Source organism: Flavobacterium ammonificans, from assembly GCF_020886115.1.
Taxonomy (GTDB): Bacteria; Bacteroidota; Bacteroidia; order Flavobacteriales; family Flavobacteriaceae; genus Flavobacterium; species Flavobacterium ammonificans.
The window spans coordinates 1,903,160-2,018,502 of sequence record NZ_AP025185.1 but is presented as its reverse complement, the minus strand read 5'-3'; the positions used below and the strand labels follow the sequence as shown (position 1 = coordinate 2,018,502).

Genomic DNA, 115,343 nt, shown 5'->3' with positions numbered 1-115,343 from the left:
AAAAAATACGCTGCAATCGATATTGGATCTAATGCCATGCGATTGCTTATTGCTAATATTGTTGAACAAGATGACAAAGAAACGCAATTCAACAAAAGTTCCTTAGTTCGTGTGCCAATTCGTTTGGGACAAGATGCATTTACTGTTGGAGCCATTTCTGAAGAAAATATTGACAGAATGTGTGATGCGATGAAAGCATTTAGTCTATTGATGAAAGTTCATAAAGTTGAGCAATACAAAGCTTTTGCAACTTCAGCAATGCGTGAGGCATATAATGGTAAAGAAGTAACTGAAATCATAAAAAAGAAAACCGGAATAAAGATTGAAATTATTGATGGTAAAAAAGAAGCAGCTATAATTGCTTCAAGCGATTTACATAGCTTAATTAAAACTGAAAAGACCTATCTTTTTGTTGATGTAGGTGGTGGTAGCACCGAGTTTACTTTGTTTTCTGATGGAAAGATGATTGTTTCTAGATCTTTTAAAGCAGGAACAGTTCGACTATTAAATGATATGGTTCATGAAGTGGTTTGGGAGGAAATCGAGAAATGGATTCGAACTAATACTGAAGAATATGATGAAGTAACTTTAATTGGTTCTGGTGGGAATATCAACAAGTTGTTTAAAATGTCGGCGAAATCACAAGATAAACCGCTATCTTATATTTATATGAATTCTCAATATGCCTTTTTGAATTCATTAACTTATGAGCAACGAATTTCTGAATTAGGATTGAACTCTGATCGTGCCGATGTAATTATTCCTGCTACACGAATTTATTTGAATGCAATGAAATGGAGTGGAGCTAGAAATATCTACGTTCCTAAGATTGGGTTAGCAGACGGAATTGTTAAAGCCATGTACTACGGCAAAATCTAAATAATCACTTAAGTAATATCTAATCCGAATGTTGTTTTTAATAATTCAATATTCGGATTAATTTGATGCAAACGGTTATAGCGATCTTGGTCATTAAAACTGCGTTTACTTTCAAAACTTTCATTGACAATGACTTCAATTGTAATGTCATGATTGTGTAAATGCCCTTTTAAGTATCCTAATAATCCTAATTTTTCACTTTCAAAATCCAATTTGGAACCCTCGTTAGGTAATTCAATCGTGATGTGAGTACCATTCAAAACAGGATCATTAATAAGTAATAATGACTCCATAATTTTATAGCCTTTGTCTCCCAAACGTTGCGCATATTTATTCCATTGCAACAACATTTCTGTTTCAGTAAATGGCTCTGTGGGTAAATGAACGGTTTCTTTTACAAACGTTTTTGAACTTTCTTCTAAAGCTTTTTTAGCGCGAATACTTGATAAAGAGAGCGCAGAAACTTTAGGTTCTGATTCGTTTGGAATAGTAGGTTTTGGAATTTCAATAATAGGGGCAGTTACTGTTGTAACTATTTCTTCAACTTCATTTGGAATTTCTTCTATACTTTCTGATGAAGGAGTAGCTGGCGTTACTTCAGTTTCTTTAGGAGTTTCAGTATTTTTAACTACTTCAACTATAGAATAGTCTGAATTTTTAAAATATGTGGGCGGAATTATAAATTGCTCAACTTTTTTTTTTCTCCATCGAAAGTGATGGAGGCTAATTGCATTAAGCAAAGTTCAACAAGTAATCGTTGATTTTGACTGACTTTGTATTTCAAATCACAATCATTCGCAATTTCAATTCCTTTCAACAAGAAATTGGTGTCGCATTTTTGTGCTTGAACACCATACATTTGCTGTGCTTGTTCTCCAACTTCTAACAAAGATAAAGTAGCAGGATTTTTAGAAACCAATAAGTCTCTGAAATGAGAAGCCAATCCAGCAACAAAATGATGGGCATCAAATCCTTTGGCAAGAATTTCGTTAAAAGCAACTAATAATTCTGGAATTTTGTTTTCCAAAATCAATTCGGTTACATTGATATACGTTTCGTAATCTAAAACATTCAAATTCTCTGTTACCGCTTGACGAGTCAAATTAGTACCGCAAAAAGAAACTACTCGGTCAAAAATAGACAAAGCGTCACGCATAGCACCATCTGCCTTTTGAGCAATGATATGCAAAGCGTCGTCTTCAAATTGAACTCCTTGACTTGTAGCAACCTCTGCTAAGTGTTCTTTAGCATCTTTAACGGTAATTCTTTTGAAATCAAATATTTGACAACGTGATAAAATCGTTGGAATGATTTTGTGTTTTTCGGTCGTAGCCAAAATAAATATGGCGTGTTTTGGTGGTTCTTCTAAAGTTTTCAAAAACGCATTAAAAGCGGCAGAAGATAACATATGCACCTCATCAATGATATACACTTTGTACTGTCCGGTTTGAGGTGGGATACGTACTTGATCAATCAAGTTTCGAATATCGTCTACTGAGTTATTAGAAGCTGCATCCAATTCAAAGACGTTGAAAGCAAAATCTTCATTTGGATCGTCGTAACCTGGTTGATTGATTTTTCGTGCCAAAATACGTGCACAAGTAGTTTTACCTACACCACGAGGTCCAGTAAATAAAAGGGCAGAGGCCAAGTGATTGTTTTCAATGGCATTCAACAAAGTATTGGTAATGGCTTTCTGACCCACAACATCTTTAAATGTTTGTGGACGGTATTTACGCGCCGATACTATAAATTGTTCCATTGAATTGGTATTAGATAGCAAATATAGGATATGAAATTTCAAAAAGCAACAGCTTTACTCCAATTACAAGATGACTTATCCCCAATTTACTAACAATAATCCCAATCCGAATAGTAGTAAAATAGAAGTGCGAAAGAATCAATTATGATTTACCGTAAATAAAGTTGTAAATTTGCCCCGCAGACCGCCTTATCGCCGTCCTGATTCATTAGGAGGGAGGAAAGTCCGGACACCACAGAGAAGCATAGCGGGTAACACCCGTCGGTTTGTCTCGATTTTTCGAGATGAATTAGGACAAGTGCAACAGAAAGTATGTACAGGTAATGCTGTAGTGAAACCAGGTAAACTCTATGCGGTGAAATATCAAGTATATCAGCATTTAAGGGCTTCTCGTCCGTTGTTGAAGGGTAGATAGCTTGAGTCTTACAGTAATGTAAGATCTAGATAAATGATAAGGCTCCGTTTACGGAGACAGAATCCGGCTTATAGGTCTGCTTTTTTTTATAATTTTTGGAGAAAACTATTCTTCGTCCTCCGAAGTTGCAATTTCAAAGAAGCTAAAGAAAGATCCACCATAACTTTTTTGGAAAGAAAAATGAGGTAAATGCTCCATTTTAGTGTATTTGGAATGCTCAATAATCAACATGCCCTCTTCTTCTAAAAGTCCTTTTTCAAAAACTAAAGTAACAACTTTTTCGAAGGTTTTTTGGTCTAAACCATAAGGAGGGTCTGCAAAAATGATGTCGTAAGTCGTTTTGTTTTTTTCAAGGAAAGCAAAAACATCACTTTTGGTGGCAGCAATATTGAAATCAAATTCAGCAGCAATTTGTTTGATGAATTTTACACAACCAAAATCACCATCTACGGAAGTAATGGGCGAACTACCTCTAGAAGCAAATTCGAAGCTGATGTTTCCTGTTCCTGAAAACAAGTCCAATACTTTTAACCCTTCAAAACTAAAATGATTATTCAAAACATTGAATAATGCTTCTTTACTCATATCAGTTGTGGGACGTACAGGAAGGTTTTTTGGAGGAAATATGCGTCGGCCTTTGTATTTGCCTGAAATAATTCTCATGAATTAAAAAGTATAAAGTGATTTCTATTGTCCGCTTCTGAAAAATTATTTTTAGCTTGTAAATCACTAATATCTATTAATGATACATTACGAATGTATTTATAAGCCAATTGATAATAGTCACTTTCAGTATCTATTTTTCCTATCAGTTCTAACGGGAATTCTTCTGGATTTAAACCTAATTGTTCTGCTGTAAACAAAATGTAATACAAGAAATCTTCAGGAGTTGAATACTCAAACGAATTGAATAATAATAGTTTCTGATTTTGTAAAACAATAATTTCAAAATGACCAGAATTAATATGAATAAACATTTTCTTTTCTGGATTGTTTTTGGATCCAATTAATAATTTGGAAACCAAAATAGAATTAGCATGTTTGTAATCAAAAGTGCCGAATTGGTCAATAAAAAAGTTATTGATATTTACATACGGAATGTAAACAGTATTCATTTGGCAATTAGCAATTTCGTCAAAAGCAAAAAAATCAGTTTCAAAAACTTTAGTATTGTATTGCAAATAGCTGCCTAGAAAGTTTTCGTCAAACAATGGCTCAGGCACAAATGTAGAAAGATTATTATTGTGAATAATTAGAATCTCGTCATACGAATCCTTTAATTCAGGATAATCACTAAAAGCATCGGCAAATAAATCCTCTGTTTTAGTCGCTTTGTGAAAAGTATCAAAACGTACTTCGTTGAACGAGGTAATCGTATTGTTTAAGGTGTCAAAACAACAAAAAGAAAGTCCATTCAAGGCAACTTGAATCGACAGTTTTTTATAACTTTTTTCGGTGATATTGGTATTCATAGGTTTTGTTTCAACAATGCAAACATACGAATAACAATGGCAAAAATCAATTTCATTAGTAATTTCAAAAATCAATTTCAAAAATCACGAAATAAATCAAATTAATTATGGAACTCGCTATTAAATTTTATCATTGATTTTTGTAATTGCAATTGATTTTTGTCATTGCAATTGTTTACTTTGCAGACAAATTAGTCAGAATGAATTCCTCCCTGTTTTACAGTCTTTTAAAGAAAAAATTCCCGTTTGAACCTACGTACAAACAGGATATCTTTTTTCAAAAGATTACCATTTTCTTAACCGAAATGGAGAACAACACCATTTTTGTATTGAAAGGATATGCAGGAACTGGAAAAACGACCGTTATTTCTACAATTGTCAATAATCTGATAGAGATCAATAAAAAATATGTTTTGCTTGCGCCAACGGGTCGTGCAGCTAAGGTAATTGCCAATTATTCAAACAAGCCAGCTTTTACCATTCATAAAAAAATCTATTTTCCTAAGAAATCTTCTGGAGGAGGCGTTTCGTTTACGTTACAGCCTAATAAACATAAAAACACTATTTTCATTGTTGATGAAGCCTCGATGATTTCGGATGCAAATTCGGATTCTAAATTGTATGAAAACGGTTCTTTGTTAGATGATTTGATTTCGTATGTGTATTCGGGAACCAATTGCAAAATGATTCTTTTGGGAGACACTGCGCAGCTACCACCAGTGAATTTAGATATTAGTCCCGCTTTGGATACCCATACTTTAGCGGTTCATTATGATAAAGAAATTGAGTCTATTGAATTAGACGAAGTGATGCGTCAGGAGGAAAGTTCAGGCATTTTATTCAATGCAACGGAACTTCGTGAATTGTTGAAAGATTCATTTGTGACTGATTTTCAGTTTGATGTAAAAAAATACAAAGATATAGTTCGATTGACGGATGGCTATGACATTCAGGACGCTATTCAGTCTGCTTATAACAATTACAGTATAGAAGATACTGCATTTATTGTTCGTTCCAATAAAAGAGCCAACCAGTATAACGAACAAATTCGCACTCGAATTTTAGATCGAGAAAGTGAATTGTCAACGGGAGATTTTTTAATGGTGGTAAAGAACAATTACTTTTGGCTAAAAGATTCAGATGAAGCTGGTTTTATTGCCAATGGTGATATAATTGAGGTTTTGGAAATATTTGGTATTCAAGAATTGTACAGTTTTAAGTTTGCTAAAGTAAAAATCCGTATGGTCGATTACCCTGATCAAAAGCCATTTGAAACGGTTTTACTTTTGGATACCATAAAAAGCGAATCGCCTTCTTTGACGTATGAAGAATCCAATCGTTTGTACCAAGAAGTGCTCAAAGATTATGAAGGTGAAACTAAATTCAAGCAATTCCAGAAAGTAAAAAATAACGACTATTTTAATGCCTTGCAAGTCAAATTCTCCTATGCTATTACCTGTCATAAATCGCAAGGAGGGCAGTGGAACACCGTTTTCATTGAACAACCGTATTTACCTGACGGAATCAATACCGATTATATTCGATGGTTATACACAGCTATGACAAGAGCTAAAAATAAATTGTATTTGATTGGTTTCAAAGATGAAAGTTTTGTGGAGTAATCAAAGAGATATAACTCAATAATTAGTTTAAATTTGTAGTTCATTGATACTACTAATACTTTATAACAGAAATGAAAATAATAGCCGTCATACCAGCTCGTTATGCTTCAACGCGATTTCCGGCCAAATTAATGCAAGATTTGGGAGGAAAAACAGTGATTCTAAGAACTTATGAAGCTGCAATAGAGACTAAGTTGTTTGATGATGTTTTTGTTGTTACTGACTCCGATTTAATTTTTGATGAGATTGTTTCTAATGGAGGAAAGGCAATAAAAAGTATCAAAGAGCACGAGTCGGGGAGTGATCGTATTGCTGAAGCGATAGAACATTTAGATGTTGATATTGTAGTCAATGTACAAGGAGATGAGCCTTTTATTGATGCTGATCCCTTGCAAAAAGTAATTGAAGTATTTCAAAAGGATACGGCTCAGCAAGTAGATTTAGCTTCTGTAATGCGTGAAATCACCAATGAAGACGATATCAATAATCCAAATAATGTTAAAGTAGTAGTAGACCAAAATGGGTTTGCTTTGTATTTTTCCCGTTCGGTGATTCCGTATCCAAGAGAGAAAAATGTAGGAGTGCGGTATTTTCAACACATCGGAATTTATGCTTTTAGAAAACAAGCGTTACTTGATTTTTATAGCCTGCCAATGCAATCTTTGGAAGCCTCCGAAAAACTAGAACAATTACGCTATTTGGAATTTGGCAAACGCATCAAAATGGTAGAAACATCCCATCTCGGAATCGGTATTGATACTCCAGAAGATTTAGAAAAAGCAAGGTTACTAATATAAAAGTGAATTCGTAAATTATAGTATTTTGTTTATAATCAATAAGTTAATTTAATAATTATGAGAGTATTTTTAAAGAGAGTTTTAACTCAAACTATTTTACGAACAAAATCTACCAATAACTCAAGTTCAAAAAAATATTCTGATTACCAATTAGCAAAAGCCTATAGAATACTTTTAATTTTAATCAAAAGGGCTTGGAAAGATTTTTTCTTAATTACTATTGGAATTTTTTCAGCGGCATTTGGATTCAAAGGATTTTTGTTAACCAATAATTTTATTGATGGAGGAGCAACAGGTATATCGTTATTAATTTCAGCTGTTACTGAAATTCCACTCCCTCTATTAATCATAGTTGTAAACATTCCTTTTGTTTTAATGGGATACAAAATAGTGAGTACTAAGTTTGCTATAAAAACGGCTTTGGCTATCGCTGGATTAGCTTTAGTTTTAGCTACAGTTACCTTTCCGAATGTTACCAACGACAACTTACTTGTAGCTGTTTTTGGCGGATTTTTTCTAGGAGCAGGAATTGGCTTTGCAGTCAGAGGTGGAGCTGTTATAGATGGGACAGAGGTATTAGCTATCTATTTGAGTAGAAAAATTGGGAGTACTATTGGAGATTTGATCATAGTAATTAATGTGGTTATTTTTTCTGCTGCGGCTTATTTTTTAGGAATGGAAATCGCATTATATTCTATGATAACCTATTTGTCTGCTTCTAAAACTTTGGATTTTATTGTAGAGGGTATAGATGAATATATTGGTGTTACTATTATTGCTACAAATTCAGATGAGATACGACAAATGATAATAGATAAAATGGGAAGAGGTGTTACTGTGTATAACGGAAAAAAGGGATATGGTAAACAAGGTGAAACAATTCATACGGATATTTTATATACTGTTGTTACACGATTGGAATTAAACAGATTAAGTTTAGAAATTGAAAAAATTGAACCAAGTGCGTTCATTGTTATGAACAGTGTTAAAGACACCAAAGGTGGAATGATTAAAAAACGTCCTTTACACTAATTTTTATTATCAATATCAAAATAACCTTTAGGTTTTACCTTGGTTGAGAAAAAATTTAAAAAAATTATAATAAAAAATAAAAATAATAGTGATTGTGTACTAACTAATAATTTACCGATAAAAGTTGTAGGGTAAAAATCTCCAAATCCAACAGATGTAGAAGTTATTATACTGAAATAAATTGCATCAAACCAATGTGTGAATTTTCGGTTTAAAAAATCACCTAATGAATAAAATACCGCATACGATAAGAATATTTCTGTATAATTAAAAAATAATAAAATCATTGATCTTCTGTATGACCGTGGTCTTGAGAATAAATCAGAGGCGAAAATTAAGGTTGGAATGTAGAAAATAGTTTCTAAAAACAAGTACGTCATTACAATAACCACCCAATCAATCGTATACCATTGATAAATTAAGATAGTAATCGGGAAAGCAACCTTAATTAAAATGTAAATATCAATTGCTAAATCTTGGTATTCTATCCCTTTTTTCCTTGAAAAATACTTGATGTAGATACCAGGGAATAACAATTGTGAAGAAGAAAGCAATAATCTGAAAATTTTCTCTATGCCATTATCATCTTCATGGTCATTATCCCATATAGATTGAATGTTTTGAATTCTTTTTTGAATCGGATTATATTCTGCCTGAACTCCGTTGGAAGATTTTCCTAAAAATAATTTTTGGACAGTTTTTTTCATAGAGTAATTTAAGTGGAATGTAAATTTCGGAATTATTTATTTTATTTTTTCAATAATTAATAATTCATTATGATTTTCTATTCGTGGGATTTTTTTTATTCTAAAATTGGGTTGGTAAAATTCAGAACTATATTTACTATTTCTTTGCTCATCAATACTATTTAATATCATAGTATTAAATAATATATAGCCATTTACCTCAAGTAATGAACAAAGTTTTTTTGTAAAGAAATTTTCAAATAAAAAGTTAGGCATTGTAGTATCTTGAAAAACATCAACGATAATTAAATCGTATTTGGTATTCGTCTGCAATACATACTCAAAAGCATCTGCAACAACTAAATTTAGTTTTGGAATTGCATCTAAATTAAAATAGCGATTAGCGATTTGAATCACCTCTGCATCAATTTCAACCCCTGTAATTGTTCCTTTATATTGAATATCGTCAACAAGCGTTTTGATTACACTTCCGCCGGCTACACCAAGAACTAATACCCTATCCATCTTTTTTATTTGGCGAAAGCCAATTGTTTTTAATCCAAGACGTAAAATGCGTTGTAGACTACCATAGGAATAATTAGTGTTTTCAGAATCAAGAACTAATTGCCCGTGATTCCAGGTGATTTCAATTGATTTACTCCAGCTAGATTTAGCTTTGTAAATCGTAATTGGAACTAAATAACTGAAAATTTTGCGAATCATAATGTGGGGATTTATTCAAAAATAAGATTTTAATTGTTTTATTTGCACTAAATAGCAAAAGAATGAAAGCACAATTATATAAATGGATTTTTTTTAAACTCATGGGTTGGAAGATTGTTGGATCAATCAACCCTGAAATAAAAAAATGTGTAATGATGGTTTTGCCGCACACAAGTGCACATGACTTTTATTTAGGAATTTTTACAAGAGGAATTGTAGGCCTTGAAATGAATTTTGTAGCTAAAAAAGAATTGTTTCGCTTTCCTTTCTTCGGGGCTTATTTTAAATATATGGGCGGTGCGCCATTAGATCGTTCTGGTGGATTGAATAAAGTAGATTCGATTGCTGCTATTTTTGACACCAAAGAGACGTTTCGTTTAGCGGTAGCTCCTGAAGGGACACGTAATTATGTAAGCGAATTAAAAACCGGTTTTTATTACATCGCATTAAAAGCAAATGTTCCAATACTACCTGTTGCTTTTGATTTTGGTAATAAAGAAGTAAAGCTAGGTCTTCCGTTTCAACCTACAGGAAATTACGAAGCTGATTTAGCAGTTCTAAAGAATCATTTTATTGGTGTAAAAGGTAAAGTACCAAGTAAAGGATTTTATGTGCCTGCAAACTAATTGCCTTTGTATTCTTTAAAACTTCCGTCAGAATAGAAGAAAACGATTTTTTCTACTACGACAGTCTCTTTATTTAAAGTCTCAGATGGGATTGTATTTTGAGACGGTTTTGAGTCAGAAAACAAACTAACCTCTTTATTGTAAGAAATCGATGGAAGAGGAGTAGGCACTTCTGTTGATGGTAGACTATCTAATGTCTTCGGAAATATCCCTTTTCCATTTAATATCCAATACAAATCTACTTCTGGGAAAACCTCTAAAATTTTAAGGATAAAATCCAAACTTGGTTTGTTACGTCCAGATAGGAGGTGAGACATACTAGAGCGTTGTACGCCAATTTTATCTGCAAATGCTGAAGCATTCAAGTTATAGTATTCCAACACATTTTCTAATCTCTTTACAAAATCGTCCGTGTTTACCATGGTAGTATTTAGTTTAGATTTAATTTGTTTACAAATGTAATCAATTATTAGTTACGAAGGGCTATAACTGTAATTATTGGCTTGATAAAGCAGGGATTAAATTCAGATTTTAATACAAATAATACTATTTAAAATACTGATTATAAGAAAATTAAATTAATAAATAATTACAGTTTACAAATGCTAACAATTATTTGAAATTTGACATACAAACAATCCCTTTTTCTGTTTACAAAGTTAAATTAAACCTAATAAAAGTAGTTTACAATTGTAAAAATAAAGATGTTTACTTTTGTAAAATCAAACAGTATAATATGGATTTAGAATTAGTATTTGCAAAATATAAAGAACAAACCATTCAAGGTAGGTATATTACTTTAGACCATATTGAGCCAATTTTACATCGTTTAAATACGAATAATCAATTACAAATTATTGGTAAATCCGTTCAAGGAAAATCGATTTATAGTTATCAAATTGGTTCTGGTCCAATTAAAATTTTGCTTTGGTCACAAATGCATGGTGATGAAAGTTCGACAACAAAGGCTTCCTTTGACTGTTTTAACTTTTTTGAAGGCAATTCGAATGAAGCGGAATTGTTTTTGAAAAAATTTACTTTACTCTGGATTCCAATGTTGAATCCGGATGGGGCAAAATTGTACACTAGAGAGAATGCAAATTCAATAGACTTAAATAGAGATTCGCAAGATTTATCTCAACCTGAAAGCCTTGTTCTACGATCGGTTTTTAATTCATTTAAACCTGATTTTTGCTTCAATTTACATGATCAAAGAACAATATATAGCGTTGGTCAAACTAATAAGCCAGCTACTTTATCCTTTTTAGCTCCAGCTTATAATCAAGAACGTGAAATTAATTCTTCTAGACTGAAAGCGATTAATCTAATTGCAGGTATCAATGAAGTTTTACAAAAGTATATTCCAGGGCAAATAGGAAGATTTGATGATTCGTTTAATTTTAATTGTGTTGGAGATACATTTCAATTTTTTGGAGTGCCAACCGTACTTTTTGAAGGAGGTCATTATCAAAATGATTACGACAGAGAGATGACTAGGAAATTTTTGTTTTTTTCTATGATCACCGCATTTAGGCTAATTTACGAAAACGATATAGTTGATAATAGAATTGATAAATATTTGAATATTTCACAAAATAATCCCGTTTTTTGTGATTTATTGTATAAAAATATCAAAATTAATTATGATGGTAAAGAAAAAATCATCAATTTTGCATCTCAGTATAAAGAAGAAATAATCGATGGTAAAATTGTTTTCAATGCTTACATTGTTCAAATTGACGCTTTAGATTGCCTTTTTGGTCACTATGAATATGACGCAAAAGGGGCTTTATATTCTGATGAATATGGGAATTTACCAAGATTGGATCAACCGGCTAATTTCTTTTTAGGAAATTTTCAATTTGAAAATGGATTGATTAAGTCTTAAACTAGTCCCATTTCAAGGTAGTTATTAACTTTAATTTTTTTATTATGAGTAAGTTTCGTTTAGATGAAGTAGATCACCAGATTTTAGATATGTTAATCGACAATACTAGAGTCCCTTTTACAGATATTGCTAAGAAGTTATTAATTTCAGCAGGAACGGTTCATGTACGCGTAAAAAAAATGGAAGATGCTGGGATTATTATGGGTTCTTCTTTAGTTCTTGATTATGATAAATTAGGTTATTCATTTATTGCATATGTAGGTGTTTTTCTTAATAATACCTCTCAAACTAAATTTGTTCTAGAACGTATAAATGAAATTCCTTTCGTAACTGTAGCTTCAGTTACTACAGGAAAATTTAATATTTTTTGTAAAATTAGAGCTAAAGATACAAAGCATGCTAAAGATGTTATCTTCATGATTGATGATATTGATGGGGTATACAGAACCGAGACAATGATTTCATTAGAAGAAAGTATTAACGATAAAAAACGTTTAATGCATACCATTTTTAAAAACATGTAATTCTTGATGATATAGTATACTATAACCTCAAGTTACTCTTGGGGTTTTTTTATGCCAATTTATCATTTATATATCGCTAACTACAATAACTAACTACAACAACAACTTTTTTAACTTATGTATACGCTTCCAAAAATAGAACGTTTTAACCAAGATGTTCTCTCAAAGTACAATATTTATAACAGTGTATTTATAACGCTTCCTTTTGATTCTATAGACAATACAGGGGTGTTATTGCCTTTGTTCACAGATGTTTGTGAATCGGGATTTAAAAAACAAGAAACTCCAGTTGAGATTGTGAATTTTTTTTCAAAGAAATATTTGCATACCGATTCTGAAACAAATAAAATTGATTTGATGTTTCGATTTATTCAATATATCGAACGTCAAATTGTTCTTTTTGATGCCATAGAAGATGCAGCCTTTTCAAAAGTAAATAATATGGAAGGAAGAGGTTCTCTTCGTGATATTAAAGAAAAAGCAGACAATACTAATAACCAAGCAGAATTAACCGAGTTTTTAGAGAATTTTAATGTCCGAACTGTTTTAACTGCACATCCGACACAGTTTTATCCTGGAGCTGTTCTTGGTATTATTAATGATTTAACGGAAGCTATTCGATCTAATAACTTGTTAGCGATTAAGCAATTATTAGCTCAATTAGGTAAAACGCCTTTTATTCAAAATGAAAAACCCAATCCCTATGATGAAGCAGTAAGCTTGATTTGGTACCTAGAAAATGTTTTTTATGAAACTGCGGGTGAAATGGTGCATTATTTAGAGAAGAATTTATTTAATGGGAATTCGATTAACAACCCACTTATTAAATTGGGTTTTTGGCCTGGGGGTGATCGTGATGGAAATCCGTTTGTAACGACTGAAATTACATTAAAAGTTGCTGATCGCTTGCGAACTTCTATTTTGAAATGTTACTATATTGAAATCAGAAATTTAAAGAGAAAATTAACGTTTGCCGGGGTTGATACTTTAGTCACTGAATTAGAACAAAAATTATATCGTTCGGTTTTTTACTCTAAAGGAGAGCTATTTATAACTCTTGATGAGTTCAAAACTCAGCTAAATAAAATACGATTAATTGTTATTGAACAACATCAATCGTTATATTTGGATCTATTGGATGCGCTATTGATAAAAGTGAATTTATTTGGATTTCATTTTGCTACATTAGATATTCGTCAAAACAGTAAAATTCATAATTCAGTCTTTAAAGATATAGTGAGTTATTATTTAAAATCGGATTCATCTGTTTTTCCAAGCAATTATTTTGAACTATCAGAGAATGAAAAATTCGAAGTATTATCCAATGTATCAGGAAATTTAAACCCAGCTGAATTTGCAAATGAAATGACAAATTCAACTTTGGGGTCAATTCAAGCCATGAAAACCATTCAGAATAATAACGGTGAGTTTGGTTCAAATCGTTACATTATAAGTAACAATGAAAGTGCATTAAATGTAATGGAAACTTTCGCCTTATTTAAACTGAGTGATTGGACTAATCCAACGGTAGATATAATTCCTTTATTTGAATCGGTTGATGATTTACAAAATGCCCATGAAATCATGGAAAAATTGTATGCTAATCCAGCCTATGCTCAACACTTAAAAAATAGAAATAATAAACAAACAATCATGTTGGGTTTCTCTGACGGAACCAAAGATGGAGGTTATTTAATGGCAAATTGGAGTATTTATAAAGCTAAAGAATCATTAACTGAAATCTCAAGACAATACGGAATTAAAGCGATTTTCTTTGACGGTAGAGGTGGTCCTCCAGCTCGTGGCGGAGGTAAAACGCATAAATTTTATGCCTCACTAGGGCCAAAAATTGAGAATAACGAAATCCAAGTGACAGTTCAAGGTCAAACCATTAGTTCTAACTTTGGTACATTAGATTCTTGCCGTTATAATTTAGAGAATTTGTTAAGTGCAGGAGTTACCAATCAAGTTTTTGCAAAAGGAAGAAATGAATTGACCATTGATGAAAAAGTTATTTTAGATCAATTGGCAGAATTGGGGTATGAAAAGTATTTAAGTTTCAAAAACCACCCTAAATTTATTCCGTATCTAGAAAAAATGAGTACGCTAAAGTATTATGCAAAAACTAATATTGGAAGTCGACCGTCTAAAAGAAGTAAATCAGAATCATTAGATTTTGCCGATTTACGAGCAATACCATTTGTAGGTTCGTGGAGCCAGTTAAAGCAAAATGTTCCAGGTTTTTTTGGAGTAGGTACGGCTTTAAAACATTTTGAAGATACCAATCAATGGGATAAAGTTCAAGATCTGTATGATGGCTCGCTATTCTTTAAAACACTTTTAGAAAATAGTATGATGTCATTGGCTAAATCATTCTTTCCTTTGACAGCTTATATGAGTAAAGATCCTGAGTATGGCGATTTTTGGAAAATTATTTATAATGAATTTTTAGAAACAAAACGATTATTGTTAAAAATTGCGGGACATAAAGAGTTGATGGAGAATTATCCTGATGGTAAAGCTTCTATTGATGTAAGAGAACGTATTGTATTACCATTGTTAACAATACAGCAATATGGATTAACTCGAATTAATGAGTTGTTGAAAGAAAAAAATCCAGATGAGAAATTAATCAAGGTGTATGAAAAAATTGTAACTCGATCTCTTTTTGGAAATACCAATGCTAGTAGAAACTCAGCTTAAATTATAGTATGAAAACAAGTCAATTAGTAGAAAACGAATATCCTGTCTACTGCGAAACCTATTTTAAGGCAGCTGGAGAAGTAGTTTTAATAGAAGAATTAGAAATCTGCTTGCATGATTTTATTCGGTTTGTTCAAAATTTACCAATGGATAAATTTGATTATCGTTATGCCGAGGGTAAATGGACAATTAAAGAGATTATTCAGCACATTATTGATACGGAGCGAATTTTAGCGTATCGTGCTTTACGTATTTCTAGAAATGATGGTACACCTTTACCAGGTTTTGACGAAAATACTTACGCAGCGAACACTCCAGCAAATACAAGAAGCCTTCAAGATCTATTAACAGAGTTGTCTGCAGTACGCCATTCTAATTTGTTGTTATTTAAAAGTTTTTCTGAGGAACAGCTTTTAAGCAAAGGAATTGCATCAGATCAACCCATATCTGTTCGTGCTATTGGTTTTATGATTATTGGACATCAGAAACACCATCAGAATGTATTTTTGGAAAAGTATTTATAATTTCAATAAAAAAGGCTACTAATTTCAATTTAGTAGCCTTTTTTATTTGAATTAATTTTTAATCTTCATCATCTTCTTCTAGGTCTTCATCATGATTTCCTCCCTCTTCATCTTCACCTTCATTATCTAGATTGTCTAGATTTTCATCTTCAGACTCGTCTTCAGTATCATCTACTTCTAATTCGAGTTCTTTGATAGGTTCTACTTCAACATTGAGAATTTCATCATCCTCATCGTAGTTTTCAATTCGGTCAGAAAGTTTCGTACTCACTTTTACTAAATAAATAGTATCATCAGTGCGAACCTCAACGGCTTCAATTAATTCGTTTTTTGCATTTCTAAAACGGATAATGTCTGAATCATCATAACCATCAGGAAATTTTTCAACTAATAAGTTTAAGATTTCATTGGTAAGTTTAGCGTAGTCAACAATTACTCTTTTCATACGGGGGTCTATTCTATAAGTCTAATAAATAAGCAAAAATTAATGGAGCTACAATTGTAGCGTCTGATTCAATAATGAACTTGGGAGTTTTAATGTCTAATTTGCCCCAAGTTATTTTCTCGTTTGGAACTGCTCCTGAATAGGAACCATAACTAGTTGTTGAATCTGAAATTTGGCAGAAATAACTCCAAAAAGGAACGTCATGCATTTCCATATCTTGGTATAACATCGGAACCACACAGATAGGGAAATCTCCTGCGATACCTCCACCAATTTGGAAAAATCCAATTCCGTTAGAACTATTCTTTGGATACCAATCAGCTAAGAAAGTCATGTATTCAATACCTGATTTCATAGTTGAAGCTTTTAAGTCTCCTTTAATTACATAGGAAGCAAAAATATTACCCATAGTACTATCTTCCCAACCTGGTACAATTATAGGTAAGTTTTTCTCTGCCGCTGCATACATCCAACTATCTTTTAAGTCAATTTCATAATATTCCTCAAGAACACCTGAAAGTAACATTTTGTACATGAACTCATGAGGAAAATAACGTTCTCCTTTATCATCAGCGTCCTTCCAAATTTTATAAATATGTTTTTGTAAGCGACGGAAAGCTTCATGTTCAGGAATACATGTATCCGTTACACGATTTAATCCACGCTCTAACAAATCCCACTCATCTTGTGGAGTCAAATCACGATAATTAGGCACTCTTTCGTAATGTGAATGTGCAACTAAGTTCATGATGTCTTCTTCAAGATTAGCTCCTGTACATGAAATAATTTGCACTTTATCTTGGCGAATAATCTCTGCAAATATTTTACCAATCTCTGCAGTACTCATAGCTCCAGCCATACTCACCATCATTTTGGCACCGTTTGCCAATTGTTGCTCATAGGCTTTTGCTGCATCAACTAAAGATGCTGAATTGAAATGCAGGTAGTGTTTTTCAATAAATTGACTAATCGGTCCTTTACTCATTTTTATTTTTTATTAATTCTGAAATATGGCTACGAAAGTAGGGTATAATTCTATTTCTTGAAAGATAAATTTTGGAATTATTTTTTGTATCCTAAAATTTTTAAAACATCATCAGAAGTTTGCTGTTCTGAGTAAACTTCAGTTGCTAAAATTCCGTTTTCATCTCTATCTATCAAAATATGTTTAGGTTGTGGAATCAAACAATGGTGCAATCCTCCGTAACCTCCAATAGTTTCTTGGTACGCGCCTGTGTTGAAAAAACCAATGTAAAGCGGTTTTTCTTTATTGTATTTTGGCAAATAGATCGCATTCATATTTTGCTCTGAATTGTAATAGTCATCACTATCACAAGTTAAACCACCTAATAAAACTCTTTCATACGTATCATTCCAACGATTGACAGCTAACATAATGAAACGTTTGTTGATGGCCCAAGTATCCGGTAGTGTAGTAATGAAAGAAGAATCAATCATATTCCATTTCTCTCTATCGTTTTGTTGTTTTTGATACAAAATTTGGTAAATCGCACCACCACTTTCACCTACAGTGAACGAACCGAATTCAGTAAATATATTTGGAACCGCCACTTCAGCTTCGTCACAAGCAATTTTAATTTGATTGATAATTTCGTCAATCATGTATTGGTAATCGTATTCAAAGGTTAATGAATTTTTGATAGGAAAACCACCACCAATATTTAATCCATCAAGAGTAGGACACTCCTTTTTTAGAGCTACATAAACTTTGATACATTTTACTAATTCATTCCAATAATAAGCATTGTCATTGATACCTGTATTAATAAAAAAGTGCAACATTTTAAGTTCCAATTTTTTATTTTCTTTTATCTCTTTTTTGTAAAAAGGGACAATGTTCTTGTAACCTATACCTAAACGTGAAGTGTAGAACTCAAATTTTGGTTCTTCTTCAGCTGCAATACGAATTCCAATTTTGAATTTCCCTTTAATTTGGGCTTGTAGCAAATCCAATTCTTCGAAGTTGTCAATAATTGGAATAGTATTTTTATGACCTGTATTGATTAAACGAGCGATGTTAGAAACATATTCATCTCTTTTAAAACCATTACATATCACATAGGTACTCTTGTTGATTTTACCGTTTTCTAAAAGATTTTCAACAATATTAATATCAAAAGCAGAAGAGGTTTCAATATGAATATTGTTTTTAAAAGCTTCATTCATAATGTATTCAAAATGAGAGCTTTTAGTACAATAACAATAGAAATATTTTGCATCGTACTTATTTTTTTCCATTGATTTTCTAAACCAAGACTTCGCCTTGTTGATGTTATTAGAAATTTGAGGTAAATAAGTAAATTTAAGTGGAGTTCCGTATTGTTCCACTAATTTCATCAAATCAATATTGTGAAATTGAAGATTGTCTTTGTTTAAAGTAAACTCTTCTTGTGGGAAATAATAGGTTTGGTTTATTAAGTCGGAATATTTTGTATTCATTGCTATATCAGAATTTTTAGATTTAAAAAAAGTTTAAACTTGGATTAAATTAAAATTCAAACTCGAATATTAGCATATACAATTTGTAGTTTTTCATTCTCAGCTTTTAAGAACTGAAAAATATCAAAACTAAAACTTCCTTTGATCACAAATACACTTTTGCATAACCCAAAAAAGGACTGGCTACTATTGTTGCTATCCTGATTAAAGTATGTTGTATTTTGAGTTGTTTTCATTGTGGCAAATGTAAAAAAATATACATACGAAATACAATCCTTTTATGTAAATTAATAATTATGATTTATAGTCTTCAAAAGCACTAATAATCAATTCATTTTCAACTAATTGGTTGATTTTTATTGCGCCAATACCATCAATTAAAGCGAATTGTACAGTGCCATATTCATTTTTCTTGTCATGAATTAATAAATCCATAATGGGTTGTAGGTCATTTTCTTCAATTTGAACTAGTTCGTATATCGCTTTTATTGCTATTTTAATTTGGCGGTATTCTAGTTCAGTGATTAATTCTTTTTGCCAAGAAATATAACTTTCTAAAATCATCCCCGCTGCAATCGCCTCGCCATGAAGTAGTGTTTTTTTGTTTTCGTTTTCCAAAAAGTAACTTTCAATAGCATGTCCTAAAGTATGCCCAAAATTTAAGGCTTTACGAATATGTTTCTCCGTTGGATCTTGCATTACGATTTCGTTTTTGATTACGACAGAACGGTGAATTAGTAAATCTAAATCAGAAAAATCAATAGTACTAATATCAAGAAATTGTTCCCAATAGTTTTTATCAAAAATTAATCCGTGTTTCAGCATTTCAGCTAACCCAGAACGCATCTCGTTTTGAGGCACTGTAGCTAGATATTGAGTGTCAATTAATACCATTACGGGAACATTAATTACTCCAATTTGGTTTTTTAAATTTCCTAAATCAACGCCTGTTTTACCGCCTACAGATGCGTCAACCATAGAAAGAAGTGTAGTTGGGATATTAATAAAATCAACCCCTCTTTTAAAAGTGGAAGCAACAAATCCGCCTAAATCAGTTACAACACCGCCACCTAAGTTGATGATTAAACTTTTTCTATCCGCACCTAACTCAGTAAGAACATTCCAAATTTCAATACATGTGTCTAGATTTTTATTGATTTCACCTGCTTCGAATTCAATAATTTCAATAGTTAATTCTGTTGCTACATGAGGCAAAAATTCATGCAAACAATATTCATTAGTATTGCTATCTGTGATAATGAATAGGTTAGAATACTTGTTGTTTTGCAAATGCAAATTTAAAGCTTCATAGGCTTTTTCATTGAAATGTACGGGATAATTGTTGGCTTGAATCGTCTGCATTATTCAGAATTTATTGATAACGCAAAATAAGGTATTTTTTAATTAATAGTATTGAAAACTCTCTCTATATTTGTAAAAAAATATAACAATTAATGGAAAATATATTCGATAACACACAAGTTGCATTTGCTTTAAAATGCGATACAGAGTTAGATAGGGCTTATTTTTTATTCAAAATGATTGACAATGAACCACTTGTTCGAATTGGAACAGCGGTTACTAATTTTGCTATCAAAGCTAATCTACCAGTGGAAGGTTTAATTAGAGCAACTGTTTTTGATCATTTTTGTGGAGGTATCAATGAGAATGATTGTCTATCAGTTGTCGATAAAATGTATACCAAAGGTGTTTCTTCGGTATTGGATTACTCAGTTGAAGGTAAAGAAGAGGAGGCGCAGTTTGACGCTGCCTTGGCTATGACCTTGAAAACTATTGAATTTGCCAAAGAACGTCAAGCCATTCCATTTGCTGTTTTTAAGCCAACAGGATTAGGACGATTTGATTTATATGAAAAAGTAGGGTCTAAAGCTACCTTAACATCTTCAGAAAAAGAAGAATGGGATAGAGTTGTGGATCGTTTTGATTTGGTTTGTAAAACCGCTCAATACAAAGACGTTTCCTTGTTAATTGATGCTGAAGAAAGTTGGATGCAAGATGCTGCAGATGATTTGGTTACCCAAATGATGCAAAAGTACAATAAAGAAAAAGCAGTAGTATTTAACACGCTTCAAATGTACCGTTGGGATCGTTTGGATTATTTGAAACAATTACACGAAAAAGCAAAACAAGAAGGTTTCTTCATCGGAATGAAAATAGTGCGTGGTGCTTATATGGAAAAGGAAAATGCTCGTGCAGTAGAGAAGGGTTATCCAACTCCAATTTGTGCTTCAAAAGAAGCCACTGATAAAAATTACGATGCAGCAGTTTTGTATATGGTAGAACATATTGAAACTATGGCAATTTTTGCTGGAACGCATAATGAATTGAGTTCGTATACTTTAATGAATTTAATGCAGGAAAGAGGAATTAAGACTAATGATGATCGAATTTGGTTCGGACAATTATACGGAATGAGTGATAATATTAGTTACAATTTAGCGGCTCACCGATACAATGTAGCCAAATATTTGCCTTTTGGTCCAGTTAAAGATGTGATGCCTTATTTAATTCGCCGTGCAGAAGAAAACACTTCTGTAGCTGGACAAACGAGTCGCGAATTGTCTATGATAAAAGCGGAGCGAAGTCGAAGAAAAAGTTCATAATTAAAAAACGCCATTCAATAGAATGGCGTTTTTTTATGAATTACTAAATTGAAGATTACTTAAATTTTTATAGATTCCATTATCTAAAGCTATTAATTCTTGATGAGTACCTTTTTCAGCAATTATACCTTTGTCTAATACTAGAATTTGATCTGCTGAGCGAATGGTTGATAAACGGTGTGCGATAATGATACTTGTTCTTCCTTCCATCAAGATTTCGAGCGCTTCTTGAACTAATTTTTCACTTTCACTGTCTAATGAAGAAGTGGCTTCGTCTAATATTAATATACTTGGATTTTTCAATAAGGCTCTTGCAATTGCAATGCGTTGTCTTTGACCTCCCGATAATTTCACACCTCTTTCTCCAACAATAGTATCTAATTTTTCAGGGAAGCTTTCTATAAAATTGTAGGCATTAGCTTGTTGGGCTGCGGCTAAAATTTCTTCTTCAGTAGCATTTGGTTTACCATAGGCAATGTTTTCACGAATGGTTCCGCCAAACAAAATAACATCTTGAGGAACAATACTCATATTGCCACGTAATTGTTCCAAATCGTAATCGTAAATATTTTTGTTGTCAATTTCGATACTTCCTTCTGCGATAGAATAGAATCGCAATAAAAGAGAAGCTATTGTAGATTTTCCAGCACCACTAGGACCTACAATAGCAATTTTTTGTCCAAATTGAGCGGTAAAACTCACGTCTTTTAACACTTCCATTTCTTTTCTAGAAGGATATTTAAAGGCTACATTTTTAAAATTGACATTTCCTTTTATTTTTTCAATGGATTGGTGTGCTGTTGTACCTTGTATTTTTTCGGGAGTTTCGTCTAATAATTCAAAAACACGTTCAGTAGCACCAATTGCTTTCTGAATTTGTGCATACAATTCGGCAATACCACCAAAAGAAGCCCCTACGAAAGTAGAATATAAAACAAACGAGATTAATTGACCTACGCTCATTTCGCCTGCGATGCTTAATTGAACTCCATACCAAACCACGGCCACGATAGCACCAAAAAGGCAAAATATAATGAACGAAGCAAAGTAGCCACGGTATTTACCACCTTTAATCGCAATTTGAATTACTTCTTTTATCTGCGTTTTATATCGAGCAATTTCGTACCATTCGTTAGCAAATGCTTTTACAATACTAATTCCCTGCATAGTTTCTTCAACAATTACTTGGCTTTCAGCTACTTTGTCTTGTACTTTTTTAGAATAACTTCTTATAAATCGACCAAATATAACTGCTGCAACTGCAACCAAAGGAACAACAGAAAGCATTAATAAAGTAAGTTTGAAACTTTCGGTAGCCAATAAAGCGATACCCCCAATAATAAGAATGAATTGTCTTAGGAACTCTGCAATTGTAGAGGTTAATGTATCTTGAATTTGGGTAATGTCTGAACTGATTCGGCTATTCAATTCACCTACACGTTTTTGAGAAAAGAATGACATAGGAAGTTTAACCAAATTACTATACAATGCCAAGCGAAGATTAGCTAAAGTGTTTTCGGTAAAATTCACAAATAAAGACAATCTAAAAAACGAAAAAATAGATTGCATAAACAATATTCCAAGTAAACTCAGTGCTATAAAATTGGCTTGTGCAGTTTCTTTATTATTGACACAATCTACGAGTAATCCCATTAATTTTGGGAAAGCCAAAGCGGTACCTCCAGTTAGCAATAAGAAAAATAAACCTACATAAAACTTCCAAAGGTGTTTCCCTGAAAATTGAAATATGAGTTTTGCTTTTTGAAGGGCGCTTAAGGTAATTTTTGATTTTGGCAAATCGTTTTCTTTAAATCGTGGCATAGTATTTTAATAAGTTCCAAATGTACCATTATCGTTTATCTTAGCAAAACAATAATTTATTATGTTTGTTGCACTAATAAAACAGTTGGCAGTAATTTTAGAAAAAATGATAGTACCGATAATAATCTTAAGTTTGATATTCATAGGAATATCTTTTTTAATTAATCAGAATAACGCGAAAGATTTACTTTCGGGTTATAACACAATGAGCGATGTAGAAAAACAAAACTTTGACATTGCCACATATGTTCCATATTTCAAAAAATTTAATTTATTTCTTGGATTATCATTATTTTTAATTTCAATATTCATATTGTATTTAGTAAATTCAGATTGGAGTGGAATTTTTATGGGAACATATCCAATATTTTGTTACACCTATTTTATATGGAAAAGCAATCAATTTTACTTACAAAAAACTAAAAAACAAAATATCATTACATCTGTTTTAATCATTTTTATGATTACTATATTGGGGCTAATTCTTTTTGAGTTTAACAATACTCTAAACGATAACGAAATAAAAATTGGAAATAATAAATTGGAAATAACGGGGGATTATGGTTGCGAAATAGATTTGAAAAATATAGAATCAATCACTTTAGAAAATAAAATTCCAGAAATAAGCTCAAAAACAAATGGAGCGGCTCTTGAAATTACTAAAAAAGGATATTTCAATACAAAAGAAAATCAAAATGTAAAACTTTTGATTAATTCAAATAAAAAACCAATAATATTAATAACAACAAAAGATAAAAAAAAGATTTTTTATTCAGCAAAAGAGAAATCTAACAAAGAAATTTACAATGATATAATTAAAAAGATAAACTAAAAAAAACTTCTTCCAAAAGCCGTCTCAAGCAATTGCGAGTTTTGCAGGAAGTTCACGTTTACGTTTCGCAAAACTTTTTATATTTAATAGAAAATAATCAGTTCCGAACTTTGCAACTGCATGAAGCGGCAAAACGATTGGATAATAAATAAATCTAATGCTTTAATCTATGAAATCTAATAAATTTACGAATTTCAAATACTTTCTTTTAATACTTCCTATACTTTTTTCTAGTTGTATTGTTTCAAAGAATAGTGTAGAGGATGATCCATTAGATTTGGTTTTGAAATCCAATAATCCAAAAATTAAAGCAGTTATGGATAATGTAAACGAACATGAACTGCAGATTATTTATACCCAAATTAAAAGAGCTTCAGATGGTACAATTTCATTTAAAGATTACCAATATAATGTGAATGCTAAAAATTATTTTTATCCAGCGAGTACTGTTAAGTTTCCAATTGCCGTGTTAGCACTTGAAAAATTAAATTCTATTGCTCCTCTCTCGGATAGTATTAATTTTTGCTACAAACCAAATGGAACCAAAATAAATTTTAAGAAAGAAATTTCAAAACTGTTTGCTTTAAGTGATAATGAGGCAAGTAATAATTTATTGGAATTTATTGGATTTGATTATTTAAACTCTAAAATGCACAACAAAGGTTTGTCGCCATTCTCAGTGAGTCACCGATTGTCTGTTGCAAATTCTGGTAACAAACAAACTTCAACCATCTATTTGTTTAAAGGAGATAGCTTAATTGCTGAATTACCTTCAGTAACAGGAAGAAAAGTGGATGCTTTACAGCTGAATTTAATTAAAAAAGGGATTGGTTATATTGAAAATGATGCTCAAGTGATGGGTGCTTTCGATTTTTCTTCAAAAAACTATTATCCATTAATTACATTGCATAACACTCTTAAACGACTTTTATTCCCAAATAAATTTCAACTTAATGAACGTTTTAATTTGAATGAAAAAGACCGTGAATTTATTTTATCTTCTATGTATCAATTACCGAGAGAGCAAGGTTTTGATTCGAAAGAGTTTTATGATAGTTATTGTAAATTTTTAATTTTTGGAGATACAAAGGACAAAATTGATTCTACTATTAAAATTTATAATAAAATTGGTCAGGCTTATGGAACTTTGACCGATTGTGCTTACATCATTGATGAGAAAGCGGGAGTTGAATTCATGGTAACTGCTACATTATTAGTCAATAAAAATAAAATTTTCAATGATGGAATTTACGAATATGAAGAAATCGGAATTCCATTTTTAGCAGAACTAGGAAGACAATTGTATACTAAATCGATTCCCAACTAATTGAATCAGATTTTGAATTTATAATGTTTAATTCTACCAATTGGTTTTGAATACGGTCAAGTAGGACTGCATCTATTTTTTCTTGCGACCATTCAGTTAGCCTTAACCATTCTTTGATGTCTTCAATTTTTTGGTTATAGGTTTTTGCTAATTGCTTATCAATATCAGGAATGGCTTTGAAAATTCGTGTTTTGGTATTAATTATTTCAAGAAGCTTTGTAATTATTTCTGGTTGTTTAGCTAATACTACTTCGCGAACGGCAATAACAAAACAAGGCCAAGGAGTAGGGCAGTCGCCTAAGCGTCTAAAAACGCCGTTATCTACCAATGGTTTTGTCATAAAATGTTCCCACATAAAATAATCGGCTGTTCCATCAGTCAAAGCAGTTACCGCACCATCAATAGTATTGACAATTTCAAATTGCAATTCGTTAGTGTTCCAACCTTGATTTTTGGCATTGACATAAGCCATTAATTGAGAGCCAGAACCAAGACGTGAAATGGCAGCTTTTGTTTTCTCTAAATCGGTAAGCGATTGATGATTGGATTGAGCTCCAACATGAATTCCCCAAATTAAAGGTGATTCAACATAAATTTGCACAATCTTAGATGGATTTCCACCAACAATATCTTTAATGATTCCTTCGGTTAAAATTACCGCAATATCAGTACTTCCATCGCGAAGCATTTGACACATTTTTCCAGTTCCTTCAGGCACATCAGTCCATTGTAAATCGATATTTTCCTTTTCAAATTCGCCATTTTCAAGACAAAGATGCCAAGGTAAATTGAAATGTTCCGGAACGCCAACAATTTTTACTTGATTCATTTTTATATATTGATATAAATATCCTAAAGAAATACGTTATTATTTTAAAAAGTGGGATTAATCATTTGCCACCATTTCCAATTAATGCCATCCTCAGCTATATATTCTTCTATAAGATGCATCCCGTTTTTTTCTAAAATATGATTAGAAGCACCATTCTCTGTATGAGTATATGCATTCATTTCTTTAATTTTCATTTGATTGAAACCATATTCAAACCAAGCTTTTGTTGCTTCAGAAGCATACCCTTTGTTCCAAAATTTTTCATTTAAACGATAACCATAATCGTAAAAATTTGTATTCCCATTTTCCACATGATCATTTACAAATTTTATACCTGTCCAACCTATTAACTCCTTTGATTCTTTTAAAATGGTAGAAAATCGACCAATTCCCCTTTCAGAATATTGTTTTTGAACCATTTCAATATAGGCATATATTTCATCTATATTTTCGACTGGTTTTTTCCATAAATATTTATGTACGTTTGGATTTTTGTCCATTTCAAATAGTGATTCAGCATCAGATCTTTCAAATGGGCGTATTAAAAGGCGCTCTGTTTCAATAATTAAATTCATACATCGATTGATTAATTAGCTAATTTATCTAAAGTATAGGCAATCAATTCATCCACAGCTTTGGTAGGATCTTCGCTAAAAGTCCCTGTCGCTCTATTGGCAATTATCGCATTCAATGACAAAGCATGATGACCTAACAAGGCCGAAAGTCCATATATAGCAGTCGTTTCCATTTCGAGATTGGTAATTCGATTGCCGTTAAATTGAAAATGATCCATTTTAGAATTCAAATCGCTATCCTGAATTGGTAATCGCAAAACACGTCCTTGTGGACCGTAAAATCCACCAACAGTACAAGTAATACCTTTATGCATTTGGTTGCTTTCAATTCTTTTTTTTAAAACTTCAGAACACGCAATCGCATAAGGGCGACCTTTTTGCAGGTTCCATTCGGTTTGAGTAATAAAAGCCTCTTCAATGTCTTTATGTGTAACCTCGTCAACTATATACGAACGTAACATATTGTCTAAACCAATTCCGAATTGAGATAATACAAAACTATCAACTGGGATATCGGCTTGAATTGAACCTGAGGTACCAATTCGGATTATATTTAAAGAAGTTAAGTTTTCCTTAGGTTGACGCGTGTTTAAATCAATATTAACCAAAGCGTCCAATTCGTTCAAGACAATATCAATATTATCGGGACCAATTCCGGTTGAAAGGACTGTTAATCGTTTTCCTTTATAGATTCCTGTTTGGGTTTTGAATTCTCTTTTTTGAATTGAAAATTCGATGCTATCAAAGAATTGTGTAATTTTTTCTACACGATCAGGATCACCAACAAAAATAATATCGTGGGCAATGTTTTCCGGTTTCAGATTCAAGTGATACACACTTCCGTCTGGATTTAATATCAATTCTGATGATGCAATCATTTTGTTTTTTGTGTAAAATTAACTTCGTAAATCTAATATTGTATTTCGTATATCGAATTTATCCGCCTACTCGTTTGGTTTTAAATCCTTTCTCTTGGAGCATTTTCATGATACGATCGCGAAAATCCCCTTGAATGATAATCTCACCATCTTTGAATGTTCCGCCCACGGCGAGTTTACTTTTGATTTCTTTGGCTAAAATTTTAAAATCTTCATCAGCACCTTCATAACCTGCAATTATTGTAGTAGGTTTTCCTTTACGCTTTTCGAATTTGCAAATCATAGGCTCAGCTTGAACGAATAATTCATGTTCGTTTTCGAGAGTATCTTCAGGTTCATTTGAAATTTGATGATCAGGAAATAGGTTTTTTAATTGATCTTGTAGGTCCATTTTTCGTATGTATTAGAGATATAAATTAGAACACAGATTTTAAAAATTATAGAAATTTCTTCAATCTGTGTTCTAAATAAATTATAAAAATCTGATTAACTCTATTTCTTAATCAATCCTAATTCCACTAATCGTTCATTCAAATATTCGCCAGCTGTAATGTCATCAAATTGTTTTGGATGTGTTGCATCAATGCATTGTTCCAAACAATTCAGCGGCATATCGCTAACAGGATGCATGAAAAACGGAATAGAATAACGAGAAGTTCCCCACAATTCTCTTGGTGGATTTACTACTTGATGAATGGTCGATTTTAATTTGTTGTTGGTATGTCTTGATAACATATCCCCCACATTAATCATTAACTCGTCAGGCTGTGCCATAGCATCAATCCAATCTCCGTTATGATTTTGTACTTGTAATCCTTTTCCTTGAGCACCCATTAAAAGCGTAATCAAGTTGATGTCTCCATGAGCTGCAGCACGAACTGCACCGTCTTTAGGTTCGTCGGTTATAGGAGGGTAGTGGATTGGTCGAAGAATACTGTTTCCGTCTTTGATAAAATTATCGAAATAAAATTCATCTAATCCTATGTGTAAAGCCAATGCTCTTAAAACATATATACCTGTTTTTTCAAGCATTTGATACGCTTCTTTTCCAGTTGAATTGAAATTAGCCAATTCGTTAACTGTAACATTTTTAGGATATTCGTTAGCGTACTTTGAATCGTCACTTACGTATTGCCCAAAATGCCAAAACTCTTTTAAATCTCCAGCAGAACGACCTTTAGCATGTTCTTTTCCAAAAGAAACATAGCCTCTTTGACCTCCAATTCCTGGAATTTCATATTTTGATTTGGTTTCTAGTGGTAACGAAAAGAAACTTCGCACTTCACTGTATAGATTTTCTACTAATTGATCATCTAAAAAATGACCTTTTAGTGCTACGAAGCCAATATCTTCATAGGCTCTTCCGATTTCATTTACAAATTTTTGTTTACGTGTCGGATCATCCGACAGGAAATCACGCAAGTCAACACTAGGAATTTTTTGCATAGTTGTTTTTATAAATAATGTTTTGGTATGACCACTTACATCTACAAATGTAAATAATTATTTGGGATTAAATTTTCTATTTTTTTTGTCTGAATATATTTTTACAACATTAAAATAAAAAAATGTTATAATTTTATGACAAATTTTAAACGATGAAATTTAATAGAGGTACGTTAGGAGACAATCAATTACTTGAACTTTATAAAAGTATTCTAAAGCCACGAATGATTGAAGAAAAAATGTTGGTGCTCATTCGTCAAGGAAAAGTATCAAAATGGTTTTCTGGAATTGGTCAAGAAGCAATATCTGTAGGAATTACAGCAGCTTTAGATCAAGACGAATACATTCTACCAATGCACAGAAATCTTGGGGTTTTTACCTCACGAAACATCCCCTTGTACCGATTGTTTTCGCAATGGCAAGGAAAAGCAAATGGGTTTACCAAAGGAAGAGATAGAAGTTTTCATTTTGGAAGCCAGCAGTATAAAATTATAGGAATGATATCTCATTTAGGTCCGCAATTAGGAGTTGCTGATGGGATAGCTTTAGCTAATAAATTGTCCAATAATGGTAAAATTACCGCTGTTTTTACAGGCGAAGGTGCTACTTCAGAAGGTGATTTTCATGAAGCTTTAAATGTTGCATCTGTTTGGGATTTACCCGTTCTTTTTGTAATTGAGAATAATGGATATGGCTTGTCAACACCAACTAATGAGCAATATCGTTGTGAGAATTTAGCCGATAAAGGAATTGGTTACGGAATGGAAAGTTATATTGTAGATGGAAATAATGTACTTGAGGTGTATCATTTAATTTCAGATTTAAAGAAATCAATGGAGACTCATCCTCGTCCAATTCTACTTGAATTTAAGACATTCAGAATGAGGGGGCATGAAGAGGCAAGTGGAGTTAAGTACGTTCCGAAAGAATTACTGGATTTATGGGAAGAAAAAGATCCTGTTGAAAATTTTAAAAAGTATTTAATACAGTTAAATATTTTAACTGAAAGCATTGATTTAGAAATTACATCCCATTTTAAAAAAGAGATTGATGAAAGTTGGGCTATTGTAAATAGCGAACCTGATATAGAGGCATTTTATAGTGATGAGCTAGATGATGTGTATAAAGGGTATGATTTTGAGTTAATTAATGCTAATTCAAATGTTTCAAATATACGTTTTATTGATGCGATAAGTAGCAGTCTTAAACAATCTATGCAGCGCCATGATAATCTAGTTATTATGGGGCAAGACATTGCAGAATATGGTGGGGCATTTAAAATAACAGATGGTTTTGTACCACTTTTTGGAAAAGATAGGGTTCGAAATACCCCAATTTGCGAAAGTATTATTGTCTCTGCTGGGATGGGATTATCTATTAATGGATATAAATCTGTAGTAGAAATGCAGTTTGCTGATTTTGTATCCACAGGATTTAATCCTATAGTCAACTTATTGGCTAAATCACATTATCGTTGGCTTGAAAAAGCTGATGTAGTTATACGAATGCCTTGTGGTGCTGGAACTCAAGCCGGACCTTTTCACTCTCAAACTAATGAAGCTTGGTTTACTAAAACCCCTGGATTAAAAGTAGTTTATCCAGCTTTTCCGTATGACGCAAAGGGGTTATTAAATACTGCTATTAACGATCCAAATCCAGTTTTGTTTTTTGAACACAAGAAATTATATCGTAGCATTTATCAGGATGTACCTGATGAGTATTATACACTACCATTTGGAAAAGCGGCACTTGTGAAAGAAGGAGAAGCGGTAACTATAATTTCTTTTGGTGCTGCTGTCCATTGGGCATTGGAAACATTAGAAAAACACACTGACCTTTCAGTAGATTTGATTGATTTGAGAACGCTTCAACCTCTAGATACTGCAACTATATTTGATTCTGTTAAAAAAACGGGTAAGGCAATTATTTATCAAGAAGACTCACTTTTCGGAAGTATTTCAAGTGATATTTCTGCCTTAATTATGGAGAATTGTTTTGAGTATTTAGATGCTCCAGTGGTTAGAGTGGCGAGTTTAGAAAGTCCAATTCCATTCACGAAGGCATTAGAAGATCAATACTTGCCTCTAGGACGATTTGAAAAAGCATTATTAGACTTAATCGCTTATTAATAGACGGTTATCTATTATTTAGTTTAGCTTTTTCTTTAATTATTAAGGCTATTTTTTTGTTTTCAATTTTGCTTTCTAACCAAGAAATGATGTCCAAATATAAAAACGCACGTTTTTCATAGGTGTTTTTCTCTAATTCAATAAAATGTTCTTTCATTTTAATGAATTCCTTTTTTAAATCGCCAGGATAAATCGAATTTAAGTTTTTTAAGAATCGAATAATTTCTTTTTGAACTTCGTTGAGATCATTCATTTTTAAAAGAAATTTATAGGTGCTTTTTAATTGATTTTCTAGGTAGTAATCATTTCCAAGCTCATAATGTAGAATTAAGTAGAGAAGTCGTGAAAAGCACATTAAATCCTCACGCATACTAAGATTTTTGTTATTGATAATTTTATCAAGATATACTAAGGATTCAGTGTATTTTTCATTGCCAAAATAGATACACGCAATTTTATAATAAAAAAGCATTTCATGGTGTTCGTCTAAATGATCACTATGCTTTTTCATTTTATATAATACTTCAGGAATCAAATATTCGCTTTCTGCAAAACTTCCTTCAAGAATATGAAAGTTTAATTTGTTGTTATATAAATATAAGAATGACAAAGAGGATACATTATCATTTACAGGGAATTTGTCATCATTAATGGTTTGTTCCAGTTTTTCAAGATACTTTTTAAAGTTAGTCTTGTATTTCAACATAAAAAGAGACTCTAATAAATAGTGGTTTCCTTTTAAATAAAATACTGGATTTAAACTAATCATAGTAGGGTTATCATAAAAAAGAGTTACCCATTTGTGTGCGTATTTGTAGCATGATAAAAAATCTTGAACAAGAAAACTTCGCCATAAATTGGCATTATAAAACCAATATTTTTCTCTAAACCCAAACTTATTTTCATCAAATTTTGCAATATGTTTATTAAAATAATTGTCTATGTATTGAAGTTCGTCATCATTTTTCACATAGCCAGTTTTTAACATTATTCCATATAGCTGGAGCGATAAATTAGATAATTTGCTAGAAATTGTATTGCTATAATTCAATTCTTTGGCTTGGATTACTAATTCATCTGCTCTTCCTTGAATACTTCTTGTAATGTATTGTGACTCGATTAGTTTTTCAAATTCAACAATTTCATAAGCCATATTTTTCTCGTCATTCTCGATGGCAAGAAGCTTAGTCTTGTCTAAAATTTTCAAACTTTGTTTGTACAGTCCTTTATTGTATAAAATTGTAGCAAAATCAATCTGTTCTCGTAACTGATAACGCATGTTTTGATTAGGAATATTCAAACGAATGCTCACTAATATTTGCTTGTATAAATAGGACTTTAAATTGGATAATTGAATTTTTTTAATACTTCCACTTTTTAAAATAACTTTTTCATCATAGACTTCAGATTTATCTAAAATTGTAAATAATTCTATGAATTTAGTATTCGAACTAGTTTCCAATCGACTAGCGAAAATCTTAAACTGACGTTTTTCCGACTTTGAAAGCGATTTTATTAGTACAAATAAGAAATCTTTTTGATGGTTAGCCATTGTAAAATTATAAGATTTAAATATTTAATTATCAAATACTTACGCTATAATTAAGTTCTTTATGCGCAGTAAATAAACTTTAAATAGATTTTAAAACCAAGTTGATAAAGATAATTTTGTTATAAGATGTGAAATTACATTAAATAAAATAAAATGAATAAGGAAAAAGTTCAAATTTTTGATACTACACTTAGAGATGGAGAACAGGTCCCTGGTTGTAAACTAGATACCGCTCAAAAACTCATTATTGCAAGTAGGTTAGATGAAATGGGAGTTGATATAATTGAAGCAGGTTTTCCAGTGTCAAGTCCAGGCGATTTTTTATCAGTTTCAGAAATTAGTAAGATAGTTAAAAATGCCACAGTTTGTGGTTTAACTAGGGCTGTAAAAAATGACATTGAGGTTGCTGCATCGGCTTTACAATATGCTAAAAAACCTCGTATTCACACAGGAATTGGTACTTCAGAATCCCATATTATTCACAAGTTAAATACGACAAGGGAAGATATAATTTATAGAGCAAAATCAGCAGTTGCTTATGCTAAAACATTTGTCGAAGATGTTGAGTTTTATGCAGAAGATGCGGGTAGAACGGACAATGCTTTTTTAGCAAAAGTTTGTGAAGAAGTTATAAAATCAGGTGCTACTGTTTTGAATATACCAGACACTACAGGCTATTGTTTGCCTGAAGAATATGGAGCGAAAATAAAGTACTTAAAAGAAAATGTAAAAGGAATTGAAAATGTCATTTTATCATGCCATTGTCATAATGATCTTGGTATGGCTACTGCAAATTCTATTGCTGGGGCTGTAAATGGTGCTAGACAAATAGAATGTACAATAAATGGAATAGGAGAAAGAGCAGGTAACACTGCCTTAGAAGAAGTTGTTATGATTTTTAAACAGCATCCTTATTTGAATTTATTTACTTCCATAGATTCCAAACAGCTAAATGAAATGAGTCGTTTAGTTTCTGATAGTATGGGAATGATGGTACAACCTAATAAAGCTATTGTAGGAGCCAACGCCTTCTCTCATAGTTCAGGAATTCATCAAGATGGCGTTATTAAAAATAGAGCGACTTACGAAATTATTGATCCATTGGATGTTGGAGTTAATGAATCATCGATTGTTTTAACCGCAAGAAGTGGCCGAGCTGCCTTAGCGTACAGAGCTAAAAAAGTGGGTTATGAATTAACCAAAATACAGTTGGATATTGCATACACTGAATTTTTGAAATTTGCCGACATAAAAAAAGAAGTCCTTGATCACGATATACATCAAATCGTTGAAGCATGTAATTGTCTTGAAGTTTAAATTAAGTTAATATGAATTTAAAAATAGCCGTATTATCAGGAGATGGAATAGGTCCAGAAGTAACCTTGCAAGCAAAAAAAGTATTGCAAGCTATTGCCTTTGTGCACCAACATGAATTTATTTTCGAAGATGCTTTGATTGGTGCAATAGCAATTGAAAAAACAGGAAAGCCATTGCCTGAGCAAACTTTAAACTTATGTAAAAACACTGATTCTATTTTATTTGGGGCAATTGGAGATCCAAAATACGATTCTGATCCAACATCTAAAATACGTCCAGAGCAAGGATTACTTCAGCTTAGAAAGGAGTTGGGTTTATTTGCCAATATCAGACCAATTAAGGCATATCCTAAGTTAATTAATTCATCACCTGTTAAAAAAGAGGTTATAGAAGGCACTGATTTTGTTGTCTTTAGAGAGTTGAACGGCGGAATGTACTTTGGAAAAAAGACAACTAATGATTCAGGTACTTATGCATCTGATTTATGTGAATACAATGAAGATGAAATTGTAAAAATTTCACATTTAGCTTTTAAAGCAGCACAAACTCGACGTAAAAAAGTCACTTTGGTGGACAAAGCTAATGTATTGGAAACATCTAGATTGTGGAGAAAAGTTGTTACAAAGATTGCTGCAGAATATCCAGACGTTACTTTAGAATGTATGTATGTTGATAATGCTTCGATGCAAATTATTGTAAATCCGAGACAGTTTGATATTTTATTAACTGATAATTTGTTTGGCGATATTTTATCGGATGAAGCTAGTGTTATTTCAGGTTCTATCGGTTTAATGTCATCAGCCTCTTTAGGTGAAAAATATTCTTTATTTGAACCTATTCATGGTTGTTATACTGAAGCTAAAGGAAAGAATATTGCTAATCCAATAGCTTCAATTTTATCGGTTGCCTTGTTACTAGAACATTTTGGTTTGGATGTAGAATCAAAAAAAGTAATTGCAGCTGTCGAAAAAGCTATTGTTAATAATGTAATTACAGTTGATTTAAAAGTAGATTCTCAATTTGGAACCAACGAAGTGGGCGATTTTATTTCTAATTATATTCTTAATGAAGGCGATTTGTATTTTAAAAAGGATTTTGTTCAATTGGGTCAATCAACAATAGTATAGTGAAATTAAAAGTGAAGTTGTTCGTTCTAATAACTTCAAAATAAAAAATAAATAATGGAATTAAATAAATACAGTAAAACAATTACTCAAGACGAAACTCAACCAGCTGCTCAAGCCATGTTCTACGGTATCGGTTTGACAGATGAAGATTTAAATAAAGCTCAAGTAGGTATTGTTAGCATGGGTTATGAAGGAAATACTTGTAACATGCACCTAAATGATTTGGCCAAAGAAATTAAAAAAAGTGTTTGGGACGCTGACTTAGTAGGTCTAATTTTTAATACCGTAGGAGTTAGTGACGGAATGTCAAACGGAACTGATGGAATGCGTTTCTCTTTGGTTTCTAGAGATGTTATTGCAGATTCTATTGAAACTGTAATGGGAGCGCAATGGTATGATTCAATGATTGCAGTTGTTGGATGTGATAAGAATATGCCTGGTTCTGTAATTGCTATGGGTCGAGTGAATCGTCCATCAATTATGGTTTATGGTGGTACAATTCATTCAGGAAAATGGAAAGGAGAATCGTTAAATATTGTTTCTGCTTTTGAAGCATTAGGGAAAAAATTTAATAATACAATTACTCCTGAGGATTTCAAAGGAGTAATCAAAAATTCTTGCCCTGGAGCTGGTGCCTGCGGTGGAATGTATACTGCAAACACCATGTCTTCAGCGATTGAAGCACTTGGAATGAGTTTACCTTACAGTTCTTCTAATCCGGCTTTAAGCCCAGAAAAGCAACAAGAGTGTTTAGATGCAGGAAAAGCGATAAGAATTCTTTTAGAAAAAGATATCAAGCCTAGAGACATTATGACGCGTAAAGCATTTGAAAATGCGATCACTATAATTGCTGTTTTAGCAGGATCTACTAATGCGGTAATGCACATTATCGCAATGGCTCATTCTGTTGGAATTGAAATTACGCTAAATGATTTTCAACAAATAAGTGATAGGACACCAATTCTTGGAGATCTTAAACCAAGTGGTAAATACATGATGGAAGATTTACACGCTGTTGGTGGTGTTCCAGCGGTAATGAAATATTTACTAAAAGTAGGTCTTTTACACGGAGATTGTTTAACAGTAACTGGTAAAACAGTGGCCGAAAATTTAGAGAATGTTCCAGATTTAACTGCGGGACAGGATGTAATTCACGATATAGATAATCCATTAAAACCATCTGGAAACATTCAAATTCTTTATGGAAATTTAGCAACTGAAGGTTGTGTAGCCAAGATCAGTGGAAATGAAGGAGAATATTTTGAAGGAACTGCAGTGGTATTTGAAAGTGAATTTGAAGTCATACCAGGAATACAGAATGGATTAGTTCAACCTGGAAATGTCGTTGTTATTCGATATTGCGGACCAAAAGGCGGCCCTGGAATGCCAGAAATGTTAAAACCAACTTCGGCTATTATGGGAGCTGGTTTAGGTAAATCGGTTGCATTAATTACTGATGGACGTTTTTCAGGAGGCTCTCATGGATTTGTGGTAGGACATATTACCCCGGAAGCCCATGATGGAGGCGGTATTGCACTAATTCAGAATGGAGATGTCATAACAATTGATGCTGTAAATAACACCATTAATTTAAAAATTTCTGAAGAAGAATTCAATCAAAGAAAATTGAATTGGGTTCAACCGCCATTAAAAGTAAGTCAGGGAGTTTTACTGAAATATGCAAGAGCAGTTTCTAGTGCATCTACAGGTTGTGTAACTGACAAATAAATTATCCCAAAGAAAATTAAATTAAGTATCGACATGAGAATAACAGGCGCAGAAGCTATTATTAGAAGCCTACTTGCAGAAGGAGTAGATTTGGTTTATGGATATCCAGGTGGAGCCATTATGCCAGTTTACGATGAATTATATAAGTTTAAAGAGGAGTTACACCATGTTCTGGTTCGTCACGAACAAGGGGCAACGCATGCTGCTCAGGGATTTGCCAGAGCTACTGGTAAAGTAGGGGTTGCAATTGCTACTTCGGGTCCTGGTGCTACTAATTTAGTGACTGGAATTGCCGATGCACAAATTGATTCAACACCAATGGTATGTATTACAGGGCAAGTTGGTAAACATTTATTAGGTTCTGATGCATTTCAGGAAACAGATATCATCAGTATTTCGACTCCTGTAACCAAGTGGAATTACCAAATTACTGAAGCACATGAAATCCCCGAAGTAATAGCAAAAGCATTTTATATCGCTAAATCGGGTCGTCCAGGTCCTGTACTGATTGATATTACTAAAAATGCACAGTTTGACGAATTGGATTTTAGTTATAAAAAATGTACCAGTATTAGAAGTTATGTTCCAAAACCGACTTTACAATTAAATCAAGTACAAGCAGCAGCAGATATAATTAATAGTGCCAAAAAGCCAATGATTGTTTTTGGTCAGGGAATTATACTTGGCGAAGCAGAAGCAGAATTAAAAGCGTTAGTCGAAAAAACAGGAATTCCAGCTGCGTGGACTATTTTAGGATTATCAGCATTACCAACAGATCATCCTTTGAATGTCGGTATGGTAGGCATGCACGGAAATTACGGACCTAATGTTTTGACGAACGAGTGCGATGTTTTTATAGCTTTAGGAATGCGTTTTGATGACCGAGTTACGGGAAATCTAGAAACCTATGCCAAACAAGCTAAAGTTATCCACTTTGAGATTGATCCTGCAGAAGTAGATAAAAATGTAAAAGCTGATGTTGCAGTTTTAGGAGATGTAAAAGAAGCATTAACTGCAATTATTCCACTTTTGGAAGCGAAAACACACGAGTCTTGGCACAACCAATTTAAAGAGAAATATGCAATTGAATTAGAAACAGTTATTAATGACGAATTGCAACCCAAAAAAGAAGGAATTTCTATGGGGGAAACCATTGAAATGATTAACAAACATTCTAAAGGTGATGCTATTATGGTATCTGATGTGGGTCAGCACCAAATGTTTACCTGTCGTTATTCTAAATTCAATTCCTCTAAAAGTAATATTACTTCCGGAGGTCTTGGAACCATGGGATTTGCATTACCCGCAGCCATTGGTGCTAAAATGGGTCAACCCAATCGCGAAGTAGTTGCTATTATTGGAGATGGAGGTTTCCAAATGACCATTCAAGAATTAGGAACTATTTTTCAAACTAAGGTTCCGGTAAAAATTGTAGTATTAAATAACGAATTCTTAGGAATGGTGCGTCAATGGCAACAATTGTTTTTTGACAAACGTTATGCTTCTACCGAAATGATCAATCCGAACTTTGTCGCTATTGCCGAAGGCTATTATATTAAAGCTAAGAAAGTCACAAAACGTGAAGATTTAGATGCAGCAGTTGCCGAAATGATGGCTTCGAAAGAATCCTATTTCTTAGAAGTTTTGGTAGAAAAAGAAAATAACGTATTCCCAATGATTCCAACAGGAGCTTCGGTTTCTGATATCCGATTAAGTTAATACTATGGAAAATAAAACATTCACCATTTCTGTATATTCAGAAAACAACGTGGGCTTATTAAATAGAATATCAGTAATATTCTTAAAACGTCATATCAATATTTTAAGTTTAAACGTATCCGAATCGGAAATCGAAAATGTATCTCGATTTGTAATTGTAGTAGATACAACTGAAAAATGGGTTAAAAATATTGTAGGTCAAATTGAAAAACAAATTGAAGTTATCAAAGCGTTTTATCATATTGATGACGAGACAATTTTCTTAGAAAGTGCAATTTTCAAAATCAATTCAAGTTTATTGTTTGACGAGAGACAAATTCAAAATATTATCAAGGAAAGTCATTCCGAAATGGTTACGGTTTCTAGAGACTTTTTTGTCATTTCAAAAACGGGAAGACGTTCAGAAATTGATGAGTTATATGCAAAATTAAAACCTTTCGGAATTATGCAATTTGTGCGCTCCGGAAGAATTTCGGTTTCCAAAGAAAAAATGGAAATCACCAGTTTATTAGAAGAATTACAATCATAAATTAAATAGTAAAAAATGGCAAATTATTTCAATTCATTACCACTAAGATTACAATTAGAACAATTAGGAGTTTGTGAATTCATGGATCAATCAGAATTCGCAGAAGGAACTCAAGCATTAGCTGGTAAAAAAGTAGTAATCGTAGGATGTGGAGCTCAAGGTTTGAACCAAGGTTTAAATATGAGAGATTCAGGTTTAGATATTTCTTACGCTTTACGTGCTGAAGCTATTGCAGATAAAAGAGTTTCGTTCAAAAACGCTTCTGATAACGGTTTTAAAGTGGGAACCTATGAAGAATTAATTCCAACTGCCGACTTAGTATGTAACCTTACTCCAGACAAACAACATACAGCAGTTGTAACTGCAATTATGCCGTTAATGAAAAAAGGGGCAACACTAGCGTATTCTCACGGTTTCAATATTGTTGAGGAAGGAATGCAAATTCGCAAAGACTTAACTGTGATTATGTGCGCGCCAAAATGTCCTGGTTCTGAGGTTCGTGAAGAATACAAAAGAGGATTTGGTGTTCCAACATTAATTGCTGTTCACCCAGAAAATGATCCAAATGGAGTAGGTTTGGCTCAAGCCAAAGCCTATGCTGTTGCAACTGGTGGGCATAGAGCAGGAGTTTTACGTTCTTCTTTTGTAGCTGAAGTAAAATCAGATTTAATGGGAGAACAAACTATCCTTTGTGGTTTATTACAAACAGGTTCAATTTTATGTTTTGACAAAATGGTTGCTGAAGGTATAGATGCTGGATATGCTTCTAAATTAATTCAATACGGATGGGAAACTATCACTGAAGGATTAAAACATGGAGGTATCACTAATATGATGGATCGTTTGTCCAATCCTGCAAAAATTGCTGCTTTCAAAGTTGCAGAAGAATTGAAAGTCATCATGCGTCCATTGTTTCAAAAACACATGGATGATATTATTTCTGGTCACTTTTCTAAAACAATGATGGAAGACTGGGCTAATGATGATAAAAATTTATTGGCTTGGAGAGCGGCTACTGGAGAAACGAATTTCGAAAAAACACCAGCAGGTGCTGTTGAAATCTCTGAGCAAGAATATTACGACAACGGCGTATTGATGGTTGCGATGGTGAAAGCTGGAGTTGAATTGGCTTTTGAAGCAATGACTGATTCTGGAATTATTGAAGAATCAGCTTATTACGAGTCGTTACATGAAACACCACTTATTGCTAATACTATTGCAAGAAAGAAATTATTTGAAATGAATCGTGTAATTTCAGATACTGCAGAATACGGATGTTATTTATTTGACCACGCTTGCAAGCCATTAATTGCTGACTATGTTAAAAATGCACCATCTAATTTGATAGGTCGTCCATTTAACAATGGTAATAATGGTGTAGATAATAAAGAATTAATTGAAGTGAACAGCATCATTCGTAATCATCCAGTTGAAGAAGTAGGGGCATGGTTAAGAGAATCAATGACTTCGATGAAAAAAATCGTATAATTTCAGTTACAGGAATTACGCATTTAATGTTAATTAATCGGCATTATATCATTATAAATCCCAAATTTTGAATTAGTTAGCAATTTTGAGACTAACAGATATAAAGTAGTGCCAATTACAGTTACTTCACTTAAAACAAAGTGAAGTGATGTAATTCCTAAGTTCTATTGATTAGGTTTTTTGAATTTTGTTTGTAAAAAGCGAGATAGTTTATACTATCTCGCTTTTTTAGTTTTACAATAAAAAAAGGATACCATTTTTTTGCTAAATTTGAAGAACAATATTTGATTTTTAAAATTTAGCCCCATATTAAATTTAAATGTTGTAACCATACATAGATTAAATAGTTTTATAAAAATAGAGGAATTATGAGTTACTATAAGATTGACAATTTTGAACAATATTTCAAACATTATAATAAATCCATTCGTGAACCTAGAAAATTCTGGGGAAAAATAGCGGAAGAAAACTTTACTTGGTACCAACAATGGGACAAGGTAGTGGACTTTGATATGGAGAATGCCGATATTAAATGGTTCACCGAAGCTAAAGTAAATATTGTAAAAAATTGCATCGATAGACATCTTGCTAAAAGAGGAGAGAAAACAGCAATCATTTTTGAACCTAATGATCCTTCTGAAGAAGCGCAGCATATTACCTATAATGATTTGTACGAAAGAGTGGGTAAAATGGCCAATGTTTTGAGAGAACAGGGTATTAAAAAAGGGGATCGTGTTTGTATTTATTTACCAATGATTCCAGAATTAGCAGTTGCTGTTTTAGCTTGTGCAAGAATAGGAGCCATTCACTCTGTTGTTTTTGCTGGATTTTCTGCTTCGGCAGTAGCCTCAAGAATTAACGATTCTGAATGCAAAATGGTCATTACTTCCGATGGTGGGTATAGAGGTAATAAAACAATTGATTTGAAAGGTATCGTTGATGATGCATTATTGAATTGTCCAACCGTTAGTTCTGTTTTAGTAGCGAAGAGAACGAATACTCCAGTTCATATGAAAGAAGGACGTGACCAATGGTTGCAACCACTTTTAGAGGATGCTTTGACCAATAATGTTGCCGAAATAATGGATGCTGAAGATCCTTTGTTCATTCTTTATACTTCAGGTTCAACCGGGAAACCAAAAGGTATGGTGCATACTACAGCTGGGTATATGGTCTACACAGCTTATACTTTCAAAAATGTTTTCAACTATGAAGAGAATGATATTTTTTGGTGTACAGCTGATATTGGTTGGATTACAGGACATTCGTATATTCTATACGGACCGTTGTTAAATGGAGCTACAACTTTAATTTTTGAAGGAGTTCCTTCGTATCCAGACTTTAGTCGTTTTTGGGAAGTGATTGAAAAACATAGAGTCACTCAATTTTATACTGCTCCAACTGCTATTCGTGCTTTAGCGAAAGAAAGTTTAGATTATGTTCAAAAATTTCCTTTCAAATCACTAAAAGTGATCGGATCTGTTGGCGAACCTATCAATGAAGAGGCTTGGCACTGGTACAATGACCACGTGGGTGGTAAAAAATGTCCTGTAGTAGATACTTGGTGGCAAACTGAAACCGGTGGTATTTTAATTTCACCAATTGCTTTTGTAACGCCAACAAAGCCGACCTATGCAACACTTCCTTTGCCAGGTATTCAACCCGTTTTGATGGATGATAAACGTAACGAAATTGAAGGAAATCAAGTAGTAGGAAGTTTGTGTATCAAATTTCCTTGGCCAGGAATTGCAAGAACTATTTGGGGAGATCACCAACGATATAAAGAAACCTATTTCAGTGCTTTTCCAGGGAAGTATTTTACTGGAGATGGCGCTTTGCGTGACGAGGTAGGCTATTATAGAATTACAGGTCGTGTAGATGATGTAGTGATTGTTTCTGGACACAATTTAGGAACTGCTCCAATTGAAGACGCAATTAACGAACATCCAGCGGTGGCTGAATCAGCTATTGTAGGCTTTCCACACGATATTAAAGGAAATGCCCTATATGGATTTGTAATATTGAAAGAAACAGGAGAGTACCGCGATCGAGATAACTTAAGTAGGGAAATTAATCAACACGTTTCTGACCACATTGGGCCTATTGCTAAGTTGGATAAAATCCAGTTCGTTTCAGGCTTGCCTAAAACTCGTTCCGGAAAAATTATGCGTAGAATTTTGCGTAAAATTGCTGAAGGTGATTTTTCTAATTTTGGTGATATCACCACTTTGTTAAATCCTGAAATTGTAGATGAAATAAAGGATGGAAAGTTATAAGTTGATTGTCATAACTATAAAAGGCATTATCATTTGATAATGCCTTTTTTTATTTTAATCCTAATCTGGATTTTAATTTTAAAAACAACAATCCCATTTTATAGGCTTCTTCCGATGCAGAGTTTCGGTCACTTATTGGAACTTTATACAAAGTACATAATTCGTCTAATGTGAATTGTTTGTTATTGATGTCATTCAATCTGCAATGCATAATTTCTAGATCAAGTGGTTCATTTTTAAGCCTTCCACAATCCATTTTTTCTAACGCGGTATTGATTATTTCTACATCTGTATCAATTCGGTATCCAACTAAAGTAGCATTGCCAATATATTGTAATAAGGATTGAATTGCTTCGGGTTCTCCTAATTTTTGAAGTTTACTTTCTACAATAAACTCGTTAGAAAGTTCATTATCATGCAGAAATTTGTATTGTAATAGAACTACTTCAAAATTATCTCCAATAAGCAAACTATCATTAACTACTCCAAAACATCCAAAAGACAGAATAACGTCTTTGTCTGGATTTAATCCCGTTTTTTCGGTAGAAAGAATGACATATCGGTTTGATTTTTGGTCAAATTTAGATAGGTATTCCTTCCAGAATTCAGGATGTTCTTTAGTAATATTTTTAAGCCAATCTAACATAATTATGAAAATTGAGTAAGTTGGAATTTATCTTTAATTAACTCTTCTAGTTCTCTCATTGGCGCAAGTGCATTTTTCAATCGCTCTTTGTCTAATTTATTCAATTCGTTTAGATTAATATATTGTCCAGCATCTTCGTTTTTTAAACCTTCAACCGTTCTAAATTTGGATAAAGTTAAAAAGGCTTCTGCACAATTAATATAAATTTCAGCATTTCGCGGATCTGCAATAGCCAATTGCTTGAAACGAGAGTAGGTATTATTAACCCCTTTAATTCCGTAACTTAATGCAAAAAGTCGTGCACTGTCAATCAATGGAAGTAAGGCACGCGTTTTAATATCAAATTTATCTTTGTTTAGCCCTTCTTCTTCAACAATAAATTTCTTAAAGAAACTAAGCGGAGCATTATTTCTCAAGGCATCATTACCTAAAAAATCAAAGAATAATGTATTGTTTTTGGCATTATTATAAATAACATTTTCTATTGCTTCCTCAATCTTTGATTCCCCAAAAGCCATTTCGTAATCAAAGAAAATACTACTCAAGTCATTACTATTTTTACCTGGAGTATTCATCCAACTGTTATATTGATTGGTCCAGTCAGTCAGTGATTTACACCAAAGAGTATTACTGCCCATATGACCGTTTGGACATAATGAATAACCTATTTTTTCTAGGTTGGCTGTAGAGCGCTTGGCTAATTTTAAGAAATAATCTTTAACTTCTCTGTATTTATCAGGAACTACATCTTCAAATACTAAAATACTATCTTGATCAGTTAGTAATAATTGTTCTTTACGGCCTTGGCTACCAATGCATAACCAAGCAAAACGAGCAGGAGGGGAGCCAAGATCCAAAATAGCTAATTCAACTGAACGTTTGATTAGTGCCAAATTAATTTCGCTTGCAATATTATAGATATGAAAAAGCGGAATGTTTTTATGGATAGAACTCTGAATAATAGTAGTTAATCTTTCGCGAAGTTGCTTTAAATCTTCTGCAGACTGAGTTCGTTTGATTTGCTTAATTAATACTCCAGGGTTATTGGCTTGAGAAACAATTAAATCGTGTTCAGAAATAATTCCTTTGACCTCAGATTGGTTGGTTCCATCCGATGTTGCAATTAAATGCGTTACGTTATTTTTTAACATAACTAATTGGGCTTCTGCCAAAGAAATATTTTCTACTACAGTAACCACTGGATTAGTCATAATTTTATCAATGGTAGCAGTAATAGGGAATCGGCCCGTTGCAATTTTGGTGCTCATATCGGTATGAGTTACAATTCCAATAGGAATAAAATTATTATTTGTTATAATAATACTATTAGAAAGGTTTTCAGCCATAGTTTTTGCTACATCCATTATGATAGCATCGGCTGAAGTTGTCAACGGAACTCTATTGTAATTTAAGGATTGAAAATACTGTAAATCAGAGGATTGCTGGTCAGCATACACCACATTATCTGAAAGTAATTTACCTCTAATATTCTTATCGTTTGGATTATTAGTATTGGTTGCGAAACTTTCCAACAAAAAATCCAATACATTCGGATTATTAGCTACAAAAGGTCTAAAAGTTGCAATTGGTATTGCATAAACAATACATTCTTGTCGCGCTTTTGCAGTCATCATATAATTGTTTTTAGCAAAAAATGGACGCAATCCAAAAATATCCCCTTCGTGACATTTGTTCAATAAAGTTTCCTCAGCATCAGCTATAACAGACAAATGAATTACCCCAGAAGCTACAACATAAAAGCAATCGTGTAATTTGTCATCAATTTGAAATAAAGCCTTGTATTTTTCTAAATTAACAACACGAATATTGGTCGCTATTTCTGATAATTCTTCAAAAGTCAAATTATCAAACGGCGGATATTTTTTTAAAAAATCAGCAATATGTTCTGCAACAGTATTCATAATGTGTGAGGAATAATTTTTATGATTGCTAATTTAGGTATTTTAAGAAGGGAACACAAGAGTTAATAAAAAATACTATTAACTTATTTAGAGTAGTATTTGTTAATTGATTAGTAGCTTTTAAATATTCTATTTTACATAATATAAATTATAGTTCAATTATATTTATTATAAAATAGGACGATATCTAGCCAACTTGAAACAATTATTATCTTTTATGCTTTATAACAGGCTGTTCTGTAGTAGTAATCATTTGTTTTAAATGATTAGCCAATAATTTTTCAATCAATTCGTCCTTAGTTAAATGATGAAAAATCGTTTTAACTTTAGTTTTAAGTTCCGAATCAACTTCGTGATTAGGTTTCGTTTTAAAAATTTTCTTAGCCCACAGTAATGTATTGTTTTCTTCAATACTGGCAACTGTAGGTTTTTTAAATTCAGAAAATTGAATTCCTAATTCTTTTTCAAAATCAGCTATTTCTCCAACTTCTTCTGCTTGTAAAACGGTTAATGAAAGTCCTTTTGCTCCAGCTCTTGCTGTTCTTCCGCTTCGATGTACATAAGCTTCATAAACATCTGGCAAATGGTAATTTACCACGAAAGCAACATCGGCTACATCAATTCCTCTTGAAGCTAAATCGGTTGCAATCAAAATACTGATATGTCCTTCACGAAATTGTCCCATAATTCGGTCACGAATTCCTTGAGATAAACTGCCGTGTATGGCTCCTGACGAAAATTTATTGATGGCTAGATTTTTAGCTAATTTGTTTACAGCAGCTTTGGTTTTACAAAAAATAATTCCACGTTCGCCTTCTCTAGAATTTAAAAAATGCATTAAAACATCTAATTTTTCAATAGGATCTACTACAATATAATGATGATCAATTCCTTGATTGCCAATAGTTTCCATATTGGCACTAATTTCTACTACATTTTTAGATAAGTAGTTCTGAATTAACTGTTTTATAGTTCCGGGTAAAGTAGCTGAAAATAAAAAAGTTCTATGTTTTTTTGGCAATTCAGCCACTATTTCATCTAAACTTTCTTTTAAAATACTAACCATCTCATCCGCTTCGTCTAAAACTAGAAATTGTGTATCTTTTAAGTTAATTGCTTTTCTTTGGATCAAATCAATCAATCTTCCAGGGGTTGCTACAACAATATGTGTAGGTGTTTTTAGCCTTTCTATTTGAGGTTTTATTGGGATTCCCCCGCAAGTAGCTGCTATTGAAATTCCATTTATATTCTTTGAAAATTGTTCTAAATTAGTGTGGATTTGATGTCCCAACTCACGTGTTGGTACCAAAATAACAGCTTGAATATTAGCCTTCTCAATTTGAATTAACTGTAAAAGGGGTAATCCAAAAGCAGCAGTTTTTCCTGTACCAGTTTTTGCAAGTCCAACTATATCAGTAGTGTTAGCTAGTAATTGCGGAATTACTTTTTGCTGAATCTCTGTAGGTTCAACAATTTTCAATTCAGTTAATACTTCTACTAAAGGATTTGAAATTCCTAATTCAGAAAATTGGTTAGCCATATTTTTGTTTTTTGTGTCGGATTAAATAAAAATTTAATCCGCTTCATTCATTATTTTTTCTCGGTACTTCTTCCCTATTAAAAGTGTCAATTTCATTTTGTAATCTTCTACTAACCATTCGCGGTAATTTTTACTGCATTGGCTCAAACATTTTGAGAAACGTTTTACTCGACATTCAATGTCTTCTTCCAATTCTCGTGCTAAGGTTTTTGCAGCTTGCAAATCTTCAGTATTGTCTACACACATTGTGGCGTGTTGTTCTAAAGACTTCTCGAGTACAACCTTAGAACGTAAATTTTGACGAATAACTTGTTTGTGTTCTTCATCTACATCAAAGGTTACGACTTTAGTTTTGCTGAATTTTGCACGTAATTCGGGAGGCATTTCATATTTAAAATACAGCTCAATTTCGGCATCATCACGAAGATTCTCTAAATAATACTCAGGAGATTTAAATATATGCTGCCAATTGACAGGATCACTCCATAATCCGAATCGTGCCGCATTATTTCCTAAATCAATTACTGTAAACTCGTCTTTATTTTCTAGTTTTCTTGAACCACGTCCAATCATTTGAAAATATAAAGTCAATGATTTGGTTGCTCTATTCAATATTATAGTCTCAACTGTTGGCTCATCAAAGCCTGTAGTTAGAATTCCGACTGAGGTTAAAATTGCATTAGGTGTATGTTTAAACCAATGTAAAATGTCTTTGCGCTCTTCTGTACTGCTAGTATTATCAAGATGTCTTACATCATACCCCGCTTCTCTAAATGTTTCATAAACATATAGTGAAGTATTGATACCGTTGTTAAAAATTAAGGTTTTCTTTCCTAATGATTTCTCGGTATAGGCATGCAATAATTTTTCTTGCATTGCCATATTGGTATATAAATCATCTGATGATTTTACCGTATAATCACCATTGATTCCTACTTTTAGTGAAGTCAATCCAACATCATAACTATAGGTAATGGCTTTTGCTAAAAATCCTTTATCAATCAATGATTGTATTGTATCGCCTACAATTAATTCATCGTAGTTTTGATGCATTGGAAGTTTGATATTCGAACTTAAAGGGGTTGCAGTAACTCCCAAAATAAAGGCTTTTTTGAATGAACTCAGTAATTTTCTAAATGAGTTGTAATGTGCTTCGTCAATAATCACTAAACCTACATTATCCAAATGCAATTTTTCATCATTGATTCGGTTTTTAAGGGTTTCTACCATTGCAACAAAACAAGAATAATCGTTTTGATCTGGAAGCTCTTTTACATTACTATTGATGATTTTATTCTTAACACCAAACCCTTTTAGCATTTTAGAAGTCTGTTTGCATAACTCAATTCGGTGCGTCAATACAACAACTTTCTTATCGTGTTTTTGAATATATCTACGAACAATTTCAGAAAAGATTACTGTTTTCCCACCACCTGTTGGTAGCTGATATAATAAATGATGTTGAGGAGAGGCGTTGTCAATGCGCTCAAAAATGGCATCTATATCCCCTTTTTGGTAATCATAGAGCTCTTTTCGTTCTTCAAATTCAGGTTCTAAAGTGTTTTGAGGCATTTTTTGTTTTGGATTTTTGCAAAAATACACCTAAAAAACAGTTAAACCGTAATAATTATTCTAAAATAAGGAAGCGATATTAAAAATAAATAATTTTTAACGGGATTAGTATTCCAAACGACTAATAATTCGCTCAAATTCAGATGCAACAAACCATTTTTGTGACTTGGTTTCCAAATAAATAGAATGTATTCTTGATTTAAATTCTAAATAAATACCATTAGAAATAATGAATTCAACAGCTTGTTCGAATGAGTTGAACATACTTTTGTAAAATAACTCTTGTTTTATTGTATTCTCTCCAGAATACGTCTGAGCAATTTCGATATTATAAAGCATTAAATCTGCTATTACAAAGGGATCAACCCCCAGAACTACAAAATGTTTAATAAATTTTTGAGCAATAGACCGTCTCATTTTAGGTTTACTTCCACGTCCACTTTTTTTAAATGGATAATACTCGTTAGAAATTTTAAGTTTAGCTTCCTTTAATAGAGCATCTTCTTTTGGATTAAAAACAAAATCATAGTACGTTTTTACTGGAACAAATTTTTCGTAAAGTTCAATTAGTTGTTCTTCTAATTGTTCCTTATTCAATTCTGACAGGTATTTTTTTAGATCGCGTTTGCTCATATTGAAATTGATATTGTACAAATATAATTTACTTTAATCAATCGTATGCCTTAAATCAATCTTATTCCTTATTTTTGGGATTGAAAATTTAATACATAAGTTATGTTGAAGTTATTTAAAATTATTGCTTTTTTAGAAGGGGCTTCCCTCCTGCTATTGTTGTTTTTTGCGATGCCAATGAAATATTATTTTCAAGAACCAATTTTTGTCAAAATTATAGGAATGGCACACGGGGTTTTGTTCGTGGCATATATTATTTTAGCCATAATGGCAAAAATTGAATTGAATTGGTCATTTAAAAAGACGGGTATGATTTGTTTGGCGTCTGTAGTACCTTTTGGAACTTTTTATGTTGAGAAAAAATATTTAAGCTAATTTATATTATGTATTCAAGAGACGAGTTTATTCATCAATTTCGTGGGGATGTTTTAGGGAAAACTGATAATCATTCGTCTATTGAAGAAGAATTTCAAAATAAGACCTTGCGCCCGATTCTAAAGTTGCAAAACGATTTGATTATTCAAGTATTTAAAAATTACCTTAACCAAAACAGAATTCATTTTGACACTTTGTCTCTTGATAAAAAAATGAATACAATTGAGAATGCTATTGCTAAGGATAGCCAACTACAAAATACTTATAAGGGACTTATTATCGCTTTTTTTACTTTAGAGGAATACCAAATCTACAGCACTGTTTCATCTGGATTAAATAAACGAATTCGCTCCATGTTAATGGAACGGTTACAAAGTCAACTTCAATTATTCTAATAAATAATCTACTTTTATTTAGAGTTTTTACTATATATATAATTGATTAATATATATATAGCATTAAAATTCATCTACTTTTTTTATTCCTATCTACGGAAATCTCAATTAACCACCTAATTTTACAATCAGCAAGCGAAATCGTTTTCTTGCATAATTTATTTTTTTTGTATTTTATGAAAGTATAAACTATTTTGATTTTATAATTGATTTATGTCATTTTAACGCAATGAAGATTAAATTGATTCGGTTCTTGATTTTTTTTGTAAGATTTAAATTATATATTTTAGAATAAACACTATTTTTTTTCTGAGAATTAGTTTATAATTTAATAGAAAAAGCAAAAAATAATTTAGAAAAAACATCATAATCAAGATTATTCTATAGAATTTGATTTAAAATTCATAAAAAAATAAAAAAAATGGAATTTTGTCAATTAATTAACACTAAAAAAACGAATCTGTTTTTTTATTTGCTATTATTGTAAGTATCTATAAAATAACTTTTAACAACCTAAAACAACTAAATTAAACCAAATGGAAAGAAGGGAAGCACTAAAAAGAGTTGCCTATTTAATGGGAGGAGCCATTTCAGCAACAACAATGGGCGTTTTATTTGAAAGTTTTACAGTTTTAGATAAATCTAAAATGGTTAACTTTTCAGCATCAGACGAAGCAATTCTTACTGAATTTGCAGAGATTATTATTCCAACGACTTCAGCTTGTCCAGGTGCAAAAGCAGCTGGTTTAGGAGCATTTATTCCAATGATGATTCAGGATTGTTATCCTGCTAATTTGCAAGAACTCTTTTCAGCTGGATTAAAGTCTATGGATGACAAATGTTTTGCAAAGTTTGGTAAAAACTTTGTTGCTTCATCTGAACAAGAAAGAACAACTATAGTTACGGAATTAAGAGATGAAGCTGTAGTAAATAAAAGAAAACCATCTTTCTTTACTATTGCTAGGGATTTAACTATTTTAGGATACTACTCTTCTGAAATTGGTTGTACTCAAGCACGTGAATATGTTGCTATTCCTGGAAAATATGATGGAAGTGCACCTCTTGAACCGGGTCAAAAAGCTTGGGCTACTTCTTAAAATACCATTGCCATTAAATTAGTTTAAACTTAAAAATATATATCGTGAATATTAATACGAATTTAAAAGAACAGAATACTTATGACGCGATTGTCATAGGTTCAGGTATTAGTGGAGGTTGGGCTGCTAAAGAGTTGACTGAAAAAGGATTACGTGTTTTGATGTTAGAGCGCGGAATGAACATTGAGCACATTACTGATTATGAATCAGCTATGAAAGATCCATGGGAATTCAAGCATGCAGGTAAAATGACTGAGGAACAAAAAAAGACTCATCCTGTACAAATTAGAGATTATCCGTATCAAGAAGCTAATGAAAAATGGTGGGTAAACGATTTAGAATGTCCGTACACTGAAGATAAACGTTTTGATTGGTATAGAGGATTTCATGTGGGTGGTAAATCATTGATGTGGGGACGTCAAAGTTACCGTTTTAGCGACCACAATTTTGAAGATAATAAAAGAGATGGACATGGAAATGACTGGCCAATTCGCTATAAAGATATTGCACCTTGGTATGATTATGCTGAAAAATTCGCAGGGATTAGTGGCCAAAACGAAGGTTGGCCTTTGTTACCTGACGGTCAATTTTTGCCTCCAATGGACTTAAATTGTGTTGAAAAATCAGTTAAAGAGCGAATTGAAAAACATTATAATAGAGAACGTATTTTGACAATTGGTCGTACAGCCAATTTAACTGTTCCTCACCTTGGAAGAGGAAATTGTCAATACCGTAACTTGTGTAGTAGAGGTTGTCCTTTTGGAGCGTACTTCAGTACACAATCGTCTACTTTGCCAGCAGCAATGGCAACAAAAAAATTAACTGTTAGACCCTACTCTATTGTAAATCATATCATTTATGATAAAGACACCAAAAAAGCAAAAGGTGTTATGGTCATTGATGCAGAGACAAATGAAACTATGGAATTTTATGCTAAAATCGTTTTTGTGAACGGTTCTACATTGGGTTCTACTTTTATATTATTAAATTCTACTTCAGAAGCTCATCCAAATGGATTAGGAAATGGAAGTGGACAATTAGGTCATAACTTAATGGATCACCATTTCCGTTGTGGAGCTGAAGGTACTGCTGAAGGATTTGAAGATAAATACACTTATGGACGTAGAGCAAATGGGATTTACATTCCACGTTACCAAAACTATGGTAATGACAAACGTGATTATTTAAGAGGTTTTGGTTACCAAGGTGGAGCAAGTCGTGGAAATTGGCAAGCTGATGTTGCAGAATTAGCTTTTGGAGCTGATTTCAAAAACAATATGTCAAAACCAGCAGATCATTGGAGAATGGGATTAGGTGGTTTTGGTGAAATGCTTCCATATTACGAAAACAAAGTATACATTGATCATTCTAAAAAAGACAAATGGGGTCAGCCGGTTTTAGCTATTGATTGTGAAACAAAAGATAACGAAGCTAAAATGCGTGAAGATATGATGAACGATGCAGCTGAAATGTTGGAAGCTGCTGGTTTGAAAAATATCCAAACCTATGATAACGATTACTATCCAGGAATGGCAATCCACGAAATGGGTACCGCTCGCATGGGTAATGATCCTAAAGATTCTGTATTAAACAAATGGAATCAAATGCATGAAGTAAGTAATGTATTTGTTACTGATGGATCTTGTATGCCTTCTATTGCATGCCAAAACCCTTCATTAACATTTATGGCCTTAACCGCTCGTGCAGCTGATTACGCAGTAAAAGAATTAAAGAAAAAAAATATCTAGGTTACATATATTATGACAAGAAAATTAAGAATGGGAATGGTCGGTGGTGGCCAAGATGCATTTATCGGAGCCATACATCGTTTGGCTGCCAATATGGATGGTTTAATTGAATTAAGTTGTGGTGCTCTAAGTATCAATCCTGAAATAGCAGTAGCATCAGGAAAAGCTTTGTTTCTTCCTGAATCAAGAACCTATTTAACCTATGAAGAAATGATCAAAGCGGAAGCGGCTTTACCAGCTGATGAGCGAATTGATTTTGTTACGATTGTAACTCCCAACTTTGCTCACTTCGCTCCTGCCATGATGGCTTTGGATCACGGATTTAATGTTGTAATCGAAAAACCAATTACGTTTTCTTTAGAGGAAGCTAAACAATTGGAACAAAAATTAAAAGAAACAGGATTAACTCTTTGTTTAACACATACCTACTCTGGTTACCCAATGGTAAAACAAGCCAAAGCGATGGTTAGAGAAGGAAAATTAGGTAAAATTCGTAAGGTTTGGGTAGAATATCCTCAAGGATGGTTAAGTAAATTATCCGAAAGAGAAGGTAACGCTCAAGCAGCTTGGAGAACTGATCCTAAAAAATCTGGAAAAAGCTCAGTTATGGGTGATATCGGAACTCATGCAGCTCATTTAGCAGAATACATTACAGGTTCAAAAATTACTGACATCTGTGCTGAATTGAATACTTTAGTCGAAGGACGTGTAATGGATGATGATGGTGCTGTTTTATTGAAATTTGACAATGGTGCTAAAGGTGTTTTAATGGCTTCTCAAGTTGCTGCTGGTGAAGAAAATGCAGTTAAAATTAGAGTGTATGGTGAAAAAGGCGGCATCGAATGGTTACAACATGAGCCCAACTCTTTAATTGTAAAATGGTTAGAAGAACCAATGCAAATTTTAAGAGCAGGTTCGAATTATACTCATTTATCTTCTTTTGCCAGACACAATTGTAGAACTCCAGGTGGACATCCAGAAGGATATTTGGAAGCTTTTGCCAATATCTATAGAAATTTTGCATTGACATTAGGATGCAAAATAGATGGTACCGAGCCTACACCAGAAATGTTGGACTTCCCTTCTATTGAAGACGGTCTAAGAGGAATGGCATTTATTGATAATGTAGTTTTATCAGCTCAGTCTGATAAAAAATGGACTCCTAACGTTTTATAATTATGACAACAATTCAAGGACCAGCGGTTTTTTTAGCACAATTTATTGGAGACAAAGCTCCATTTAATTCATTGGACGGAATATGTCAATGGGCAGCTGATTTAGGTTTCAAAGGGATTCAAATGCCAACATTGGATGCACGTTTTATTGATTTACAAAAAGCGGCAGAAAGTAAAACCTATGCAGATGAATTGATAGGAAAAGTGGCTTCCTATGGCTTACAAATTTCAGAATTGTCAACCCACTTACAAGGACAATTAATAGCTGTTCATCCCGCATATGATGATTTCTTTGACGGCTTTGCTCCTGCTGCTTTGCGTGGGAATCCAAAAGCACGTCAAGAATGGGCAGTACAACAAATGAAATATGCTGCGAAAGCCTCTCAAAATTTAGGTTTAAATGCCCACGCTACTTTTAGTGGTTCATTACTTTGGCAATACTTCCACCCTTGGCCACAAAGACCACCGGGATTAATTGAAGAAGGATTTGCTGAATTAGCCAAACGTTGGTTGCCTATTTTGAATGAATTTGATCAGAATGGTGTGGATGTTTGTTATGAGATTCACCCAGGAGAAGATTTATTTGATGGAGAAACCTACGAAATGTTTTTGAAAGCGGTAAACAATCATTCTAGAGCTTGTTTATTGTACGATCCATCCCATTTTGTATTGCAACAATTGGATTATATTCAGTATATCGATTTTTATCACGAACGTATTAAAGCCTTCCATGTTAAGGATGCTGAATTTAACCCAACCGGTAAGCAAGGGACTTTTGGTGGATACCAAAGTTGGGCTAACCGCGCAGGACGCTATCGTTCGCCTGGTGATGGACAAATTGATTTCAAAACTATTTTCAGCAAATTAGCACAATACGATTATAAGGGTTGGGCAGTTATGGAATGGGAATGTTGCATTAAAAATCAAGAAGACGGTGCTCGTGAAGGGGCTGAATTTATTAAAAAACACATTATCAAAGTAACCGATAAAGCGTTTGATGATTTTGCTGCTGTGGAAACCAACACCCAATTAAACAGAAAAAATTTAGGATTATAATAAACACACAAAAATGAAACGTAACTTTTTATTACTTGGCCTTGCCGTATTGACTTTAGCATCTTTTTCTACTATTGATTCAGATAAAAAATACATCAAAAAAACGGCTATCGTAGAACAATCTAATGATGGTGAAAAACTTATTGCAAAATCAGATTGTGTAGGATGTCATAAATTAGATAAAAAATTAATTGGCCCTTCATATGTAGAAATTGCTAAAAAATATCCAAATAACGATAAAAATGTTAATTACTTAGCAGGTAAAATTATCAAAGGAGGTTCTGGTGTTTGGGGTACAATGCCCATGTCAGCTCACTCATCATTGAAAAAAGAAGATGCCAAATCAATGGCGCAATATATTTTAGGATTGAAAAAATAATACTTAGTTGTATTTGTATTGACTAACAAAAAATAACCATGAAAAAAGAAGAAAATAAACCAACGAATAATCGTCGTGATTTTATAAAAACATCTGCGATGGCTGCTGCAGCCTTTATGATTGTGCCTCGCCATGTATTAGGTAGAGGATTTGTTGCACCAAGTGACCGCTTAGTAATTGCTGGCATTGGTGTGGGTGGAAAAGGCCAATCCGATATTGCCATGTTTCATAAAAGTGGAAAAGCCGATATTGGTTTTCTTTGTGATGTTGATACAAGAAGAGCTGCTAATAGTGTAAACGCTTTTCCAAAAGCAAAGTTTTACAAAGATTGGCGTGAAATGTTAGACAAAGAGCACAAAAATTTTGATGCCGTTTCTGTTTCTACACCAGATCATAACCACGCTATTCAATGTTTAGGAGCTATGCAATTAGGTAAGCATGTTTATGTACAAAAACCAATGACTCATGATATTTACGAAGCTCGTATCCTAACTGAAGCTGCTAAAAAATACAAAGTCGTTACCCAAATGGGAAATCAAGGATCTTCTAATGATGCCTCTCGTACTATGAAAGAATGGTATGAAGCAGGTTTAATTGGTGATGTGCATACTATTTATGCTTGGACTGACCGCCCAGTTTGGCCACAAGGTATTCCTTGGTCTACCAATACTCAGCCTATTCCAAAAGAATTGGATTGGGATTTATGGTTAGGAACAGCTCCTTATAAAAATTATGTAGATAAATTAGTACCATTCAACTGGAGAGGTTGGTGGGATTATGGAACTGGAGCCCTAGGAGACATGGGTTGTCACTTATTAGAAACTCCATTTAGTGTATTGAATTTAAAATATGCTAAAGATGTTCAATGCAGTGTTGGTTCGGTTTATGTTGATGAATTTAAACGAGGGTATTTCCCAGAAAGTTGTCCACCTTCAAGTCATGTTACTTTAACTTTCCCTAAAACTGATAAAACTTTAGGTGATGTTAAAGTGCATTGGATGGACGGCGGTATTCAACCGGTTCGACCTGAAGAGCTAGGTCCAAATGAAATTTTTGGAGACGGAGGAAATGGAACTTTATTCATCGGAACTAAAGGGAAAATGATGTGTGACACTTACGGATTAAATCCAAGATTATTACCATTAAGCAGAAATGAAGATATACAAGTAGCGCAGAAATATGCTCGTGTAAAAGATGGTATGGAAGGTCATTACAAGCAATGGGTTGATGCTGCGATTGCAGGTTATGGTAAGAAAGAAGTAAGTTCTGGATTTGAAATTGCTGGACCGTTAACCGAAGCTTTATTAATTGCAAATCTTGCTATCAGAGGATATGACATCGTTCGTGACGAATTAGGAGAAGATGTGTATCCAGGTCGTTCTGCAAAATTGTTATGGGATAATGACAATATGAAAATTACTAATTTTGATGAAGTCAATCAATTCGTAAAACGCGAGTACCGCGAAGGTTGGAAAAATTTAACACTATAATACAAACTAAAATGATTAAGAATATTTTTAAAATAGCACTAGTAACTATTTTGATGCAAACAGCTAACGCACAAACGGCTTTACCAAAAGGATTTGTTTCTCTATTTGACGGAACTTCTACAGCTGGTTGGCATACTTACGGAAAACAAAAAGCTACATCTGCTTGGAAAGTAGAAAACGGCGAATTGCATTTTGACCCAGCAGCTGCAAAAAATGGTCAAGGTGGCGATCTAGTAACCGATAAAGAGTATGAAAATTTCCATTTAAAATTAGAATGGAAAGTGGCTGCAAATGCGAATAGTGGAATTATTTTTTACGTAAATGAAGATTTAACTAAATTTAAGAACACCTACGAAACTGGTCTAGAGATGCAAGTTTTGGATAACAATGGGCATCCTGATGGGAACATAGAAAAGCATAGAGCTGGTGATTTATACGATTTAATTAAAAGTACTTCAGAACCTGTAAAACCTGTTGGTGAATGGAATTCGGTTGATATTGTATGTAAATTCGGAAAGTTACAAATGCTATTGAACGGAGTAAAAGTGGTAGAAACCATGCTTTGGGATGATAAATTTAAAGCTTTGGTAGCAGGAAGTAAATTTGCTACTTGGCCAGGTTTTGCTGCATTTCAATCAGGTAAAATTGCGCTACAAGACCACGGAGACCATGTGTGGTATCGAAATATTATGATTAAAGAATGGAATACCATGCAAACCACTACAGGTTGTAAATAATTCCCAATCCCAACTAACCAAACCAAAACCTATTTATGAATACAACAAATAAAATCAAATTATCAAGCATGATGTTCCTAGAATTTTTTATCTGGGGTGCATGGTTTGTAACTTTAGGAACTTTTTTAAAGTTTAATTTTTCAGATCCTGAGGGCTCAATTGTAGGAGCTATTTTTTCAACTCAATCATGGGGAGCTATAATTGCGCCATTTATTATAGGCTTAATTGCTGATCGCTATTTTAATGCTGAAAGAATCTTGGGAGTATTGCATTTAGTTGGGGCATTTTTAATGTACCAAATGTACCAATCTAATGATATTGGGATTTTTTATACCTATGTTCTAAGTTATATGATTTTGTATATGCCAACATTGGCATTGGTGAATTCAGTTGCCTTTAACCAAATGAAAGATCCTGAAAAAGAATTTTCTACTATTCGTGTTTGGGGTACTATTGGATGGATTGTAGCTGGTTTATCGATTAGTTTTATCTTCCATTGGGATGCAGCTGAAAATGTGGCTCAAGGAATGTTAAAAAATACTTTTTTGTTAGCTGGAGGTGCTGCTTTAGTTTTAGGACTGTTTAGTTTTACTTTACCTGCTACTCCACCTAAAGTATCTGATGAAAAAATTAAAATTGGTGATATCATCGGATTGGATGCGTTGAAATTATTGAAAGACAAAAACTTTGCAATTTTCTTCATTGCTTCTATTTTGATTTGCATTCCATTGGCTTTTTATTACCAAAATGCAAATTTATTCTTAACTGAAGCTGGATTGGAAAATCCAACGGGAAAAATGGCTATTGGTCAAATATCAGAAGCTTTATTCTTATTGTTAATACCGGTATTCTTTTCTAAATACGGTTTCAAGAAAACCATTTTAGTTGGAATGTTAGCTTGGGCGATTCGTTATGTATTATTTGCTTATGGAAATGGTGGCGAATTGAGCTTTATGCTAATTATAGGAATTGCTTTACACGGAATTTGTTATGATTTCTTCTTTGTTTCTGGGCAAATTTATACGAACTCGAAAGCAGGCGAAAAATATAAAAGTGCTGCTCAAGGGTTGATTACTTTAGCCACATATGGTGTTGGAATGTTAATTGGTTTTGCTGTTGCGGGATGGATTACCGATAATTATAAGACAGCGACAGGAACCATCAATTGGGAAATGGTTTGGATTATTCCTGCTGGAATTGCTTTAGCCGTTTTTGTATTATTTGCTTTGACATTCAATGACAAAAGTAAAACAGAAGTTTCTCATTAATTAATAATGAAAACCAACCTCAATAGACGTTCAGCTATCAAAGGAATGCTTGCCAGCACTGCTGTGCTAAGTTTTCCTTTAGAATTGTCTGCTTTTGATTTGCCAAAATCAACATCCTTTGTAAATCTTAAAGGCAATATCAATCATTCTGTTTCACGCTGGTGTTTTGATTCATTAGATTTGGAAACCTTATGTATAGAAGCTAAAAAAATAGGGATAACAGGAATTGATTTGGTAGGTCCTGAAGCTTGGCCAACTTTAAAAAAACACAATTTAATTTCAACTATGTGTAATGGTGCTGAGCTGAATTTAGTGGACGGTTTTAATGACATTCAATTTCATGAAAAACTAATTCAGCGTTATACTGAAATGATTCCGAAAGTAGCAGAAGCAGGTTATAAAAATCTAATTTGTTTTAGTGGCAATCGCCGAGGTAAATCAGATGAAGAAGGCTGGACTAATTGTGTGATTGGATTACAGAAATTAATTCCATTGGCTGAAAAGCACAATATAACTTTAGTAATGGAATTATTAAACAGTAGAATTGATCATAAAGATTATCAATGCGAAAGAACGGCTTGGGGTGTCGAACTCGCTAAGCGAATCAACTCTCCCAATTTTAAGTTACTATATGATATCTATCACATGCAAATTGATGAAGGCGATGTGATTCGTACTATTATTAATAACATTCAATATATAGCTCATTTTCATACGGCTGGTGTTCCTGGTAGAAATGAGATTGATGGAACACAAGAATTGAATTATCCTGCTATAATGTCAGCAATTGCTGCAACTGGTTTCAAAGGTTTTGTAGGACAAGAGTTTGTTCCTAAAAATCCAGATAAATTAGCCTCTCTACAACAAGCCATAACGATTTGTGATATTTAACTAACCAAAAATAAGAACCATGAACAAAAGAAGAGAATTTTTAATCAACAGTGGTTTAGTACTAGGTACTTTAGCTATTGCTCCTTCCCTAGCCTTTACAAATAAAAAACAAGCTATAGGGATTCAATTATGGACTTTACGCGATACCTTACCTAAAGATGTAAAAGGAGTTTTAGCACAAATCGCCAAAGCGGGATTTACAGAAGTGGAAACATTTGGTTTTTCTCCAAAAGACAATGCTTTCTTTGGAACATCAGTTACTGATTTCAAAGCGATCCTGGACGCCAATGGTTTGAAAGCTACAAGTAATCATTTTGATTTCAATAACTTTATTAAAACTGGGGATCTTAGCGATTTAAATGCCTACATCAAAGCGGCAAAAGTTTTAGGAAGTGAATATGTTACTATTCCATGGATTTTACCTGAATTAAGAGGGACTTCTGCAGCTGATTATAAAAAATTAGCAGCCGGTGTAAATAAAGTGGCACAACAATGCCATGCTGCAGGTTTAAAATTAGCGTATCACAATCATGATTTTGAATTTGATCAATTTGGCGATACTAACGGATACGAAATTTTATTGAACGAAACCGATCCTAATCTAGTTGATTTTGAATTGGACCTATACTGGGCTGTTAGAGCAGGTCATAATCCATTAGACTTATTTAAAAAACATCCAGGGCGTTTCACAATGTGGCACGTAAAAGATATGGACAAAGCCAATAAAGAATGGAATGCAGAAATTGGCAAAGGAGCTATTGATTTCAAAGCTATTTTTGCACAAGCTAAATTGTCAGGAATGAAACGTTTCTTTTTAGAACATGAAACCAATTATATTCCAAATCCTGCCGAATCGATCAAAATAAGTTTTGATTATATTGCTAAAAATTTAATATAAATTTTTTGAACATAAAAAAGGGGTATTTAATTAGTTTTTAATTAAATACCCATTTTTATTTAAAGTAGATTTACCACTTCTCTAACCCCAAAAGCTTTTTACCTAAATCGCTTAATTCGGCTGTTTTGTGTTTTGTGATTTCCCATTTCCTTGGATCGCCAGGAAATGCATATCCCTCAGGTGCAATTCTGTTTTTCCAAGAATTGATACGCCAAGCTTTTAACTCTTCATTATCTTCCTCTGCAGGCATCATTGAAATATATTGCGCTATACGCACTTTATCTTTAGTTAAATTAGGACGAATTCCGTGTGGTTGCAAACTATTAAAAATTAATAAATCGCCTACTTCCATTTTAACTTTTACAAATTGATCTTTAAAATCGGTTGTGTCAGGTTGGAAACGATGTCTATCCTCAGGTTGGGTTAATTTCCAAGTATCATACGTACGGAACAATTCAGGAATACATTGAAAACCACCCATATTCTCATCCGTAGTATCAACCAAAGCAATTACACCTTGTACGATCTGCGGTTTGGTTTCAGGATCGTAGTCCCAATGGATGAATCCTTTGAATTCATGATCTGGACGTACAGGAAAGTTTAAATTGGCTCTATCGATTGTAACCCATAACTTTTCAGTTCCCCAAACATCAGCAAAGGCATCATATACTTTCTGCATTTGTCGGTTGTCCCATTGGTATTGGTGATTGTATAACTCCACCATTCCACTATTGGTCAATTCTTTCATTTGCATTTCTGCTCTTGGTGGTGCATACCAAGTAGAAGAATCATTCGGATCCTTTTCTTCAAATTCCCAAATAAAATTAGCCAATCGTTCTGCATTTTTTTTTGGTACGGCATTTTTGATTACAATGTATCCATTGTTTATCCAAAAATTCCATTGCTCTTCAGTCAATAAACGAAGTGGTTTGCCATTAGAGCGATCATTCAATTTATGTAAACTTGATTTAGCCACGGATGGATTTCCCGGTATATCGGCATGTGCATTAGCTGCCATTGTAGGAGTCATTGTAGGCGTCATGTTTTGGTTGTTAGCTTCCATAATTCAATAGTTTGTTGATTCGGTTTCTCAAATTTAATTAAAAAAACCCTTCATTATTACTGAAGATATTCGTTTATCCAATGGTTTGAAATCCTACTGCTAATTACTACTATCAAACCCTGCTACATAATAATTAGCATCAATTGTCAATTTTGAATTGGTTGTGGCTAGCGTCTGTATTTTCCATTCCTTGGTCGGAAGGATTCTTAAAGATTCTCCATTTAAATCAACCTTAACTGGTATCGTAAACCCATCCACACAATTAATCCAACGATACACCAATTGTTTTTCTTTGAAATAATATTCTAAAATGGGTACTCGTGTATCTCTCAAATATTGATTAAAAACTGGCGTTAAGTCAATACCAGCTTGTTCACTAATATAGTTTTCAATTTGTTGAGTTGTTACCGTTTGATGGTAAAAAGTACTGTTCAAACCTCTTAATATTTGTCGCCATTTTTCGTCATCATTAATTATTTGACGAATCGTATGCAACATATTTCCACCTTTGTAATACATATCACCAGAACCTTCATTGTTGACATCGTATTGGCCAATAATCGGTTGGTCATTCTGTATGTTTTTACGAGTACCACGAACATAAGCTGCACCGGCTTCTTTGCCATAATAGTATTCTACAAACAAACTCTCCGAATAATTAGTAAAACTTTCGTGAATCCACATGTCGGCTATATCTTTATAAGTAATGTTGTTTGCAAACCACTCATGTCCTGACTCGTGAATTATAATAAAATCAAATTTCAATCCCCAACCTGTGCCGCTTAGATCACGTCCACGATAGCCGTTTTGATAGCCATTTCCATAGGTCACACTACTTTGGTGTTCCATGCCTAAATATGGCACTTCAACCAATTTATAACTATCTTCATAAAAAGGATACGGTCCAAACCAATGTTCGAAAGCCTTTAGCATTTTAGGAACATCTTGAAATTGTTTTTTGGCTTTAGCTAAATTATTTCGCAACACAAAGTATTGACAATCTAAATCACCTTTTTCGCCTTTGTATTTCTCTGAAAAGGTCACATAATCACCAATGTTAATATTAACTCCGTAATTATTAATTGGATTATTTACTTGCCAAGTGTAGGTCGTCGTATTGTCTTTTAATGGTTTGGTACTAACCAAACGACCATTGGAAATATTCATTAATCCTTTTGGTACATTGACGCTTATCGTCATCGATTCAGCTTCGTCGTACATATGGTCTTTGTTAGGCCACCAAACACTAGCGCCTAATCCTTGACAAGAAGAGGCAATAAATGATTTTCCGTTTTCATCTTTCTTCCAGGTAATTCCACCATCCCATGGTGGGTTAACCGCTATTTTGGGTTTTCCACCATAAAAAACCACAAGTTTATTCATGTCTCCTTTGTTTTGATTGGCTGCCAAATATACATGATAGATATTCCCTTCTCTTTGATACTTCAATTGGATTCCGTCTTGTACTATTTTGGTAATTTGCATTGGCTCTTGCAAATCAATTTGCATCACATTGTATTTTTCTACAACCTGATAATCAATTGTATTTGAACCAATAATGGTACTATCCGAAGGATTGACTTTGATATCCAAGTGGTATTTTTTTAGATCCCACCAACTTCTTTCTTTCGTAATACTTCCACGTAAGCTATCTTGTCTAGTAAATTTTTGTGCCAAAATGGTATTGGTAACCAAAAACACAACAAACAGGTAAATCGCTTTATTATTCATTATCCAAAGATTTAATATTGCTGAATATGTTCACCTAAAAGTTTGTTTTCTAATCCGTGAATTTGCATGATGACACGATTGTTTGTGAAATCAAATTGCAATAAACCGAAATTTTTCTCAGATACCACTTTTCCTACTATATAAGGGTTTTCTTCACCAGAAAAACTAGAATAGACATGTGTTAATCCACTTGAAGTGAAATCTACTAAAGGATAGTTTAAGTTAGTGACTTTTTTAGAAGAAAAAGTGGCAATGTGGCGATCTCCAGAAATGATAAAAGCGCCTTTCGCTTTTGATGTCACAAGCAATTTTTCCAATTGATCAATTTCATGCGGAAAATTACCCCAACATTCAAAACCATGCTTGTCCGATAGCAATTGAATACTGCTTACAATTACATTGAATTGCGCATCAGATGTAGAAAGTTCTTCTTCTAACCATTTCCATTGTGCTTCTCCTAAAATTGTTCCTTGTCCATACGGATTGGGCTGTAAACGTTTTTTGGAATTCACTGATTTTGTGACAGCAGTTCTAAAGAAGCGAGTGTCTAATACGATTATTTTGACTTTGTTTCCATCAAAATTAATAACTCTAGAATTATAAACGCCGTCTCTAAAACGTTCTGGAGCGTCTTTGGCTGTTCCTAAAAAATCCAATAATAATTGCTGACTTTCTCTTTTATACTGGTATTCTTCTCCTCCATCGTTAAGGCCATAATCATGATCGTCCCAAGTTCCTAAAATTTGTTTATTGGCTATAAATTGTAAATAATCGCTATCATTTTTCTGAATAGCATAATTTTCTTTAAGCTCATTCATGTCTTCGGTATCTGAATAGACATCATCACCTCCCCAAATCCAAGCTACAGGATGGTTTTCATCAATAGATTTCCATAATTCGTTTTTGAGTCTTTGATTGTCACAAGAACCAAAAGCAATGGAATAGGTTTTAGTTTGAGAATAACTAGAAAGCGTAATTAGTGAAATAATTACCGCTAATTGGTAAGTAAATTTAGGACGGATAAATATCATTTTCTTCAATTAAATAGAAAAGTAAATGTAAATGATTTTATTTATAATTAAAACAAAACCCAATAGAATTGAATCTATTGGGTTTATAATAGTGAAATTGAAATGAATTTATTTCTGTCTCCTTTTCAAAACTTCAATGACATCATTGAGTTGAAAACCTTTGGCTTGTAATAAAATAAGATAGTGGAAAAGTAAATCAGCACTCTCGCTCAAAAATAATTCATCGTTGTCGTCTTTTGCTTCAATAACAACTTCTACCGCTTCCTCACCTACTTTTTGAGCTATTTTATTGATTCCTTTTTCAAATAAAGAAGCCACATAACTTTTCTCAGCATCGGCATTGTCACGACGTGTTTTGATGGTTTGTTCCAAATTCGAAATAAACCCATAATTCGGTTGGTTTTCTTCTGCCCAACAGGTATCGGTTCCGTTATGACAAGTTGGTCCAACAGGCTGAACTTGAATTAGCAGTGTATCATTGTCACAATCGTTTTTGAAACTTACTAGGTTCAAAAAGTTACCACTTTCTTCTCCTTTGGTCCAAAGGCGTTGTTTGGAGCGACTATAAAAGGTTACTTTTTTTGTTTCTTGTGTTTTGACGAAAGCCTCTTCGTTCATATAGCCCAACATTAAAACGGCTTTGGTTTCGCTATCTTGAATAATGGTTGGAATTAATCCATGGGCACTTTTTGAAAAATCGATGTTCATGTGTGTAATTATGAATTATGAGTTTTGAATTTGTAATATTTAAATTCTAACTTCAATATGATTATTTTGTAATTCTTTTTTTAAGGTCTTAATTTCAATTTCTTTGAAATGGAAAACACTGGCTGCTAAAGCAGCATCTGCTTTTCCTTCGACAAAGGTATCTATAAAATGTTGCATATTCCCAGCTCCACCTGAAGCAATAATAGGAATATTTACCAATTGCGACAATGTAGCCAAAGCTTCGTTAGCAAATCCATTTTTAGTTCCGTCATGATCCATTGAGGTAAACAAGATTTCTCCTGCACCACGTGCTACTACTTCTTTTGCCCAATCGAAAAGTTTAATATCTGTAGGCACTTTACCACCTACTAAATGCACTATCCATTCGCCATCAATTTGTTTTGCATCAATAGCAACAACTACACATTGGCTACCAAATTTCTGAGCTAAATCTGTAATCAGTTGTGGATTTTTTACCGCAGAAGAATTGATAGATACTTTATCTGCACCGTTTTGCAACAATATTTCTACATCTTCTACAGATGCGATTCCACCACCTACAGTAAACGGAATATTAATCGTAGCTGCTACTTTGCGAACTAGATCCACCAAAGTTTTACGGCCTTCTTCTGTAGCTGAAATATCCAAGAAAACCAATTCATCCGCTCCTTCATCAGAATAGATTTTAGCCAATTCGACAGGATCTCCCGCATCGCGTAAGTCCACAAAATTGACCCCTTTGACCGTTCTTCCGTTTTTGATATCCAAACAAGGAATGATTCTTTTTGTAAGCATTATTTTTTTGTTTCACAGAGATTCACCAAGACTTCGCAAAGAATCACAAAGATTTTAGTGCCTCTTTGTGCTATACTTTGCGAAACTTTGCGAAATAATCTATTGGTTTAATACATAGTTCTCTAATTGTTTTAACGAAATCCTTCCTTCGTAAATCGCTTTCCCAATGATGGTTCCTTCACAACCTAATTCGGCTAATTGTGGTAATTCATCAAAAGTAGAAATACCCCCCGAGGCAATTAATTTAATTCCTTTGGCTGTTGCCAAAATTTTAGCATACAAATCAAAACTTGGTCCAGCCAACATTCCGTCTTTAGCAATATCCGTACAAATGACATACTCAATTCCTTTACTTTGATAGTCTTGAATAAAGGGGATTAAATCTTCATTAGAGTCTTCTAACCAACCTGAAACGGCTACTTTTTCATTGGTAGCATCTGCTCCTAAAATGATTTTATCCGAACCATATTCAGCTATCCATTGTTCAAAAACAGCTCTATTTTTCACGGCAATACTTCCACCTGTAATTTGGTTCGCCCCCGATTCAAAAGCAATCCTCAAATCAGCATCCGATTTCAATCCACCACCAAAATCAATTTTCAATTGGGTTTGTGTAGCAATTTGATCTAGAATTTTATAATTCACAATCTTGCTTGACTTGGCGCCATCTAAATCCACCAAATGTAAATACTCAATTCCGTGCGCTTCAAAGGATTTGGCTACTTCAAGTGGGTTTTCGTTGTATATGATTTTAGTATCGTAATCCCCTTTGGATAAACGAACACATTTTCCGTCAATGATATCTATGGCTGGTATTATTCTCATACTATATTCGATTTGTGATATTTGATATGCGATATTTTAAATTTATAACTTTAAAAAGTTTCCAAGGATTTGTTCGCCAATATCGCCACTTTTTTCTGGGTGAAATTGGGTTCCGTAAAAATTATTTTTTTGTAATGCTGAAGCATATTCTACATCATAATTGGTATTAGCAATGGCTTCGCTGCAATTGGGAACATAATAGCTGTGCACTAAATACATGTATTCGTTATTGTTAATTCCTTCAAACAAAGGCGATTTCAAATTATAAATTTGGTTCCACCCCATTTGAGGGACTTTCACCTTGTTAGAAAACCGAATGACATTCGCATCAAAAATGCCTAAGCCCTCTGTATTTCCTTCTTCGGAGTGTTGACACATCAACTGCATCCCTAAACAGATCCCTAATACGGGTTGTTTCAATGTTGGAATCAAACTATTCAAACCACTTTCTTTGAGTTTTTGCATGGCATAACTCGCTTCTCCAACTCCAGGAAAAATGACTTTATCCGCTTGTTCAATCTCGTATGGATTATTAGTTAACTCGGCTGTATATCCCAAACGTTCTATAGCAAACAGAATACTTTGGATATTTCCTGCACCGTAATTGATGATTACAATTTTCATTTTATATGCTTTGGGCCTAGGGCTTTGAGCTTTGGGCAGAATACCGATAGCTGAAAGCTCGAAGCATTTTATAACATTCCTTTGGTACTTGGTAAAATCATTTTCTCAGTATCGCGTTTTACAGCTACTTTAATAGCTTTGGCGAAAGCCTTGAAAATAGCTTCAATCTTATGATGTTCGTTAGTTCCTTCCGCTTTGATGTTGATATTGGCTTTGGCACCATCAGAGAACGATTTGAAAAAGTGGTAAAACATCTCAGTTGGCATTTTGCCCACCATTTCGCGTTTGAATTCGGTTTCCCAAACCAACCAATTTCTTCCTCCAAAGTCAATGGCTACCTGCGATAAGCAATCGTCCATTGGCAAACAAAAACCGTAGCGTTCAATTCCTAATTTATTTCCTAATGCTTTTGCAAAAACTTCTCCTAAAGCAATGGCAGTATCTTCAATTGTATGGTGTTCGTCAACCTCTAAATCGCCTTTAACAGTAATTTCTAAGTCCATTTGACCGTGACGAGCTATTTGGTCCAACATGTGATCAAAAAAGGCAATCCCAGTGTCGATTTTACTTTTCCCAGTTCCATCTAAATTAAGTTGGATAAAAATATCCGTTTCGTTTGTTTTTCTTTCGATACTTGCTGATCGAGCCTCTAATTTTAAAAACTCATAAATGGTTTTCCAATCGGTGGTTTGTAAGGAAATAACATCGCTAAAATCTTCATTTTCTTTGATTTCTTCACTTCCTAAACCTTCTTGTTGATTTAAGAAAATAGCTTTAGCACCTAAGTTCTTTGCCAATGCAACATCTGTAATTCGGTCGCCTAAGACAAATGAATTAGCTAAATCATATTTCGGATTGTCAATATATTTGGTCAACATTCCAGTACGAGGTTTACGAGTTGACGCATTGTCAGCTGGAAACGAACGGTCTATGAAAATATCATCAAATAAAACGCCTTCGTTTTCAAACGCTCTTAAAATGAAATTCTGTGTAGGCCAAAATGTATCTTCTGGAAAACTATCGGTTCCTAATCCGTCTTGGTTGGTTACCATTGCCAATTCATAATCCAATTCGTTGGCAATCTTAGCCAAATACTGAAAGGCTTTTGGGTAAAATTCTAATTTATCTAAACTGTCTAATTGATAATCAGCAGGTTCAATTACGATGGTTCCATCACGATCTATAAATAATACTTTTTTCATTTTTATTTTAATTTAGTAGTAAGAAACAACTTTTAATCATGCATTCCTTTTCCACGTTTTATTTGATTCATCCATTTTTCTACTCGAGCCGTTTTGGTTTTAGATTGTTTGGGTTCTGAAAAATGTAGCAAATAGCCTTTCTGTCTTCCTGGAGTTAATCCCTCAAATGCTGTCTTTAGTTCTTCATCCATATCTAAAAAGTATTGAAATTCTTCAGGAATTGCAATCGAAATAGGTTCTTTTATTGGTACTTTAACTCCCGATTTTTCTACCTCTATTGCCTCAAAAATATAGGCTTTTATTGTGTTTTCTATATTTACAATTTGCTCTGTATTAGTGAATTGTAATTGTCTTGCAGACTGCATATTTTCCGTTTGGGCAACCAAGATTTTTTGACTATCTTCCAATAAAACACCTTTAAAAAAACCTAGAACACAATTTGCTTTTGTTGTTCCCAGTATTACAATATTTTTTTTGTTGAAAGTATAACACGGATGACTCCATTTCAACTCTTCTACCAAACCACATTCTAAAATAATACTTCTCAACAATTGTAACTCGTTTTCCCAAGTTCGTACTCTGCACAAAGGAGTAGCCATTTTGGAACAGCGACCACAACCTTCTTCAAAATAGGTTTCTATATTAGTTATCATTGTTTTCAAGAATTTAATTTAAGCTTTTTAAAGCGTCTATTAATTTTTGATTTTCTTCTTCTGTTCCAATAGTCAAACGCAAGGTGTTTTCACATAAAGGTTGCGTCGTTCTATTTCGAATTACAATTCCTTTAGCAATTAACTCATCATAGCGTTGATTGGCATTATCAACTTTAATCAAAATGAAATTAGCCTCAGTTGGATATATTTTTGAAACAAAATTTACTTCATTTATTACTTTAAGTAACTGCTCTCTTTGCGCTATTATGAAGTTGATTTCTTCTTTTATTTGGTTTGGACTAGCCAAACGTTCTAAAGCTCTTTTTTGTGTCAATTCATTAACATTATAAGGCGGTTTTATTTTATTCAAAACCGCAATAATTGCTGCAGAAGCGTAACAAATACCCAATCTTATTCCTGCCAAACCATAGGCTTTAGACAAGGTTTGGGTTATAATTAAATTAGGATAATCCTTGATTTTTTGTATCCAAGACGCTTTGTCTGAAAAGTCAATATAGGCTTCGTCAATCACGACTAATCCGTTGAAATTATCTAGTAAATAGTGAACACTTTCCTCTGAAAAAGAATTTCCAGTTGGATTGTTAGGCGAACAAAGGAAAATCATTTTGGAATTTGTATCCACTACTTTCATAATCGCATCTAATTGTGGCTGAAAATCAGTAGAAAGTAAAACCTCTCTATTCTCAATTGCATTTAGATTGGCCAAAACCCCATACATTCCGTAGGTTGGCGGCAACGTAATTACATTGTCAATTTTAGGTTCGCAAAAAGCACGAAACAATAAATCCAACACTTCATCACTTCCATTTCCTAACAAGATTTGATTTTTATCCACTCCATTTTGTTCAGCTAAAACCGATTTAACCGTCGCTTGCTGTGGGTCTGGATAACGATTCACGCCATTTTCAAACGGATTTTCATTGGCATCCAAAAAAATCATTTCAGTTGTGTCAAAATCTTCAAATTCATCTCGCGCCGAAGAATATGGCTTCATTGCTTTAACGTTCTCACGAACTAAAGAATTGATATCAAATTTATTTTCCATTTTCAATCGCATTTAAACGTAATGTAACCGCATTTTTGTGCGCTTGTAATCCTTCTTTTTCTGCCATAATTTCGATGGCATTTCCAATGTTTTGAATCCCTTTTTCAGAAATCTTTTGAAACGTCATAGATTTCATAAAACTATCCAAGTTGACGCCACTATAATTTTTAGCATAACCATTCGTTGGTAGCGTGTGATTGGTTCCCGAAGCATAATCACCAGCACTTTCTGGAGTATAATTGCCTATGAAAACCGAACCCGCATTTTCGATATTATCCACATAAAAATCATCGTTTTCAGTACACACTATAAAGTGTTCCGGACCGTATTCGTTAATTAAATCTAAAGCAATTGCTGCATTTTCGACATAAATCAATTTGGAATTAGCTATCGCTTTTTCTGCAATTGCCTTTCTTGGCAAAACTGCCAATTGTGATTGTACCTCTTGCTCAACTGCGTCTATCATTTTCTTAGAAGTCGAAACTAATATCACTTGACTATCAGTTCCGTGTTCAGCTTGACTTAATAAATCAGACGCTACAAAAGCGGGTACAGCACTATCGTCGGCTACGACTAACAATTCCGATGGTCCAGCAGGCATATCAATGGCTACGCCAAATTGAGTTGCTAATTGTTTTGCCACCGTTACATATTGATTTCCGGGTCCAAATATTTTATACACTTTCGGAATAGTAGTTGTTCCAAAAGTCATTCCCGCTATCGCTTGAATTCCACCTACTTTTATAATTTTAGTTACCCCACATAAGTTTGCAGCGTACAAAATAGCAGGATTTAAATTGCCGTTTTTATTGGGAGGCGAACACAATACTACTTCTTTGCATCCAGCAATTGCAGCTGGAATAGCCAACATCAACACTGTTGAAAACAAAGGCGCTGTTCCGCCAGGAATGTATAATCCAATTTTCTGAATAGGACGTTTTTCTTGCCAACATTGAACCCCTTCCGTAGTTTCAACGCTAACACGATTGGTTTTTTGCGCTTGGTGGAATTTTTCGATATTTGATTTAGCCAATTGAATAGCTGCTTTCAATTCGTCAGAAACTGCAGCAATAGCTTGTTCTATTTCGGCATTGGAAACCAAATTGTTTTCCAAAGCAATTCCGTCAAACTTTGCTGTATATTGATTTACAGCTTCGTCTCCTTTTGATTGTACTGCAGCAAAAATTTCTTTTACTGTTGCTTCGATATCGTCCACAGTTTTAGTAGGTCTCTCTAATAAAGAAGCCCAGTTTTCCTGTTTTGGATTGTATATTTTATTCATTGTGTTTTTAGTATTTAAACGATTACAACACCATTTTTTCAATTGGACAAACCAGAATACCTTCCGCTCCAGCGGCTTTTAACTCGTCGATTACTTCCCAAAAACGATCCTCTTCAATAACAGTGTGAACACTTGACCAACCTTCTTGTGCCAATGGCATAACCGTTGGGCTTTTTAAAACGGGTAAAATGGAACTGATTTCTTTTATTTTATCGTTCGGTACATTCATTAAAATGTATTTTGATTTACGTGCTCTTAAAACGGATTGGATTCGGAATTGTAATTTGTTTAAAATTACTTTGTTTTCAGAAGTCATTTTTGGCGAAACCGCTAAAACAGCCTCACTTTTAAATATTACTTCAACTTCCTTTAAATTGTTTTTAAACAAAGTACTACCACTTGAAACAATATCTACGATAGCATCTGCCAAACCAATATTAGGTGCAATTTCGACCGAACCTGAAATTTGGTGCAAATAAACTGCAATATTTTTGGAATTAAAGAAATCCAAAACGGTATTTGGGTAAGAAGTAGCAATTCGCAAACCCTCTAAATCATTAACAGAATTGTATTCAAAGTTCTTGGGTACAGCAACAGAAACTTTGCATTTTGAAAAACCTAATTTTTCTACTACTTGAATGTTTTTTCCTTTTTCGACTAAAAGATTATCGCCTACAATAGCAGCATCTACTACTCCATCGATTAAATATTGAGGAATATCCGAATTTCTAAGGTATAAAACTTCCAATGGAAAATTAGAAGCAGTTGCTTTTAATTGATCATTTCCATTGTTGATAGAAATTCCACAGTCTTTTAGGATTTGGATACTGTCTTCGTTTAGTCTTCCTGATTTTTGAATGGCAATTTTTAACGTACTCATTGTTTTTGTTTTTTTAGCTTTTAGTTTAGATTTGAGTACAACGGATACAATAAAAAAACCCGTTTGATGTACTCAAACGGGTTTTTAAATATGTGACATACACGCATACCATTAACACATCGCTTGAGAGCAATTTTGTGAATGATGATGATGTAATTGAATTAATAACATAACCTAATTAATTTAGAGTGCAAATATATACAATTAAAATAAAGTTAAGCGGCATAAATCCAACTTAAATTGGAAAAATTGTTAAATAAGGTAAATTAGAGTTTAGGACCAGCCTTAACTAAACGTTTTCCCTCTTCATTATCAGTGTACTGTTCAAAGTTTTTAATATAACGAGCTGCTAAATCTTTAGCTCTTCGTTCCCATTCTTTTTTGTCCTCATACGTATCTCTAGGATCTAAAATACCTTCACTTACATTTGGCAACTCATTTGGAATAGTTAAGTTCAAATAAGGAATTTCAGTTGTCGAGGACTTTTCAATTTCCCCACTGATGATTGCATCTATAATTGCTCTAGTATTTTTTAATGAAATACGTTTACCAGTTCCATTCCATCCTGTGTTCACTAAATAAGCTTTGGCACCATGCTTTTTCATTTTGCCAATTAGTGTTTTTGAATACATAGTTGGATGAAGTGTTAAAAAAGCTTCCCCAAAAGCAGGAGAAAACGAAGGTACTGGCTCAGTAATTCCTCTTTCAGTTCCAGCTAATTTTGAAGTGTAACCACATAAAAAGTGGTATTGTGCTTGATCTTCATCTAAAATAGAAACTGGAGGTAATACCCCAAAGGCATCTGCAGAAAGGTAAATAATTTTTTTAGCATGCCCAGCCTTTGAAGGAAGGACAATTTTATTGATATGATATATTGGATAGGAAACCCTTGAATTTTCAGTAATTGAATGGTCATGATAATTAATTTCACCGTATTCATCTACCATTACATTTTCGAGCAAAGCGTCTCTTTTAATAGCTCGCCAAATATCAGGTTCATTTTGTTCAGACAAGTCTATTACTTTAGCATAACAGCCTCCTTCAAAATTAAATACGCCATTATCATCCCAACCGTGCTCATCATCTCCAATTAAATAACGTTTAGGATCAGCAGAAAGCGTAGTTTTTCCTGTTCCAGATAGTCCAAAGAATACAGCAACATCTCCATCTTCTCCAACATTAGCTGAACAATGCATAGATGCCATTCCTTTTAATGGTAAATAATAATTCATCATGGCAAACATTCCTTTCTTCATTTCTCCACCATACCAAGTACCACCGATAATTTGGATTTTTTCGGTAAGATTAAATACAACGAAGTTTTCAGAGTTAAGTCCCTGTTTTTGCCAATCTGGATTGGTTGTTTTGGATCCATTCATTACCACAAAATCAGGCTCACCAAAGTTTTCTAATTCGTAAACAGAAGGACGAATAAACATATTGGTTACAAAATGCGCTTGCCATGCTACTTCCATAACAAAACGAACTTTTAATCGAGTGTCTGGATTTGTACCACAAAAAGCATCAACAACATAAAGTTTGGGAGATGTAGAAAGTTGTTTTAATACCAACTTTTTCAAATCATGCCAAATCATTTGAGTTGTCGGAAAATTAACTTTATCATCCCAATAAATAGTATCTTTTGTGATATCGTCTTTTACAATATAACGGTCTTTTGGTGAACGACCTGTAAATATTCCGGTTTTAACTGCTACTGCACCAGTTTCTGTTAATGCTCCTTTTTCATATCCTTTTCTTCTTTGAGAAACCTCTGCTTGAAATAAATCTTCATAACTAGGATTGTACGAAACTTCATGGTAACCTGTTATCCCTAATCCTTGTAATTCTTGAATAATTTTGATGTTTTTCATCTTCTATTGTATTTAAAAATAATCAACGTTCTATTATTTTCAAAAATAATCAAATAAAATAACGAAAACGATATAGTAGATAATAAATTAAAAGAATAATAAGTTTATTGCGAATAATATAAAATAATTAAAAATAAATAACGTATTTATAAAATAAACACAATATTTATTTTTAAAGTATTAATAAATTCTGAGAAATAGTAGTAATTTAAAAATGACTATTCGTCATGTTTATTATCTGTTTTTAAATTATGAGTAGCATTAGATTCATTTCGTATTTCAGTATGACGAATTTCACCACCAGAGGTACCTACTTTTTGAATTACAAAAAGACTAGCGATACTTAAAACTAATAGTAAGTAGGAAACTAATTTCTGTTTGGGATTGTTTTTATATTGGAAATAAAAACCAACTAAAGATAAAATTCCTAAAACATCTAATAATAAAGCCATTTTTTCAGCTAATTCCTCGTGTTCATGGATGATTTTCCAACCAATCCCTGGCATGTCTTCTACTAGTTCCTCTGCTCCTTCTCCTGTATTCATACTCAAAATACCAAAAACAGCTCCAATAATAAATAATACATAAGCAGTATTAATAATCGATTGGTTTTTGTTTAATAATCCTGCAATTAAAATTCCAATTGCTACAATAGTTCCAACAATCGGAAAATGGTTTACTACCATGTGTAAATGTGCGTCATTCATAGTTAATAAATATTAAAGTTAAAAATTATCCTGCTAGTGAAACTCCAATTAAAGTTCCAATTCCATAGGTTACTGCTGCGGCTACCAATCCAAAAGCAACTTGTCTAAATCCAGAAAATAAAATACTCTTACCTGTCAATAAAGTAATTGCTGCTCCAATCCCAAAAAGACCCACTACGCTACTTCCAATACTTAGTAAAATAGCGCTTCTACCATCTAAGAAGATAAATGGATACAACGGAATGATGGCTCCAATGGCAAATAAAATAAAGGAGGCTGTCGCAGCTTCCCATGCCGAACCTCCTAATTCATCTTTGTCAATTCCTAATTCCTCATTAATGATTGCATCAATGGCAGTCTCTGGGCTTTCAAATGCTTTGTCTGCTAATTTTTGTGCATCGGCTGCATTCATACCTTTGGCTTGGTACAATAAAACCAATTCTTTTTTCTCTTCTTCGGGAGAAGCTTCTAATTCTTCTGTTTCTAATTCAATTTGACGTTGATTCAATTCTCTTGAACTTTGTACTGATAGCCATTCGCCTAAAGCCATCGAAATTGCCCCAGCCAAAAGTCCTGCGGTTCCTGTTAATAGAATGGTATCATTAGAAACGGCTGCGCCAGCTACTCCCATAACTAAACTCATATTAGAAACTAGTCCGTCATTTGATCCTAGTACCGCTGCTCGTAATGCATTTCCACCTACAGATTTATGGCGACTTTCAAACTTGGATAACAATCCACCAGAAACGTTCAACGCCTCATTATTATTGACTGCTTCGATAATATTCAAGTGATTGTGTTCAAATCCGGTTAGCTTTTCGCCTTGTTCGATTTTATTCTTAATAGTATTAACAGCAAATTGTTTTTCAATGTTGGCCAAACTACTAATGATAGAACTGTAGCCAAATAGCTTTCCTACTTTCAGTTGAAACTTGGCTTTAGAAGAAGGCAATGGCATTTGATAATTGGTATCAAAAGTCACTATTTTATTCAACATGTGATGTGCATGTCCCTTTTCTATTTCAGCCAAACTATTCAAAACCCGCTTCAAACTAATATCAGTTTGAATGGAAGCAATGCTATCATATAAAAAAGCAGTATCTACTTCAATTTGCAATTGCTTTTTTAATTTATTTACATCCATAGCGTAATTAGTTTGCAATATCAAAAGCGCCTTTTACTACAATTTTAGATGAAGAATTGATTAGATTGTTCGGAATTACTTCTATAAAAGAGCTATTCTTTTCTCCTATTTTAACTGCTACTTTTTTGAAACTGTAAGAATTGTTTTTTGCGCTTTCTAATAAAAGTACATAATTTTTATTGTTTTCACTAATAACAGCGTCAAAAGGTAGTGCTAATCCGTTTTTTGAACTGGTTGTAATTGAAGCCTCAACAAACATACCGGTCAATAATTTTTGTTTAATTTTCTCATCTAGATGTCCATGAACATTAATTGTTCTTTCATTTCCTTCAATGGATTTACCTACTAAATGTACTTCGGCCGGGAATATTTCTTTGGAAGCTTCAGGTACCTTAAATTGTATTTTCTGTCCCACTTTTACATTTAATATGTCTTTTTCAAACACCGCCAATTCCAAATGTAAGTGCTGTGTATCTACAATTTCCATAATTACGTCCGATGGTGCTAGATACCTACCAATAGCGGCATTCATAACCACAATATCTCCAGAAATTGGAGACGAAATAGTTACAAATGAAGTTAATTTCCCTTTTTCAACATGCGTCGGATTAATATTGAGAAGCAGCAGTTTTTCTCTTAAACTTTGATACATTCCTTTTGCTCTTCGATACTCACTTTCTGCTTTTAAATAATTTTTTTGCGAACTAATTTTTTCGTCAAACAATGTTTTTTGTCGGGCGAATTCGGATTTCAAATACTTAATCTGTTCAGCAACTTCAAGATATTCCTTTTGAATGTCTAAATATTCTGTACTTTCTAATGTAATGAGTGTTTGTCCTTTACGAACTTTATCTCCAACTAATAGTCGAGTAGATTTCACATAACCTCCAATGAATGTAGTCACTTGTGCCCTATTTTGTGGTGGAACATCAATTTTTCCCGATGCCTTACAATTGACATCAAATGCACGCTCTTTTGGACTGTCTATTTGAATACCTATCGACTCAAATTGAGCCGATGTAATCGCAATTAGCCCATCATCTTTGGGCGTAATTTCTTTTTTTGTAGCTTCTTTACACCCCAATAAAATGGAAGAAACAGCTAATATATATAGTATCTTTTTCATGAAAATTTAATTAAAAATTAGGGTAGTTTAATTCTAGTTGAGTCAAATTAAATTGCAGTACTGTTTCTAAGTAATCCGACTGAATTGAAGAAGCATTTTCTAAACTTTGAATGTATTGGAAGAAATCAATTTCTCCATTTTTATAACTCAAATTAGCCACTTTAATTATTTCGTCTGATAATTTCTTACCATGTTTTTGGTAGTAATTTATAGCTTCTTGGAATTTTGCCAACTCATTTTTCTTTTGGATTAAATAGCTCGACATTTTTTGCTCTTCATTTATTTTTTGCTGCTGCCAACTTTGTAATTCTAATTCAGCCACTTTAATTTTTGAAGTTGTTCCTGTAAATAAAATGGGTATTGCAACTCCTAATTGAAAACCATAAAGCGACTGCGATAAACCATTATTTCTACCTTGAAAATAGTCAATGTTAATATCAGGTAACCAATTACTTTTTTGTAATGAAATCTCATTTTTATAGGTTTTAGTAACTTCTTCTAAATAAATAGAATGAAAACCTGTATTGGAAGTATTTGCTAAATCTACAATCGGAGTTAAATTAGTATTGGAAATTAGAATAGTTTCATCTGATTGTACTAAAGATTTCAAAAGCTCATATTGGGCTATTTTATCTTTTTCAATTTGAGTTTTCTTTGTTTGAATTTGTCCCGCTTTAGCTTGAGCCGTTATTTTTTCTAAATAATTAGTTTCTCCCAACTCAAAACGACGATTACTTGCTTTAGAAAAATTTTGATATAAACTATCCAAATAGCCATAGCGTTTCTCCTGATTTTGCAAGAAAACAATTTCCTCGTAAACCTTTGAAACCGCTAAATTTAGTTTGTTTTTCAGTAAATCATAACGCGCTTTTTCTTTGTCGTATTCTGAAGTCAGCACTTTTTTCTTGGCACCATAAACAGTAGGAAAATCGAAACGTTGCTGTACTCCAAAAACTCGAAGTGGTAATACATTCAATGCTAAGTTATTTTGATCATAACTATAATACACATTCATTTTATCAAATGAATAGGCAGATTGAATAGCTGCTTTTGCTTTATCAAGTTGCAATTGAGCCGCTTTAATTTCTTTATTATTATCGATTGCTAAATTGATAATTCGTTCTCGTTCGGCGCTTGTATTTTGAGCACTTAGAAATGAACAACTCAATAAAAAGAATAGAATGATTGCTTTGTTATTCACTTTAAATTGCGGCTTTTTAAAATCTTTTTTATCTAAAACTTTAAAAAGTATAGGTAGTACAATTAAGGTTAAAAATGTTGCAGTTACTAGGCCTCCAATAACGACAGTGGCCAAAGGTCTTTGTACTTCAGCACCGGCAGAGGTTGAAATTGCCATTGGCAAAAATCCTAAAGCTGCAGCGGCGGCAGTCAACAAAACAGGTCGCAAACGATCTGTAGTACCTTTTAGTATTAATTGATCCATATCTTTCATTCCGCTGTGCTTAAGTTCTTTAAAATGCTCAATTAAAACAATTCCATTTAACACTGCAATTCCAAAAAGAGCAATAAAACCAACTCCTGCCGAAATACTAAACGGTAAACCACGCAGCCATAGAAATAAAATACCACCTACAGCAGAAAGTGGAATTGCTGAATACACCATCAACGCCTCTTTGATAGAACCGAAAGCAAAATGCAATAGAATAAAAATTAAGAATAAAGCTATAGGAACAGCAATTAGCAATCTGGTTTTTGCAGATTCTAAGTTTTCAAATTGCCCTCCATATTTTATATAATAACCTGCAGGTAGCTGTATCTTTGAACTAACTATATTTTGAATATCAGTAACTACACTTTGTAAATCTCTATTTCTTACATTAATACCAACAACAATTCTTCTATTGGTATTGTCTCTTGAAATTTTTGCAGGACCTTGAGAATACTCAATTGTAGCTAATTCATTTAACGGAATTTGTTGTCCGTTTGGAGTTGAAATGTATAAATATTGTAAGTCTTCAATATCCTTTCGGTTTATCTTATCTAAACGCACCACCATGTCAAATCGTTTTTCGCCTTCAAATACATTTCCGACTGTTTTACCGGCAAAACTAAGCGCTATCATGTCGTTTAAGTCGGCAATATTTAATCCGTAACGAGCTATTTTTGAGCGATCATATTGTACTAACATTTGTGGTAATCCTTCGGTTTTTTCAATAATAATATCCGAAGCACCTTCCACATTTTTAATTGCATTTTGAATTTCATGAGCTTTACTAGCCAAAATATTCAAATCTTCACCGAATAACTTCACAGCTACGTCAGAACGTGTTCCAGAAATCAATTCGTTAAATCGCATTTCGATAGGTTGTGTAAATTCAATTTCCATATTCGGAATTTGAGTTTCAATTGCAGTTTTGATTTTGTCAGCTAACTCATCTTTGGATTCGGCAGAAACCCATTCTGATTTTGGTTTTAATTTGACAATAATATCGCTTTCTTCCATTGACATTGGATCTGTTGGTACTTCGGCAGCACCAATCCTACTCACCACTTGATTAACTTCAGGGAAATTTTTCAAAATAATTTGTTCAATCTTTGTAGTAGTAGCAATAGTTTTTGTCAATGAAGTTCCCGTTTTTAAAACAGGCTGAATTACGAAATCGCCTTCGTCTAGTGTCGGAATAAATTCGCCACCCATTCTAGTGAAAATTACAATAGAAAATAACAAAAGTCCTACAGCGCCCAACAGTACTTTTTTAGTATTACTCAAAGACCAAGTAATAATATGTAAATATATCGAATTGAATTTATGAATCAATTGATGAGAAAACGAATTTGGATTTTCTTCTTTAGGCTTTAAAAAAATCGATGCCACTACAGGAACGTATGTAAAACACAAAAGCATTGCACCTAATAAAGCGAAGCTAAATGTCATTGCCATAGGCTTGAACATTTTACCTTCAATTCCTGATAAAGACAAAATAGGTATAAAAACGATCAAAATAATTAACTGTCCAAAAACTGCCGAATTCATCATTTTAGATGCGCTTTTAAAAGTGATTTGGTCAATTTCTATTTGTTGTTTTTCTTTTGATAGTCCAACTAAACTTGCCGATTTACTTGCTATTTGGAATGCAATAAATTCTACAATAATTACCGCTCCATCAATAATAATTCCGAAATCTATAGCGCCTAAACTCATCAAATTGGCATCAATTCCAAAAATATTCATGAACGAAATAGCAAATAATAAGCATAATGGAATTACAGATGCAACTACCAATCCCGAACGCCAATTTCCCAATAATAGCACCACTACAAAAATTACAATTAAACAACCTAGAATTAAATTTTCTGCCACTGTGAAAGTAGTTTTACCCACCAATTCGCTTCGTTCCAAGAAACCATTGATATAAACACCTTCCGGTAATGTCTTTTGAATTTCAGCCACCCGATTTTTGACATCAGTAATAACTTGCTTAGAGTTTCCACCTTTTAACATCATTACTTGTCCTAATACCTTTTCACCCTCACCATTCCCTGTGATAGCGCCGAAACGATTTGCATGTCCAAAATTAACTTCAGCAATATTTTTAATGTAAACTGGAATACCATTGGTATTTTTAACTACAATATTTTCAATATCCTCAAGTGAATTTACTTTTCCTTCAGCTCGAATGAAATAACTTTGATTTACTTTTTCGATATAGGCTCCACCAGCGATACTATTGTTTTTTTCCAAAGCCACAAAAACATCTGTCATGCTTATATTAATCGCTTTTAAACGTTCTGGAATTATGGCGATTTCATATTGTTTTAAAAAACCACCCCAAGTATTGATTTCTACTACACCTTTGATTCCAGACAATTGTCGTTTAACTATCCAATCTTGAATAGTTCGTAAATCGGTAACAGAATAATTATCTTTAAATTCGGGTTTAACTTCAAGAGTATATTGGTAAATTTCTCCTAAGCCAGTGGTTATTGGCCCCATTTCAGGGGTGCCGAAACCGGCAGGGATTTTTTCGGAAGCTGATTTAATTTTTTCAGCAATTAATTGTCGTGGTAAATAGGTTCCTAAATCATCTTCAAAAACAATAGTAACCACTGATAATCCAAACTTAGAAATAGACCTAATTTCTTTTACGCCAGGTAAATTAGCCATTTCGATTTCAACTGGATAGGTAATAAACTGTTCAATATCTTGTGTAGAAAGATTTCTAGAAGTAGTAATTACTTGCACTTGATTATTAGTTACATCAGGAACTGCACCAATCGAAATTTGGAAAACAGAATAAATTCCAAAACTAAAAACTCCTAATGTAAAGAGTAGAATAATCAGTTTGTTTTTTAAACTAAATGCTATAATTTTTTCGAGCATAATTGAATACTATTTATGTACTTCAAAAGTAAGTCATAAATATAATCTAAATCTTAAGAATTACTTAATGCTGATGAAGGATTAATTAGACGATTCTTGAAAAACTAATTCAACTTTGGTTCCCGCATTTTCAACACTCGTTAAATTAATACCAATGGACAGAAGAGAACATAATCGTTGCACTATGGATAATCCCACGCCTATTCCTTTAATACTTGGGTGATTTAATGCTTTTGATCGAAAGAAAGGTTGAAATACTTTTTCTAAATCAGCTGGGGATATTCCAATTCCATTATCAATAATAGAACAAATTATTTCTTGTTTTCTTTGATTTAAATGAATTTCAATGGCATCACTTTGGTTAGAATATTTGATTGCATTAGAAATTAAATTGGTGATTATTATTGAAACAAATTGCTTGTCTGATTCACAATAATAGTCCTCTTCCATTTTTAGATGAATTTTAATATCTTTTAACTTAAGTAAAGATGCCTTTCGAACTAAAATATCTTGAATGATACCATTTAAATATACTTTCTCATTCTTGAATGACTGCTTTTCATTTTCGTAACGCGCAAGTAATAGTAATTGATCTACTAGATGATTTAATCGATCTACTTCTGCAACGCAAAAATTAATCTTTTCTTCATATTCTTTGGTAGCTCTTGGTTTCCTAATTAAAACTTCTAAAGTACCTTTTATTACCGTTAGGGGTGTTCTTAACTCATGCGAGGCATCTGAAGTAAATTGTTTTTCTCGTTCTATAGCTGTTTCTAAACGATCTAATAAATCATTAATGGTTTGGGATAGAATAAATAATTCATCTTTGGTTCTCGGTAAAGGAATTCTTGATTTTAAATTATCTTTTGTAATTTCATTAGCAGTATTGATTATAGCATTAATTGGCTTTATACTTCGTCCAGCAATCAAACGCGCAATTAGAAATAGAATTCCTAAAATTGTTGGATAGGCAATTGTCAATACTTCTAACAAATTATTTTGAACTAAATAGGTGTTTTCCAAAGACATGGCTACCATTAGGTAACCTATAATCAATTTCCCCTCATAAATTGGTAATTGTATTTGGCGTACAGCTTTTCCATCCAATTGATAATCAAAGAGTGTATTGAATGGAATTTCAGAATTAAATTGAAGATTTCTTTTGAGGTTAGGAGATTTTTCAACAACATTCTTTTTATTGTCGATAAATTGTACGTAGACAGGATTAACATCCTCTGTATTATGTTCTCTTTCCATCCATTCTTCAAGATGGATGAGACGAAAACTATTATTACTTACAGCAATTTCTGTCAGATGTTTTTGAGATTCTGCTTCAATATCTTCATTGATATCACTGTACATAGTATAGCTTACACTAATATAAATAACACAAAAAACAAAAGCAATTAATAGTGCAGTTGTTACTATGTAAAGGGAGGCAATTTTATTTTTAAAGGAAAGTTGCATCATAGTTAATCGTTTGCAATGTACCCCACACCACGAATGGTTTTGATGTAGTCTTCTTCTTTTTTAAAGTTAATTTTTTTTCGAATGGAATTCATAAACACATCAATAACTCCTGTGTCATAATCAAAATGAATATCCCAAACATCTTCAATTATTTGAGTTCGTGTGCATACTTTTCCTTTATTTTTAACTAAGTAATGTAGTAAATCATACTCTCGATTAGTTAAACTTACTTCTTTCTTATTAACTAACACAAGATGTTGACTTAGATTAATTTCAACTGGCCCTAAATGAAGAGTCTCCACTTTTTCTAAAGTACGAAAATGAACTTTCATTCGCTCTAACAATTCATCAAAGCTAAACGGTTTTTTGATATAGTCATTCGCACCAACTCTTAGGCCTTCTATTGTTTCTTGAATGGTGTCTTTAGCTGTTAAAAAAATAACTGCTGTAGTTGTATTGTGTTGTCTAAATGTCTTACATACTTCTATACCTGTCATTTTTGGTAGCATCCAATCTAGCAATACTAAATCAAATTTTTCTTTAAAAAGAAGTTGAAGTCCTTGTTCACCATCGGAAGCTGTTGTAACAGTATATCCTTCTTCTTCCAACCCTTGTTGTAAGAATTGAACAATTCCAATTTCGTCCTCAACAATTAAAATTCTCATGTTTCTTTTATACTCTATTTATTGCATTATAAATTTAAAAGCAATTGTAGCTATACTAGCCTTAAGTCGGTCAGAACGATCATACTGATGAAACCTAAAATCAATATTTTTTAGTCCAAATTGCCAAATTTTTGATGTGGCAAAAATATCGGTGTAATTGATTCCAAAACCTATTTGCTTGGTATCAAAGGTAGCTAAATCTGGATCAGAAGTATAAAATTGTTCCGAAGAAAGATGTTTTTCGTAAGGCGCATAAAATTTTGACTCTGTTTGAGTGTAGTACCTAAAGGTTGGAAATACAGTAAATTTATCTGAAAGTTTGATAGGCAACTCTATACTTGCAGTATGCGCGTGAATATTCCAATCGTCAGAATAATACCTGTAATAGGTTCTTAAAATAAAATGCTCATTAATGTAATAATTCAAACGTGCGCCAACGGGTAATTTGAATCGGTTATTTGGCAATCGCTCAATGTCATCTGCTAATTTAAATACTCCAGTATTGGCATTGTTTTCATAGCTAGAAATAAACTGAGATTGACCAATGTAAAAGTTAGACTTGTCAGCAAAATAAACCCGATGATAGGGAGTCGATAATAATCCTTGCTGTTGTAAAACATCAAAAAACAATGAAAGCTGAAGACGTTTAGTTACTATTTGAGAAAAGCCAAAAGAGGCCGAATAAGAGTTTCTATTGGTTAAAGCCAAATCTTTAAAATTACTTGGTAAATAATTTTCAGTAGCTGCCACGCCATTTTCGTTATAAACAGTTACTCCATTAAAATAGCCTTGTGATAATAAATTAGTTCCGTATTTGGAGTATTCATGAAGCTCTGTTGGGTAAATAGGTCGCCATTGGTCTAAATAGGCATTAGCCTTTACACTAATTTCAGTGTTTTTTTCATTAAAAAGAGCGGCAACTCCACCACCAAATCCGACAGAGGTATAATCATACTCATTAGAGAAAGAAACATCGGCATTCCATATAAAATTTCTTGAATCACTGCTGTGACTGTAATTGGCCATTACTGAAACTAGTTGATCACTTCTTGAAGCGCCTGATGAGGCTTGCCAAGGACTTCCGTAGGGCTGTGGACTAACACCTGTATTAGCATAACCATTTCTATCATCGTCATCATCATCATCTCCGTTTCCACCTGATGCGCCAGAAGAATTAAACGGATTAATATTACTAGAGGAGGCTGAAGAATAGGCTGAAATTCCGACATCTACGGTTAGTACGTCATCATCATTGAGTGGCATAGCAATAGTAATATTTGAAGCAATGTCGGTTAACTTCTCAGAACCAATTCCGCCTGAAACTGCTGATCTTGAACCATCTTGAACATAATAGCTTGCCAAAAAATCAACTTCGGTACTTTCCAAAACTCTTTTTTTGAATGTAGGAGTTGCGGTTTGGGTTTGAGCAAATGTTGTTACCGAAAGGAACAATATACTATATATTAAATATTTTTTCATTTTCAATTTATTGAATTCATTAATTACAGCCACAACCACCGCCAGATTTCCCGCCATTCGCTCCAGCAGCAGCTTCTCGATATACCTGAAACGTAGTTTCATATCGCTCCGACGTTCGCGCAGCTATTTTCATATCAATATCATTGATTTTTTCTTTTTCATATTCTTTAACAACAGTACATGACTGTAATACAAACGGTACTAAGAGGGTTAAACAGATTTTTTTTAACATGGTTGTTTATTTATATTTTTTAATGTCAATTCCTTTGGAAGAATGAATTTTGCCTTTATCATCAACAATAATGCATTCGATCCCTTTTAATTGGTTTACTAGATTCAAACCTACTTCTACCCCCAAAACAAAAATTCCGGTTGCTAAAGCATCAGCGATTTCAGTTTGTTTAGAAAAAACCGATACACTTACTATTCCTGTAGCTGGATATCCAGTTCTTGGATCAATAATATGAGAATATCGTATCCCATTAAATAGAACATACTTCTCATAATTCCCAGAGGTTTCTACAGAACTATTCTCTAAAGGGAAAGTGGCAAATACTTTGTTCTTATTCATTGGATTTACAATTCCGACAGTCCAAGGTTTTTGATTGCTTTGTTTACCCCACGCATTGATATCGCCAGAAACATTAACTATTCCAGACTTACAACCGTTAGAGAGTAACTTATCTTTAACTTTATCAGCAATATAGCCTTGGCCTATCCCACCAAGTCCTAATTTCATTCCTTCGTTTTTTAAGAAAATAGTTTGATCTTGCTTATTTAAAAGAATGTTCTTAAAGCCAATTTTCGACACTGATTTTTTTATTGCCTCTTCTGAAGGCATTTCTTTCATGCTACCATCGAATTTCCAAATTTTATCCATAGAGGCATACGAAATGTCAAAAGCACCATCAGTTAATTGTGAAATTTTTATGGCTCTTTCAACTAATTCAAATACTTCGGAATCTACTTTTATGGCTTGAACACCAGCATTTTTATTAACTAATGAAATTTGGGTTGTTGGAATCCAATCAGAAATTAAATTTTCTATACGTTTAACCTCTGTGATTGCTAAATCTGCAAACTGCTTCCCTTCTATTGTGTCTTTGGCTACAACAGTAATTTCAAACGGACTTCCTAACATGGAAACTTTACGTTTGTATTCTGTTTGTCCAAAAGAATTTAGACTGATAATTAGTAAGGCAATTGCGATGTTAAATTTCATTATTTTTCGAATGAATGAATTAATTTAATATAATTAGAGGCGGAATAATTCTTATATCCTTCAATACCTAAAACAGTTCCGTTTTTATCTAATAAAACCACTAAAGGGAAATTACCCGAAGTATTGTATTTACTTGCTAATAGTTTATTTGACTCAGTTAATGTAGGGCTTAATTGGTTTGCTTTTTTCTTTGGAAAATCAGCTTTGTAAATTACCCAATTCGATTCGGATTCTTTTTTGAACTCTTCAGATTGCCAAACGGCTTTATCTAATTTGATACAAGGAGCGCACCAATCTGATCCAGAAAAAACCAAAACTATATTTTTGTTTTCAGCTAATGCTTGAGACTTCGCTTCCTCAAAAGAACTTTTCCAATTTTGCGAAAAACTTATTTTGAAAAATAATAAAAGGGAAAGTAAGAGGATTTTTTTCATCGATGAAGTTTTAAATTATAGTTATACAAAAATAACACAGATTTAGCGTGAATATTTTGCAATAGAGATTTCTTAAGCTAAACTTAAGCTAAACTTAAGTTAATCCTAGCAACTTAATAGCCAGTGAAATCTTAAGCTATTCTTAAGTTAAATTGAAGTATATAACGTTACTATTTATTTAAATTTGATTTAAAAAAATGCCACTCGTTAAAAAACTTTCTCCTTTTTATTCTTTAACTTTATTCTACATACTAGTAAGCCTCATCTTAAGAATAGTATTATTATTCCATCCCATCACACAGGCTTCATTTTCTGGTTTTGATATAATCAAAATTTTTACATTCGGAATTCTATCTGACTTTTTAGTTTTTACAGTCTTAAGCGGTTTGCTATGGTTGTACTTGATTTTCATATCCAATTCAAAATATCTCAAACCAGCAGGTTATATTATTTTTGGATTGCTTGTTGGTTTGTTCTTATATATTGCTTTTGGAAATACTATTTTAAACGAATATGGTGGTGCTTTACCTGAAATAGGAATGGCTTTTATCGGACTTAAAACACTACTTTTTGGTCTATTATTATTCCTTCCAAAATACAGAAACACCATTCGTTTTTGGTTGTTTTCCTTTGTGATTTTTCTTTTTGTCACTTTAATACTTCAAAATGCTATTAGTGAGTTTTTCTTTTGGAATGAATTTGGCGTAAAATACAATTTTATTGCTGTGAATTATTTAGTATATACAAACGAAGTTATTGGGAATATTATGGAATCGTATCCTGTAATTCCTCTATTTACAGTACTATTTATAACTTCTGGAATAATCACTTACTTTATAGTAAAATATTCTAAAACCTACATAGAAGCTATTCCTTCTTTCACTGAAAAAATTCAAATTTCAGGTTTGTATTTTGTTATTTTAGGCCTTTCATTGACTACAATTCCATATTTGGCAACAAAAGAAAACTCTCAGAATATTTTTGCTAATGAGTTACAATCTAATGGGATTTATAAATTTTATTTAGCTTTCCTAAATAGTGAATTGGATTATTTTAAATTTTATAAAACGATTCCAAGTAATGAAGCATATGCTATTTTGAAAAATCAAATCAATGGAATTGAAAATGAATCAACAACTAGAAAAATTATTGGAAAAGGACAAGAAATTCATAAAAATGTTGTCTTAATTACTATTGAAAGCTTCAGTGCTGATTTTATGAAAGCGTATGGAAATGAAAATAATATTACTCCTTACTTAGACAAGCTAGCTTCAGAAAGTTTACAATTTACTAATTTGTATGCTGTTGGGAACCGAACCGTTCGAGGACTTGAAGCTGTTACACTTTGTTTTCCTCCTACAGCTGGAGAAAGTGTAGTGAAACGAAAAGATAATAAAAATAAATTTTCTACTGGAAATATCTTTAAGCAAAAAGGTTATAATGTAAAATACCTGTATGGTGGTGATGCTTTCTTTGATAATATGGAAGATTTCTTTACAGGTAATGGTTATGATATAGTTGATAAGAAAACTTTGAGTCCGCACGAAATTACTTTTTCTAATGTTTGGGGTGTTTGTGATGAGGATATGGCTAATAAAGCCATTCAAATAATGAATACTGAATCAGAATCAGGGAAACCCTTCTTTAACCATTGGATGACGGTGAGTAATCACAGACCCTTTACCTATCCGAATAATAAAATTGATATACCAGGTGACGCTAAGTCCAGAGCTGGTGGAGTAAAATATACCGATTATGCATTAAAACAGTTTTTTACACTGGCTAAAAAACAATCTTGGTTTAAGAATACCGTTTTTGTTATTGTCGCTGACCACTGTGCATCTAGTGCTGGAAAAACTGAACTTCCTTTAGACAAATACAGAATTCCTGGATTAATATATAGTCCTGGATTTATTGCACCGCAAAAATACACACAATTGATGTCGCAAATTGATGTAATGCCTACCTTAATGGGATTATTGAATTTTAATTATCAAAGTAAATTTTACGGACAAGACGTACTTCAATCTGATTATAAACCCAGAGCATTAATTGCTACTTACCAAGATTTAGGTTTAATAAAAGATGATGTATTAACAATCATTTCCCCAAAACAAGAAGTTAAACAATTCCAATTGAGTTTGAAACCCGATCAGAAAATGGCTCCTGAATTTCAACTCAATTATGATCAAGAGGTTTTGAATAAAACAAGAACCGATTTAGTCAGAGAAACGATTTCATATTATCAAACAGCTTCCGATTTATTGAAGAAAAAGAAGTACCAGAAATAAATTACTACAATAAACCATTATATTTTCTTACAAACCATTCCAATGAAAGAATGAATAAAAGAAAAATTAATAGGCTTACCCATTCGATAAGTGGTGATTTAATCACTACTTCTTTTTGAATCGATTGGTATTCTGATTCAGCAAGCAATTTATGTATTAATTGATCCGTTTTATCTGGATAGAAAAGGCTTCCTTTTGTATAATTGGCAAGTTGTTGTAATCTAAATTCATCAGGATTAACAAACTGTTTTTCAACATCAAAATCCAAAATTTCTAACGTATTTGAATAGCGTTCTTTTGAGTTTAATTCTGTGATGGTGAAATTATATTTACCAGCAGGAAGTGATTCCAAATTAACTTTAAATGAATTCGAAGCCCTACTAAAATCGTATTTTCTATTCATTTTTGATGTTGTATTCACAATGGAAATTTCAAATCTAGCTTTCTCGTCAAATTCAAAATTTTTATTTAAATAATACGCACTGATTTCTATTGGATCTCCTAAGTTATAAATTAATTGATGTTCCACTACAAGCGATTGCTTAACTGAATTAGTGGATAAATATTGAATTATTTTATCTATAAAAGTATCGTATTTTTCAAAATTTTGATTTTCAATAAAATAGTGAGCGCGCCATTTCCAACTATTTTCACCAAAAAGATAGGTTGTACGTTTCCCTTGATTCTCCGAAAAAACTAACATCGGTGATTCTGTATCGATACCTCTAATTTTTGAAGAAAGTAGCACCGAACTATTCCCTTTAGCATTTATAGTTCCAAAACTATTTTGCAATGGCGGAAATGATTCAAAACCTATATTTTCAGATGAAAAAAGAGTAAACTGCGAATTGAAATTAGCAAAATAGTCTTCCATTTGATTGGACATTTTGAAAACTACATCAGATTGTTGTTGGTTTAAAAACGAATAATCAGTCGATGTACCTGTTATTATGAACGAATTTAAACCAGCTTGTTTAGTAGTTTCAAATGCAGTATTAAATTGTTTGTTAGGCTGGTAAAAAATAACAAGTTTATAATTTTTTAATTCGTTGATATATTGCGGTTTAATTACAGTTACCTTTCGTTGTACATTAGATTCAATCGTGCGTTTTAAAGCTCCAATATCGGGATGATTAATTGCAGATAGTAATGCTATTTCAGTTTTTTGATCCATTACTTCTACGGCAAAGCTAGAAGTATTGTTAAATGGATTTTTTTCTTTTTTAGATGCAATAATTTGAGCTTTGTAAAGCTGTAGTCCAATTTTATTTGCTGGTAATACTACTTGAACTACTGCAGTTTTCTTTTGTGGTGAGAATGAAATTATTTGATTAACGAGTATTGATTTTCCCTGAAAAATCTTAAAATTAGCTGTGATTGCTTCTTTACCTGAATAGGCTGCAAATATTTCAACTGGAAATTGGTTTTTATAAAAAGCATACTTATTGACATTGACTTGGGTAATTTTCAAATCCGTTACTTTGGTAGTATCCCCTAAAACAATGGGAAATACTTTATTTAATGGATCAAAACTAAATTCATATTCGTTCCCATTGGTTTGATTTCCATCAGTTAATAGTACTGTAGGGAATGATTTGTTTTTGTAATTTTTTTGTAATAAACGCGCTGCAGCCTCTAAATTAGTTTGTTTTCCTTTAAAATTAAATGAATTGGAAAGCTGCAAGTCAGAGTCCAATTGATAGGACTGAATTTCAAATTTTTCTTGTAAAGCTGGATGATTTACTAATTTTTGATAACTAGCTAAAGCTTCTTTATTAGCATTTAAAAAAGGTATAGAACTGGAATTATCCATTACTATAACTAAAGGTGTTTTTTCAGTTTTAAATGTATTTCTAGTTACAGTTGGATTAATTATTAAAATAAAAAGTCCAAAAAAAGTAATAAAACGCAAAAAAGCCAAAAACAAATTCAAATTAGATTTATTTTTAGCTTTGTAGATGTATTGAAAAAAAGCTAAACCCGCAGCAATCAAAACAGAAATGATCAGTAATAGGATTGTGTTGGTCTCCATTTTTTTATTGAATTATAGTTCAAATAATTTATTCAAACTAGTAGCAAACTGTTATGTTAACATTCCACCACAAACATTAAGTACTTGACCAGTTACGAAAGCACTCATATCTGAAGCGAAGAAAAGACAAGCATTAGCTACATCATCAGTAGTTCCACCACGTTTCAACGGAATTCCGTCTCTCCAACCTTGAACTACTTCAGGACTTAATTTAGCTGTCATTTCAGTTTCAATAAAACCAGGTGCAATTGCATTACAACGGATATTTCTTGACCCTAATTCTAAAGCCACAGATTTTGTAAAACCTATAACTCCAGCCTTAGATGCGGCATAATTGGCTTGACCCGCATTACCCTTTACTCCTACTACGCTACTCATATTGATAATGGAGCCAGAACGTTGCTTTAAAAATGTTTTTTGAATCGCTTTTGTCATATTAAAAACCGATTTTAAATTTACATCAATTACTTGATCGTAATCCGCTTCAGACATACGCATTAACAAATTATCTTTAGTAATCCCGGCATTGTTGATTAAAACATCAATCGTACCAAATTCCTCAATCACAGCGTCAACAAAAATTTGTGCTTCGTTAAAATCAGCTGCGTTAGATTGATAGCCTTTGGCTTTAATGCCCATAGCATTCAATTCATTTTCTAAAGCCATAGCTGATTCTACAGATGAACTGTACGTAAATGCAATATTAGCTCCATGTTTTGCAAAAACTTCTGCAACTCCTTTTCCAATTCCGCGACTGGCACCTGTAATGATAGCCACTTTTCCTTCAAGTAATTTCATAATATAAACTAAATAGTATTTTTATTCAATAGATATAACAAAGAATTCAAATCCTTAATAAGGATGAATATTATTTTTCAAATATAGGAATAATTGTAGTGTTAAAAAAAGAGCAATTAGAATTAAAAGTTAAACTATAAGTCATTAAAGAAAATTTAAAATCATAATGATTTATTAAAGTTTTATATGAATGCAATTTAAATTACAATTAATTATATTTATTTACGTTATTAATAAATCTCAAATCTTAAAAATCTAAATCTATGAAAAAATTAACTTCTCTAATGTACTTAGGAAGTATTTTGACTCTATTTGCTTGTAGTAATTCAACAGACATTGATACAACTGATAGCTATCCTAATGTAATTACTGCTTTTGCAGGAAAAATTGACCTCAATAATTTATATAATTATGCCAATCAATCCAAACCGGCTTATATAACTAAAGACAACACATCTGGTAATCCAATATCAGATAAAGGAGCGACATTAGGTAGAGTATTGTTCTATGATAAAAACTTATCTTCCAACAATACTATTTCATGTTCTTCTTGTCATATTCAAGCCAATGCATTTAGTGATGATGCTATTGCTAGCGATGGAGTAAATGGAACAACAACGAGACATTCTATGCGATTAATCAATTCTAGATTTTCAAATGAAAGAAAATTCTTTTGGGATGAAAGAGCCGCTACATTAGAATTACAAACTTCTGATCCTATAAAAAATCATATTGAAATGGGGTTTAGTGGTACAAGTGGTGATGGGTCTATCACTACTTTGATTACAAAATTACAAGGAATTGGTTATTACAAAGAACTATTCAAATATGTGTATGGATCTGAGGAAATTACAGAATCTAAATTGCAAAATGCGTTGGCACAATTTATAAGAAGTATTCAATCTTTTGATTCAAAATACGATGCTGGACGTAGCACTGTACAAAATGACAATCAAGCATTTCCTAATTTTACAGCCCAAGAAAATCAAGGAAAAAATTTATTTTTAACACCACCCGTTTTTGATGCTAATGGTGTTAGAACTTCATGTGGTTTTGGGTGCGCAGGTTGTCATGCAGCTCCTGAATTTGATATAGATCCCAACACTAGAAATAATGGCGTAATTGGAGTTCTTAATGGAACTGGAATTGATATTACTAACACAAGATCTCCCTCTTTACGAGATTTACTTAAGGCGGATGGAACTCCTAATGGACCTATGATGCACACAGGAAGTTTTGCTACTTTGCAAAATGTAATAGGACATTATGGAAATATTAATTTAGCTCCAGGAAACAGTAATTTAGATCCAAGGTTGAGGCCTAATGGTTATGGACAACAATTAAACATAACTGCAACAGAAGTAAATGCGCTGACTGCCTTTATAAAAACACTAACCGGAACAAATGTCTACGTTGATCCAAAATGGTCTAGTCCATTCAAACAATAAAAAAAGCGCCAATTAGGCGCTTTTTTTATTTATTATCAAGTAAGAATTAAAATGCTACATTCCATCTTGGTAAACTTCCTTTATCGTCTAAGAAATTTTGTAAAACTTGACCTTCTATAAAGGTAGGGATTACTTTAACTTTATCGTTGAAAGTAACGTACCAAACTACTTCTAATCGTTCTATATTTTCTAATTTCATTTGGGCTGGCCAAGAATATTTTCTTCCTGTTTTAGCAAATTGATGACCATTTACAATTTTGTCATACAATCCGCCATTTTTACTTTTTAACGCACCATCATTTTGAACTGTACCAGTAGAACCTACCATAATCAATTCTTTCTCATCACCTTCAAAAGCATATACTAAGAAAATTCCACTAGCGCTTTCTGGAGCATTACAAACCTCTTCTAAACTATCTTCTTGACCAAAAGTAAAACTCTTGGTTACTTTAAACTTTTTTAATTCTTTGTACATTATATTTACTGTATTTATTAAACAAAATACCCCACGAAACCGTGAGGTATTTTAAATTGTATATTGTATTTAGGATTAACCTAAAACTTCTTTTACTTTTTTACCAATTTCAGCTGGAGAGTCAACCACGTGAATTCCGTTTTCTCTCATAATTTGCTTTTTAGCCTCAGCGGTATCATCAGAACCTCCTACAATTGCACCAGCGTGCCCCATTGTACGACCTGCTGGAGCAGTAACTCCGGCAATAAATCCAACAACTGGTTTGCGATTTCCATCAGCTTTGATCCATTTAGCAGCATCTGCTTCTAATTGTCCACCAATTTCTCCAATCATTACAATACAGTTAGTTTCAGGATCGTTCATTAATAATTCAACTGCTTCTTTTGTTGTTGTTCCAATAATTGGATCTCCACCAATACCAATAGCAGTAGTAATTCCTAATCCTTGTTTAGCAACTTGATCAGCAGCTTCATACGTTAAAGTTCCTGATTTTGACACAATTCCAACAGTTCCTTTTTTGAAAACAAAACCTGGCATAATACCTACTTTTGCTTCATCAGCAGTAATAACTCCTGGACAGTTAGGACCTATCAAACGAGCGTTTCTTTCTTTGACATAACTGTTAGCTTTGATCATATCAGCAACAGGAATTCCTTCAGTGATAGCTATAATAACTTTAATTCCAGCATCAGCTGCTTCCATAATCGCATCAGCAGCAAAAGCAGGTGGTACAAAAATAATAGAGGTATCAGCACCAGCTTGTTCTACTGCATCTTTTACTGTGTTAAAAACGGGACGGTCTAAATGCGTTGAACCGCCTTTACCTGGAGTAACTCCACCTACAACATTGGTTCCGTATTCAATCATTTGAGACGCGTGAAATGTTCCTTCACTACCTGTAAAACCTTGAACAATTATTTTGGAATTTTTATTAACTAAAACACTCATGATCTATTTTTTATGTGATTTTTTAAATTTGATACGCAAAAATACGATTTTGAAATTATTTTCTAACTTTTAAATTGAAAATAAATTAAGAAATTTGACTCATTTGATACCCTCGATACAATTTATCGTCTTTTATTTGCCAAATAACTATAAAATTTGCTAAAAACATTTCTTCACGAGGATTTTCAATCGTTTTTACATAATGGGAATAGCGAACAGATACTAGGTCGTTTTCAGCAAGAATATGACTAATTCTTACCTTTGAACGAACGTACGCTTTACTTAATTCAAGAGAAAGATTTAGAATAGATTCATAATTCAATTGAACAAAACCTTTACTACTATTCCAATCTAAAATTATTTCAGGATGAAGATATTCCTTCATTACGTCAGCATCAATTAGTGCATCTGATTTGTAAAAATTTTGAATTAGTTTTTTTGAGGCCATTATTTTAATTGATTTAAAATTTCAGGAATTCGTTTAATATTAGCTAATTGTTTTAATTTCTCTCTCGATTCTTCAATTGGTGTTCCAAAATAAGATTTGCCACCTTCAATAGACTTGGTTACACCTGTTTGTCCCATTACCACTGCTTTAGCACCAATAGTTATTCCACTTGTAGTACCAACTTGTCCCCAAAGTGTCACTTCATCCTCAATAATAACACAACCTGCTATACCAGTTTGTGAAGCAATTAAACATTTTTTACCTATAACTGTATCGTGGCCAACATGAACTTGATTGTCAATTTTGGTTCCTTCTCCAATAGTTGTATCGCCCGTAACTCCTTTATCTATGGTACAAAGCGCACCTATACCTACATTATTCTCAATTACTACTCTACCGCCTGAAAGCAATTGATCAAAACCTTCTGCACGTTTTTTGTAATAAAAAGCATCAGCACCAATTACAGTACCGGCATGTATAATTACATTATCACCAATTACTGTATGATCGTAAATTGCTACATTCGAGTGAATCAAACAATTTGTTCCAATGGTGACATGATTACCGATAAAAGTATTGGGTTGGATTTGTGTATCAATCCCGATTTTAGCAGTCGCTGCAATGGAAACATTTGCTCCTTGAAATGGCATAAAATGCCTTGTTAAGGTATTGAAGTCTCGAAATGGATCCTCTGAAATCAATAAGGCTTTTCCTTCTGGACAATCTACTTTTTTATTGATTAAAACAATAGTAGCTTTGGATTGTAATGCTTTATCGTAATACTTGGGATGATCAACAAACACAATGTCTCCTGGTTCAACAACATGAATCTCATTCATCCCTAAAACAGGAAAGTTTGAATCACCTACAAATTCACATTGAATAAGACTTGCGATTTCTTGAAGTGTATGTTGTTTAGGAAATTTCATTGATTTCTATTTAAAATAGTAAAGGTTGACTATCATTTAATAATCAACCTTTAGTATTAGTTTATGGTTTATTCTTTAACACGCTCCATATACGATCCTGAAGCGGTATCAATTTTAATTTTATCTCCTTCATTAATAAATAAAGGTACGTTTACAGTTGCTCCAGTTTCAACAGTTGCTGACTTTGTAGCATTTGTTGCAGTGTTTCCTTTTACACCTGGTTCAGCATAAGTAACTTCTAAAATAATAGAAGCTGGCATATCAACAGAAAGTGGTGCTTCTGTTTCTGCATTGATTTGAATCATTACGTTCGTTCCTTCTTTTAACAAATCAGGATTGTCTAAAACATTTTTATTCAATGTAATTTGTTCGAAAGATTCATTATTCATAAAATGAAACTGATCTCCCTCTGCATATAAATATTGAAAAGTATGTGTTTCTACACGAACTTCATCAATTTTATGACCAGCGGAAAAAGTATTATCTAATACTTTACCGTTAGTCAAGGATTTTAGTTTAGTTCTCACAAAAGCAGGTCCTTTACCTGGTTTAACGTGAAGAAATTCAATGATTTTGTAAATATCGTTGTTGTATTTGATACATAATCCGTTTCTAATATCTGATGTACTTGCCATTTTAAATGTATTTAATTGCTAATGTTAATAATTTCCGCTATATCCTTTCATTACTCCTCTTGATGAATTTCGAATAAAATCTAAAATTTCATCACGCTCTGGAGTCGCCTCCATCTCAGCTTCAATTATTCCAATTGCTTGAGTAGTATTGTAATTTTTTTGGTATAGTATTCTATAAATATCTTGTATTTCTCTAATTTTTTCTGTCGTAAAACCTCTTCGTCTTAATCCAATAGAATTAATACCCACATAAGACAAAGGCTCTTTGGCTGCTTTTGTAAAAGGAGGAACATCTTTTCTAACTAATGAACCACCAGAAATCATAGCGTGATCTCCAATATGAATAAATTGATGAACTGCTGCCAATCCGCCAATAACTGCATAATTACCTACGATTACATGTCCTGCTAACGCAACACCATTTACAATGATAGCATTATTTCCAACTACACAGTCGTGAGCAATATGCGCATAAGCCATTACAAGACAATTATCACCAATAACAGTTTGACCAGAAGCAGATGTTCCTCTATTAATAGTAACACACTCTCTTATGGTACAATTATCACCAATTATGGCTAACGAATCTTCCCCTCCAAACTTTAAATCTTGAGGTACAGCAGATATAACTGCTCCTGGAAAAATATTGCAATTTTTTCCAATTCGGGCACCTTCCATAATAGTAACATTAGAACCAATCCAGGTTCCATCTCCAATAACAACATTATTATGAATAGTTGTAAAAGGTTCTATCACGACATTTTTGGCGATTTTAGCACCAGGATGAACGTAGGCTAACGGTTGATTCATCTAATATTATTTATAATTTGTATTCTTTAGAAAATTGGCAGTAAAACTACAGCGAATTTTCTAAATTCTATTATTTTTTAGCAATTTGTGCCATTAATTCAGCTTCAGCTACTAATTTACCGTTGGCATACGCATTGGCTTGCATATGACAAATCCCTCTTCTGATAGGTGTAATCAATTCACATTTGAATATTAAAGTATCACCAGGTAGTACTTTATGCTTGAATTTAACATTATCCATTTTCATGAAATATGTCAAGTAATTTTCAGGATCAGGAACGGTACTTAACACCAATACCCCTCCTGTTTGCGCCATAGCCTCAACAATTAAAACACCAGGCATAACCGGTGCTTCTGGAAAATGCCCAACAAAGAAATTTTCATTCATTGTTACATTTTTCATTCCCACAACGTGATTTTCAGACATTTCGATAATGCGGTCAATCAACAAAAATGGTGGTCGATGCGGTAAAGTTTCCATAATTTTATGAATATCCATTAATGGCTCTTGATGTAGATCATAAGTAGGAACAAAATTGCGTTGTTCTATTTTTATAATTTTCGCTAATTTTTTAGCAAACTGTGTATTTACATAATGTCCTGGTTTGTTTGCAATTACTTTACCTTGAATTCTAGTTCCAATTAAAGATAAATCGCCTACAACGTCCAATAATTTATGTCGAGCAGCCTCATTAGGATAATGCAGTGTAAGGTTGTCTAAAATTCCATTTGGTTTTACTGTAATTTCGTCTTTACCAAATGCCTTTTTTAGGTTTTCCATTGTAGATGAAGATATTTCTTTATCTACATAAACAATAGCGTTATTTAAATCGCCACCTTTGATTAAACCATTGTCTAAAAGTGATTCCAATTCGTGTAAGAAACTAAATGTTCTTGAATCTGAAATTTCGTCTTTAAATTCAGACAGACATTTCATTGTTGCATTTTGAGTGCCCAAAATTTTAGTGCCAAAATCAACCATTGTAGTAATACAATAGCTATCACTTGGCATTACTAATATTTCGCTTCCTGTTGCTTCATCGGTATAAGAAATAACTTCTTTTACTACATACACATTACGTTTTGCTTCCTGCTCTTCAATTCCAGCTTTTTCAATTGCTTCAACAAAATATTTTGAAGAACCATCCATTATAGGTAGCTCTGAAGCATTCAATTCAATAATAACATTGTCCAAGTCACATCCAGTTAAAGCTGCTAAAACATGCTCAGGTGTTTGAATTTGAACCCCTAATTTTTCTAAATTAGTTCCACGTTGTGTATTGACTACATAATTTGCATCAGCTTCAATCACAGGTTGACCTTCAAGATCTACACGTACAAAAGTAAATCCGTTATTAGCTGGGGCAGGTTTAAAAGTCATTTTCACTTCTTTCCCGGTATGTAATCCTACACCTGTAAGTGAAATTTCTGATTTGATGGTTTTTTGTTTAACCATTGTAATTCTTTTTTAGATTTAGTATTTCTTTTTTTAACTCTTCAATTTCAGTTATAATCTTGGGTAAATTTTTAAAATGGACATACGATTTAGAATAGTTAGTGTCATTAAAAGCAACAGGTCCTTGAAGTATTTCACCATCTTTAACATTTTTTGAAATACCAGATTTTGCTTTTATTCTAACATTATCCCCAATAATGATATGTCCAGCAAAACCTACTTGGCCCCCAATCATGCCGTTTTTTCCGATTTTTGTAGAACCAGCTATTCCTGTTTGAGCAGCGATAACTGTATTTTCACCAATTACAACATTATGCCCAACCTGAATTTGATTGTCTAATTTGACGCCTTTACGAATAATAGTAGATCCCATTGTAGCTCTATCTATAGTTGTACAAGCACCGATCTCTACATTATCTTCAATTACTACATTTCCAATTTGTGGAATTTTAGAATATGTCCCATCCGTATTTGGTGCAAAACCAAATCCATCGGATCCAATTATCGAACCAGAATGAACAGTGCAATTGTTTCCAATTACCGTTTCAGAATATACTTTAACACCTGCAAATAAGGTTACATTATCACCAATAGTTACATTATCTCCTACATAAGAATTAGGATAAATTTTTACATTGGTTCCTAATTTTACATTTTTACCAATGTAACTAAAACTTCCTAAATACAAATCGGATTCATAGTGTGCACTTTCATCTATAACAGAAGGTTGCTCAATTCCTGTTTTATTAAGTTTAACTTGATTGTAAAACTCTAATAGTTTTGTAAATGCAGAATACGCATCTGCAACTTTAATCAAAGTAGTGCTAAGAGCAGCATCTGGAACAAAGGTTGAATTAACAATAGTAACTGAAGCCTTGGTAGTATATATAAAATTTTGATATTTTGGATTGGACAAGAAAGTTAAAGCTCCCTCTTCACCCTCTTCAATTTTGGATAATTTAGAAACTAATGCATTTGGATTACCAACTACTTCACCTTCTAAAATTTCCGCTATTTGCTCTGCTGTAAACTTCATTCTAAAAGTTAAATATTGGTACTACAATTAAAAAAGGTCTCAATTTGATTTGATTCTACCATAAAGATAGTCGAAATAGTTTCTATTTGGCAAAAATATAAAAATAGATAGTATTACCCTATTTTTATGCTAATGATTTCGGATAACAGATATAATATTTTGTCACTAATTTAGATAACGATTCTATATTTAGTTGATCTGATACATCAACAACATCTTCAACAGTTTTATCTTTTTTCAGTATTCTTATAGGTTCTGCTTCTTTACTGTAGGCTTGATTTTTAATAGCCCCTTCGAAAATAAAATAATCTGTGTTTAAAATGGATATATTATTTTCAGAGGCAAATCGAGATTTGATAGGATCTATGAGATCTAAATGCTGTTGATCAGCAACTACTTTAATCTTTGGTAAATCCCTATTAATAATCATTTTACTTAATGAAGAAAGGATAAAATCGTCGTGCTTTTGCCAAGATTTTAAAGCGCTAATAATATCAAAATCGTCTAATTGTGAAAACAACTCGAGTGTATTCACATTAAAATTCTCAATATTTACTCGGTTTTGCATGAAAAATAGTAACGGTTCACTGCACGACAATTGGATGCCTTGGAGAGTTAACTCTTTCGCTCGTTTCAATACTTTGGTAAGGATTAACTCGGCTACCAAACTCGTTTTATGCAAATATACCTGCCAATACATCAAACGTCTTGACATTAGGAATTTTTCAACAGAGTAAATTCCTTTTTCTTCAATTACTAAAACGTCATCAACTACATTCATCATCTGAATTAATCGCTCTGAATTGACATTTCCCTCAGCTACGCCTGAATAAAAACTATCACGTTTCAAATAATCCATACGATCCATATCCAACTGACTCGAAATCAATTGCAACATGAATTTACGATGGTATTCACCTTTAAATACTTGAATTGCCAAACTTAATTGACCATTAAACTCTTCGTTTAGTTGATTCATAAATAACAGAGAAATCGCTTCATGATGCACATCCTCTACAATACTTTTTTCCATGGCATGAGAAAATGGACCATGTCCGATATCGTGTAACAATATGGCAATATATAGTGCATTTTCCTCTGCTTCGGATATCACAACTCCTTTAAAACGTAAAACTTCAACTGCTTTTTGCATTAAATGCATACAGCCTAAAGCATGATGTAAGCGAGTGTGATTGGCACCAGGATAGACTAAATAAGACAATCCCATTTGCGAAATGCGACGTAGTCTTTGAAAATATGGATGCTGAATTAAATCGTAGATTAAAGCATTTGGGATAGTGATGAATCCGTAAATGGGATCGTTGAATATTTTCAGTTTATTAATTTGGCTCAATTTTAAGTGCTTTAGGGCAACAAATATAAAGAAATTTCAATTGGGTTGGAAGGCCGCTTTATTCTATATTAATAATGGTACCGTATCAAATATTATAGTATTAATTCATTTATGATTTATTAAAATGAAATGAATTCTTTGAGTTAAATATATTCATAGTTTTTACAACTTATTCAAAACAATAACTACTACATTTCGTATTTTTTAAAAACAAAAAGAAGACAATTATTTAAAAAAAATAATTAAATTGTATTTTTGATAAATTTCTAGCTTAGAGTCTTAAATATTCAGTCAATAAAAAATTTTTCATAATTAATAACAATGTCACTAAGCTTCTCTGGGAGATGCGATAATTTCATTTTAACATATTTGGGTTTAACATTGGGATTTTTATAATAGTCAAATAAACTATAACCATTTTTTATACAAAAATCAATATATTCATCAGAAACAATTTGTGGAATATTAAATTCTTGATGTGAAAAATTTTTTATTTTGTTTTTTATCATTTCCTTTCCACCTAGATAGGAAAAATGCCAACCTGAATCATTCAAACTTATTAACGGATAGTTTCTAAAATTCCTTAATTCATTAGGAGTAAAATAATTTAACAATTTATATTCAACACATTGAATTCCGTCCCATCTATCATCTTTCTTCTGATAATTTAAATAATAATAATAATTAAACATTCTAAAATTTAATGGAGAATTGATACTCTTAAATTTAGTTAAATAAAATAATTTTAACTGACTAAATATTTTACTTGTGTCTTTATTAATTAATTTATAAAATATCATTTTAAAAAAAATGAAAACAGATTTAGAAATTATATTTAAATTTGATTTTTCACTAAATACATTATTTTCTATACAATTTGACTTGATACTTTTTAAGATTTCAACATCAGGAATTTCATCAACGTCACTAATTAAAATTAAATCTGTATCTGTAATATCTAGATTGATAAGACCATTTAAAATAGAATTTCGTTGAAATTCTTCTCTTTTCCATGCAACTTTTTTTTCGTCTTCATAAGATTTCATATTTATTGGAACATAAATAATTTTATTCATGAAGGGAGAAAATCTTTCACTATTTTCTTTAAAAAACATTTGCTTAGCTTCTCCGTTAAATGAAGTATCTGCTTCAACTATAACAAAATAATCAACAACGTCATACAAGTATTTTAATCTAATTTCCAATAAATCAAGTTCATTGAAAAAAGTGAATCCATCAACTATTTTTTTCATATTTAAAATAAATAAAAATATAAATTTTTACTAGATTATTTTTTTCTATTGTAAAATTTGATAAGAAAGCTTGTGCTATATTAGCTATATTAACTGATTTTACTGCATTTAATTTACTTACAAACTTACTAAATTAAGCACAATGGTACTATTAAAATCTTTAACTATTAAACAAATTTTGATAATTAAGATTAAGTCTTCAAATTAAATAAATCAATTGCATCAGTTGACAAAAGAATTGATTAGTTTCATTAGCTAATACTTTTTATAAGCTAACCTAAATGAAGTTTATAAATCTACTAAAACTAAAAAGGGAGAGTATTGCTCTCCCTTTTTAGTTTACAATCTTCTCAACCAGATATTTCTGAATTGGGTTTTACAACCATGGTCTTGAAGCGAAATAACATCTTCTCCATGAGATTCAGGATAATTATGCAATCCCATATACAAAGTTAATCCGTTAATAGTGGCATTATTTTGCACCACTACTCCATTATGAAATACAGTAATTCTAGCTGGAGCATCAATTAATCCATTGGCTTTAAACCTTGGAGCAGTATAAATAATATCATATACGTTCCACTCAAGTGGCGTTTTCATTGCATTTACTAATGGCGGGTGATCTTTGTAAATACTCCCAGCTTGACCATTATTATAGGTTCTATTCTTGTAAGAATCTAATATTTGTAGTTCATAACGGTTTTGTAAAAAAACGCCGCTATTACCTCGCATTTGACCTCCGTCAAGAACTTCATCAGGTGCACTCCATTCGATATGCAACTGACAATCGCCAAATTTCATTACAGTTTGAATATCACCAGTCTCAGGAACTACTTCAAAGTGATCATTGTTAACTATTTTCCATGCAGCTGGCTTTGAAGGATCTTTTTTACTCACCCATTGGTTCAAATTCTTTCCATCAAACAAAATAATTGCATCAGAAGGAGCATCACCCAATTTAACTCCAGGTGTGATTACTTTTACTTCTGGATTCCAAATTTCAGTCATTTCTGGTTTCATTGGCATGGGAGAAACTTCTGGAGGAGTGTTTACAAAAGCATGTTGAGCAAAAGAAGCCGTTACCGAAAATACAGTAACTAATACAGCGTATTTAATAGTTTTAGTTTTCATAGTTTTTAGTTAATTGAATAAAGTATAAAAGTAGTATTTTCGTTTTGACGTGCAAATTAATGCTTGATTATTTTTAGTCTTACTGAATTATAAAATTTATAGTTATTTTAGCAAAGCAACGTTTTAAAAACTGTAAATTGCTCTTCGTTAACAGCTATTTGGATTATGGAAGAAACTATTAAAATACTTTGGGTAGACGATGAAATTGATCTTTTAAAACCGCATATTTTATTTCTTGAAAAGAAAAACTATGTGGTAACTACTTGCAATAACGGATTAGATGCCATTGGAATATTTGAAAATAATAACTTTGATATTGTTTTCTTAGACGAAAATATGCCAGGGATGAGTGGTTTAGAGACTCTTTCTGAAATGAAAGAGAAAAAATCTTCTGTACCTATGATTATGATTACCAAAAGCGAAGAAGAATATATAATGGAAGAGGCAATTGGATCTAAAATTGCCGATTATCTAATTAAACCGGTGAATCCCAACCAAATTTTATTGAGTTTAAAAAAGAACTTAGATCATTCTCGTTTAATTTCTCAGAAAACCACTTTAGATTATCAAAAAGAATTCAGAAAAATTACTCAAGAAATGGCTTCGGTTCATTCTTTTGAAGATTGGATTGAATTGTATAAAAAATTAATCTATTGGGAATTGCAACTGGAGACTAACAATGATGCTGGAATGGGTGCTATTTTAGAATCTCAAAAAGTTGAAGCGAATTCACAATTCGGGAAGTTCATTGAACGTAATTATGAAACTTGGTTTGAACCAAAAAACCAATCGCCAATTTTATCTCATACTTTGTTCAAAGAATTGGTAGTTCCTGAGCTCATAAAAAAAGACAAGTCAGTTTTGTTTGTAGTAATAGACAATATGCGTTACGACCAATGGGAAGTGCTTGAAGACGTAGTAAATAAGCACTACAAATTAGAAAAAGAGATTCCTTATTTCGCTATACTACCAACTGCAACTCAATATGCTAGAAATGCTATTTTTTCTGGATTATTGCCAATTGAGATGGAAAAACAGTTTCCGCAATTTTGGAAAAATGATACTGACGAAGGTGGAAAAAATCTTTTTGAAGCGGAATTTCTTGATGCACAATTAAAACGCTTGGGGTTAAATATTCAAAATGAATATTATAAAATTACAAATCTCGCTAGTGGTAAAAAATTAGTAGATAACTTTAAAACATTAAAAAATAATGACTTGGTGAGTGTGGTGTATAATTTTGTTGATATGCTTTCTCACGCAAAAACGGAAATGGATGTGATTAAAGAATTAGCTCCTGATGATAAAGCCTATCGTTCTTTGACTTCTAGTTGGTTTAAAAATTCGCCACTTTTAGGCATCATTCAACAGGCTCAAAAAATGGGGTTTAAATTAATTATTACCACTGATCATGGCACTATTAATGTTAAAAACCCTTCAAAAGTAGTTGGTGACAAAAACACAAGTTTGAACTTAAGGTACAAAACAGGTAGAAGTTTATCTTATGAGAATAAAGAGGTATACGCAATTAAAGATCCAAAAAAAATCGGTCTACCTAGTATCAATTTGAGCAGTTCGTATATTTTTGCAAAAAATGATTTGTTTTTGGCCTATGCCAATAATTTTAATCACTATGTAAGTTATTATAAAAACACCTACCAACACGGGGGAATATCATTGGAAGAGATGATTGTTCCTTTTTTGGTATTTAATCCTCGATAAATGGAAATTATATTTTCAATAGATGAATTAGAGTCAGTTGCGAATCAAATAGTGGCTTATAACCCAAATAAAGTAATTCTTTTTCATGGGGAAATGGGAGTTGGAAAAACAACTTTAATCAAGCAGTTGTGTAAAACATTAGGTGTAAACACTACTACAAGTAGTCCAACTTTTTCTTTAGTTAATGAATACGAAATAACTGCTAATCAATTAGTTTACCATTTTGATTTCTATAGATTAAAGAATGAAACAGAAGCCTTGGATATGGGAGCTGATGATTATTTTTATTCTGGCAATTGGTGTTTTATTGAGTGGGCAGAAAAAATTCCAAATTTGATTCCCGACAATCATTCAATCATTCATTTGGAACAACTACCCGATGGAAAACGTTCACTTCAGTTACAATAAAAGAGTATTGCAATGAATTCAAATGTGATAATTATTCCTTTTTCTGATACTAATTCTGACGCTATAAAGACATTGAATTTAGAATGGTTGACGAAATACTTTAAAGTCGAACCTAAGGACGAAATGGTATTGTCAAATCCGAAATCTGAAATCATTGACAAAGGCGGATTCATTTTTTATGCTCAATATCAAGGCTCAATTGTGGGAACAGTTTCACTTTTAAAAATAGATGAAGTTACATTTGAACTCAGTAAAATGGCTGTTTCATCATCAGTTCAGGGAATTGGAATAGGAAAACAAATGTTAGAACACTGTTTTGAATTTTCAAAACACAATAACATAAATAAGTTGATTTTATATTCTAATAGGAGTTTACAATCTGCAATTCATTTGTATACTAAATACGGTTTTAAAGAAATTCCATTAGAAGCAGGTATATACGAGAGAGCTGATATTAAGATGGAAAAATCCATTTTGTAGTATACAAATATTTCATTTTTTACATCTTTAATTATTTTTGTCTAAATTGTACCTTTAAAACTTAACTTACAATGTCTTTATCACCATTTACCAAAGAACAACTTTTGCCTCAGGAGGAGAAATTAGAAATTTCCAAACAAAAAAGCGAACTCTTTATTGGTATACCAAAAGAAACCAGTCATCAAGAACGACGCATTTGTCTGACGCCAGATGCTGTTAATTCATTGACCTATCAAGGCCATCGTGTTATGATAGAATCTGGTGCAGGTGAAAGTTCTAGTTATTCAGATAAAGAATATTCCGATGCAGGTGCCGAAGTAACTCAAGACCCAAAACGTGTTTTTGGTTGTCCGATGATACTTAAGGTAGAACCAGCAAGTCTAGCTGAAATCGAAATGATGAATCAAAATACAATTATCATTTCAGCCATCCAAATTAAAACAAGAAATAAAGCTTATTTTGAGGATTTGTCGAAGAAAAAAATAACGGCTTTAGCATTTGAATACATCAAAGACGAAGACGGTACCTATCCTGCAGTCAAATCATTAAGCGAAATTGCAGGTACGGCATCAATATTAATTGCATCTGAATTAATGATTGCGAATCAATTTGGAAAAGGATTACTTTTTGGCAATATAACTGGTGTTCCTCCTACAGATGTGGTTATATTAGGAGCGGGAACTGTAGGCGAATTTGCTGCAAAGACGGCTATTGGCTTAGGAGCTAGTGTGAAAGTTTTTGACAATTCTATTACTAAGTTACGTCGCTTACAAAATAATTTGAACCAACGAGTTTTTACTTCAACAATCCAACCCAAAGCCCTTTTGAAAGCATTAAGACGATGTGATGTTGCTATTGGCGCTATGCGCGGTATTGAACGATGTCCGATTGTAGTTACCGAAACCATGGTCGAGCATATGAAAAAGGGTGCTGTAATTGTTGATGTTAGTATTGATACGGGAGGTTGTTTTGAAACTTCCGAAGTTACTACTCACGAAAAGCCTACTTTCATAAAAAATGATGTTGTGCATTATTGCGTTCCCAATATTCCTTCTCGTTATTCAAAAACGGCTTCTCTTTCTATTAGCAATATTATAACGCCTTATTTGATGCAAATCGCTGAAGATGGAGGGATTGAAAGTGCCATTCGTTGCAACAAAGGGTTGAAAAACGGAGTCTATATGTACCACGGAATCTTAACAAACAAGGCTATTGGTGAATGGTTTGATCTTTCCGATAGTGACATTAATTTAATTGTTTTTTAAGTTAACTTTCCTTTACCTTTGCCAAAAAAATAGGATATGAAATTCTTTCAACGTTTTGCGTATTATTTTGTAGGACTTATTATGGGTCTATTCTTTATTTCAATGGTGTTCAGTGGAAAAGATACTCGTTGTAACTATTTCCCAAATGCACGTGTTTTGAATGATTTGAGAAACAAACCCTTTAATTATTCTCCAAAAGCAAATCAAGTTTTAAGTGAATCCTGGATTGATACGACAGATATTAAAAATTCCTTAGAACATGGAGATGTTGATTTTGATCAAAGTAACATTGCTGTTGGTAATGGAAAAAAATACATAATCGAAGGGAAAACTGTAAAAAATCAAGAAATAATCTTAACAATAATAAATTATTCTGATAAAGCAGTTTTAGAGGATATCGTTAAAAAATAACTATAGATTTAGCCAATTAATTGGTTGTAAACCTCTAGATTCTAAATAAGCATTCGTTTTACTAAAATGCTTATTACCGAACCATTTTCCTTGATTTGCACTTAATGGTGATGGATGTCCGCATTCTAAAACCAAATGCTTTTCGCGATCAATCTTAACGCCTTTTTTCTGAGCAAAACTTCCCCAAAGTAGAAAAACCACCTGTTCTTTTTCATCAGATAACTTTTGGATCACAGCATCCGTAAATTTCCCCCATTTTAAATGCTTATGACTATTAGGCAAATCTTCCCTAACGGTTAATCCAGCATTTAATAATAAAACACCTTGATTAGCCCAAGACTCTAAATTTCCTGAATTTGGCATAAAAATACTGTCCAAATCATCTACTAACTCTCTGTAAATATTTCGTAACGAAGGTGGGATTTTTACCCCTTCATTTACCGAAAAACATAATCCATTAGCTTCTCCTTTTCCGTGATAGGGATCTTGCCCAATAATCACCACTTTGGTATTTGAAAAGCTACAAGAGTCAAAAGCTGAAAAAATCAATTCTTTAGATGGGTAACAGGTATAATTTTGATACTCCAAATCTACCATTTCGAGTAACTCACTAAAATAGGGTTTCTGAATTTCTTCAGCTAAAATGGATTGCCATTCTGGATTCAATAGGATTTGCATAAATATAAATGTCTATCTGAAATCTGTTAGGTGTAAAATTATACTTTTTCTTCAAGAAACTCCTCTTAATCTTTGTAACTTTGCTTCTTTCCAATAGTACTATAAATGATATCCATCACCGAAAAGACTTTACAAGATTTACAATTCCCAACAGTTTTAGAAACGTTGTCTGCTATTTGTAATACCGATATTGGAAAACAAAAAGCACTTGAAATTACACCTTTTAAAGACAAGGAAAGCTTGATGGAAGCTTTGTTACAAACCTCAGAATATGTGTCGTCTTTTCAAAACAATAATGCTATTCCCAATCATGGATTTGATGCCATAACTCACGAAATTAAATTTTTAGCTATTGAGGATAGCTTTTTGGAAGTCGGAAGTTTTAGAAAAATTGCCAACTTATCCAGTACCGTTAATTTCTTATTGAATTTCTTGAGAAAATTCCATGATTATTATCCCAACTTAAACAATAGAGCTTCTAAAGTAGAATTGACGAAAGACATCATCACAATGGTGGATGAAGTAGTTGATAAATATGGTGAAATCAAAGATAATGCTTCACCTGATTTATTGAATATCCGACGTGATATGAATGTGGTTCGAGGCAAAGTCAATCAAAGTTTTGGTGTGGCTTTAACGCAATACAATTCATTAGGTTATTTAGATGATATAAGAGAAAGTTTTGTTCAAAATCGTCGTGTTTTGGCTGTTTTAGCAATGTATCGTCGTAAAGTTAAAGGATCAATTTTAGGGAGTTCCAAAACGGGAAGTATTGCTTATATCGAACCCGAAACTACATTAAAATATTCGCGTGAATTAAGTAATTTAGAATACGAAGAAAAGGAAGAAATCAACCGAATTTTAAAACAATTATCGAATAGAATTCGTCCTTTTTTAGATTTATTGATTGAATACCAGAACTTTTTAAGCGATGTTGATGTAATTGCTGCCAAAGCAAAATATGCCAATAAAATCAATGCTATTTTACCAACCATTACAGAAGAAAGACGTTTGTTTTTTAGAGATGCCTTCCATCCAATTTTATTTTTATCCAATAAAGAGAAAAACGAAATTACCTATCCACAAACTATCGAATTAGAACAAGAAAATAGAATCATTGTTATTTCGGGTCCAAATGCGGGTGGAAAAACCATTTCGCTAAAAACAGTAGGATTACTCCAATTAATGTTGCAATCCGGAATGTTGATTCCCGTTCACGAGCGCAGTGAAACCTTTTTATTTGATAGAATTCTGACAGACATTGGCGACAACCAATCGATAGAAAATCATTTGAGTACGTATAGCTATCGCTTAAAGAATATGAACTATTTCTTGAAAAAGTGCAACAAGAAAACGATGTTTTTGATCGATGAATTTGGAACGGGTTCTGATCCCGAATTAGGTGGTGCATTGGCAGAAATTTTCTTAGAAGAATTCTACCATCGTGAGGCTTTCGGAATCATTACAACTCACTATTCGAACTTAAAGATTCTGGCTAATGAATTGCCTTTTGCTACCAATGCCAACATGCTTTTTGATGAAAAATCGTTAGAACCGATGTATAAATTGGTTTTAGGTCAAGCCGGTAGTTCGTTTACTTTTGAGGTGGCTCAAAAAAATGGTATTCCTTATGGTTTAATAAACCGTGCTAAAAAGAAAATTGAAGTAGGCAAAGTACGTTTTGACAAAACCATAGCCACGCTTCAAAAAGAACGTTCCAAATTAGAAAAGACTTCATTAACGCTTAAAGAAGAAGAAACCAAAGCGCGTGAAGAAAGTAAAAAAATGGAGACTATCAATGTCAAAATAAAGCAGAAATTAGAGAGTTATCAGGAATTGTATGATAGCAATCAAAAGACAATCTATATTGGTCAAAAAATTGAAGATATTGCAGATAAGTATTTCAATAATAAAAATAAGAAAGAGCTAATTGGCGAATTTTTAAAAATTGTTGAAATTGAAAATTCCAAGCGTAAAAAAGCATCTGCAAAAGACACGAAAGTAATTGCCGAAAAGAAAAAAGAAGTTATTAAAGAAGTAGCAGTTCAGGTAGAAGAAATACGTGCTGAGAAAAAAGCCAAAAAAGTTAAAGTAGTGGTTGAAAAACCACGTCCAATTCTTAAAGTGGGAGATCGTGTTAGAATGTTTGACGGAAAAGCAGTAGGAAGTATCGATGCTATTGAACGAAATAAAGCTACCGTTAATTATGGTTTGTTTACTTCAAAGGTTGGTTTGGAATTACTAGAGTTGGTAGAAGCCATTAAAAAGTAAGTATGCAACATCTCCCTCAACATAAAAAAATCATTTTGTTTGACGGACTTTGCAATTTATGTGATGCCACGGTGCAATTCATTATTAAAAGAGATACCAAAGATGTTTTTAGGTTTGTTTCTTTGCAATCGGATTTGGGATGCGAACTACTTCAAAAACTCCCAATTGAATTTCAACTAATAGATAGTGTTATCTTATACGAATCAGAAAAAGTGTTTTTCTATAAATCGCAAGCTGTTTTTGAAATTGTAAAAAGTATCGGTGGAATTTATTATTGTTTACTAATTTTCAAACTACTTCCAAATGCTATTACCAATTCAGTCTATGACTTTATAGCTAAAAACCGCTTTAGATGGTGGGGCAAAAAAGAAAGTTGTTTAGTTCCATCAAAAGATTTACAATCAAAATTTTTAGGATAAATTGGCTTATATGACAAATGTCATAAAATAAGAAGTTGGCATGAATTACATTTGATTCATCTTAAAAATCTTAATTATGAGAAATTTACCATTGTATTCTTGGGCAAACGGCTCCTTTATTATGATAGTTGTTTTTGGTTTGGTCATACTAGCTTTAGTTGGTGCCGTGCTAATAATGATGAATTCTGGTAAGAAGAAATAAGAAGATAAAAAAAGAGGATATCAAATGATATCCTCTTTTTGTATTAAATTAATTTCTAATTAATTTTCTGTATTTCAATCGTTTTGGAGTTAAATCACCACCTAAACGTTTCTTTTTGTTTTCTTCGTAATCAGAGAAACTTCCTTCAAAGAAATACACTTCAGAATCTCCTTCAAAAGCCAAGATATGAGTACAAATTCTATCCAAGAACCATCTGTCGTGAGAAATTACTACAGCGCAACCTGCAAAATTCTCTAATCCTTCTTCTAAAGCACGCAATGTATTTACATCCAAGTCATTCGTTGGCTCATCCAGTAACAAAACGTTTCCTTCTTCTTTTAAAGTCATGGCTAAGTGCAAACGGTTTCTTTCACCACCAGAAAGCATCGATACTTTTTTGTTTTGATCGCTTCCGCCAAAGTTAAAGCGAGATAAGTACGCTCTTGAATTTACTTGCTTACCTCCCATCATTACTAATTCTTGACCATCAGCAAAGTTTTCCCAAATAGTTTTGTCAGGATTAATATTAGAATGCGACTGATCTACGTAGGCAATTTTTACTGTTTCTCCAATAGAAAATTGACCTCCATCAGGTTGTTCTTCCCCCATAATCATTCGGAAAATAGTCGATTTACCAGCACCATTTGGACCAATAATCCCCACAATTCCAGCTTGTGGAAGTGTAAAGTTCAAATTATCATACAGTAATTTATCCCCAAAAGCTTTCGCAACATTGGTCGCCTCAATAACATTAGTTCCCAAACGAGGACCATTTGGAATATAGATTTCTAGATTTTCATCCAGTTGTTTTTGATCTTCATTCAATAATTTATCGTAGTTCTGCAAACGTGCTTTTTGTTTGGTTTGACGACCTTTGGCCCCTTGTCGAACCCAATCCAACTCACGCTCTAAGGTTTTTCTACGTTTAGATGCCACTTTTTCTTCTAATGCCATACGGTTTGATTTTTGGTCTAACCAAGAAGAATAATTTCCTTTCCACGGAATGCCTTCTCCTCTATCCAATTCCAAAATCCATCCTGCTACATTATCCAAGAAATAACGGTCGTGCGTTACTGCAATTACAGTACCAGCATATTGTGCTAAGTGTTGTTCTAACCAAAGTACACTTTCAGCATCCAAGTGATTCGTTGGCTCATCCAAAAGCAATACATCGGGTTGTTGTAATAACAAACGACATAAAGCCACACGACGACGCTCTCCTCCGGATAAATTCTTAATTGGTGTATCACCTTCTGGAGTACGTAACGCATCCATAGCAATTTCTAATTTAGTATCGATTTCCCATGCTCCTAACGCATCTATTTTGTCTTGTAAAGCCGCTTGACGATCCATCAACTTATCCATTTTATCTTGATCCTCATAATATTCTGGAAGACCAAATAAATCGTTAATTTGATTGTATTCTTCTAAAACTGCCATTGTTTCTGCAACACCTTCTTGAACAATTTCCAAAACTGTTTTTGAATCGTCTAGTTGTGGCTCTTGTTCTAAATAACCAACAGTATAACCTGGAGCAAAAACAACATCACCTTGGTAGTTTTTGTCAACTCCAGCAATAATTTTCAATAGAGACGATTTTCCAGAACCATTCAATCCTAGAATACCAATTTTAGCTCCATAAAAGAAACTTAAATAAATATCTTTTAATACTTGTTTGTTACTGCTTGAATACGTCTTACTCAATTTGGACATTGAGAATATTACTTTCTTATCGTCTGACATTATATAGAATTTAAATTATTATACTCTTCCTTTCAAAGCGCTAAAAACCCAAGCATTGGCAAGAAAACCAACGCCAACAGCAGCGAAACCCCATCCAGCAACATCGTCATATCTAAAAGCCCCTAGGCCTATTAGTAACAATCCCATTACAACCATAATTAAAGTTGCATATCCTAATATTGTATTTTTATTCATTCCCATATATGTTGTATTGTATTTTTGAGGTACAAATATCTAAATTTTAAACTAATTAAAAATCTTAAATAACATTTCTTTCAGCAAATCAGATTGAGATAGATTAGCGCCTACTCCTTTGCTTTTAACATCAACTTCTCGTAACGACGAAATAATCTGACTTACTTTTTTCATTGGATAATTTTTTAATGCCAAATCATAATCCTTTAAAAAGAAAGGATTAATTCCTAAGGCTGCCGATACATTTTTAGGATTTCTATCTTTCATACCGTGGTATTTTAAAATTTTTATAAAAAAACCAAAAACAGTACTTGTAGTGACAACTAAAGGATTTGCCTTTGGATTATTAGAAAAATAGTGTGCAATGTGAAATGCCTTTGCTTGATTGCGTGACCCTAAAGCGTTCAATAACTCAAAATTGTTAAAGTCCTTACTAAAACCAATATTCTCTTCAATATGCTTTGGGTCGATAGTACTTCCTACTGGAAGTATAATCTGTAATTTTTCTAATTCATTATTGATTTTACTCAAATCTGTCCCCAAAAATTCCACCAACATTGCACTAGCTTTTGGTTCAATAGTATATTTTTTACCAGCTAAAACACGCTTTATCCAATCTCCTACTTGATTTTCATATAACTTTTTACTCTCGTAAACAATGCCTTTTTGTGCCAATAACTTGGTTACTTTTTTTCGTTTGTCTAAGGTTTTGTATTTGTAACAAAAGACTAAAACCGTAGATTCCATAGGGTTTTCTAGATAACTTTCAATTTTATCAATGGTGCGAGATAAATCTTGGGCCTCTTTAACAATCACCACTTGGCGTTCTGCCATCATTGGGTAGCGCTTAGCTGTCGAAACAATATCTTCAATTGTAACATCACGACCATAAAAAACTGTTTGATTGAAACCTTTTTCTTCTTCAGTCAGTACATTTTGTTCAATAAAATCAGATAATTTATCTATATAATACGGCTCTTCTCCCATCAAAAAATAGATCGGTTTAATGTTTCCAGCCTTGATATCATTTACAATTTTTACTACGTCGTCCACAAAAAGGTATTTTGGTTTTGCGTTAATTCGGAAATTTGAAATTTAAAATAGTAAATTTGGCAGATGCAACAATTGAATTTTCCATCCTACTCTTTCCGTTTCAAAAATAGCGAAAATAAAGTGGCTATTTTTGATACTATCAGGAAAAAATTTATAATTCTTACTCCTGAAGAATGGGTGCGTCAACACGTAGTTCAATTTTTAATTGCTGAAAAGAACTATCCAAAGTCATTGATTAATGTTGAAAAAGTTTTAAAAGTCAATGGTTTACGAAAAAGATACGATGTAGTAGTATACAATTCAGATGGTTCTATTTTGATCCTAATCGAATGCAAAGCTCCTGAAATAAGTATTTCTCAAAGTACTTTTGATCAAATTGCTCAGTACAATATGACTTTAAAATCCAATTATCTTATGGTCACCAATGGTTTGAATCATTACTTTTGCCAAATGGATTTTGAAAATGAAAAATACCAATTTTTACACGAATTACCTAACTATCAAACCAATACAATCTAGATGAAAATAGCTGTTGTCATACTGAATTGGAAT

Annotated in this window: 107 protein-coding genes and 1 other RNA gene (2 of these 108 running past the window's edge); 45 read left to right on the top strand and 63 right to left on the bottom strand. The window is 32.7% G+C overall.

Features of this window, described 5'->3' with window-relative positions; translation table 11 throughout:
• On the top strand, window positions 1-879 hold the 3' portion of the coding sequence (locus tag LPC20_RS08955) for a Ppx/GppA phosphatase family protein (protein WP_229324615.1). 12 nt of this gene lie to the left of the window's left edge; the window shows 879 of its 891 coding nt (coding positions 13-891); the start codon falls outside the window, past its left edge; it ends in the stop codon at window positions 877-879.
• A gap of 8 nt (window positions 880-887) precedes the next feature.
• On the opposite strand, the gene LPC20_RS08950 is transcribed toward LPC20_RS08955, so the two are convergent.
• A complete protein-coding gene (locus LPC20_RS08950) occupies window positions 888-1,619 on the bottom strand; it encodes a DNA polymerase III subunit gamma/tau (protein ID WP_229324614.1) in 732 nt (243 codons plus the stop codon).
• On the bottom strand, window positions 1,556-2,641 hold the full coding sequence (gene dnaX, locus LPC20_RS08945) for a DNA polymerase III subunit gamma/tau (protein ID WP_229324612.1): 1,086 nt from the start codon (window positions 2,639-2,641) through the stop codon (window positions 1,556-1,558). The genes LPC20_RS08950 and dnaX overlap by 64 nt, the downstream gene beginning before the upstream one ends.
• 176 nt (window positions 2,642-2,817) lie before the next feature.
• Here dnaX and rnpB point away from each other — a divergent pair.
• Window positions 2,818-3,143, top strand: an RNA gene (gene rnpB, locus LPC20_RS08940) — RNase P RNA component class A.
• A gap of 18 nt (window positions 3,144-3,161) precedes the next feature.
• On the opposite strand, the gene LPC20_RS08935 is transcribed toward rnpB, so the two are convergent.
• Together LPC20_RS08935 and LPC20_RS08930 are read right to left on the bottom strand one after the other, a co-directional pair.
• Window positions 3,162-3,719 carry an RsmD family RNA methyltransferase gene (locus LPC20_RS08935; RefSeq protein WP_229324605.1) on the bottom strand — a complete coding sequence of 186 codons (558 nt, stop codon included), beginning with the start codon at window positions 3,717-3,719 and terminating at the stop codon, window positions 3,162-3,164.
• Window positions 3,716-4,528 (bottom strand): DUF3822 family protein, encoded by an 813-nt coding sequence (locus LPC20_RS08930; protein WP_229324603.1) that lies wholly within the window; start codon window positions 4,526-4,528, stop codon window positions 3,716-3,718. Before LPC20_RS08930 ends, LPC20_RS08935 begins: the two co-directional genes overlap by 4 nt.
• 200 nt (window positions 4,529-4,728) lie before the next feature.
• Between LPC20_RS08930 and LPC20_RS08925 the strand changes: the two genes are divergently transcribed.
• The 3 genes from LPC20_RS08925 (at window position 4,729) to LPC20_RS08915 (ending at window position 7,979) form a co-directional block, all read left to right on the top strand.
• Window positions 4,729-6,150 carry an ATP-dependent DNA helicase gene (locus LPC20_RS08925; protein ID WP_229324601.1) on the top strand — a complete coding sequence of 474 codons (1,422 nt, stop codon included), beginning with the start codon at window positions 4,729-4,731 and terminating at the stop codon, window positions 6,148-6,150.
• Between the two features lie 71 nt (window positions 6,151-6,221).
• Window positions 6,222-6,947: a 3-deoxy-manno-octulosonate cytidylyltransferase gene (gene kdsB / locus LPC20_RS08920; protein ID WP_229324599.1), complete on the top strand. Its 726-nt coding sequence runs from the start codon at window positions 6,222-6,224 to the stop codon at window positions 6,945-6,947.
• Window positions 6,948-7,004: 57 nt separating this feature from the next.
• A complete protein-coding gene (locus tag LPC20_RS08915) occupies window positions 7,005-7,979 on the top strand; it encodes a YitT family protein (RefSeq protein ID WP_229324596.1) in 975 nt (324 codons plus the stop codon).
• On the opposite strand, the gene LPC20_RS08910 is transcribed toward LPC20_RS08915, so the two are convergent.
• Window positions 7,976-8,686 carry an ion channel gene (locus LPC20_RS08910; RefSeq protein WP_229324593.1) on the bottom strand — a complete coding sequence of 237 codons (711 nt, stop codon included), beginning with the start codon at window positions 8,684-8,686 and terminating at the stop codon, window positions 7,976-7,978. The two genes, LPC20_RS08915 and LPC20_RS08910, sit on opposite strands and share 4 nt — an antisense overlap.
• Before the next feature lie 36 nt (window positions 8,687-8,722).
• On the bottom strand, window positions 8,723-9,388 hold the full coding sequence (locus LPC20_RS08905) for a spermidine synthase (protein ID WP_229324591.1): 666 nt from the start codon (window positions 9,386-9,388) through the stop codon (window positions 8,723-8,725).
• Between the two features lie 62 nt (window positions 9,389-9,450).
• Between LPC20_RS08905 and LPC20_RS08900 the strand changes: the two genes are divergently transcribed.
• Entirely contained in the window at window positions 9,451-10,014 is a 564-nt protein-coding gene (locus tag LPC20_RS08900; RefSeq protein WP_229324589.1) for a 1-acyl-sn-glycerol-3-phosphate acyltransferase, read from the top strand.
• Here LPC20_RS08900 and LPC20_RS08895 read toward each other — a convergent pair.
• Window positions 10,011-10,436 carry a helix-turn-helix domain-containing protein gene (locus tag LPC20_RS08895; RefSeq protein WP_229324587.1) on the bottom strand — a complete coding sequence of 142 codons (426 nt, stop codon included), beginning with the start codon at window positions 10,434-10,436 and terminating at the stop codon, window positions 10,011-10,013. The two genes, LPC20_RS08900 and LPC20_RS08895, sit on opposite strands and share 4 nt — an antisense overlap.
• A gap of 314 nt (window positions 10,437-10,750) precedes the next feature.
• On the opposite strand from LPC20_RS08895, the gene LPC20_RS08890 reads away from it, so the two are divergent.
• The 4 genes from LPC20_RS08890 (at window position 10,751) to LPC20_RS08875 (ending at window position 15,653) form a co-directional block, all read left to right on the top strand.
• Complete coding sequence (locus LPC20_RS08890; RefSeq protein WP_229324585.1) at window positions 10,751-11,902, top strand: M14 family metallopeptidase; 1,152 nt, start codon at window positions 10,751-10,753, stop codon at window positions 11,900-11,902.
• A gap of 44 nt (window positions 11,903-11,946) precedes the next feature.
• On the top strand, window positions 11,947-12,426 hold the full coding sequence (locus tag LPC20_RS08885) for an Lrp/AsnC family transcriptional regulator (protein WP_072943262.1): 480 nt from the start codon (window positions 11,947-11,949) through the stop codon (window positions 12,424-12,426).
• 117 nt (window positions 12,427-12,543) lie between these two features.
• Window positions 12,544-15,129: a phosphoenolpyruvate carboxylase gene (locus LPC20_RS08880; protein ID WP_229324583.1), complete on the top strand. Its 2,586-nt coding sequence runs from the start codon at window positions 12,544-12,546 to the stop codon at window positions 15,127-15,129.
• An 8-nt stretch (window positions 15,130-15,137) separates the two neighbouring features.
• Complete coding sequence (locus tag LPC20_RS08875; RefSeq protein ID WP_229324581.1) at window positions 15,138-15,653, top strand: DinB family protein; 516 nt, start codon at window positions 15,138-15,140, stop codon at window positions 15,651-15,653.
• 58 nt (window positions 15,654-15,711) lie between these two features.
• Here LPC20_RS08875 and LPC20_RS08870 read toward each other — a convergent pair whose 3' ends face one another.
• From LPC20_RS08870 to aroB, 4 genes are all read right to left on the bottom strand, one after another.
• Window positions 15,712-16,098, bottom strand: a complete 387-nt coding sequence (locus tag LPC20_RS08870; protein WP_229324579.1) for a DNA primase — start codon at window positions 16,096-16,098, stop codon at window positions 15,712-15,714.
• A gap of 13 nt (window positions 16,099-16,111) precedes the next feature.
• On the bottom strand, window positions 16,112-17,083 hold the full coding sequence (locus tag LPC20_RS08865; protein ID WP_229324577.1) for a deoxyhypusine synthase family protein: 972 nt from the start codon (window positions 17,081-17,083) through the stop codon (window positions 16,112-16,114).
• Window positions 17,084-17,160: 77 nt separating this feature from the next.
• Window positions 17,161-18,558 (bottom strand): type III PLP-dependent enzyme domain-containing protein, encoded by a 1,398-nt coding sequence (locus tag LPC20_RS08860; protein ID WP_229324575.1) that lies wholly within the window; start codon window positions 18,556-18,558, stop codon window positions 17,161-17,163.
• Between the two features lie 294 nt (window positions 18,559-18,852).
• On the bottom strand, window positions 18,853-19,920 hold the full coding sequence (gene aroB, locus LPC20_RS08855; RefSeq protein WP_229324573.1) for a 3-dehydroquinate synthase: 1,068 nt from the start codon (window positions 19,918-19,920) through the stop codon (window positions 18,853-18,855).
• A 92-nt stretch (window positions 19,921-20,012) separates the two neighbouring features.
• On the opposite strand from aroB, the gene LPC20_RS08850 reads away from it, so the two are divergent.
• Window positions 20,013-21,182, top strand: coding sequence for a proline dehydrogenase family protein (locus LPC20_RS08850; protein WP_229324571.1), 1,170 nt, complete (start codon window positions 20,013-20,015; stop codon window positions 21,180-21,182).
• A 33-nt stretch (window positions 21,183-21,215) separates the two neighbouring features.
• On the opposite strand, the gene LPC20_RS08845 is transcribed toward LPC20_RS08850, so the two are convergent.
• Window positions 21,216-23,003, bottom strand: coding sequence for an ABC transporter ATP-binding protein (locus LPC20_RS08845; protein ID WP_229324569.1), 1,788 nt, complete (start codon window positions 23,001-23,003; stop codon window positions 21,216-21,218).
• Between the two features lie 61 nt (window positions 23,004-23,064).
• Between LPC20_RS08845 and LPC20_RS08840 the strand changes: the two genes are divergently transcribed.
• Both LPC20_RS08840 and LPC20_RS08835 read left to right on the top strand, forming a co-directional pair.
• Entirely contained in the window at window positions 23,065-23,835 is a 771-nt protein-coding gene (locus LPC20_RS08840) for a DUF3784 domain-containing protein (RefSeq protein WP_229324566.1), read from the top strand.
• Between the two features lie 169 nt (window positions 23,836-24,004).
• Window positions 24,005-25,162 (top strand): serine hydrolase, encoded by a 1,158-nt coding sequence (locus tag LPC20_RS08835; protein ID WP_229324564.1) that lies wholly within the window; start codon window positions 24,005-24,007, stop codon window positions 25,160-25,162.
• Here the strand turns inward: LPC20_RS08835 and LPC20_RS08830 are convergent.
• From LPC20_RS08830 to LPC20_RS08810, 5 genes are all read right to left on the bottom strand, one after another.
• Window positions 25,143-25,991, bottom strand: coding sequence for a substrate-binding domain-containing protein (locus LPC20_RS08830; RefSeq protein WP_229324562.1), 849 nt, complete (start codon window positions 25,989-25,991; stop codon window positions 25,143-25,145). The two genes, LPC20_RS08835 and LPC20_RS08830, sit on opposite strands and share 20 nt — an antisense overlap.
• Before the next feature lie 44 nt (window positions 25,992-26,035).
• Window positions 26,036-26,569: a GNAT family N-acetyltransferase gene (locus LPC20_RS08825; RefSeq protein WP_229324560.1), complete on the bottom strand. Its 534-nt coding sequence runs from the start codon at window positions 26,567-26,569 to the stop codon at window positions 26,036-26,038.
• Window positions 26,570-26,580: 11 nt separating this feature from the next.
• Complete coding sequence (locus tag LPC20_RS08820; protein WP_229324558.1) at window positions 26,581-27,447, bottom strand: nucleoside phosphorylase; 867 nt, start codon at window positions 27,445-27,447, stop codon at window positions 26,581-26,583.
• A gap of 58 nt (window positions 27,448-27,505) precedes the next feature.
• Window positions 27,506-27,838 carry a translation initiation factor gene (locus LPC20_RS08815; RefSeq protein ID WP_229324556.1) on the bottom strand — a complete coding sequence of 111 codons (333 nt, stop codon included), beginning with the start codon at window positions 27,836-27,838 and terminating at the stop codon, window positions 27,506-27,508.
• Between the two features lie 101 nt (window positions 27,839-27,939).
• Window positions 27,940-28,893, bottom strand: a complete 954-nt coding sequence (locus LPC20_RS08810) for an isopenicillin N synthase family dioxygenase (RefSeq protein WP_229324555.1) — start codon at window positions 28,891-28,893, stop codon at window positions 27,940-27,942.
• 152 nt (window positions 28,894-29,045) lie between these two features.
• On the opposite strand from LPC20_RS08810, the gene LPC20_RS08805 reads away from it, so the two are divergent.
• Complete coding sequence (locus tag LPC20_RS08805; RefSeq protein ID WP_229324553.1) at window positions 29,046-31,022, top strand: alpha-ketoacid dehydrogenase subunit alpha/beta; 1,977 nt, start codon at window positions 29,046-29,048, stop codon at window positions 31,020-31,022.
• A 7-nt stretch (window positions 31,023-31,029) separates the two neighbouring features.
• Here the strand turns inward: LPC20_RS08805 and LPC20_RS08800 are convergent, their stop codons facing one another.
• A complete protein-coding gene (locus LPC20_RS08800; RefSeq protein ID WP_229324551.1) occupies window positions 31,030-32,574 on the bottom strand; it encodes a hypothetical protein in 1,545 nt (514 codons plus the stop codon).
• Window positions 32,575-32,727: 153 nt separating this feature from the next.
• Here LPC20_RS08800 and LPC20_RS08795 point away from each other — a divergent pair, with 153 nt between their 5' ends.
• The 7 genes from LPC20_RS08795 to acs all read left to right on the top strand — a co-directional run bounded on the left by LPC20_RS08795 (window position 32,728) and on the right by acs (window position 42,758).
• Window positions 32,728-33,891 (top strand): 2-isopropylmalate synthase, encoded by a 1,164-nt coding sequence (locus LPC20_RS08795; RefSeq protein ID WP_229324549.1) that lies wholly within the window; start codon window positions 32,728-32,730, stop codon window positions 33,889-33,891.
• Window positions 33,892-33,902: 11 nt separating this feature from the next.
• Window positions 33,903-35,018 (top strand): 3-isopropylmalate dehydrogenase, encoded by a 1,116-nt coding sequence (gene leuB, locus LPC20_RS08790; protein WP_229324547.1) that lies wholly within the window; start codon window positions 33,903-33,905, stop codon window positions 35,016-35,018.
• Between the two features lie 54 nt (window positions 35,019-35,072).
• A complete protein-coding gene (gene ilvD / locus LPC20_RS08785; protein WP_229324545.1) occupies window positions 35,073-36,746 on the top strand; it encodes a dihydroxy-acid dehydratase in 1,674 nt (557 codons plus the stop codon).
• A gap of 33 nt (window positions 36,747-36,779) precedes the next feature.
• Window positions 36,780-38,465: a biosynthetic-type acetolactate synthase large subunit gene (gene ilvB / locus LPC20_RS08780; protein WP_229324543.1), complete on the top strand. Its 1,686-nt coding sequence runs from the start codon at window positions 36,780-36,782 to the stop codon at window positions 38,463-38,465.
• A gap of 4 nt (window positions 38,466-38,469) precedes the next feature.
• Window positions 38,470-38,994, top strand: coding sequence for an acetolactate synthase small subunit (gene ilvN, locus LPC20_RS08775; RefSeq protein WP_229324541.1), 525 nt, complete (start codon window positions 38,470-38,472; stop codon window positions 38,992-38,994).
• Between the two features lie 15 nt (window positions 38,995-39,009).
• On the top strand, window positions 39,010-40,482 hold the full coding sequence (gene ilvC / locus LPC20_RS08770) for a ketol-acid reductoisomerase (protein ID WP_229324539.1): 1,473 nt from the start codon (window positions 39,010-39,012) through the stop codon (window positions 40,480-40,482).
• A gap of 368 nt (window positions 40,483-40,850) precedes the next feature.
• Window positions 40,851-42,758, top strand: coding sequence for an acetate--CoA ligase (acs, locus tag LPC20_RS08765; protein ID WP_229324537.1), 1,908 nt, complete (start codon window positions 40,851-40,853; stop codon window positions 42,756-42,758).
• A gap of 49 nt (window positions 42,759-42,807) precedes the next feature.
• Here acs and LPC20_RS08760 read toward each other — a convergent pair whose 3' ends face one another.
• The 5 genes from LPC20_RS08760 to LPC20_RS08740 form a co-directional block, all read right to left on the bottom strand.
• Window positions 42,808-43,404: an exonuclease domain-containing protein gene (locus LPC20_RS08760; RefSeq protein ID WP_229324535.1), complete on the bottom strand. Its 597-nt coding sequence runs from the start codon at window positions 43,402-43,404 to the stop codon at window positions 42,808-42,810.
• 2 nt (window positions 43,405-43,406) lie between these two features.
• Window positions 43,407-45,326: a DUF294 nucleotidyltransferase-like domain-containing protein gene (locus LPC20_RS08755; RefSeq protein WP_229324533.1), complete on the bottom strand. Its 1,920-nt coding sequence runs from the start codon at window positions 45,324-45,326 to the stop codon at window positions 43,407-43,409.
• Between the two features lie 208 nt (window positions 45,327-45,534).
• A complete protein-coding gene (locus LPC20_RS08750) occupies window positions 45,535-46,866 on the bottom strand; it encodes a DEAD/DEAH box helicase (protein WP_229324531.1) in 1,332 nt (443 codons plus the stop codon).
• A gap of 33 nt (window positions 46,867-46,899) precedes the next feature.
• Window positions 46,900-48,438: a DEAD/DEAH box helicase gene (locus tag LPC20_RS08745; protein ID WP_229324529.1), complete on the bottom strand. Its 1,539-nt coding sequence runs from the start codon at window positions 48,436-48,438 to the stop codon at window positions 46,900-46,902.
• Window positions 48,439-48,543: 105 nt separating this feature from the next.
• Window positions 48,544-49,071: a DUF6155 family protein gene (locus LPC20_RS08740; RefSeq protein ID WP_229324527.1), complete on the bottom strand. Its 528-nt coding sequence runs from the start codon at window positions 49,069-49,071 to the stop codon at window positions 48,544-48,546.
• Between the two features lie 102 nt (window positions 49,072-49,173).
• Between LPC20_RS08740 and LPC20_RS08735 the strand changes: the two genes are divergently transcribed.
• The 12 genes from LPC20_RS08735 (at window position 49,174) to LPC20_RS08680 (ending at window position 60,580) form a co-directional block, all read left to right on the top strand.
• Window positions 49,174-49,446 carry a DUF3817 domain-containing protein gene (locus tag LPC20_RS08735; RefSeq protein ID WP_229324525.1) on the top strand — a complete coding sequence of 91 codons (273 nt, stop codon included), beginning with the start codon at window positions 49,174-49,176 and terminating at the stop codon, window positions 49,444-49,446.
• Window positions 49,447-49,454: 8 nt separating this feature from the next.
• Window positions 49,455-49,841, top strand: a complete 387-nt coding sequence (locus tag LPC20_RS08730; RefSeq protein WP_229324523.1) for a glyoxalase — start codon at window positions 49,455-49,457, stop codon at window positions 49,839-49,841.
• 536 nt (window positions 49,842-50,377) lie between these two features.
• Window positions 50,378-50,938 (top strand): gluconate 2-dehydrogenase subunit 3 family protein, encoded by a 561-nt coding sequence (locus LPC20_RS08725; protein ID WP_229324521.1) that lies wholly within the window; start codon window positions 50,378-50,380, stop codon window positions 50,936-50,938.
• Window positions 50,939-50,982: 44 nt separating this feature from the next.
• Window positions 50,983-52,686, top strand: a complete 1,704-nt coding sequence (locus LPC20_RS08720; RefSeq protein WP_229324519.1) for a GMC oxidoreductase — start codon at window positions 50,983-50,985, stop codon at window positions 52,684-52,686.
• 12 nt (window positions 52,687-52,698) lie between these two features.
• Window positions 52,699-53,862 (top strand): Gfo/Idh/MocA family protein, encoded by a 1,164-nt coding sequence (locus LPC20_RS08715; protein WP_229324518.1) that lies wholly within the window; start codon window positions 52,699-52,701, stop codon window positions 53,860-53,862.
• A 2-nt stretch (window positions 53,863-53,864) separates the two neighbouring features.
• Complete coding sequence (locus LPC20_RS08710; protein ID WP_229324516.1) at window positions 53,865-54,917, top strand: sugar phosphate isomerase/epimerase family protein; 1,053 nt, start codon at window positions 53,865-53,867, stop codon at window positions 54,915-54,917.
• Between the two features lie 13 nt (window positions 54,918-54,930).
• A complete protein-coding gene (locus LPC20_RS08705; RefSeq protein ID WP_229324514.1) occupies window positions 54,931-55,296 on the top strand; it encodes a c-type cytochrome in 366 nt (121 codons plus the stop codon).
• Between the two features lie 38 nt (window positions 55,297-55,334).
• Entirely contained in the window at window positions 55,335-56,786 is a 1,452-nt protein-coding gene (locus LPC20_RS08700) for a Gfo/Idh/MocA family oxidoreductase (protein ID WP_229324512.1), read from the top strand.
• A gap of 11 nt (window positions 56,787-56,797) precedes the next feature.
• Complete coding sequence (locus tag LPC20_RS08695) at window positions 56,798-57,523, top strand: 3-keto-disaccharide hydrolase (RefSeq protein ID WP_229324510.1); 726 nt, start codon at window positions 56,798-56,800, stop codon at window positions 57,521-57,523.
• A gap of 35 nt (window positions 57,524-57,558) precedes the next feature.
• Window positions 57,559-58,791, top strand: coding sequence for a nucleoside permease (locus tag LPC20_RS08690; RefSeq protein WP_229324508.1), 1,233 nt, complete (start codon window positions 57,559-57,561; stop codon window positions 58,789-58,791).
• 6 nt (window positions 58,792-58,797) lie between these two features.
• Window positions 58,798-59,682, top strand: coding sequence for a hydroxypyruvate isomerase family protein (locus LPC20_RS08685; RefSeq protein WP_229324506.1), 885 nt, complete (start codon window positions 58,798-58,800; stop codon window positions 59,680-59,682).
• Window positions 59,683-59,701: 19 nt separating this feature from the next.
• Entirely contained in the window at window positions 59,702-60,580 is an 879-nt protein-coding gene (locus LPC20_RS08680; protein ID WP_229324504.1) for a sugar phosphate isomerase/epimerase family protein, read from the top strand.
• Between the two features lie 70 nt (window positions 60,581-60,650).
• On the opposite strand, the gene LPC20_RS08675 is transcribed toward LPC20_RS08680, so the two are convergent.
• The 23 genes from LPC20_RS08675 to LPC20_RS08565 form a co-directional block, all read right to left on the bottom strand.
• Entirely contained in the window at window positions 60,651-61,643 is a 993-nt protein-coding gene (locus LPC20_RS08675; protein ID WP_229324502.1) for a phytanoyl-CoA dioxygenase family protein, read from the bottom strand.
• Window positions 61,644-61,742: 99 nt separating this feature from the next.
• A complete protein-coding gene (locus LPC20_RS08670; RefSeq protein ID WP_229324500.1) occupies window positions 61,743-63,374 on the bottom strand; it encodes a M1 family metallopeptidase in 1,632 nt (543 codons plus the stop codon).
• A gap of 11 nt (window positions 63,375-63,385) precedes the next feature.
• Window positions 63,386-64,405: an alkaline phosphatase D family protein gene (locus tag LPC20_RS08665; protein ID WP_229324498.1), complete on the bottom strand. Its 1,020-nt coding sequence runs from the start codon at window positions 64,403-64,405 to the stop codon at window positions 63,386-63,388.
• Between the two features lie 108 nt (window positions 64,406-64,513).
• Window positions 64,514-65,113, bottom strand: coding sequence for a bifunctional phosphoribosyl-AMP cyclohydrolase/phosphoribosyl-ATP diphosphatase HisIE (hisIE, locus tag LPC20_RS08660; RefSeq protein WP_229324496.1), 600 nt, complete (start codon window positions 65,111-65,113; stop codon window positions 64,514-64,516).
• Window positions 65,114-65,152: 39 nt separating this feature from the next.
• The gene (gene hisF / locus LPC20_RS08655; RefSeq protein WP_229324494.1) at window positions 65,153-65,908 is read right to left on the bottom strand and encodes an imidazole glycerol phosphate synthase subunit HisF; all 756 of its coding nucleotides are present in this window, start codon (window positions 65,906-65,908) and stop codon (window positions 65,153-65,155) included.
• Between the two features lie 99 nt (window positions 65,909-66,007).
• Window positions 66,008-66,733: a 1-(5-phosphoribosyl)-5-[(5-phosphoribosylamino)methylideneamino]imidazole-4-carboxamide isomerase gene (hisA, locus tag LPC20_RS08650; protein WP_229324492.1), complete on the bottom strand. Its 726-nt coding sequence runs from the start codon at window positions 66,731-66,733 to the stop codon at window positions 66,008-66,010.
• Between the two features lie 42 nt (window positions 66,734-66,775).
• Window positions 66,776-67,357 carry an imidazole glycerol phosphate synthase subunit HisH gene (gene hisH / locus LPC20_RS08645; protein ID WP_229324490.1) on the bottom strand — a complete coding sequence of 194 codons (582 nt, stop codon included), beginning with the start codon at window positions 67,355-67,357 and terminating at the stop codon, window positions 66,776-66,778.
• Window positions 67,358-67,425: 68 nt separating this feature from the next.
• Window positions 67,426-68,559: a bifunctional histidinol-phosphatase/imidazoleglycerol-phosphate dehydratase HisB gene (gene hisB, locus LPC20_RS08640; protein ID WP_229324488.1), complete on the bottom strand. Its 1,134-nt coding sequence runs from the start codon at window positions 68,557-68,559 to the stop codon at window positions 67,426-67,428.
• A 32-nt stretch (window positions 68,560-68,591) separates the two neighbouring features.
• Window positions 68,592-69,212 (bottom strand): YdeI/OmpD-associated family protein, encoded by a 621-nt coding sequence (locus LPC20_RS08635; RefSeq protein WP_229324486.1) that lies wholly within the window; start codon window positions 69,210-69,212, stop codon window positions 68,592-68,594.
• Between the two features lie 13 nt (window positions 69,213-69,225).
• Window positions 69,226-70,278, bottom strand: a complete 1,053-nt coding sequence (gene hisC, locus LPC20_RS08630) for a histidinol-phosphate transaminase (protein WP_229324484.1) — start codon at window positions 70,276-70,278, stop codon at window positions 69,226-69,228.
• Complete coding sequence (gene hisD, locus LPC20_RS08625; RefSeq protein ID WP_229324482.1) at window positions 70,268-71,560, bottom strand: histidinol dehydrogenase; 1,293 nt, start codon at window positions 71,558-71,560, stop codon at window positions 70,268-70,270. The genes hisC and hisD overlap by 11 nt, the downstream gene beginning before the upstream one ends.
• A 22-nt stretch (window positions 71,561-71,582) precedes the next feature.
• The gene (hisG, locus tag LPC20_RS08620; protein ID WP_229324480.1) at window positions 71,583-72,440 is read right to left on the bottom strand and encodes an ATP phosphoribosyltransferase; all 858 of its coding nucleotides are present in this window, start codon (window positions 72,438-72,440) and stop codon (window positions 71,583-71,585) included.
• A 266-nt stretch (window positions 72,441-72,706) separates the two neighbouring features.
• Complete coding sequence (gene pckA, locus LPC20_RS08615; protein WP_229324478.1) at window positions 72,707-74,311, bottom strand: phosphoenolpyruvate carboxykinase (ATP); 1,605 nt, start codon at window positions 74,309-74,311, stop codon at window positions 72,707-72,709.
• A gap of 218 nt (window positions 74,312-74,529) precedes the next feature.
• On the bottom strand, window positions 74,530-75,018 hold the full coding sequence (locus tag LPC20_RS08610; protein WP_229324476.1) for a DUF2231 domain-containing protein: 489 nt from the start codon (window positions 75,016-75,018) through the stop codon (window positions 74,530-74,532).
• Window positions 75,019-75,043: 25 nt separating this feature from the next.
• A complete protein-coding gene (locus LPC20_RS08605; RefSeq protein ID WP_229324474.1) occupies window positions 75,044-76,162 on the bottom strand; it encodes a VIT1/CCC1 transporter family protein in 1,119 nt (372 codons plus the stop codon).
• Window positions 76,163-76,169: 7 nt separating this feature from the next.
• Entirely contained in the window at window positions 76,170-77,288 is a 1,119-nt protein-coding gene (locus tag LPC20_RS08600) for an efflux RND transporter periplasmic adaptor subunit (protein ID WP_229324472.1), read from the bottom strand.
• A 10-nt stretch (window positions 77,289-77,298) separates the two neighbouring features.
• A complete protein-coding gene (locus LPC20_RS08595) occupies window positions 77,299-81,630 on the bottom strand; it encodes a CusA/CzcA family heavy metal efflux RND transporter (protein WP_229324470.1) in 4,332 nt (1,443 codons plus the stop codon).
• A gap of 81 nt (window positions 81,631-81,711) precedes the next feature.
• Window positions 81,712-83,100 carry a sensor histidine kinase gene (locus tag LPC20_RS08590; protein WP_229324468.1) on the bottom strand — a complete coding sequence of 463 codons (1,389 nt, stop codon included), beginning with the start codon at window positions 83,098-83,100 and terminating at the stop codon, window positions 81,712-81,714.
• Window positions 83,101-83,102: 2 nt separating this feature from the next.
• Complete coding sequence (locus LPC20_RS08585; protein WP_229324466.1) at window positions 83,103-83,765, bottom strand: response regulator transcription factor; 663 nt, start codon at window positions 83,763-83,765, stop codon at window positions 83,103-83,105.
• 18 nt (window positions 83,766-83,783) lie between these two features.
• A complete protein-coding gene (locus LPC20_RS08580; protein ID WP_229324464.1) occupies window positions 83,784-85,244 on the bottom strand; it encodes a DUF3570 domain-containing protein in 1,461 nt (486 codons plus the stop codon).
• 19 nt (window positions 85,245-85,263) lie between these two features.
• Window positions 85,264-85,476: a DUF4266 domain-containing protein gene (locus LPC20_RS08575; protein WP_229324462.1), complete on the bottom strand. Its 213-nt coding sequence runs from the start codon at window positions 85,474-85,476 to the stop codon at window positions 85,264-85,266.
• A 6-nt stretch (window positions 85,477-85,482) separates the two neighbouring features.
• The gene (locus tag LPC20_RS08570; RefSeq protein WP_229324460.1) at window positions 85,483-86,466 is read right to left on the bottom strand and encodes an FAD:protein FMN transferase; all 984 of its coding nucleotides are present in this window, start codon (window positions 86,464-86,466) and stop codon (window positions 85,483-85,485) included.
• Window positions 86,466-86,900, bottom strand: a complete 435-nt coding sequence (locus tag LPC20_RS08565; protein WP_229324458.1) for a thioredoxin family protein — start codon at window positions 86,898-86,900, stop codon at window positions 86,466-86,468. Before LPC20_RS08565 ends, LPC20_RS08570 begins: the two co-directional genes overlap by 1 nt.
• Window positions 86,901-87,097: 197 nt before the next feature.
• On the opposite strand from LPC20_RS08565, the gene LPC20_RS08560 reads away from it, so the two are divergent.
• Window positions 87,098-89,191 (top strand): LTA synthase family protein, encoded by a 2,094-nt coding sequence (locus LPC20_RS08560; RefSeq protein ID WP_229324456.1) that lies wholly within the window; start codon window positions 87,098-87,100, stop codon window positions 89,189-89,191.
• A 4-nt stretch (window positions 89,192-89,195) separates the two neighbouring features.
• On the opposite strand, the gene LPC20_RS08555 is transcribed toward LPC20_RS08560, so the two are convergent.
• Together LPC20_RS08555 and fabG are read right to left on the bottom strand one after the other, a co-directional pair.
• Window positions 89,196-91,223 carry a hypothetical protein gene (locus LPC20_RS08555; RefSeq protein ID WP_229324454.1) on the bottom strand — a complete coding sequence of 676 codons (2,028 nt, stop codon included), beginning with the start codon at window positions 91,221-91,223 and terminating at the stop codon, window positions 89,196-89,198.
• Between the two features lie 51 nt (window positions 91,224-91,274).
• A complete protein-coding gene (gene fabG / locus LPC20_RS08550) occupies window positions 91,275-92,021 on the bottom strand; it encodes a 3-oxoacyl-[acyl-carrier-protein] reductase (RefSeq protein ID WP_229324453.1) in 747 nt (248 codons plus the stop codon).
• Window positions 92,022-92,284: 263 nt separating this feature from the next.
• On the opposite strand from fabG, the gene LPC20_RS08545 reads away from it, so the two are divergent.
• Entirely contained in the window at window positions 92,285-93,469 is a 1,185-nt protein-coding gene (locus tag LPC20_RS08545) for a cytochrome-c peroxidase (RefSeq protein WP_229324451.1), read from the top strand.
• Window positions 93,470-93,515: 46 nt separating this feature from the next.
• On the opposite strand, the gene LPC20_RS08540 is transcribed toward LPC20_RS08545, so the two are convergent.
• The 11 genes from LPC20_RS08540 to LPC20_RS08490 all read right to left on the bottom strand — a co-directional run bounded on the left by LPC20_RS08540 (window position 93,516) and on the right by LPC20_RS08490 (window position 103,944).
• Window positions 93,516-93,944 carry a hypothetical protein gene (locus LPC20_RS08540; RefSeq protein WP_229324449.1) on the bottom strand — a complete coding sequence of 143 codons (429 nt, stop codon included), beginning with the start codon at window positions 93,942-93,944 and terminating at the stop codon, window positions 93,516-93,518.
• 75 nt (window positions 93,945-94,019) lie between these two features.
• Window positions 94,020-94,892, bottom strand: coding sequence for a succinate--CoA ligase subunit alpha (gene sucD / locus LPC20_RS08535; RefSeq protein WP_229324447.1), 873 nt, complete (start codon window positions 94,890-94,892; stop codon window positions 94,020-94,022).
• A gap of 85 nt (window positions 94,893-94,977) precedes the next feature.
• Entirely contained in the window at window positions 94,978-95,340 is a 363-nt protein-coding gene (locus LPC20_RS08530; RefSeq protein WP_229324445.1) for a nuclear transport factor 2 family protein, read from the bottom strand.
• The gene (locus tag LPC20_RS08525) at window positions 95,340-96,269 is read right to left on the bottom strand and encodes a UDP-3-O-(3-hydroxymyristoyl)glucosamine N-acyltransferase (RefSeq protein WP_229324443.1); all 930 of its coding nucleotides are present in this window, start codon (window positions 96,267-96,269) and stop codon (window positions 95,340-95,342) included. Before LPC20_RS08525 ends, LPC20_RS08530 begins: the two co-directional genes overlap by 1 nt.
• Window positions 96,270-96,337: 68 nt before the next feature.
• Window positions 96,338-96,904, bottom strand: a complete 567-nt coding sequence (efp, locus tag LPC20_RS08520; protein WP_229324441.1) for an elongation factor P — start codon at window positions 96,902-96,904, stop codon at window positions 96,338-96,340.
• 24 nt (window positions 96,905-96,928) lie between these two features.
• Window positions 96,929-97,714 carry an acyl-ACP--UDP-N-acetylglucosamine O-acyltransferase gene (gene lpxA / locus LPC20_RS08515; RefSeq protein ID WP_229324439.1) on the bottom strand — a complete coding sequence of 262 codons (786 nt, stop codon included), beginning with the start codon at window positions 97,712-97,714 and terminating at the stop codon, window positions 96,929-96,931.
• Between the two features lie 70 nt (window positions 97,715-97,784).
• Window positions 97,785-99,170 (bottom strand): bifunctional UDP-3-O-[3-hydroxymyristoyl] N-acetylglucosamine deacetylase/3-hydroxyacyl-ACP dehydratase, encoded by a 1,386-nt coding sequence (locus tag LPC20_RS08510; RefSeq protein ID WP_229324437.1) that lies wholly within the window; start codon window positions 99,168-99,170, stop codon window positions 97,785-97,787.
• Window positions 99,163-100,206: a UDP-3-O-(3-hydroxymyristoyl)glucosamine N-acyltransferase gene (gene lpxD, locus LPC20_RS08505; RefSeq protein ID WP_229324435.1), complete on the bottom strand. Its 1,044-nt coding sequence runs from the start codon at window positions 100,204-100,206 to the stop codon at window positions 99,163-99,165. The genes LPC20_RS08510 and lpxD overlap by 8 nt, the downstream gene beginning before the upstream one ends.
• Window positions 100,207-100,330: 124 nt before the next feature.
• Entirely contained in the window at window positions 100,331-101,560 is a 1,230-nt protein-coding gene (locus LPC20_RS08500; protein ID WP_229324433.1) for an HD domain-containing protein, read from the bottom strand.
• Between the two features lie 287 nt (window positions 101,561-101,847).
• On the bottom strand, window positions 101,848-102,813 hold the full coding sequence (locus LPC20_RS08495) for a glycosyltransferase family 17 protein (RefSeq protein WP_229324431.1): 966 nt from the start codon (window positions 102,811-102,813) through the stop codon (window positions 101,848-101,850).
• Between the two features lie 339 nt (window positions 102,814-103,152).
• On the bottom strand, window positions 103,153-103,944 hold the full coding sequence (locus LPC20_RS08490; RefSeq protein ID WP_229324429.1) for a 3-keto-disaccharide hydrolase: 792 nt from the start codon (window positions 103,942-103,944) through the stop codon (window positions 103,153-103,155).
• Between the two features lie 165 nt (window positions 103,945-104,109).
• On the opposite strand from LPC20_RS08490, the gene porX reads away from it, so the two are divergent.
• From porX to LPC20_RS08465, 5 genes are all read left to right on the top strand, one after another.
• Entirely contained in the window at window positions 104,110-105,666 is a 1,557-nt protein-coding gene (gene porX, locus LPC20_RS08485) for a T9SS response regulator signal transducer PorX (RefSeq protein WP_229324427.1), read from the top strand.
• Window positions 105,667-106,074, top strand: a complete 408-nt coding sequence (tsaE, locus tag LPC20_RS08480) for a tRNA (adenosine(37)-N6)-threonylcarbamoyltransferase complex ATPase subunit type 1 TsaE (protein WP_229324425.1) — start codon at window positions 105,667-105,669, stop codon at window positions 106,072-106,074.
• A 12-nt stretch (window positions 106,075-106,086) separates the two neighbouring features.
• On the top strand, window positions 106,087-106,554 hold the full coding sequence (locus LPC20_RS08475; protein WP_229324423.1) for a GNAT family N-acetyltransferase: 468 nt from the start codon (window positions 106,087-106,089) through the stop codon (window positions 106,552-106,554).
• Window positions 106,555-106,625: 71 nt separating this feature from the next.
• A complete protein-coding gene (locus LPC20_RS08470) occupies window positions 106,626-107,819 on the top strand; it encodes an alanine dehydrogenase (protein ID WP_229324421.1) in 1,194 nt (397 codons plus the stop codon).
• Between the two features lie 36 nt (window positions 107,820-107,855).
• On the top strand, window positions 107,856-108,230 hold the full coding sequence (locus LPC20_RS08465) for a DUF4258 domain-containing protein (RefSeq protein ID WP_229324419.1): 375 nt from the start codon (window positions 107,856-107,858) through the stop codon (window positions 108,228-108,230).
• On the opposite strand, the gene ung is transcribed toward LPC20_RS08465, so the two are convergent.
• On the bottom strand, window positions 108,231-108,908 hold the full coding sequence (gene ung / locus LPC20_RS08460) for a uracil-DNA glycosylase (RefSeq protein WP_229324417.1): 678 nt from the start codon (window positions 108,906-108,908) through the stop codon (window positions 108,231-108,233).
• Between the two features lie 105 nt (window positions 108,909-109,013).
• On the opposite strand from ung, the gene LPC20_RS08455 reads away from it, so the two are divergent.
• The 3 genes from LPC20_RS08455 (at window position 109,014) to LPC20_RS10735 (ending at window position 111,800) form a co-directional block, all read left to right on the top strand.
• Complete coding sequence (locus LPC20_RS08455) at window positions 109,014-111,179, top strand: endonuclease MutS2 (RefSeq protein ID WP_229324415.1); 2,166 nt, start codon at window positions 109,014-109,016, stop codon at window positions 111,177-111,179.
• 2 nt (window positions 111,180-111,181) lie between these two features.
• Window positions 111,182-111,598, top strand: a complete 417-nt coding sequence (locus LPC20_RS08450) for a thiol-disulfide oxidoreductase DCC family protein (protein ID WP_229324412.1) — start codon at window positions 111,182-111,184, stop codon at window positions 111,596-111,598.
• Window positions 111,599-111,674: 76 nt separating this feature from the next.
• Window positions 111,675-111,800 (top strand): hypothetical protein, encoded by a 126-nt coding sequence (locus LPC20_RS10735; protein WP_255645428.1) that lies wholly within the window; start codon window positions 111,675-111,677, stop codon window positions 111,798-111,800.
• Window positions 111,801-111,848: 48 nt separating this feature from the next.
• Here LPC20_RS10735 and ettA read toward each other — a convergent pair whose 3' ends face one another.
• From ettA to holA, 3 genes are read right to left on the bottom strand one after another with little or no spacing between them, the layout of a single operon-like run.
• Window positions 111,849-113,543 carry an energy-dependent translational throttle protein EttA gene (gene ettA, locus LPC20_RS08445; RefSeq protein WP_229324410.1) on the bottom strand — a complete coding sequence of 565 codons (1,695 nt, stop codon included), beginning with the start codon at window positions 113,541-113,543 and terminating at the stop codon, window positions 111,849-111,851.
• 18 nt (window positions 113,544-113,561) lie between these two features.
• A complete protein-coding gene (locus LPC20_RS08440) occupies window positions 113,562-113,744 on the bottom strand; it encodes a CAL67264 family membrane protein (protein WP_229324408.1) in 183 nt (60 codons plus the stop codon).
• Window positions 113,745-113,789: 45 nt separating this feature from the next.
• Window positions 113,790-114,791, bottom strand: a complete 1,002-nt coding sequence (gene holA, locus LPC20_RS08435) for a DNA polymerase III subunit delta (protein ID WP_229324406.1) — start codon at window positions 114,789-114,791, stop codon at window positions 113,790-113,792.
• 63 nt (window positions 114,792-114,854) lie between these two features.
• Between holA and LPC20_RS08430 the strand changes: the two genes are divergently transcribed.
• Window positions 114,855-115,310: a type I restriction enzyme HsdR N-terminal domain-containing protein gene (locus LPC20_RS08430; RefSeq protein ID WP_229324404.1), complete on the top strand. Its 456-nt coding sequence runs from the start codon at window positions 114,855-114,857 to the stop codon at window positions 115,308-115,310.
• Window positions 115,311-115,343: the start of a glycosyltransferase family 2 protein gene (locus LPC20_RS08425; RefSeq protein WP_229324402.1), read on the top strand. The gene runs 975 nt beyond the window's last position; only the first 33 of its 1,008 coding nucleotides appear in the window; its start codon is at window positions 115,311-115,313; the stop codon falls past the right edge of the window. It abuts the gene before it with no gap.

What these genes read in the sequence shown, in the direction of transcription:
- dnaX (WP_229324612.1), bottom strand. Translation starts at nt 2,641, where the DNA reads ATGGAACAATTTATAGTATCGGCGCGTAAATACCGTCCACAAACATTT.
- LPC20_RS08935 (WP_229324605.1), bottom strand. Translation starts at nt 3,719, where the DNA reads ATGAGAATTATTTCAGGCAAATACAAAGGCCGACGCATATTTCCTCCA.
- LPC20_RS08930 (WP_229324603.1), bottom strand. Translation starts at nt 4,528, where the DNA reads ATGAATACCAATATCACCGAAAAAAGTTATAAAAAACTGTCGATTCAA.
- LPC20_RS08925 (WP_229324601.1), top strand. Translation starts at nt 4,729, where the DNA reads ATGAATTCCTCCCTGTTTTACAGTCTTTTAAAGAAAAAATTCCCGTTT.
- kdsB (WP_229324599.1), top strand. Translation starts at nt 6,222, where the DNA reads ATGAAAATAATAGCCGTCATACCAGCTCGTTATGCTTCAACGCGATTT.
- LPC20_RS08915 (WP_229324596.1), top strand. Translation starts at nt 7,005, where the DNA reads ATGAGAGTATTTTTAAAGAGAGTTTTAACTCAAACTATTTTACGAACA.
- LPC20_RS08910 (WP_229324593.1), bottom strand. Translation starts at nt 8,686, where the DNA reads ATGAAAAAAACTGTCCAAAAATTATTTTTAGGAAAATCTTCCAACGGA.
- LPC20_RS08905 (WP_229324591.1), bottom strand. Translation starts at nt 9,388, where the DNA reads ATGATTCGCAAAATTTTCAGTTATTTAGTTCCAATTACGATTTACAAA.
- LPC20_RS08900 (WP_229324589.1), top strand. Translation starts at nt 9,451, where the DNA reads ATGAAAGCACAATTATATAAATGGATTTTTTTTAAACTCATGGGTTGG.
- LPC20_RS08895 (WP_229324587.1), bottom strand. Translation starts at nt 10,436, where the DNA reads ATGGTAAACACGGACGATTTTGTAAAGAGATTAGAAAATGTGTTGGAA.
- LPC20_RS08890 (WP_229324585.1), top strand. Translation starts at nt 10,751, where the DNA reads ATGGATTTAGAATTAGTATTTGCAAAATATAAAGAACAAACCATTCAA.
- LPC20_RS08885 (WP_072943262.1), top strand. Translation starts at nt 11,947, where the DNA reads ATGAGTAAGTTTCGTTTAGATGAAGTAGATCACCAGATTTTAGATATG.
- LPC20_RS08880 (WP_229324583.1), top strand. Translation starts at nt 12,544, where the DNA reads ATGTATACGCTTCCAAAAATAGAACGTTTTAACCAAGATGTTCTCTCA.
- LPC20_RS08875 (WP_229324581.1), top strand. Translation starts at nt 15,138, where the DNA reads ATGAAAACAAGTCAATTAGTAGAAAACGAATATCCTGTCTACTGCGAA.
- LPC20_RS08870 (WP_229324579.1), bottom strand. Translation starts at nt 16,098, where the DNA reads ATGAAAAGAGTAATTGTTGACTACGCTAAACTTACCAATGAAATCTTA.
- LPC20_RS08865 (WP_229324577.1), bottom strand. Translation starts at nt 17,083, where the DNA reads ATGAGTAAAGGACCGATTAGTCAATTTATTGAAAAACACTACCTGCAT.
- LPC20_RS08860 (WP_229324575.1), bottom strand. Translation starts at nt 18,558, where the DNA reads ATGAATACAAAATATTCCGACTTAATAAACCAAACCTATTATTTCCCA.
- aroB (WP_229324573.1), bottom strand. Translation starts at nt 19,920, where the DNA reads ATGCAGACGATTCAAGCCAACAATTATCCCGTACATTTCAATGAAAAA.
- LPC20_RS08850 (WP_229324571.1), top strand. Translation starts at nt 20,013, where the DNA reads ATGGAAAATATATTCGATAACACACAAGTTGCATTTGCTTTAAAATGC.
- LPC20_RS08845 (WP_229324569.1), bottom strand. Translation starts at nt 23,003, where the DNA reads ATGCCACGATTTAAAGAAAACGATTTGCCAAAATCAAAAATTACCTTA.
- LPC20_RS08840 (WP_229324566.1), top strand. Translation starts at nt 23,065, where the DNA reads ATGTTTGTTGCACTAATAAAACAGTTGGCAGTAATTTTAGAAAAAATG.
- LPC20_RS08835 (WP_229324564.1), top strand. Translation starts at nt 24,005, where the DNA reads ATGAAATCTAATAAATTTACGAATTTCAAATACTTTCTTTTAATACTT.
- LPC20_RS08830 (WP_229324562.1), bottom strand. Translation starts at nt 25,991, where the DNA reads ATGAATCAAGTAAAAATTGTTGGCGTTCCGGAACATTTCAATTTACCT.
- LPC20_RS08825 (WP_229324560.1), bottom strand. Translation starts at nt 26,569, where the DNA reads ATGAATTTAATTATTGAAACAGAGCGCCTTTTAATACGCCCATTTGAA.
- LPC20_RS08820 (WP_229324558.1), bottom strand. Translation starts at nt 27,447, where the DNA reads ATGATTGCATCATCAGAATTGATATTAAATCCAGACGGAAGTGTGTAT.
- LPC20_RS08815 (WP_229324556.1), bottom strand. Translation starts at nt 27,838, where the DNA reads ATGGACCTACAAGATCAATTAAAAAACCTATTTCCTGATCATCAAATT.
- LPC20_RS08810 (WP_229324555.1), bottom strand. Translation starts at nt 28,893, where the DNA reads ATGCAAAAAATTCCTAGTGTTGACTTGCGTGATTTCCTGTCGGATGAT.
- LPC20_RS08805 (WP_229324553.1), top strand. Translation starts at nt 29,046, where the DNA reads ATGAAATTTAATAGAGGTACGTTAGGAGACAATCAATTACTTGAACTT.
- LPC20_RS08800 (WP_229324551.1), bottom strand. Translation starts at nt 32,574, where the DNA reads ATGGCTAACCATCAAAAAGATTTCTTATTTGTACTAATAAAATCGCTT.
- LPC20_RS08795 (WP_229324549.1), top strand. Translation starts at nt 32,728, where the DNA reads ATGAATAAGGAAAAAGTTCAAATTTTTGATACTACACTTAGAGATGGA.
- leuB (WP_229324547.1), top strand. Translation starts at nt 33,903, where the DNA reads ATGAATTTAAAAATAGCCGTATTATCAGGAGATGGAATAGGTCCAGAA.
- ilvD (WP_229324545.1), top strand. Translation starts at nt 35,073, where the DNA reads ATGGAATTAAATAAATACAGTAAAACAATTACTCAAGACGAAACTCAA.
- ilvB (WP_229324543.1), top strand. Translation starts at nt 36,780, where the DNA reads ATGAGAATAACAGGCGCAGAAGCTATTATTAGAAGCCTACTTGCAGAA.
- ilvN (WP_229324541.1), top strand. Translation starts at nt 38,470, where the DNA reads ATGGAAAATAAAACATTCACCATTTCTGTATATTCAGAAAACAACGTG.
- ilvC (WP_229324539.1), top strand. Translation starts at nt 39,010, where the DNA reads ATGGCAAATTATTTCAATTCATTACCACTAAGATTACAATTAGAACAA.
- acs (WP_229324537.1), top strand. Translation starts at nt 40,851, where the DNA reads ATGAGTTACTATAAGATTGACAATTTTGAACAATATTTCAAACATTAT.
- LPC20_RS08760 (WP_229324535.1), bottom strand. Translation starts at nt 43,404, where the DNA reads ATGTTAGATTGGCTTAAAAATATTACTAAAGAACATCCTGAATTCTGG.
- LPC20_RS08755 (WP_229324533.1), bottom strand. Translation starts at nt 45,326, where the DNA reads ATGAATACTGTTGCAGAACATATTGCTGATTTTTTAAAAAAATATCCG.
- LPC20_RS08750 (WP_229324531.1), bottom strand. Translation starts at nt 46,866, where the DNA reads ATGGCTAACCAATTTTCTGAATTAGGAATTTCAAATCCTTTAGTAGAA.
- LPC20_RS08745 (WP_229324529.1), bottom strand. Translation starts at nt 48,438, where the DNA reads ATGCCTCAAAACACTTTAGAACCTGAATTTGAAGAACGAAAAGAGCTC.
- LPC20_RS08740 (WP_229324527.1), bottom strand. Translation starts at nt 49,071, where the DNA reads ATGAGCAAACGCGATCTAAAAAAATACCTGTCAGAATTGAATAAGGAA.
- LPC20_RS08735 (WP_229324525.1), top strand. Translation starts at nt 49,174, where the DNA reads ATGTTGAAGTTATTTAAAATTATTGCTTTTTTAGAAGGGGCTTCCCTC.
- LPC20_RS08730 (WP_229324523.1), top strand. Translation starts at nt 49,455, where the DNA reads ATGTATTCAAGAGACGAGTTTATTCATCAATTTCGTGGGGATGTTTTA.
- LPC20_RS08725 (WP_229324521.1), top strand. Translation starts at nt 50,378, where the DNA reads ATGGAAAGAAGGGAAGCACTAAAAAGAGTTGCCTATTTAATGGGAGGA.
- LPC20_RS08715 (WP_229324518.1), top strand. Translation starts at nt 52,699, where the DNA reads ATGACAAGAAAATTAAGAATGGGAATGGTCGGTGGTGGCCAAGATGCA.
- LPC20_RS08710 (WP_229324516.1), top strand. Translation starts at nt 53,865, where the DNA reads ATGACAACAATTCAAGGACCAGCGGTTTTTTTAGCACAATTTATTGGA.
- LPC20_RS08705 (WP_229324514.1), top strand. Translation starts at nt 54,931, where the DNA reads ATGAAACGTAACTTTTTATTACTTGGCCTTGCCGTATTGACTTTAGCA.
- LPC20_RS08700 (WP_229324512.1), top strand. Translation starts at nt 55,335, where the DNA reads ATGAAAAAAGAAGAAAATAAACCAACGAATAATCGTCGTGATTTTATA.
- LPC20_RS08695 (WP_229324510.1), top strand. Translation starts at nt 56,798, where the DNA reads ATGATTAAGAATATTTTTAAAATAGCACTAGTAACTATTTTGATGCAA.
- LPC20_RS08690 (WP_229324508.1), top strand. Translation starts at nt 57,559, where the DNA reads ATGAATACAACAAATAAAATCAAATTATCAAGCATGATGTTCCTAGAA.
- LPC20_RS08685 (WP_229324506.1), top strand. Translation starts at nt 58,798, where the DNA reads ATGAAAACCAACCTCAATAGACGTTCAGCTATCAAAGGAATGCTTGCC.
- LPC20_RS08680 (WP_229324504.1), top strand. Translation starts at nt 59,702, where the DNA reads ATGAACAAAAGAAGAGAATTTTTAATCAACAGTGGTTTAGTACTAGGT.
- LPC20_RS08675 (WP_229324502.1), bottom strand. Translation starts at nt 61,643, where the DNA reads ATGGAAGCTAACAACCAAAACATGACGCCTACAATGACTCCTACAATG.
- LPC20_RS08670 (WP_229324500.1), bottom strand. Translation starts at nt 63,374, where the DNA reads ATGAATAATAAAGCGATTTACCTGTTTGTTGTGTTTTTGGTTACCAAT.
- LPC20_RS08665 (WP_229324498.1), bottom strand. Translation starts at nt 64,405, where the DNA reads ATGATATTTATCCGTCCTAAATTTACTTACCAATTAGCGGTAATTATT.
- hisIE (WP_229324496.1), bottom strand. Translation starts at nt 65,113, where the DNA reads ATGAACATCGATTTTTCAAAAAGTGCCCATGGATTAATTCCAACCATT.
- hisF (WP_229324494.1), bottom strand. Translation starts at nt 65,908, where the DNA reads ATGCTTACAAAAAGAATCATTCCTTGTTTGGATATCAAAAACGGAAGA.
- hisA (WP_229324492.1), bottom strand. Translation starts at nt 66,733, where the DNA reads ATGAGAATAATACCAGCCATAGATATCATTGACGGAAAATGTGTTCGT.
- hisH (WP_229324490.1), bottom strand. Translation starts at nt 67,357, where the DNA reads ATGAAAATTGTAATCATCAATTACGGTGCAGGAAATATCCAAAGTATT.
- hisB (WP_229324488.1), bottom strand. Translation starts at nt 68,559, where the DNA reads ATGAAAAAAGTATTATTTATAGATCGTGATGGAACCATCGTAATTGAA.
- LPC20_RS08635 (WP_229324486.1), bottom strand. Translation starts at nt 69,212, where the DNA reads ATGATAACTAATATAGAAACCTATTTTGAAGAAGGTTGTGGTCGCTGT.
- hisC (WP_229324484.1), bottom strand. Translation starts at nt 70,278, where the DNA reads ATGGAAAATAAATTTGATATCAATTCTTTAGTTCGTGAGAACGTTAAA.
- hisD (WP_229324482.1), bottom strand. Translation starts at nt 71,560, where the DNA reads ATGAATAAAATATACAATCCAAAACAGGAAAACTGGGCTTCTTTATTA.
- hisG (WP_229324480.1), bottom strand. Translation starts at nt 72,440, where the DNA reads ATGAGTACGTTAAAAATTGCCATTCAAAAATCAGGAAGACTAAACGAA.
- pckA (WP_229324478.1), bottom strand. Translation starts at nt 74,311, where the DNA reads ATGAAAAACATCAAAATTATTCAAGAATTACAAGGATTAGGGATAACA.
- LPC20_RS08610 (WP_229324476.1), bottom strand. Translation starts at nt 75,018, where the DNA reads ATGAATGACGCACATTTACACATGGTAGTAAACCATTTTCCGATTGTT.
- LPC20_RS08605 (WP_229324474.1), bottom strand. Translation starts at nt 76,162, where the DNA reads ATGGATGTAAATAAATTAAAAAAGCAATTGCAAATTGAAGTAGATACT.
- LPC20_RS08600 (WP_229324472.1), bottom strand. Translation starts at nt 77,288, where the DNA reads ATGAAAAAGATACTATATATATTAGCTGTTTCTTCCATTTTATTGGGG.
- LPC20_RS08595 (WP_229324470.1), bottom strand. Translation starts at nt 81,630, where the DNA reads ATGCTCGAAAAAATTATAGCATTTAGTTTAAAAAACAAACTGATTATT.
- LPC20_RS08590 (WP_229324468.1), bottom strand. Translation starts at nt 83,100, where the DNA reads ATGATGCAACTTTCCTTTAAAAATAAAATTGCCTCCCTTTACATAGTA.
- LPC20_RS08585 (WP_229324466.1), bottom strand. Translation starts at nt 83,765, where the DNA reads ATGAGAATTTTAATTGTTGAGGACGAAATTGGAATTGTTCAATTCTTA.
- LPC20_RS08580 (WP_229324464.1), bottom strand. Translation starts at nt 85,244, where the DNA reads ATGAAAAAATATTTAATATATAGTATATTGTTCCTTTCGGTAACAACA.
- LPC20_RS08575 (WP_229324462.1), bottom strand. Translation starts at nt 85,476, where the DNA reads ATGTTAAAAAAAATCTGTTTAACCCTCTTAGTACCGTTTGTATTACAG.
- LPC20_RS08570 (WP_229324460.1), bottom strand. Translation starts at nt 86,466, where the DNA reads ATGAAATTTAACATCGCAATTGCCTTACTAATTATCAGTCTAAATTCT.
- LPC20_RS08565 (WP_229324458.1), bottom strand. Translation starts at nt 86,900, where the DNA reads ATGAAAAAAATCCTCTTACTTTCCCTTTTATTATTTTTCAAAATAAGT.
- LPC20_RS08560 (WP_229324456.1), top strand. Translation starts at nt 87,098, where the DNA reads ATGCCACTCGTTAAAAAACTTTCTCCTTTTTATTCTTTAACTTTATTC.
- LPC20_RS08555 (WP_229324454.1), bottom strand. Translation starts at nt 91,223, where the DNA reads ATGGAGACCAACACAATCCTATTACTGATCATTTCTGTTTTGATTGCT.
- fabG (WP_229324453.1), bottom strand. Translation starts at nt 92,021, where the DNA reads ATGAAATTACTTGAAGGAAAAGTGGCTATCATTACAGGTGCCAGTCGC.
- LPC20_RS08545 (WP_229324451.1), top strand. Translation starts at nt 92,285, where the DNA reads ATGAAAAAATTAACTTCTCTAATGTACTTAGGAAGTATTTTGACTCTA.
- LPC20_RS08540 (WP_229324449.1), bottom strand. Translation starts at nt 93,944, where the DNA reads ATGTACAAAGAATTAAAAAAGTTTAAAGTAACCAAGAGTTTTACTTTT.
- sucD (WP_229324447.1), bottom strand. Translation starts at nt 94,892, where the DNA reads ATGAGTGTTTTAGTTAATAAAAATTCCAAAATAATTGTTCAAGGTTTT.
- LPC20_RS08530 (WP_229324445.1), bottom strand. Translation starts at nt 95,340, where the DNA reads ATGGCCTCAAAAAAACTAATTCAAAATTTTTACAAATCAGATGCACTA.
- LPC20_RS08525 (WP_229324443.1), bottom strand. Translation starts at nt 96,269, where the DNA reads ATGAAATTTCCTAAACAACATACACTTCAAGAAATCGCAAGTCTTATT.
- efp (WP_229324441.1), bottom strand. Translation starts at nt 96,904, where the DNA reads ATGGCAAGTACATCAGATATTAGAAACGGATTATGTATCAAATACAAC.
- lpxA (WP_229324439.1), bottom strand. Translation starts at nt 97,714, where the DNA reads ATGAATCAACCGTTAGCCTACGTTCATCCTGGTGCTAAAATCGCCAAA.
- LPC20_RS08510 (WP_229324437.1), bottom strand. Translation starts at nt 99,170, where the DNA reads ATGGTTAAACAAAAAACCATCAAATCAGAAATTTCACTTACAGGTGTA.
- lpxD (WP_229324435.1), bottom strand. Translation starts at nt 100,206, where the DNA reads ATGAAGTTTACAGCAGAGCAAATAGCGGAAATTTTAGAAGGTGAAGTA.
- LPC20_RS08495 (WP_229324431.1), bottom strand. Translation starts at nt 102,813, where the DNA reads ATGAAAAAAATAGTTGATGGATTCACTTTTTTCAATGAACTTGATTTA.
- LPC20_RS08490 (WP_229324429.1), bottom strand. Translation starts at nt 103,944, where the DNA reads ATGAAAACTAAAACTATTAAATACGCTGTATTAGTTACTGTATTTTCG.
- porX (WP_229324427.1), top strand. Translation starts at nt 104,110, where the DNA reads ATGGAAGAAACTATTAAAATACTTTGGGTAGACGATGAAATTGATCTT.
- tsaE (WP_229324425.1), top strand. Translation starts at nt 105,667, where the DNA reads ATGGAAATTATATTTTCAATAGATGAATTAGAGTCAGTTGCGAATCAA.
- LPC20_RS08475 (WP_229324423.1), top strand. Translation starts at nt 106,087, where the DNA reads ATGAATTCAAATGTGATAATTATTCCTTTTTCTGATACTAATTCTGAC.
- LPC20_RS08470 (WP_229324421.1), top strand. Translation starts at nt 106,626, where the DNA reads ATGTCTTTATCACCATTTACCAAAGAACAACTTTTGCCTCAGGAGGAG.
- LPC20_RS08465 (WP_229324419.1), top strand. Translation starts at nt 107,856, where the DNA reads ATGAAATTCTTTCAACGTTTTGCGTATTATTTTGTAGGACTTATTATG.
- ung (WP_229324417.1), bottom strand. Translation starts at nt 108,908, where the DNA reads ATGCAAATCCTATTGAATCCAGAATGGCAATCCATTTTAGCTGAAGAA.
- LPC20_RS08455 (WP_229324415.1), top strand. Translation starts at nt 109,014, where the DNA reads ATGATATCCATCACCGAAAAGACTTTACAAGATTTACAATTCCCAACA.
- LPC20_RS08450 (WP_229324412.1), top strand. Translation starts at nt 111,182, where the DNA reads ATGCAACATCTCCCTCAACATAAAAAAATCATTTTGTTTGACGGACTT.
- LPC20_RS10735 (WP_255645428.1), top strand. Translation starts at nt 111,675, where the DNA reads ATGAGAAATTTACCATTGTATTCTTGGGCAAACGGCTCCTTTATTATG.
- ettA (WP_229324410.1), bottom strand. Translation starts at nt 113,543, where the DNA reads ATGTCAGACGATAAGAAAGTAATATTCTCAATGTCCAAATTGAGTAAG.
- LPC20_RS08440 (WP_229324408.1), bottom strand. Translation starts at nt 113,744, where the DNA reads ATGGGAATGAATAAAAATACAATATTAGGATATGCAACTTTAATTATG.
- LPC20_RS08430 (WP_229324404.1), top strand. Translation starts at nt 114,855, where the DNA reads ATGCAACAATTGAATTTTCCATCCTACTCTTTCCGTTTCAAAAATAGC.